This window comes from Tsuneonella sp. CC-YZS046, assembly GCF_035581365.1.
Taxonomy (GTDB): domain Bacteria; phylum Pseudomonadota; class Alphaproteobacteria; order Sphingomonadales; family Sphingomonadaceae; genus JAWKXU01.
This window is the reverse complement of sequence record NZ_CP141590.1, coordinates 1,864,278-1,972,500: the sequence shown is the minus strand read 5'-3', so window position 1 is coordinate 1,972,500 and position 108,223 is coordinate 1,864,278. Positions and strand designations below refer to the sequence as shown.

Below are 108,223 nucleotides of genomic sequence, written 5' to 3'. Positions count from 1 at the left end.
GCGAGCCTCCCGCGAAATCCCCCACCAGATTGAGCGGCGGCACCGGATCGCCATCCTTCGGGCCGATCCCGGCAAGCGCGCCCGCCACGCCGATATAGTTGATGTCATGACCCGCCATGGCGGCGTAGCTGCCCTGCTGGCCCCAGCCGGTCATGCGGCCATAGACCAGCCGGGGATTGTCCGAGAGCAGCGGATCGGGGCCGAGGCCGAGCTTTTCCATCACCCCCGGGCGATATCCTTCGATCAGCAGGTCGGCCTGCCGGGCCAGGCCGCGCACAGTCGCCACGCCATCCGGATGCTTCAGGTCGATCGCGATCGCCTGCTTGCCGCGATGGAGCAGGTCGAAGCGGGGATCGATGGCGAAGCCCAGATCGCCGGGGACGAGACGGTCGACCCGCAGCACGTCCGCGCCGAGATCGGACAGCAGCATGCCGCAGAACGGGCCTGGTCCGATATTGGACATTTCCAGCACCCGCACGCCTTTCAGTGGTCCCATTCCATCATCCCCCGTATCTTTTATTGAAACATACTCACTAAAATGCAGCATATCCGGCAATCGAGATCAAGCTCATTAGCCGGTCCAAAAATTTCGGAAACTGCGATTTCCCGCAACATCGCTCGATTTAACGGCCATTTCGCCGCTCTATCATCCGCCGCCCCGCAGGGTAAGCCTTGACCTTATCCGTTAATGAGGCATACTCACTGAAAGAAATATACAGGTGACGGAGAGTCGACGGCATGGCAGTTTCGGAAATACTCACGCGGTTTGGCGAGGTGAGTGCCGATCCGCTGGGTTATGCGCGTGCCTGGAAGGCGCGCAGCGGCCAGCCGGTGATCGGCTCGTTTCCCATGAATTTCCCTTCGGAAATGGCTCATGCCGCCGGCGCGCTGCCTGTCATCATCCAGGAATCGGATGATCCGATCACGGTGGGCCACGGGCTGCTGTTCCCGTTCTATTGCGGCTTCACCCGCAGCGCCGTGGACCAGGCAGGGAAGGGCGACCTTGCGGTTCTCGATGCGATCATGTTCGGCGACCACTGCGTGCAATTGCTCGGCGCGGCGGACGCGGTGCGCGTGGCCCTGCCGGAAACGCGGGTGATCTTCTTCCAGCTCATTTCCTCCATGTGCGATCCGTGGACATTCGGCCGGGCGAAGGAAAGTTTCGAGAAGCTGCGTTCCGAGCTGGAGGATTTCCTTGGCCGGCCGGTCGAGGATGAGGCGATGCGCGCCAGTATCCGCCTGTTCAACCGCAACCGCGCGCTGATCCGCCAGCTGTATCAGATGCGGGTCGATGGGCGGGCGTCGCTCACCGCCAGCCAGATGCAGAGCGTGGTCAAATCGAGCATGGTGATGGACAGGCGGGAGCATACCGACCTCCTGGAAGCCCTGCTTGCCGCCATTCCCCACGAGCCGGCGGCGCGGGACAGCCGGGCGATCCGCCTGCACCTGTCGGGCCATTTCTGCCAGGCGCCCAAGCCCGAACTGTTGGACATGATCGAGGGATGCGGCGCGGTGGTGGTGGGGGACGACCTCTATCACGGCTTCCGCTTCATCTCGACCGACGTGCCGGAAGAAGGCGACCCGATGGATGGCCTCGCGCGCTGGTACATGGATCGCAACACCGGCGTGCCGTGCCCGACCCGGGTTCAGAACGATGTGGACTGGGACGCATTCCTGATCGACGCGATGCGCAGGCAATCGGCGGAGGGCATGATCGTGCTGATGGCCAAGTTCTGTGAACCGCACATGTATTATTATCCGGAAGTGAAGGAGGCGTTCGAGCGTGCCGAAATGCCGCATCTCCTGATCGAGACGGAGCATGAATCCATGGCCCTGGAGCATATCCGCACCCGGGTCGAAAGTTTCCTGGAACTGGTCAAGCGCCGCCGTGGAGTGGCCCGGCCGTCTGTCCGCAGCATGGAGGGAGAAGCCGCATGAACGCGCCTGTGATGCCGAAAGTCGCCAACAAGCTGAAATCGACCCGCATGGCGGGCAAGCTGGTCAACGATTACTGGGAAATGGTCTGGCGCGCCAAGGAAGAAGGCAAGCTGGTCTGCTGGTATGAAGGCTCGTCGATCAATCCGTTCCTGGAGGCGGCCGATATCGTCTGGGTCCATGGGGAGGCCTATTCCGCCATGCTGGCGGCGCGGCATCAGGAAGGTCCGGCGCAGGCCGCCGCGGAAGAGCGCGGCTATCTGCGCGAGCTTTGCTCCTATGCCCGCACCCATCTGGGTTGCGCCGTCAACAATCAGCGTCACCGCAACGGTTCAGACAGCGCCTTCGCGGACGTTCCGGCCGATGAGGATATTTCGGCCAAGCTGCCCGCGCCGGACATGATCATCAGCGCCTATGCCTATTGCAGCACGGGGCAGCAGTGGGACGAGATGACGTCCCGGCTGTTCGGCAAGAAGATCCCGATCTTCAATGTCTCGATCCCCTGGATCTGGGCTTCGGGCAAGGATGCCGGCTATCTGCGCGGCCAGGAATGGGAAGAGACGTCGCGTTATGTCGCGCGCCAGCTCGAGGAGATGGTCAAGTTCATCGAGGAACGTACCGGCAAGCCCTATCCGTGGGATCGCCTGCGCGAACTGATGCGCAATGTGAAGCGCGCGTCGGAACTGCGGCTGGAGGCGATGGGCATGTGCACCGCCACCCCGGCACCGGCCACGCTCTTCGACTGGTCGGTCAGCATCGCCCCGATCAACCAGTTGCCCTGCACCACCGATATCGTGGACTACTTCACCAATGTCCGCGACGAAGTGGCCGAACGGGTGCGGACCGGCGAGGGCGCGGTGCCCCGGGAAAAATATCGCCTGTTCTTCGACGGCATCATGAACTGGAACAAGCTGGGCTGGCTTGCCGAGAAATTCGCCCGTTACGACGCCGCGGTGGTGGCCGGGCGCTATACCCATATGGCATTCTGGCAGGAGCCGGACCTGATCGATCCGGATGATCCGGTGATGGGCATGGGGCAGAACTATCTGATCTGCCCGAACAACCACAGCTCGCCGATCCTGATCGACCTTATCATGGGGCTGTGCGAGAAGTATCAGGTGGACGGTATCGTGTTCCATGCAACGCGAACCTGCCGCGCCTTCACCAACCCGATGTTCATGATCGCCGAGCAGGCCACGTCCCGGCTGGGCATCCAGACCACGATGTTCGAAGGCGATGTCGCGGATGAATCCTTCTACAAGGATGAACTCCTGAACACCCGTGTCGAGGCCATGCTGGAAGCCATCGATTCACGGCGCCTCGCAACTGCTTGAAGGCAAGGAAGAAGTCTCATGAAAAAGCACGTCATGGGCATCGATTTCGGCTCGACCACCGCCAAGGCGGTGATCGTCGACATGGGCGGCAATATCGTCGCCTCTGCCGTATCCCATATGGGCGCGGTCAGCGATGCCGCGGTGCATCAGGCCGTGCAATCCGTGCTCGATCAGGCCGGCCTGAAGCAGGAGGATATGGGGCGCTGCGTCAGCACCGGATATGGTCGCCGCATGCTGGACATCGCCGATCGCAATTTCACGGAGATCACCTGCCACGCGCGCGGCGCGGTGGCGATGGTGCCCGATGCCCGGCTGGTGATCGACATCGGCGGCCAGGACAGCAAGACCATTTCGGTCGATTCCAACGGTCTGGTCGCCCAGTTCGCCATGAACGACCGCTGCGCCGCCGGGACCGGGAAATTCCTGGAAGTGCTGGCGCGCGCGATGGAAATCGAGCTGGAGGATATGGGCGATATCGCCTTGCGCGCGGAGGAAGAGCTGAAGATTTCCAGCATGTGCGCGACCTTCGCCGAAACGGAAGTGATTTCCCTCAGGGCCGAAGGGCATTCCAAGGAGAACGTGCTGGGCGCGGTCCACCAGTCGATCGCGACCCGCACGCTGGGTCTGGTCAATCGCGTCGGCAAGAAAGGCCCGGTCGTGATGACCGGGGGAGTGGCGCGGAACAAGGCCGCCGTGCACTATATCGAGAAGGCGCTCGGGCTTCCCATCGCCTTGCCGGAGACGCCCCAGATCGCGGGCGCCCTGGGTGCGGCGCTGATCGGGCTGGACGATTACAAGGCCGAATTGGCCGAGAGCGGCACGGAGCTGGAGGAAGACAACGACGTCGATGCGCAGATGGCTTTCGACAAGGCCTGCGTATCGGGCTGCAAGGGCAATCCGCTGGAGGCCGGAAAGGACCAGCCGGCGCCGGCGGGCAAGTTCAGGTCGATGATCGGCAATATCCAGAAGCATTTCTAGGGGGCGTGGGAGGTGGACAGGTTTCCCGCGCTCCGGCTGATCCTGCGTTTCGGCAGGCTCTGGTCCCTGTTCGTGGCGATCGCCGCGACCGGCGCGCTGGCCTGGCTGCTGGTCGGCTCCTTCGGGCTGGCCGGCTATGCGGCGATACCGCTTGGCCTGCCGTTTTTCTATTTTATGGCAAAGAGTTACGTCGAACTGATTCAGATCGTGGTGGAGATGGTTCACTAGTCTGAGGTCCGCGAGGGAGCGGGATGATGAAGGCAGCGAGGCTCAAAGAGCCCGGCATTGTGGAGCTGGATGAAATAGCAAGGCCCGAACCCGGCGAGGGCGAGGTATTGCTGCGTGTATTGGCGGCTGGCGTGTGCCGGACGGATTGCCATATCCGCAATCATCCCTTCGCGACCCCTCCGGGCACTACGCTTGGTCATGAAATCGCCGGGGAGATCGTGGAAATCGGCGGCGGCGTGACCGGCTGGCGGCCCGGCGCCAGGGTGGTCGTCCATCCCTGCTGGGCCTGCCACAATTGCCCCCAGTGCCGGGCGGGTCGGGAAAATTACTGCCAGGGCCATGGGGCTGGGCGCGTTCCTCCGCCGACCCCCGGCGTTACGATGAATGGCGGAATGGCGGACTATGCCGTGGTCCCGGCCAGCTCCATCCTGCCGATCGGCGATCTCGACCCGGCTTTCGCGGCGGTTCTGGCGGATGCCGGGCTGGCGCCCTATCACTCGGTCCGGCTGCTGCGCGATCGCCTGTCGCCCGGCTCGCTCGCAATCGTCATCGGACTTGGCGGCCTGGGGCAATTCGCCGTCCAGATGCTCAAGGCCATGACCCCGGCGCGGGTGGCGGCTCTGGATATTGCCGATGCGGCGCTCCGCGCGGCGGTGGCGGCTGGCGCGGATGACGCGCTGAGGGCCGATGCGGCGGATATCGTCGATCGTCTTCTGGCGCTGACCGGCGGGCGCGGGGCGGATGCCGTCATCGATTTTGTGGGGAGCGATGCGAGCCTGCGTCTCGCCGCCGCAACCATCGCGCCCTTCGGCGCGATCCAGGCCGTCGGCCTCACGGGCGGAAGCCTGCCGTTCGAGGCCGCGGATATCTCCACGGTCCGCCTGCCTTGGGGCGTCACTCTGATGAAACCCTATAGCGGAACCTATCGGGATCTCGCGGATGTCATCGCCCTGGCCCGGGAAGGGCGGCTCGAGCCGAGACTGACCCGGTTTCCGCTGGAGCAAGCGGTGGCCGCGCTCGATCGCCTGGAAGGCGGGGAGATAAGCGGGCGGGCGGTGCTCATACCCGGCTGACGGGGGACGGTGCGCCAGGAAAGAGGAAATGGAAGTGCGGAGGATGGCTGGAGATGAATGAGGCTGGCGCGGAAACGATGATTCCTTTGCAGCGGTCCTATTGGCCCGCCCGGACGGATTGGCCGCTGTTGGACTGGTCGCTTGGCGATGCGCTGCGCGATGCGGCGGGGGCGGTGCCGGATCGCGATGCGCTGGTGGAAGCGACGCCGCAAGGCGATCCTGCCCGGCGCTGGACCTATGCGGAATTGCTGGAGTGGTCCGAACGCACCGCGCGGGCGTTGCTGCGCGAGTTCGAGCCGGGAGAGCGGGTCGCCGTGTGCGCGCCCAATATCGTGGAATGGATACCCCTGCTTTACGGATGCTCGCTGGCCGGCATCGTCCTGGTCACGATAAATCCGGCCTGCAAGACGCGGGAAGTCCGGCATATTCTCGAAAAGTCGGGGGCCGTGGGGCTGTTCGTGGTCAGGCGGTTTCGCGAAAATCCCTGTCTGGACACCGTTATCCGGATGCGGGAGGATTTGCCGCACTTGCGCGCGATAATACCGATGGAAGAGTTCGACGCCTTTGTGGCGCGCGGGGCGGATGGCACTGCGCTGCCCCCGGTCGCGCCGCTCGACCCGTGCCTCACCCTGTTTACCTCGGGCACGACCGGCCAGCCCAAGGGCGTGGTGCTGCACCACAAGGGCGTGCTGAACATGGCGCATATGACCCATCATCGAGGCGGGCTGCAGGATGGCGGCGTGTTCGTAAGCCCGATGCCGATGTTCTACATCGGCGGGCTGGGCCATTCCGGGATCGGGGCCGTGGCGCATCGGGCAACCCATGTGGTGGTGCCGCATTGGGAGCCGGAACTCTACATGCGGCTGGTGGAGCGCGAGCGGGGCACATACTCGCTGCTGGTGCCGACCATGATCGAGGCGATCCTGGCGCATCCGAAACGCAAGGAATACGACCTTTCCTCGCTCACCAATCTCATTTCCGGCGCTTCGGTGGTGGAAGGGCAACTGGTCATGCGGATCAAGGGGGAACTCGGCGCGACGATCTGCAATGTCTACGGGCAGACCGAGATGCATGGCGTCAGCATCTCCACCCAGCGGGACGACGCGCTGGAGCGGCAGACCGCCACGATCGGCCAGCCCATTCCGCATATGGACGTGATGATCGCCGACCCGGAAAGCGGCGAGGCCGTGCCCCTGGGCGAGGAGGGTGAGATCTGGGTCCGCGGTTTCCAGAACATGCTGGGCTATTTCGGCCAGCCGGAAGAAACCGCCAGGACCCTGCGCCCGGATGGCTGGCTGCGTTCGGGCGATCTCGCGAGGATGGATGGGGAAGGCTATGTCACGATCACCGGCCGGATCAAGGAGATGATCATTCGCGGCGGCGAGAACGTCTATCCGCGTGAAGTGGAAGCCGTTCTCTCGGAACATCCGGCGGTTTCCGCCGTGGCGGTCATCGGCATCCCCGATCCGTACTGGGGGGAGCAGGTGGCGGCGATCGTCATTCCGGCCGATGGCGCGTCGCCCGACCCTGCCGAGCTGCGCGAATTCGCGCGGCAGAACCTGATGTCCTACAAGGCGCCGAGCCTGTGGGGCTTCGTCAGCGAGTTTCCCGTCACCGATACGGGCAAACTTCGCAAATTTAAATTATGCGAAGATGCCGTGTCCGGCAGGATCGCGCTTACCGAAACCAAATCCATTCACAAGATCGAGCATCACGCGTGAGTGCCGGCGCGCTTGCTCTCGATGAAACGTGCGATCTCGCCAGCCTGGCACAATTCGATGATGGTGCCGTGACCGCCCTTCTTCGTGATCCAGCCACGACGCAAGGGCAGGTTCTCGGTGGGGACCTGATCGTAAACCTTCATTCCCAGGGCGCGATATTCGCCGATCGCGCGGTCGAGGTCGACGACCTCGATGGCAATCACGACATCGCCGTGATTCAATTCCCCTTTGCCCGAGAAAGTGACCAATTCGATGGCGGGGCCATCCCCGGCAACGAAGAATGCGCAGGTGATGCCCAACTCAGGCACAACGGCGATCACCGGTTCGCCGCCGAGCAGGCCGCGATAGAACGCGATGCCAGCATCAAGTTCGTCCACGAAAATCGCAATATGATCAAGTTTCCGCATTCCGCCCTCGGGTAAAATATATCTTCTGAAAAGATAATATGATTCTTCCAGAATGGAAGTGCATAAATTTATAATATTATATGGGGATGCTTGTAATGATAAAGATAGTTTTCTTTCTTAAAAGAAGTACTGACCTAACGCGAGAAGAATTCAGAAAGTTGTATGAAAGCCGGCATGCGCGGCTTGGCGAAAAACATGTGCCCAACGCGGCGCGCTATGTCCGGCGCTATCTGGAGCCGGTGCCGGAGTTGTTTACAGGGACAATGTTCGAGCCAGAGCATGATGTGATCACTGAATTGTGGTTCGATGATCGCGCTGCCTATGAGCAGGCGATGGCCAACCTTGCCCGGCCGGAAGTCGTCGCGGAGATCGTGGCCGACGAAGAGACCATCTTCGATCGCAGCAAGCATCGCCTCTTCATGGTGGAGGAATGCGACAGTCCGGTTGGCGCGGAGCGGTAGCGAGCGCTCTCCGCCCAGCCATGAACGGGCGTCCGGAAGTCAGCCCGATTGACCTTCAAACACAGCAATCCTGCCAATCGATGAATGAAACTGAAAGGGGTGGCATGCTTGGAATCAGGAGAAGCATTGTTGGCAGCAGGTGGCTCATCTGCCTGATAGTGATATGCGCGCTGGCTGCGGCAGGCATATGGTTTCTCGGCAGGAACAGCGCCACGAGAGCCGCCTGGGTAGTACCCATGGATGGCGCTCTGTTCGCCCAGAATGCGAAGGATTGGCGCGTTCATGGCGGCAATGACGCCGAGCAGCGATACAGTCCGCTCAAAGCCATACATACAGGCAATGTCGGGGAACTCGGGCTTGCCTGGTCGGTCGAGCTGGACACGGCGCGCGGGCAGGAAGCCACGCCTCTGGTGATCGACGGTACGATCTATGTGAGTACTGCCTGGTCCAAGGTCATGGCCATCGATGGTATGAACGGCAAGGTCCTGTGGGAGTATGACCCGCAAGTTCCGGGAGGCAAGGCCAGGGATGCATGCTGCGATGTGGTGAACAGGGGTGTCGCCTATCGCGATGGGAAGCTCTTTGTCGGCACGCTGGATGGAAGATTGATCGCGCTGGATGCAAAGACGGGAAAGCCTGTCTGGGAGGTGCAGACCACGGACACCGCGAAGCCCTATACGATAACGGGCGCTCCTCGAATTGCAGGCAACCTGGTTATCATCGGCAATGGCGGAGCGGAATTCGGTGTGCGGGGCTATGTAGGGGCCTATGACGCCGAAACCGGCAAGCAGGCGTGGCGCTTCTACACGGTTCCGAGGCCAGACGGCAAAGCGGACGGAGCCGTCTCCGATGCCACATTGGCGGAGAAGGCCTCATCAACATGGTTCGATGGAGCATGGCATCAGACCGGCGGAGGAGGGACGGTATGGGACTCGATCATATATGATCCTGAGCTGGACCAGATCATCATCGGCACGGGCAATGGCACGCCGTGGAACCACCGCATTCGCTCCGGTGGAAAGGGCGATAATCTGTTTCTTTCCTCGATCCTGGCGCTTGATGCCAAATCGGGGCAATACAAATGGCATTATCAGGTAAATCCCGGAGAAAGTTGGGATTTCACAGCTACGCAACCGATCGTTCTGGCCAATCTGATAATTAACGGCGCATCCCGAAAAGTGCTCATGCAGGCGCCGAAGAATGGCTTTTTCTACGTCATCGATCGCACGAACGGAAAGCTTCTTTCCGCGAGGAACTTCGTCCCGGTCAACTGGGCGCGGGGGATCGACCTCGCTTCCGGGCGCCCTCTCGAAACCGGGCTTGCTCGCTATGATAGGCAAGAAAGCTTGATCAACCCATCGGCCTTCGGCGCGCATAATTGGTATCCGATGGCGTTCAGCCCGTCGACAGGTCTGGTTTATTTGCCGGTGCAGGAAGTGTCGATGGTATATGCTCAGGATCAAAACTTCCGGTATCGGCCAGGCACGTTCAATACCGGCGTCTATTCAGAGAAAAACCGGCTGCCTGACGATCCGGCGGCGGTCGCGCGAATCAGGGCTTCGCTCAAGGGCGCGCTCATTGCCTGGGACCCGGTCAGGCAACGCGAAGTCTGGCGGGCATCCCAACCGGGTCCCGGCTCGGGCGGCGCATTGGCGACCGCAGGGAATCTCGTTTTCGAAGGCAATATGCAAGGTGCGTTCAAGGCTTTCGATGCCTCGAATGGAAAGGAGCTTTGGCGATTTCAGGCCCAGACGGCCGTGCAGGGCAGTCCGGTAACCTATGAGGCAAATGGCCAGCAATATGTTGTCGTCATGTCCGGCTATGGCGGCGGCTTCGGCATTTCAACGCCGCTGGGGGATGGTACTCGCAATCGGCCGAACGGGCGAGTTCTGGCATTCAGGCTGGGAGCTGAAGGCAGACTTCCAGCCTTCGATGAAGGCGCGCTTCCTCCGTTCGTGCGAGTGCGGGAGGTGTTTCCTCGCAGCCAGATCGCAATTGGCCAGCGAGTCTATGAAACCACCTGCAGCTGGTGCCATGGCTCGGGCGGGCAGTCGAGTGGGGTGGCTCCGGATTTGAGGCGCTCCGTGGCGCTGGACGATGCGAAATTATGGGATGAGATCGTGATGGGGGGGATGCTGTCAGAGCGTGGCATGGGCAGCTTCAAGGGTATCTTGTCGAATGGAGAGGTCGAGGCTGTGCGGGCCTATGTTGCGAACCATGCGCAATAAGCTGGATTGTTACTGGTTTCATCGCTAGGCTACAGCTTGTAACAGGGGCGTTCATGCGGGGCATGGCGGACAAGAAGGAAGCGCAGCAATGAACGTGGTCCGAAGGGTGCGGCGTCGGCAAGTAACTCGTCTCTCGCAGGATCAACGCGTCTCCGATATTCTCGCGGCAGCCAAGGAAGTGATCGCCACCAAGGGCTACGAAGGCGTGACGATGGCCGAAATCGCGGAACGCGCCAACATCGTCGAGGGAACGGTCTATCGCTATTTCAAGAACAAGGATGATCTGCTGCTGCGCGTGGCGGAAGAATGGTTCACCCATAGCTTTGCCGATCTGGTCGATGTCAGCGCATTCAATGGCACCTACAACAAATTGCGCTATCTGGTCTGGCATTCGCTGAAAACCATCACGAAGGGGCCAGCGCTCAGCCGTTACGTCATGCTGGAAGTGCGGCCGAGAGCCAATTACAAAGAGACACAACTTTTTGAAATCAATCGTGAATATACGGAACAATTCCGCAAGCTGTTCAAGGACGCCATTGAGAGCGGCGAATTCAGAAGCGGCGTTCCCGAGCGGGTGCTGCGCGACATGGTCTTCGGCACGATCGAGCATAGCACCTGGCGATTCTTGCGCGGCGAAGGCGATTTCGATGTCGAGGAACTCGCCGATGAGATCGCGATGGTAGTCTATGGCGGAATGACGGCCGAGCCCTTGGGCGATGAAAGGTTGAATGCCGTCATCGGGCGGCTGGAGGCCGTGGCCGATCGCCTGGAAAAGCAATCCTAGCCGGGAAAGCGTTGAAATATACGGGAAGGCGCGCACAGCAGCGCGCGCCTTCCATAATGCCCTTGTCGATCAGTCAGGCGGCCATGATCCGCTTGGAATCGAGAGATTCGATCATCGCCTCGAGCCGCGTATTGAGCAGTTCGTCCTTGTAGAAGGACTCATCCGCCACATCGCCTTCGAAGAACAGGGCTGCCCGGCCATGGCGGCGCGCGGAATCGACGATCAGATGCTGGGAGTTGGTCATGCCTCGGCAAGTCCGCGAGACATGCATCACCATGCCGTCGATCTTGAACTTCTCGCAAAGGCGATCGATCTCGCCGATCATATAGGGCGCGCCGGAATTGTTCGGGCAGGCGAGATAATTATGGGCCATTCCCGCCACAGGGTCGGCAAGGTCGATGGCCTGCGGCTCCTGCCAGAAGGACATGTGGGTATAGCGTCCGGCAACCACACAGGCATTGTTGGCCGCGAACTTCTCCGCCAGCCAACCGACCTTGTTCCAGTTCATCATCCCGTCGAAGAAAAAGCGATATTTCTCCTGCGGCACGGCGCCTTCGCCATTCGCGACGCGCTCCGCAATTTCGGCTTTCATGGCCTCGAAGAAATCGACCAGACGCTGTGTTCCGGGCATGAAGTTGACATGCGCGATGCTGACGATCCAATCGAAGAAACTGGCGGGTGAGGGGGTGGCTGTGCACATGTCCATCGCTTCGAGCCGGAGTTCGGCCGATTTCTTGATGAAGGCCATGACTTCGCTGAGGCGGTCCCAATCGTATTTCCGTCCGGTGTTCTCGACCAGGAAGTCGGTCATCGCGCGCAGCTGGCGCGAGACGTAGCCGATCTTCTCATCCATCTCGCTGCCCGACAGATAGGCGGCATCCTTGCGGCCACCCCACAGCATCGGCACGTTGACATGGAAAATCGGCACGCGCTTGTCGAACAGGCGGTAGATCATCTCATCCCATTGCTGGCCGGAGCTGCAATAGGGATAGGCATTCACGATCATGTCGGGCAGCGGCAGTTGGCTGATCGCAATGCCCTTGGCGCTCTGCGGATCGATCTTGCCGTCCTGCAGGTCTTTCTTGTCCATCAGCGCCTGGCCGATGTGGGTGCGGGCGTAGGAGCATAGCTCCCGGTCGTAGCCGCGGGATTCGCCGGCGCTCTGCGCATCGCCTTCCACATGCCGCGCGGCCAGATAGGCAGACCATGCCTCGCCGTGAACCCAGGCAAGATCGTGAGCATGGAAGAACGGAGGGATATAGGTTCCGTTATACCAGACGACCTTCTTGCCCCTCTCCTTCGCCGAAAACAGATCCGACCAATAATCGTGAACGATGGCGCTGCCGAGGCGGGTGGCCTTGAGGCGGTTGGCTTTCTTGACGGGGGCAGTCTTGCCGGTTCCCCAATCCATATGGATCGCGTCAGCATTGAGCATGGCTTCTCTCCTGCTTGCTCTCGGGCTTTTCGTGCCGGCGGCGCCGCCGGGCCACTTCGACAAAGGTTTCGAGACGGGTCTTGAAGGCTTCCATCGGCATGGAATCATGCTCTGTCTCGAGCTTGAGCATCGGAATCCCTTCCCGCCGGCATCTTTCCTGAATTTCCGGGAAATAATACATGTGCGGTTCGCAGAACTTGGCGACCAGCACGATCAGCCCTTCGGCGCCGGTACGGCGCATGTCGCGGACGAGGAATTCGTCCCAATCGGCATCGCCATCGGCCCGGGTCGGACAGGGCACCTTCTCGTTCTTCCTGAGATACCAATTGGCCAAGGCGGTCATCGGATCGTCTTCTTCGTCGATGTCCGTCGAAATGAAGCGATACCCGTGATAGAGATCGTCGCCGACCACCACCGTGCCGGTGCTTTCTATCATGTCGAGCAGTTCCAGCTTCGGCGCCTGGCAAAGATGGCCGGAGAGATAGACCGGCATGCCCTGCCTGCGAGAGGCCGGGCGCGCTTCGATTGCTTCAACAAGCCGCTCCAGCAGCCCGGTATGCTCCTGCCTGTCCATCACCATGCTGGACTTGATGATGTGCTGCATCTGGCGCGCGCTCAAATCGGTCGTGCCGGCGACGCGCATCTCATAGATTTTACGGATCAGCTGGCGATTGCGATTGAAAAGCGAGATGCTGGCCTTCAGCGCATCGTCGGTGATCCGCGCGCCCAGCAATTCTTCCACATCCTCCTTGAGCTTGACGTAAACCGAGCGGGTTTCGTCAAAGGCCCAATCCATGTCGAGCGAGGAAACCGGCTGCTCGAATACGATCGGCAGTTCCGGATCGTGCCAGCGGATGATGTCCGCCGTGCCGAGCAATTGCACGCAATGGTCGCCGAACATGATCGCATCGAGGAATTTGAGGCGGCCCTTGAGCGCCTGGTCGGCGACGCTGCGATTATATCCGCAATAGAAGGAGAAGACGGCTCCTTCGCCATCCGTGATCGGATCTTCCGCTTCCTGGATGATGACGGGCAAGGCGCCTGCCGCGTGCGCCAGTTCAACCGGGAAGTGCATGGGGAACGAACCGATAACCGGCCGGCCCGAACGCTCCTTCCAGGCACGCGCATATGCCAGGCTGTCGGCTGCGACCGCAGAAAATTTATCTAGGATTGCCTGCATCTCTTCCCTTTTTGCGTGCTCGCCGTGCGCGCAGGACCTCTGAAATGCTCATCATTTGACTGATAAGTCAAGCCCATTAATGATGAGGATGCTACGCTGCAATGACTGCATATAGTTTATAACTATCTGATATAAAGCTATAAAAAATTCGTCACTCAAATGATCTATGCTCATTTATGCCGCGCATTGCGCGGTTGAAGCGGAAATTTTGAGGGGCGGGTTCCTGGGGTGGTGAGTCGCGCTCATCGCGCTGATGAGTTTAATTCAGTAAAACCATTACATCTACCTATATGAGTGAAATACATGATATATAAAACATTGAAAAAATGCAATTAAATTTGATATTGCATCAAATTTATGTTGGATATATGAATTGCACTTAACAAGAAGGTTTCAGGAGGGGATTCAGGTGTGACGGAAGGTCGTCCCGACGCGATCCAGTTTGAAGATTCCACCGCGCTTGTCGTGGGCGGCACCGCGGGCGTGGGCTTGGCGGCGGCCATCAAATTTGCGCGGGCCGGAGTTCCCCGAATTGCGATCGTCGGGCGGAATGCCGAACGTGGCGAAGCCGCGGCGGCGCAGGTTCGCAATTCGGCGCCGGGTTGCGATGTCCTCTTCCTCGCCGCCGACGCGAATTCGGCGACTGCGGCCACGCAAGTGGTTTCGCAAGTCGCCGGGCGCTTCGGTTCGCTCGAGATAGTGCTTAACTCCACCGTAGGCCCGGCCGCGCCGGAACTGCTCAAGAATCTGCCGATCGAGGATCTGGAGGCGATCCTCGTCCAGCAGGCGATGGGGCCGATACTCATCAGCCGGGCTGCGCTGCCCCACATGATCGCGGCGAAGCGCGGCGTTATCCTGAATGTCGCCTCCGATGCCGCTAAGCTCGCCACGCCGGGCGAAACCGTGATTGGCGCGGCCATGGCGGCAATCGTCATGTTCACTCGCGCGCTCGCTATCGAGGCGAAGCGCGATGGCATCCGGGTCAATGCGCTGACGCCTTCGCTGATCGCGGGGACCCTCACGAACGCGCGGATGCAGGAAAGCGCTTTCGCGTCAAAATTGTTCGAGAAGGCGGGCAAGATGGCCAGTCTCGGCATCGCGGAGGCTGAGGACTTGGCCGACCTTGCGCTGTTTCTTGCCAGTCCGGCCGCAAGGAAGATCACGGGCCAGGCGATCAGCGCGAATGGCGGGATCTCCGCGGCATGAGCGGCTTCCATCAGGGATGCAGGCGGCTTGAAGGCAAGCGGGCCGTCGTGACCGGCGGCGGCAGCGGAATTGGCCGTGGCTCTGCCTTGCGTTTCGCGGCGGAAGGGGCGGAGGTCCTCTTAATCGGCCGGAGCGAGGGCAACATCCTTGAAACGGCGGATATGATCCGCGCAGCCGGCGGGGTGGCGCATCACCACGTTGCCGATGTGATCGACGAAGAGGCTGTCGCCGGTGCGGCGGCCTATGCTCTCGATGCGCTGGGGGGCTATGAAATCCTCTTCGCCAATGCGGGCAATACCGATCATATGGCGCCCTTGTTCGAACAGACCGTCGAGCAGTGGGAATATGCCTGGCGCGGCAATGTCGTTTCGGCGTTCCTCACCATCAAGCACTTCGGCCCCGCGATGCGGGATGCAGGCCATGGGTCGATCATCCTGATGAGTTCCGCAGGCTCGCTGCGCGCCAACGCGGGCACGATTGCCTACGGTTGCGCGAAGTCGGCCGTGAACATGCTGGCCATGGGCGCGGCGAATGCCTTTCGCGGAACGCAGGTCCGCGTGAACGCGATTGCTTCGGGCCTGGTCGAGACGAAGCTCACCAAATCGGCGTTCGACTATGCCCGGAACAAGGGCGTCGAGCACAAGATGGGCGGGATCACTCCGCTGCGCCGGACCGGGACGGTGGGGGAGGCGGCCGGCGTGGCGGCGTTCCTGGCCAGCGACGACAGCGCGTTCATCACCGGACAGATCATCGCGGCCGACGGCGGCCTGAGCAGCACGCATCCTTTTGGCAAGGTCGACCTTTGACGCGATCGGGCTGCGGATGTGCGGCGACACGTGAATTTAGGAACTGAAGGGCATCATGGATTTTGAGCTTCCCCAGGAGATCGTTGAGAAATTGGCGGAAATCGACGCGTTCAACGAGCGCGAGATCAAGCCGCTCGAGCGGGACAATATCCAGTTCTTCGATCATCGCCGGGAATATGCGCGGACCGATTGGGACCGCGACGGACAGCCGCGCGAGGAATGGAACGACCTGATCGCGGAGATGGAACGCCGCGCCGACAAGGCCGGGTTCCTGAGGCTGGGGCTGCCCAAGGCAATTGGCGGCGGCGGGGCTTCCAATCTCATGATCGCGGCCATTCGCGAGCATCTCGCCGGCCAGGGCCTGCAACTCGCCAACGACCTGCAGGATGAAAGCTCGGTTGTGGGCAATTTTCCGATTGTGCCGATCCTTCATGAATACGGCACGCCCGATCAGAAGCAATATATCGAGGGCATCGTAAGCCGCCAGAATCACCTGGCCTTCGCTCTTACCGAGCCGGATCACGGCAGCGACGCCACCTATATCGAAACCACCGCCCGCAAGGAGGGCGGCGAGTGGGTGATCAATGGCCAGAAGCGCTATAACAGCCAGGTCTATCGCGCGAAGGCGGACCTGATCTTCGCGCGCACTTCCGGCAAGCCCGGCGATGCCGACGGGATCACCGCCTTCATCGTGCCCATGTCAACGCCGGGCATCGAAATTCTCTATAACCATTGGACCTTCAACATGCCGAGCGACCATCCCGAGGTCGGGCTGAAGGACGTGCGGGTCAGGGATGACGCGATTCTGGGCGGCGAGGGCAAGGGGCTCCATATCGCTCAGCGCTTCGTCCATGAGAACCGCATCCGGCAAGCGGCCGCGAGCACGGGTGCCGCGCGTTACTGCATCCAGCAGGCGGTGAAATACGCGAATGAACGGAAAGTCTTCGGCAATTCGCTGTCGAAGAACCAGATCATCCAGTTCCAGCTGGCCGAACTCCATGCCGAGGTCGAAATGCTGCGGAACTATGTCTTCCGCACGGCGTGGGAGATGGACCGCCGCTCCCCGCTGGAGATCAGCGACAAGGTATCGATCTGCAATTTCAAGGCGAACCGGCTGGTATGCCAGGCGGCGGACCGCGCGATCCAGGTGCATGGCGGGATGGGTTACACCCGCGCTTACCCCTTCGAGCACATCTACCGCCATCACCGCCGCTACCGCATCACCGAAGGTTCGGAGGAAATCCAGATCCGCCGCGTTGCGCAATATCTGTTCGGCTTCGGCCAGGCGAAGGGGACGGGCCGTGGCTGATACCGCCGCCGCGACGAAGGAGTGCGGGCCTGCCGATGCGGGCCTGGGCTTCGATGTCGTGGCGCTAGAGAATTTCCTGCGTGCCCGGATTCCGGGCCTCGACGGAACCATAGCGGTCGATCGTGCCGCCGGTGGAATGTCCAACCCCACATTCTTCGTATCCGGGGGAAGCCGGCGCCTCGTCCTGCGCAAGAAGCCGCCGATGCAGCTATCGGCCGCTGCTCATCGTATCGATCGCGAATACCGTTTGCTCCAGGCATTGTCCGGGTCGGCCGTGCCGGTGCCTGCCCCGGTCCTCTATTGCGAGGATGAGAGCATCGTGGGGACGCCCTTCTACGTGATGGAGCGCCTGGAAGGAGTGGTCTCGCACGACTACGCGCTGCCGCAACTCGCCCCGGAGGTTAAGCGCAAGGCATTCGCCGGCATGGCCGGCACGCTCGGCGCGATCCATCGCTTCGACTGGCAGGGAACGGGCTTGTCGGGCTTCGGCAAGCAGGGAGATTATTTCGGGAGGCAACTGGCGGGCTGGTCGAAGCAGTGGAGCCAGTTCGGGATCGCGGACAATCCGGATGTGGACCGGCTTCAGGCCTGGCTCGCGGCGGAGATGCCGGCGGATGACGGATGCGCGACCATTGCGCATGGCGATTATCGTGTCGCCAATGTGATGTTTCGGCAGGACGGGGCGGTTTCCGGCGTGTTCGACTGGGAGCTTGCGACCATCGGCCATCCCCTCGCCGATCTCGGCTTCTGTCTGCAGGGCTGGTTCCTTGCGCCCGATGAGAATGGCGGCGTGTCCGGACTCGATCTCAGGGCCCTGGGCATTCCCTCGGCGCATGAGTTTATCGATGCCTATTACGCCGCGGCGCCGGCCATGCCGCGGCTGACCGCCTTCCATGTGGCGTTTGCGATGTATCGGGCCGCGGTGGGCGTATCGGGCGTGGCCATGCGCGCGGCGAGCGGAGCTGTGCCCGACCCTTTGGTCGCCGCCGAGGCGCGCCGGTTCGCCAAAGCCTATGCCCGCGCCGGTATCGAAGCCATCGAAAGCTGGGATTGAAAGAATGCCTTATAATTCCGTGTTCAGACCAGATTTGTTCGCCGGCCAGACCATCATGGTCACGGGCGGCGGCAGCGGGATTGGCCGCTGCCTCGCGCATGAGTTGGTCTTCCTGGGCGCGAATGTGGTCATACTGGGCCGCAACCCGGACAAGCTGGAAACGGTCGCTGCAGAGATCCGGGAGGATGGCGGGGAAGTCGCCTGCATCACCTGCGATATCCGCGACGAGGAGAATGTCGGGGCGGCCATCGACGCGACGCTGGAGAAGTTCGGCCGCATTGACGGGCTCGTGAACAATGCGGGCGGGCAATATCGCACCGCGCTGCGAACTGTCTCGACCAAGGGTTTCGAGGCCGTCGTCCGCAACAATCTCACCGGCGGCTTCATCTTCATGCGCGAGGTATTCAACCGCTGGATGGCGGATAACGGCGGAGCGATCGTCAACATGATCGCCGACATCTGGAACGGCTGGCCGGACTTTGCCCATTCCGGGGCCGCGCGCGGAGGCATGTGGACCCTTACCGAAAGCGCGGCCTGCGAATGGGCCGCCAACGGCGTCCGGGTCAATGCGGTGGCGCCGGGCGGGATAGCCTCCAGCGGGTTCGACACATATGCGCCGGAGATCCAGTACAAGCTGTTCGAATATACCCGCCGCGTTCCGCAGCAGCGTTTCGGGACCGAAGCCGAAGTGTCCGCGGCCATCGTCTATCTGCTGTCGCCGGCGGCGGCCTACATAACTGGTTCCTGCATCCGGGTCGATGGCGGCGCGCCCAATGCGCGAGCGACCTGGAATCTCGAGGAAAGTGACCGGAACCAGCCTTTTGAAGGCTTCCATCGTTCCAAAATGCCTGAAGTTCTCAGGCGCCGGGCGGGGAGCGCGCAATGAACGATCCGGCGCCAAGGATGGAACAGGCCGATCTCGTCGGGCTTCCCGACTATTCCTACTGGCCGGCCGATCACGCACTCGACATTCCGGACCTTACCTTGGGCGGCCTGCTGCGCGATGCCGCGCGCGAGGTTCCCGATCGGCTGGCGCTGGTCGAAGGTATCGCCGATCCCGCTGCGCGGAGGCGCTGGACCTATCGCGAACATCTCGACATTTCCGAAAGGCTCGCGCGCGCCTTGCTGGGCAGGTTTGCGCGCGGGGATCGTATCATCGTCTATGGCACCAATTCACCGGAATGGGTGTTCCTGCAGCATGCGATGAGCCTTGCCGGCCTCATACTGGTGCCGGTGAACCCCGCCTATACCGCGGGGGAGCTTGGCTACATCATTGCCAACTCCAACGCTGCCGGGCTTTTTTACGACGACAGCTTTCGCGATCGGGAACTGTTTCCGACAGTCGAGGAAGCAATCCATGCATCGGACTGCGCGAAGCTGCATTCCGTGGATCGGGTCCAGGCGATCTGGGGCCTGATCGAGCAGGCCGACCCGGCCATCGAACTGCCCGAGATCCTGCCCGGCGACACGCTGCAGATCCAGTATACCTCCGGCACGACCGGCAAGCCCAAAGGCGCGCTGCTGCATCACAAGGGCGTGCTGAATACGTCGCGAAGCATCGCCCGCAGGTCGTGCTTTCCGATGGGAGGCGTCCACATCAACGCGATGCCGATGTTCCACATCGCCGGGGCCGCGATGGCCGAATTCAGCTGCCTTGCCTATCAGGGGACCTTCGTCCTGATGCCCCATTGGGATGCCGGGCTGATGCTCGAACTGTTCGAGAGCGAGCGCGGCAACGCCACCCTGATCGTGCCGACCATGATCCTGGGCATATTGAACCATCCCGATCTCCCAAGGCGTGATGTGTCGAGCTGGCAGACGATCTTTTCCGGCGCGGCGAATGTGCCCGCCGCGATGGTTCGCCAGGTTCACCGGGACATCGGCTGCAAGGTCTGCATCATCTTCGGTCAGACGGAATCCAACGGCCCGATCACGCTTACCTCACCCGATGACCGGATCGAGGATCAGACCGACAGTGTCGGGCAGCCTCTGCCTCAAGTGGAGGTCCAGGTTGTCGATCCCCACACGCTTGAGGTCCAGCCGGTGGACACGGTCGGAGAGATCTGGGTGCGCGGCTTCCAGACCATGACCGGCTATTTCGAGATGCCGGAAAAGACGAAGGAAACATTGCTGCCTGACGGCTGGCTGCGCACCGGCGACCTGGGCTCGATGGATGCGCGCGGTTTCGTGAAGATCACGGGACGCCTCAAGGAAATGATCATCCGCGGCGGGATGAACCTCTATCCGAAAGAGATCGAGGATGTCCTGTTCGTTCACCCCGACATCGATCAGGTCGCCGTTCTCGGCCTGCCGAACGAGAAATGGGGCGAAATCGTCGCCGCCGTGCTTTCGACCAGGGACGGAGCCAAGCCAACCATTGTGGAGCTGGAAGCATATTGCCGGCGGAAGCTGGCCTCCCAGAAGGTTCCGAGCGTGTGGCTCTTCATCGACCATTGGCCGCTGACCCCGTCCGGCAAGATCCAGAAGCACGTTCTCGCCGACATGATCGCCGAAGGGCGACTGCGCCCGGTTATCGAGTGATCGGAATGTAATACGTTAAACTTAATAAAAAGGGAGGATATAAAAGTGAGAAACAATCAGAAAAAATACTTTTTAAGGCTCGCAACGGGTGTTGCGATGCTGCCATTGGCCTTATCATTTAGCGGTGCTTTCGCGCAGGAAGCGCCTCAAGCAGAAAATAGCAGTAGCGGTTCCGCTTCGTCCTCTTCGCAATATGGCGATATCGTCGTTACCGCGCAGCGCCGGGAGCAGTTGGCGACCAAGGTGCCGCTCTCGCTCACCGCTCTCGACAGCCAGGCGCTGCAAGATCGCCAAGTGGCCGATGTGAAGGATCTGCAATTCGTGGCACCAGGCATTCGCGCTGGCCACCAGCAGGGCGTTACCCGTATCTTCATTCGCGGCATCGGCCTCAACTCGTTTGCGGCAGGCGCCGATGCGAGCATCGCGCTCTACGCCGACGGTGTCTATATCGGCCGGCCGACGGCGCAGGCATCCTCGTTCTTCGATGTCGAGCGCATCGAGGTTCTGCGTGGGCCGCAGGCGGTGCTCTACGGACGGAACGCCACAGGCGGCGCGCTGAATGTGATCAGCCGTGGGCCTGATCGGGAATTCGGCGGTTATGCGAACCTTTCCATCGGCAATTACGAATTGTTCGAAGCGGAAGGCGCGGTCAATTTTCCATTGAGCGAGAATGGCGATCTGCGCGCGCGCATCGCCACGCATCTGATCGACCGCGACGGTTACGGCGAAGATGTGGCCCAGGACCACCCGGTCAACAACGCCAAGGCCCAGTCCGTTCGGGGGCAGCTCCAGTATGAAAACGGCAATGGCACCGATATTCGTCTGATCGCGCAATATCACCATGAACATGACAACAACCATTACACGCATGGTTTCGGACCCTACCCGGGCTATCAATTGCAGGGTGTGGTCGGCACGGTGAATGGCAACGGCGAACTGCTGCAAGGCATCGCGCTCACCGATCAAGACGGGCAGGACGCAGCGACCGCGCTGGAAGGCAAGACCAACAAGCGCCGGGGTATCGCAATCACTCTCAATGCCAATTTCGAGCTTACCGACAATCTCAGCCTGACATCGGTAACCGGCTACCTCGATTGGGAACGCTACAATGCATCCAATTCGGATGGCACGTCGGCTGGCCTCGGCAGCACTTACTATACTGAAAATTCGGAACAGATCAGCCAGGAATTCACGCTGAACTGGTCTTCGGGTCCGCTCGATGTGGTGGCTGGCGCAAGCTATTACCATGAGAAGATCGATAACCATGTGTTTGTGCCGTTCTTCCAGTTCTATTCGCCAGCTGGCCCGTTCGACTATATCCAGGATGGCAAGATGGATATCGATGCCTTCGCGGCCTATGCGCAGGCAACCTATGCGATCCTGCCGGAACTGCGCATCACCGCAGGGGGCCGTTGGTCCACCGAGAAGCGTGACACCGTCGGAACGTTCACCTTTGGCGCAGTAGACGACACCAGCGGCAAGGAACGCTGGAGCGACTTCACGCCGAAGCTGGGCATCGAATTCGATGTGGGTCCGACCTCGATGCTCTACGCGAGCTATACGGAAGGCTTCAAGAGCGGCACTTGGAGCATCGGGCAGGTCAACCCGGTGATCGATCCGGAAACCATCAAGGCCTATGAGGTGGGCTTCAAGACTCGTCTGTTCGATAACAAGTTCGAGCTGACCGGGGCTTACTTCCATTACGACTATTCAGACCTGCAGGTTAACAAGGTGATCGGCATCGCCACAGTCACGGCCAATGCTGCGTCGGCAAAGGTCGATGGCTTCGAACTGGCAGCAACCTTGCGGCCGGTAACGGGGCTGCGCCTAGACGGCAGCTTCAACTATCTGGACTCGCGGTTCAGCGAATTCTTCTCGACCAATCCGCTTTTTCCCACCGGATCGATAGATCCGGGGTATCCCATCTGGCTGGCCGCCAATCCGGGCGCGAAGACTCCCGTGTTCGGCGGTGTTGGCGGGGTCGAGCAGAATCTGAAGGGCTACCAGCTCCCCGGCGCTCCCAAATATTCGTTCACGGCTGGCGCCCAGTACGATTATGAATTCGGCAATGGCGGCGTCATGACGTTGCGCGGCGACCTTTCGTGGTCGTCCCGTGTCCACTTCTCCGAATTCAACGACAATAACCTCAGCCAGCCTTCGGTGACGAAGATCAATGCGCTTCTGCGCTATGAATCCTCCTCGTTCTGGAGCCTGAGTTTCTGGGGCAAGAACCTGACGAACAAATATGTTCAGTCCAACGAACTCGTGACCATCGCGCTGTGGGGTTATCCGCGTTACGGCGCGATTGAACCGCCGCGGACCTACGGCGCGACCTTTGGCGCCAAATTCTGAACGATCTCTACCGGGGCGCCGCAAGGCGTCCCGGCAATATTTTCTGGCGAACGACTGGAGTAGGATCGATGCTTGTTGCGAAGGGTGAGGCAATTCTGAGCAATCCCGATCGCCTTTATATCGACGGGCGATGGGTTCCTGCGAGCAGTCATCGGTTCATCGATGTGATCGCGCCGGCCACGGAGGATGTGTTTCTTACGGTGGCCGAAGCCGATGAAACGGATATCGATCGCGCCGTCGAGGCCGCGCGTCGCGCTTTCGACAGCGGTCCCTGGCCCCGGATGACCCATGCGGAACGCGCCGTCTATTTGCGCATGATCGGCGATGCGATGGACCGGCGGGTGGACGATATCGCCGCCATCTGGCCAAACGAAATGGGCATTCTTCATGCGATGGCCCACCCCTTTGCCGGCACCATCGGCGATGTCTATCGCTATTACGCGGGGCTTGCGGACAGCTTTGCCTGGGAAGAGCGGTTCGATAATCCGCCGATGGGGGGCGATTATGCGCTGATCGTGAACGAGCCGGTCGGCGTGGTCGGGGCGATCGTGCCCTGGAACGCGCCGGTGAACATCATGGCGTTCAAACTTGCGCCCGCGCTTATCGCCGGCTGCACCGCGGTTTTGAAACTTTCTCCCGAGGCGCCCGGGACGGGCTATCTGCTGGCGGAAATTGCAGAGGAAATCGGCCTGCCGCCGGGTGTCCTCAATGTCGTCACCGCCGACCGCGCCGCTTCGGAACGGCTCGTCCGCCATCCGGGTGTCGACAAGATCGGCTTTACCGGCTCGAGCGCGGTCGGGAAACGGATTGCCGGTATCTGCGCAGAACGCATGGCCCGCTGCACGTTGGAACTGGGCGGAAAGTCCGCTGCCGTGATCCTCGACGATTACGATGTCGAGCAGGCGGCGCAATCGCTGGTCGGGTCCGCCTGCGCGATGACCGGGCAGATCTGCTCCTCGCTCACGCGGGTGGTGGTGGGGGCGGATCGCCACGACCGACTGGTCGATGCGCTGGCCGCCGGATTTTCGCAGGTCGCTGTCGGCGATCCTTTCGATCCGGCGGTCAGCATGGGGCCGCTGGCGATGCGGCGCCAGCGCGACCTGGTAGAGGAAATGGTCCGCCGGGCCGAGAGTGATGGCAACAGGATCGTGACCGGCGGCAAGCGTCCCGCCCATCTCAATCGCGGCTGGTTCTTCGAGCCCACGGTTATCGCCAATGCCGACAACAGCGACTTTATCGCCCGCGAGGAGATATTCGGCCCCGTCCTGACGGTGATCAAGGCGCGCGACGAAGACGATGCGGTGGCGATCGCCAACGATACCCGCTTCGGGCTGAACAACTCGGTCTTCACGCAGGATGCCGCAAAGGCATATCGGGTCGCGCGCCGGCTGCGATCGGGCACGGTCGGGCATAACGCCTGGCGCAGCGACATGTCGATCGGCTTCGGCGGATTCAAGGAATCCGGGATCGGCCGCGAGGGCGGGATCAACGGATTGCGCGCTTATCTCGAACCCAAGACCCTGATTATGGAAAATGGCGGCTGAGGAGCATGACATGAGCGGAGAGGTCATCAAGGGCGTTACCATCAATTGCGCCGTCACCACCGATAATCCCACGGCCCGCAAGAACATCGACACGATCATCGATTTCTTCTCGGTCTATCTGAAGGACAAGCCCTTCTTCTATTCGCTCTGGGTCAGCGACGAGCCGGAAGTGATCACGCCTTTCGTGACCGATGGGGTGGCCATCTGCCACTATGCCAGCCATCGCGGCTGGGATGCGGTCAAAGCCTTCTGGGACCCGATCCATGACGAGATGACGGGCCGTTTCGACTGGTTCATCGACGAGATCATAGTGGGCGGGGACCCCGACGTGATCGTCACGAAATCCAACAGCATGATCGACGTCGATACCGGCCCGACCTGGGGGAACAGGCACGTCGCCTATAACGGGCGCTATATCCAGATATTCAAGTTCAGCGGCGGAAAGGTGAAATCCTTCGAGGAATATTACGACACCGCTCTCCTCAACGCCGCTTACGGTGGTTGAGTTGCGATGATCGGCTTCGTGGCTAATCTCGACGATCTTCCCGATGGGAAGGCCCGGTCAAGGCGACTTGAAGGACGTTCCATCCTGGTGACAGGCGCCGCCCAGGGGATGGGCAAGGCGATTGCCCTGCGCGCCGCGCGGGAAGGGGCGGCTTCGGTCACGCTTGCCGACATCAAGGAAACCGAGGGGCAGGCCGCCGCGCGCGAGGTCGAGGCGGAAGGGGCGAAGTCGCTCTTCGTGGCCGCCGATCTGCGGGCGGGCGCCGACATTGTGGCGATGGTTGCCGCGGCAGCCGAGTTCGGCGGTGGGTTGGATGTTCTCGTCAATAATGCCGGGATTACCGACGATGGCCTGACCGGCGGCCCGCAGACCCTGGACTCGCTCACGGAAGAGCAGTGGGACGAGATGATGGACATCAACCTCAAGGCGATGTGGCGCGCGGTGCGCGCGGCCGCGCCCTGGCTGAGGAAGTCCGACAGGCAACCGGCGATTGTCAATGCGGCCTCGGTGGCGAGCACATTCGCCTATCCCGGCATCCCGGCCTATTCGGTGGCGAAAGGCGCGGTGAAGCTGCTGACCCAGATCATGGCGGCGGACTATGCCCCCTATGGCATTCGCTGCAATGCCTATGCGCCAGGCGCGATTTCCACGCCGATGCTGATGCATTCGATCGATACGGCACCCGATCGGGAAGAAGCGATCAAACTCACCTCGGGGCCGCACTTGATCAAGCGTCTTGGCGATCCGGACGAGGCGGCTGCCCTGGCGTGCTTCCTCGCGTCGGGCGAAGCGAGTTTCATGACCGGTGCAACGGTGCTGGTCGATGGCGGGACGTCCGCCTGGCGAGGCAATGGCTAGATTTTGATGGGAGACGCAAGATGGGAGAACGGAGTCCTGCAAAGATTATGGATCGGACAGATCCGGAACTGAGCCCCGAACGGCTGATCGAACGTTTCGGTCGCGATTTCTTCCGTGATTTCGATATCGACGATCCTAATCTGAACGAGCATTTCCACGAGATCATCGACTTGATGGTCCAGAAATGCCCGGTGGCCCACAGCAATGTGGGCACGGGGTATTATGTGTTCAGCACCGAGGACGCGGTGCGTCAGATCGGCCAGGATTGGCAGACGTTCAGCAGTGCCAAGGGCTATATTCCCAATCGGCCCGCCGATCAGCCGCTTATGATCCCGGTTGAGCAGGACCCCCCGAACCACACCAGCTGGCGGCGCGCATTGAACCCGCACATGAGCCCCCAGGTGATGGACTCCATAAGGGAGGATGTGGCGCGAGAGGTGAACCTGCTGATCGACAAGTTCATCGACCGGGGGGAATGCGAGTTCATCAGCGAAATGGCGGGCGTGCTGCCCGGCCGCGCGTTCTTCATCTATGTGCTCGGCGTGCCGGTCGACGACCTGCCGGAACTGGTCCACGATGTCGACAAGTCCCTTTTCGGCCCATTGGACGAGCGCACCAAATACCACAAGAAGGTGTATGACTATCTCGAGGCGTTCCTGAAGAAGCGGAAGGAAATGCCTCCTCAGGGCGACATCGTCGACACCATCCTGCAAGGGGTGACCTACAAGGACGGCAGCGAAGCGCCCTGGGACCATCAGGTGTCGGTCGTGCTCGATCTGACCTATGGCGGCATTTCCACCACCATCTATGCGGTCGGCTCGATCGCCCGCCATCTCGCCGATCATCCGGAACAGCGCCAGCAATTGCTCGATCATCCCGAATGGATCGAGAACTCGGTGGAGGAATTCGTCCGGGCCTATTCGCCGGTCGTGGCGATGGGGCGCACCTGCATGCGCGACGTCGAGGTCGATGGAGTCCAGCTCAAGGAGGGGGATTACGTCATGCTCGGCTTCTCGGGGGCCGGGCGCGATCCGCGCACGATCGAGAAGCCCAGGGAGCTTAATTTCGCGGAGCCGACAATCCATCACCCCACCTTCGGCGTGGGGCCGCATCGCTGCATCGGATCGCACCTCGCGCGCATGGAACTGGCCGTCTTCATTCGCGAATGGCTCAAGCGCATTCCGCATTTCAGAGTGAAGCCCGGCACCCAGCCGGTTTACGAGACAGGCTTCTTGCGGGCGATGAGCTCGCTCTACATCGAGTGGAAATAAGACAGACCGGAAGCTGGGAGTTTGGAAATGATGCGTCTCAAGGTGGACGAGAACCTCTGCTCCGGCCACGGCCGGTGCGCGAAGTTCGCCCCCAATGTCTTTGCCCTTGACGAAGCGGGCTTCAACATTGCGGTCGGGGAAGTGGTGGTGGTTCCCCCCGGCGAGGAAGAGAATGCGACCAAGGGCATGAAGGCTTGCCCCGAGCGCGCCATTTCCGGAGTGGATGGATGACGATAGCGCTGATCGTCTGCATCAAGCGGCGAGCGGGTCTGAGCCAGCGGGAATTTTCCCGTCACTGGCGGGAAACTCACGCCCCGCTCATTCGCAATTGCGCCGAATTCAACCGGCATCTTGTCCGCTATACCCAGCACCACCTGGCTGATCCTGATTCACCGATCGCAACGATGTTCGGGATCTCGGGCGATTACGACGGGATCGCGGTGCTGGAGTTCCGGTCGATGGATGCGATGCTCCAGGCATTCGAGGAGCCGGCCTATCTTGAACGGATAAGGCCGGACGAGCCAAACTTTGTCGATCTCGAACGCGGGCTGTGCTTCATCACAGAACCGTTCAGCGTGATCTGACGGTTCCATGGATTTCTCCTTTTCCGAGGAGCAGCGGCTGGTTGCCGAAACCATGCGCGCTTTCGCGCGGGATGTCCTGCTGCCCAAATATGCATATTGGGACCGCACCGGGGAGCTTCCGCGGGAGCAGTTCCTGAAGATGGGGCAGATCGGCCTTCTGGGCCTCAGGGTTCCGGAAGAGCATGGGGGGCAGGAAGTCGACGCGATAACCGCCGGCATCGCCATCGAGGCTGCCGCTTCGGGCGATTTCAATTGCTGCTATGCCATTTTGATCGCCTGTTTCGCCGGGGAGATGCTCGGCCGGTATGCCCCTGAGCAGGTCAGTGCCGAGTGGCTGCCCGGCATGGCGGCGGGCGAGAAGATCATCTGCACCTGCCTGACCGAGCCGCAAGGCGGTTCGGATGCCGTGGGAATCCGTGCCCGGGCGGTGCGAGATGGCGGAGATTACGTGATCTCCGGCGAAAAGGCGTCGATCACGCTGGTGATGGCCGGCGATGCCGGGATCGTCTTCGCAAAAACCGATCCGGGGGCGGGGGCGAGGGGCGTTACGGCTTTCCTCGTTCCGTTCGATCTGCCGGGGGTGTCGCGCAGCGCGTATTCGGACCTTGGTTCGCGCGGGATTGCGCGTGGCTCGCTTTTCCTCGACGAGGTCCGCATCCCGGCGCGCTATCGCATCGGCGAGGAAGGTGGCGCCTTTTCCAGGGTCATGCATACCTTCGATTACACCCGGGCTCTCATCGGCTTGATGTGCCTGGGCGCCGCGCAGGCAAGCCTTGCCGAAACCGTCGAATATCTCAAAAACCGTCAGTCATTCGGCAAGCCATTGTCCAAATATCAGGGCGTGACCTTCCCTTTGGCCGACTGGGCCGCAAAGATGGAAATGGCGCGCTGGCTTTGCTTTCGCACTCTGTGGCTGCGGGATCAGGGCCTGCCGCATACGTCGGAGGCGGCGATGTGCAAGATGCAGTGCCCCGATATTGCGGCAGGCGCCATTCACGAATGCCTGCTGCTGCATGGGCATTATGGCTATACCACAGACTATCCTCAGGAGCAGCGCCTGCGGGACGTGATCGGCCAGCAGATCGCGGACGGCACCACGCAAATCCAGAAGATGATCGTCGCGCGAGAGATCTTCGGGCGGGATTTCGTCTGATGGCGTCTCCCTTGATGTAATCCGGCATCATGGCGATGCTGGCGCGGGCCGCGCGAGGTCAAGCTGCGGAATCCGGCCAGGCGAAATGCCAGGCTCGCCCGGCTGATGCCCAATCTCCGCTCAGAAGTCGCGGTGGAAGCTGACGAGATCGCTGTCGGGGTCGCCTTTGCCGGTGATGAGCCCGCGCAGCATCTGGGCCGCCATCATCGAGAAGGTGATGCCGTTCCCGCCATAACCCATGGCGGCGTAGCAGTTCGGCATCTTCGGGATGCGCCCGATCGTCGGGGTGCCGACCGGGCTGTTGCCGAAACTGCCGGCCCAGGCATGGACCGGGGTGGGGTCGATCATCGGCAGCAGCCGGCCCAGCTTTCGCGTCAGCGTGCGGGTCTTGGCGTCGATCCTGGCGTCGCGCTCGTCGGCATCCGCGATCTCTTCATCCTCGCCGCCGCAGATCACCTCGCCCCGGGGCGTGGTGCGGATGTAGAGATAGGGGTCCGACGCTTCCCAGATCATCGCCTCGGTCGGCCACAGATTGCGCGGCTGAGGCGCGGTCGCGATCGACCAGCTTGAAATGATCGTGTTGCCCAGTCGCGGAATGCCCTTCAGCATTTCGTAGCCGCTCGCCATCACCACCTGATCGGCCCGCACCTGTGGCCCCGATGCCGTCTCCAGCGTGACGCCGCCGTCCCCGGCATCCACGGCGCAGACTTCAACCGGCGCGTAGAGGCGGGCGCCTCTGGCAAGGGCGATATTGAGGTATCCTGCCGCCAGCTTGCGGGGGTCCGCGCTGTAGTTTCCGAAGCCGATGATCGCATGACGCCCGCCGATGCCGTAGCGTTCCTTGACCACTGCAGGCGGGATCAGTTCAACCTCGAACCCCGCGCGCCGCCGCGCATCGGCCTCCTCGGCCAGCCCCGATGCGTCGAGCACGTTCCCGTCGAGATAGATCGAGCCGCGCGTCGCCGTGTCGGCACGGATGCCGAGCCGTTCGGTCCGCTCGCGCAGCGCGTCCACCGCCAGCCGCGACCGGCGCCAGATCCGTTCCGCGCGGTCCCGCCCGATCCGCTCCGCCATCTGGCACAGCGGCGTGTCCAGCTCATACTGCAGCATCGCGGTGGACGCGGGAGTCGATCCCAGCAGCGGCCCCCGGCGGTCGAGGATCACGACCGAAAGACCGGCTTCGCTCAACCCTTCCGCGATCAGCGCGCCGGAAATGCCCGCTCCGACCACCGCCACATCGCAGCGCACGGTGCGGGTCAGGCGCTTGATCGCGATTGCCGGGCGGCGCTTCGCCGACCAGATCGACTGCCCCGTTCGCAGGTCCCGGTGATGCGTTGCCGAATTCCGCATATGCCAATCCTCTCGCCCACCGATGCGCTCTCGGGACAGCATCGGCGGCGGAGAGAATATCAGAATTGCGGGACGCCGCCTAATCCATGGCGCCGACCAAGCGCGGGGCTTTTGGGCCGCTCGGGCGCTCCCGAAACTTTCCTACCTCGCGGAAATCTGGCTTATCCTGCCGGATGACGTGCAGAACATCCCGCATCGCCCGCCGGCCCGGCAACTGCCGGATACGCGCTGGCGGAAAGGCCCCTGCGCGAAAGGTCACACTGAAAAACCCATGCAACTGGCCATGGAAGGGCGGTTTATCGCGGGGATGCAGGGGCGCGGGCGGCGCAATCGCAATGCACATTTCCGGCGTTCTGCGTCAACCGGCGTGCCGCTGCCTTTCCTTCGCCATCCTCGTGCAGGCGGTGTTCCAGTCAGCCCTGCTCTGCCTCGCCCTGGGTTCCCGCTTGCGCGGGAATGACCGAAAAAATATGGGAATGGCCGCGGCGGCCATGGTCCATCAGGGTGCGGGCAGGCGGCGAACCGCCCGCCCGTTCCCCTCATCAGAACCGGGCGCGGACCCCGGCATAGAGCGCGCGGCGTTCCACCGGATAGTAGATCGCCGAGGCGTCGGTGGCCAGGATCGCGGCCGAGACATCGCCGATCGCCTTTTTGCCGGTCAGGTTGCGGGCATCGAGGAACAGGTCGATGCCGTCCCGCACGGTCGCTCCGGCGGTCAGGCCCAGCAAGGCATAGCCGCCGGTCCTGCGGGTGTTGCGGTAATCGGCCCAGGCCCCATCGGGCACCCATTCCAGATTGGGCGCGACATGCAGCCCATCGCCGCCCAGCCTGATTTCACTGCGCAGGACGTTCTTCGGCACCACCGGCAGGCGATTGTCGCCGAACTCGGCGTCGTTGCGGAAGCGGAAGTCGGAATATTGCCAGATCTGGCGCAGCCGCAGCCAATCGGTCGGCTCCAGGCTCAACCCCAGTTCGATGCCCTGGTGCAAGGTGCGGTCGGCATTGAAGGTCGAGGCCGGAATGCTGGCGTTCACCGTATATTGCAGCATTTCTCCCTTGATCCGCGCCCTGTAGAACGAAAGATCCCAGCCCAGCCGGCCGGACTTGCCCAAGCCGATCATTCCACGCGTGCCGATCTCCGCCGTCCAGGCCCGCTGTTCCCTGAGCGGCACGAAGGCCGAGATCTGGGCAAGCTCGACGAAGCCGGGGAATTCGGCCGATCGGCTGTAATTGGCGTAAAGCTGGATGTCGGGCGCGGCTTGCCACAACACGCCGAACTTGGGCGAGAAGGCATCGAACGAAGCCCTGCCGACAGCGGATACGGGAAACTGCTGTTCCTGCCTGCGGAAGCCGTCGGCATAGATGCCGCCCGCGATCAGGCTGAACCCGGGCATGGGCGTGACCCGCACTTCCCCGTAAACGGTGGATGTGCGCGCTTTCTGATCCGCGTCGAAAGTAAGGGCGCCGCGCTTCCCGTCCACATTGACGAAGCGCCGGGATCGGACCGAGCCCCAGCGGGATTCACCGCCCAGCGTGGCGGAAAGGATGCCGGCGGCCCATTCCAGCCGGGCATAGACCCCCTTGTCCTTCGAGTTCTGGTCGATCACCTGATAGATCGGGTGATACAGGTCCTTCGCGTTGTAGAACGCCCCGACGTTCAGGGTGGCGTTGCCCAGATCGAAGGTGGTGCGGTTCTGCAGGCGCAGCGAGTTTATGTCGCGCGCCTGGTCGCCCGCGAAATTGCCGGTCTTCGGCTTGCTCCGCGCCACGGCGGCGGTCAGCGCGCCCGGCAATTCCTGGTCGAGGGTGTTCGTGCTGAGGTAGAAGCGGGTGGAAATCCCATCGGCCAGCCTTGCCCCGATATTGCCGTGGAAGCGGATCGAATCCCGGTTGGCATGGTCGCGGTCGCCATTGTGGCTGTCGGCGCTGATCCCGGCCCAGCCGTTGAGGCGCTCGTCGCCGAAGCCCGCGGAGACAAGCCCCCGGATCATGCCGTAGGAGCCGCCGTCGATCCTGGCATAAACACCGTGGGCATTGTCGCCGGTGGGGGTGACGCCGTTGATCGCGCCGCCGAGCGTGCCCGATCCGAAGCGCAGCGCATTGGCCCCGCGATAGACTTCGAGGTGATCGAAGAAGATCGGCTCCAGCTCCTGAAAATCGCCATTGTCGTCCGCGAGGTTGATCGGGATGCCGTCCTGCAGCAGCGTCAGCCCGCGCATATGATACCCGCGCGAAATGCCGGAGCCACGGATGGAGATGCGCACCTCCTGGCCGAAGCGGGGCTGGGTGTAGACGCCGGGCGAGAAGGCCAGCGTGTCGCGCAGCGAAACCACGGTGCGGTCGGCATAGTCTTCGTGGCTCACCACATTGGCACCGCCGGGCGTGGCTTGCGCCTTCTGTTCCGCTTCGGCGGTGGCGGCGCGGCCGGTAACGATGATGGTGTTGCGGCGGTCGGTATCGCTGTCGGAATTGGCGGAGGTTTCCGCATGGGCCGAAGTGGCGAAGGCAGTCGCTGCGACAAGCGCAATAAGCGAGATTTTCATAGGGGTTGTCCCTGGAATCGTGTGCTGTGCATGGTGCCCGCCGAAGGCCGCGAGCGCGCATCGCGCGCTCTGTCCGCGCCCGTTCAGGGCATCGGCGCGGCCATTCCGGCGGGAAGGTTCAGTCGATCAGGCCAGGGACGGCGGGCCGCGCAGCGGCGGCAGGATATAGGACGCGCGCCTGAGGCGCAGCGCGGGCGCGGGCGCGAAGCCCAGCGCCAGGATAAGGGCCAGGACAATGGCCAGCAGGGCCGCGTCCGCGCCGGAAAGCGACGCCATGCCGAGCGCGGAATAGGGGCAGGTGCCAGCGCCCTTGCCGTGCTCCTCCGCGCCGCTGGCCGGCTTGCCGGTCTGCGGGATGACGATCTGCCTGGTGTCGTGCTTGCCGGTGGCGTCGGTACAGACCGCGATGGTGATGCCCTGCGGCTGCGATCCGATCATGTAGCCGGCCGGCAGCAGCGCCTTCATGGCGAGCGCCAGAGCGACCAGCATGGCGGCCAGTTGCCGATGATCGCGGAAGAAGGCGCGCAGGCTCCCCATGCGCGCCCCTTAGGACCAACCGGGCCGCCTGTCACCCCGTCACTGCGGTTGCTGGCCTGGAAAGGCGAATTGCCCTAGCAGGGCGCGAAAGGCCGGAGCGATCTCCGGGGCGAAGAGGATGGGATGAATGACTGAACGGAAGCGATATATCGGGCCTGCCGCGCGGTTTCTCGAGGATTTCACGGTGGGCGAACAGATCGTGACGCAGGGGCGCACGATGACGCAGGCCGACGGGCTGTTCTGGTCGATGTACAGCGGCGACATGAACCCGATGCATGTCGATTACGATTACGCCGCCACCCACGGGCTGTTCGGTGGCGCCTTTCCGCCCGGCCTTGCGACTATTGCCATCGCCTCCGGTCTGATGGAGCGGCTCGGGCTGTCGGCGGGAACGGGGCTGGCGATCATCGAGCAGACGATCCGCTACAAGGCGCCGGTGCTGTTCGGCGACACCATCCGGCTGGAGCTGACCGTCAGCGAGATTCGCCCGCATGCGGTGAAGCCGCAGGGCAAGGTCACTTTCGATTACCAAATCGTCCGGGGCGAGGCCGAGGTGGTGATCGAAGGCGAATGGCGCTGGCTGTTCGCCAGCCGCGCCGCCGTGGCCGGCTGATCGTAAGTCACGGCGGAGGCGTCGGTCACGGCAGGAGCGGCGGCGGTTATTCGGGAAAGACCACGGTGTTCGCGCCGTTCACCATCACCCGGTCCGCCAGATGATAGCGGACAGCCCGCGCCAGCACCCGGCGCTCGATGTCGCGCCCCTTGCGCACCAGGTCATCCGGCCGGTCGCGATGGCTGACCCGCTCGATGTCCTGCTCGATGATCGGGCCTTCATCGAGATCGGAGGTGACGTAATGGGCGGTGGCGCCGATGATCTTCACGCCCCTGGCATGGGCCTGGTGATAGGGCTTGGCCCCCTTGAAGCCGGGCAGGAAGCTGTGATGGATGTTGATGCAGCGCCCGGACAGGAACTGCGCCAGATCGTCCGACAGGATCTGCATGTAGCGGGCGAGGATGACGAGATCCGCGCCGGTTTCCTGCACCACCTGCTTGATCCGGGCTTCCTGCTGCGGCTTGGTGTCCCTGGTGATCGGGAAATGATGGAACGGAATGTCGCCGAAATTGAGGCCGTTGTAAATTTCGAGGGGGTGGTTGGAAATGATCCCGACCGGCTCCATCGAGATTTCGCCGATGCGCCAGCGATAGAGCAGGTCCGCCAGGCAGTGGTCGAATTTGGATGCGAGGATCAGCACCTTCTGCGGCCGCGAATGATCGCGCAGCGACCATTCCATTCCGAACTTTTCGGCGACCGGGGTGAAATCCTTCTTCACGGCTTCGAGGTCGGTCGTGCCCGACACCGCGTTGAAGGCGATCCGCGAGAAGAAGCGGCCGCTGTCGAGATCGTCGAACTGCTGGGCATCGAGGATATTGAAACCGGCCTTGTAGAGAAAATTGGTGGTTTCGGCCGAGATCCCTGGACGGTCGAGACAGGCCAGGCGCAGGACATAGACTTCGTTCTGCAATGCGCTTCCTTTCACCGGAAAATGCCCGATGCGGGCGATGCTGCGATGCAGCGCTCTTTTCCCCAGTGATCGGCAATTGTCCAGAGGCGGAAGCGGGGCGCGCTCACGACGGGGGCAATACGCGCCTGAGGAATTCGATGGTTCCCTGGTTGAAGCGGTCGTTGCGGTCGCCCGCGACCATGTGGCCCGCATCCGCGACGTCGACCACTTGGACGCGCGGCAGCATGTCCCGCAGCGCCGCCACGCCACGGTCGCTCACGATGTCGCTTTCCATTCCGCGCACCAGCAGCACCTCCGGCTTTTCCAGCCGTCCGATCGCCTCCATCGCTTGGGCGAACAGCGCGAAATCCCCTTCATGATCCATGTTCAATATCGCCGGGTCCCAATGCCAGCGCAGCCGCCCGTCCGTGCCTTCCCGCAAGTTCTTCTTCAGCCCCTTCGGGTCGCGCGGGCGGGGCCGTTCCGGATTGTAGGAGGCGACCGCCGCCGCCGCTTCTTCCAGATCGGCGAACCCGTCGGGATGGGCGTTCATGAATTCCAGCACGCGCTGGATGCCTGTGAGTTCGGGATAGGGAACCACGTCCACGATCACCAGGGCGTCGGCCTGCAGCCCATAGGCCCCGACCGCGGTCGTGGCAGTGACGCCGCCCAGCGACGCGCCGACCAGCGCAAGCCCGTTGCAGCCATCCCGCAGCACGGCTTCGATGTCGCGCGCGCGGATGGAGAGGGGATATTCGCCTGCCCGGCTCCATCCGCTGTCGCCATGCCCCCGCAGATCCATGTTGACCACGCGATAGCCTGCTTCCACCAGGCCGCGGGTGGCGCCGGCCCAGCTATGCCGGGTCTGCCCGCCGCCATGCATCAGCAGCACCGTGGGGGCATCCGTCGGCCCGCCCACGTCGGCGACCAGTTCGACCCCGTCGTGGCCGGTAAAGCTACGTGTTTCCATCATATTCATCCAAGCATGCAAGGAGAGACGGTATTCGTCCCCCTATGGTGTGCGCTCGGCTTGCGCAAGCAGGCCCGCGCCGAGGAACAGCAGCAGCCGCACGTCGATTGCGGCGCCGTCGGCCCTGCGGGCCTCGATGAATGCCTCCAGCCCGGAAAGCGCGACCCGGTGGACCGTGATGTTCTCCCCGGCCACGCCGCCGCCGTTCCCTACCTTCTCAAGTCCGCTCGCCCGGATCAGGGTGAAGCTTTCGCTGACCATGCCGGGCGACGAGTAGAACTCCCCGCAATTGCGGATGATGCGGGCGCGATAGCCGGTTTCCTCCTCCAGCTCGCGCGAGGCCGCCGTTTCAGCGGTTTCGCCATCGCCGCCGTCGTCATCGCCGACCAGCCCGGCCGGCAGCTCCAGGCAATTGCGGCCCAGCGGCACGCGATATTGCTCCACCAGCAGGACATGGCCGTCCTCCACCGCCAGAATGACGGCGGCGCGGATGCCGCGCGCGCGGGAAACATATTCCCAGCGGCCGCGCTTCTTGGTCGTGATGAAACGGCCTTCCCACATGATTTCCTCGGGAAGATGCGCATCCGGATCAGTCATACTTCGATCAACCTGTCGGGCAGTTCGTTCACATCGTCGTCATGGCGCGGAAGGTGACGGGCCAGCACCTCGCCGACCCGCTCCACCGCGGCAATCAGGCCATCGGCGGTGCGGCCCTGCCTGAGCTGCGCCAGCATGGCGGCCAGGGCATCGCCCCAGACTTCGGGGTTGACCCGCGCGGATATGGCTTCATCCGCCACGATCTCCGCACGATGCTCGGCCAGCGAGAGATAGATGAGGATGCCGGTGCGGCCACGGGTGCGGCGTTCGGCGCCGACCTTGAAGCAGGTTATGGCGCGGGCATGCACCCGGGCGCGCCGCAGCGGGCGGGGCGTCAGCCACAGCCGCAGCGGGCGCCAGAGCATCAGCAGCCACATGCTCGCGAACTTGAGGGTCGTGACCAGCAGGGCGACGCCGAAGACCAGCGGCGGCGTCCATTGATGGACCCAACCTCCGCTCAGCCGCTCATAGATGCCGAGGTAAAAGCCGGGTGCGATCGCCAGGGCAAGCAGTGCCATCAGCCCGACCGCGGCGGACCAGGCCAGCGCGACATCGCCGTAATCGTCGGATCGCTCGGCGAGGATGGTGACGATCTCGCCCGCGCTGTTCGCTTCCGCCGCGGCCACGGCCGCGCTGACCCGTTCGCGATCGGCATCGGACATTATCGCTGTGGCCGCCATTGCCGCCTCCTACCAGCTGCCGGAAGCGCCGCCGCCGCCGAAGCTGCCGCCGCCTCCCGAAAAACCGCCGCCGGAGAAACCTCCGCCTCCCCTGCCGCCGCCGAAGCTGCCGGGCCAGATCACCACCGGCGGCATTCCGCCCTTGCGATAGCGGCGCCCGCCGCCCAGCGAACCCAGCAGCGGCAGCACGAAGAAGAACAGGAAGAACAGGCCGAAGACGATCAGGCCCGGATCGAAGCCCGATGATTCAGGCGTTTGATTGGCTTGCTGGGCAAGCCGTTCCGCTTCCTCGGCGGGCAGGGTGAGCTGCCGGATGATGGCGTCGGTCCCCGCCTCGATACCCGCCGGCATATCGCCCTGCCTGAACCGGGGGATGATGGCCTGGTTGATGATGAGCGAGGACATGCCATCGGTCAGCACCGGCTCCAGCCCGTAGCCGACTTCGATCCGCACCTTGCGCTCGTTGGGCGCGACGATCAGCAAGGCGCCGTCATTGCGTTCCTTGTCGCCGATGCCCCAATGGCGGCCCAACTGGTAGCCGTAATCGGCGATGTCGTAGCCTTGCAGGCCGGGAAGGGTGACGACCACCAGCTGCCGTTGCGATTGCTGCTCCAGCCCGGCCAGCTTGGCGGTGAGGCCAGCCTCCATTTCGGGCGGGATGATATTGGCGGCATCGACCACCTGCCCGGTCAGCTGGGGGAAGGTCTGGGCCGCGCCCGCGCCCGGCAGCAGCAGCGCGAACGCGATCAGAAGTCCGGCCAGGAAGCGTTGGGGAAGGGCGGCCACCGGATCTGTCCGGCTCAGATCTTTCCTTCGAGGCTGGGCGCGACATCCGCTCCGGGCGTGGCCGCCTGATAGGGAGTCATCGGCTTGGCGCCATAGAATATCTTCGCGCCGATCGCGTCGGGGAAAGTGCGGATCGTGGTGTTATACTGCTGCACCGCGCCGTTATAATCGCGGATGGCGACGCGGATGCGGTTCTCCTGCCCTTCCAGCTGGCTTTGCAGCATCTGGTAATTGGTGATGCTCTTGAGTTCGGGATAACGCTCGACATTCACGAGCAGCCGACCCAGCCCGGCGAGCGAGCCGGAGAGCTGGTTCTGCGCCGCCTGGAACTGCGCCATCTTGGCCGGGTCGGTGAGATCGTCGGCCGAAAGCTGGACGCTGGTTGCCTTGGCGCGGGCTTCGATCACGCCGGTCAGGATCTCCTTTTCCTGCTCGGCCGCGCCCTTGGCGACGGCGGCAAGATTGGGGACGAGGTTCGCGCGTTCCTGGAAGGCAGCCTGGACATCGCCCCATTTCGCCTTCGCATTCTCCTCGGCTGTCGGTACCGAATTGATGCCGCATGCAGCGAGGCTGGATGCGGCAAGCGCGGCAAAGGCGAATTTCGCGGGACGAAAAACGGGGGAAGCAGTCATCGGCCTTGATCCTCGCAATCGCCGGTTCGCCAATCGTCCGGCTCTGCCAGCGTATGTAGCGCTCCGGGGTGGGGGCGCAAGCGCCTGTTCCGCATAGCTGTTGTTTGATCTCCGCTTCCGTGGCACCTCTAGGCATCGAGCAGGAGGACGAGACAGATGCTTCAGGAATTCAAGACCTTCATTTCGCGCGGCAGTGTGCTGGATTTGGCGGTCGGTGTCATCATCGGCGCGGCGTTCGGCAAGATTGTCACGTCGCTGACCGAAAGCGTTATCATGCCTTTCGTCGGCTGGGTGACGGGCGGAACGGATTTCACCAAATATTTCGTCCGTCTTGGCGATGTTCCTGCCGATTACACCGGCTCGCTTACGGATTATGCGGCGCTGAAGGCGGCTGGGGTGCCGATGATCGGCTATGGTGATTTCATCACCCAGGTCGTCAATTTCGTGATCCTGGCCTGGATCATCTTCCTGATCGTCAAGATGGCCAACAAGCTCAATCCGCCGCCCGATGCCGCCGCGCCGAGCGAGGTGGATCTGCTTGCCGAAATCCGGGACGAACTGAAAAAGCGGCCCTGACCGCGCCTGCGCCTGGTCACTTCACATTAATCGCATTGCCCCTATATAGGGCCTGCCGGTTTTGGCCGGCTATGGCGATAAACTGCGGTGTGCAATAGGCGCAGCGGACCCGGGGGCAGTACCCGGCGGCTCCACCATAATCCCCGTTCGCGGGTGTTCTGACGGGGCCGAACCAGGATCGACGTGTGTTGAAAAGCACTGTTTTCGCCCGGGCTGAGTAACCCGTTAAAGGCTCAAAACTCACAAGTGCCAATGACAATGAAGCACTTGCTCTCGCTGCGTAATCTGACGGCCTAACGGCCTGATCTTACAAAGCTACGAGCACGGTTCGGACCGAACCGGGTAACAGAATCGGAAACCGGGGGCCCGGGGCGGGCCTAGCAACAGAACCGCCCCATCCTGGCTTGCTGGAAAGGACTGCGCCGTAGCCTGCGAACAGTCCGCGCCCCCCGCCGATCAAGGCCCCCGCGCTGGCTAGGCCGGCCCTTGCGGCGATTGATCGGCCTTCGACCTTTCCTGTTCCAGCTTCAGGCAGTCGAGTATCTTGGCGCCGGCCATGAATACCGCGCCGGTGCAGGCGAGGAACAGCATCTTGCCGCCCCAGCCGGGATATTGGCGGAGATAGATGCTGCCCCGCTCCACTGCGCCCAATGCGATCGCATAGATGATCAGGAAGGCTTCCCACCTTGTCTTGATAACGAACAGCCGTCCGAGCTTGCGAAGCATTGGTAACCTTTCCTTAGGCATAAAATTCAACGCAACGATCATGCCAGCCACGGGAAGCCCGCAAAAATTGCGGTTAACGCCTCGCTCAGTGTAAAGCGCGCCGACATCGTTGCAAATTCTGGCGGTGGAACGGCCCATGCGGCGGCGAAATCGATGGTGGCGGCATCTTGCCCTCAAGGCAGTGATCGGCCATAGCCCGCAGCGCCTTTTCAAGCCCAATTTCCACAAAGATGCTGCTGCCGTGGCAGGGCACCCACCACTATCGAGGTTTTTTCATGACGGATCGTGTCGAGCGCTCGGGTTTGCAAGTCGATGCAGGTCTTGCCGCCTTTATCGAGCAGGATGTGCTATCCCCCCTCGGGATCGAGCAGGGACAATTCTGGGCCGGTTTCGCCGCCCTCTGCAACGATTTCGTGCCGCGCAATCGCGCCCTGCTCGCCAAGCGCGACGCGATCCAGGAAAAGATCGATGCCTGGCACGGCGCACGGGCCGGGCAGCCGCACGATCCGGCGGCCTATCGGGCGTTCCTCGAGGAAATCGGCTATCTGGTGCCGGAGCCGGGCGATTTCGCCATCGGCACGCGGAATGTGGATGCCGAGATCGCGACCATGGCGGGCCCGCAGCTGGTGGTGCCGGTTCTCAACGAACGCTTTGCGCTGAACGCCGCGAACGCCCGCTGGGGCAGCCTGTATGATGCATTCTACGGCACCGATACGCTGGATGCGCCGCCCGCGCGCGCCGGCGGTTATGATGCGGATCGTGGCGCAGCGGTGATCGCGCGCGCCAAGGCTTTCCTCGACCAGGCCGTGCCGCTGGCCAGCGGCAGCTGGGCCGATCTGACCGATCCTGAAAGCGGCCTCGCCTTGAAGGACGGGTCCCAATATGTCGGCCAGAGCGAGAAGGGCCGCCTGTTCCGCAACAATGGCCTGCATATCGAAGTGGTGTTCGATCGCGCCCATCCGATCGGCAAGGACGATCCCGCCGGGATCGCCGATGTGATCCTGGAATCCGCCCTCACCACCATCATCGACCTTGAGGACTCCGTCGCTGCCGTCGATGCGGAGGACAAGACTCGCGCCTATGCCAACTGGCTTGGCCTGATGCGCGGCGATCTGGCCGCCAGCTTCGCCAAGGGCGGGAAGACCGTCAGCCGCTCGCTGGAGGCCGACCGCGCATATACCGCGCCTGACGGCTCCGGCTTCACCCTGCCGGGCCGCAGCCTGCTGTTCGTCCGCAATGTCGGCCACCTGATGAGCAACCCGGCGATCCTGCTGCCCGACGGTTCGGAGATCCAGGAAGGCGTGATGGACGCGGTGATCACCAGCGCCATCGCCAAGCACGATCTCGATGGCCTCGGCAGCTTCCGCAACAGCCGCGCGGGCAGCATCTATATCGTGAAGCCCAAGATGCACGGGCCGGAAGAATGCGCCTTCACCAACGATCTGTTCGATGCGGTGGAGGACCTGCTCGGTCTTGCCCGCCACACTGTCAAGGTCGGGGTGATGGATGAGGAGCGCCGCACCAGCGCCAATCTGGCCGCCTGCATCCAGGCGGTGAAGGACCGCATCGTGTTCATCAACACCGGCTTCCTCGACCGGACCGGCGATGAAATCCACACCTCGATGCGCGCCGGGCCGATGATCCGCAAGGCCGCGGTCAAGGGTTCGGTCTGGATCGACGCCTATGAGAAGCGCAATGTCGCCATCGGCCTGAAGCACGGGCTTTCCGGCAAGGCGCAGATCGGCAAGGGCATGTGGGCCGCGCCGGACCGGATGGGCGACATGCTGGAGCAGAAGATCGGCCACCCGCTGACCGGCGCCAACACGGCCTGGGTTCCTTCACCGACGGCGGCCACTCTCCATGCGCTGCATTATCATCAGGTCGATGTCTTCGCCCGCCAGAAGGACGTGGCGAAGGACGGCGTTCCGGGCCTCGACCTGCTGCTGACCATTCCGCTGGCCGATGGCACCAACTGGCCGGACGAGGAAGTGCGCGAGGAACTGGACAACAATGCGCAGGGCCTGCTCGGCTATGTGGTGCGCTGGATCGACCAGGGCGTCGGCTGCTCCAAGGTGCCGGACATCAACGACATCGGCCTGATGGAAGACCGTGCGACGCTGCGCATCTCGTCGCAGCACATGGCGAACTGGCTGCTGCACGGCGTCTGCACCAGGGATCAGGTGCTGGATTCCCTGCATCGCATGGCGGCCAAGGTCGATGCGCAGAACGCGGGCGATCCGCTGTATGAGCCGATGGCGGGCAATTGGGACAGCTCGATTGCGTTCCAGGCGGCCTGCGATCTGGTGTTCAAGGGCGTGGAGCAGCCCAACGGCTACACCGAGCCGCTGCTTCACCAGTATCGCCTCAGGAAGAAGGCCGCCGGCTGACGGTATCCGGGCACGGGGTGAGCAGGGCGAGAGCGCCCATCACCCCGTAAGCACGCGGGCGATACCGACAAATTCGGCGATGCTCAGCGTCTCGGCGCGGCGCTGAGGGTCGATGCCGAGCGTTTCGAGCGCTTCCAATGCACCAGGCAGGCCTTTCAGGCTTTGCCGCAGCATCTTGCGGCGCTGGCCGAAAGCCGCTTCGGTGACGCGTTCCAGCACTTTCGCGGAGACGCCGGCGGGTATCTCTTCGGGTGTCACATGGACGATCGCGCTCATCACCTTGGGCGGCGGGGTGAAGGCGCTGCGATGTACCTTCATCGCCAGCTTCGCGGCGCTGCGCCACTGGGCGAGGACGGCAAGGCGGCCATAGGCCGGGGTTCCGGGCTGCGCGACGATCCGCTGGGCGACTTCCTGCTGGAACATCAGCGTCAGCGAAGTCCAGGCAGGCGGCCAGCTTTCGCCCGAGAGCCACCCGGTGAACAGCGCGGTGCCGACATTGTAAGGCAGGTTGGCGACCACGGCATAGGGCCGGTCGAACAGGCTTGCCGGATCGACGGCCAGCGCGTCGCCTTCGATCACGCGAAGCTGGCCGGGAAAAGCCGCCTCCAGTTCGGCCAGCGCGGGGAGGCAACGGCGGTCCATCTCGATAGCGGTGACGCGGGCACCTGTGCGCAGCAAGGCACGAGTCAGTCCGCCCGGGCCGGGGCCGATTTCGAGCACCGCGCGATCCCGCAGATTGCCGGGAATGGCGGCGATCCTGTCGAGCAATTGCTCATCCAGCAGGAAGTTCTGGCCCAGCGCCTTGGACGCGGAAAGGCCATGCGCGGCGATCACTTCGCGAAGCGGCGGCAGGTTCATCGCGGCGCGGAACCCGCACCAGCGCGCAGGGCGGCAGCTTCACCCGCCATCCGGATCGCCGCGATCATCGCTCCGGGGCTGGCCTGCCGCTTGCCGGCGATGCCGAAGGCGGTGCCATGATCGGGCGAGGTGCGGACGATCGGCAGGCCCAGGGTCATGTTCACGCCGTTGTCGAAATCGAGCGCCTTGAGCGGGATCAGGGCCTGATCGTGATACATGCAGATCGCCACGTCATACTCGTCGCGCGCATGGGGCGCGAACAGGGCATCCGCGGAATGAGGGCCGGTCGCGTCGATGCCGGCTTCGCGCAGCGCTGCGATGGCGGGGGCGATGATCCGGGCTTCCTCATTGCCGAACTTGCCGCCTTCCCCGCCATGCGGGTTGAGCGCGCAAACGGCGAGGCGGGGGGAGGCGATGCCGAAATCCCGGCGCAGGCCATGGGCGGTGATCGCCGCGCGCGCCTGGATCAGATCGACCGAAAGAAGGCCGGGTACGCGGGAAAGCGCGCAATGGACGGTTATCGGCACTGTCCGTAAATTGGGGCCGGCCAGCAGCATGACCGCATCCTCGGCCGCGATGCCGCAGGCCTCCGCCACGAATTCGGTCTGGCCCGGATGGGCGAAGCCGACCTCGGCCAGTCTCGCCTTCGCGATGGGGCCAGTCACAAGCCCCGTTGCGCTGCCATGCTTCGCCAGTTCCGCAGCCATCGTCAGCGAAGCCAGCGCCAGCCGCGCGCCTTCGCGATCCGGCTCACCCGGCCGATAAGGTCCGTCCCGGTCGCCCAGAACCGGCAGCGCCTCGGCAAACGCGCTGCCAGCCTCCGCCGGATCGGCTATACGCCGGACCGGGATGGACAGACCGCGCGCCTTGGCGGCGGCGGCCAGCAGATCGGCGCCGCCCACCGCGAAGAACGGTGGGAGTGCGTGTGTGTGGCGCGAGGCCCACGCTTCGCAGATCAATTCCGGCCCTACGCCCGCCGGATCGCCCAGCGAAACCGCGAGCGCCCCCGGCATGGGATCAATTATACTCGATGATAGCGTCGCGCCTCAGGTCGCGCAGATAACGCTGCGCGCGCTTGCCGATGCGATCGTCTTCCAGCTGGTTCATCAGCTGATCGAAGCTGGGGCCATCCGCCATTCCGGGATCGTCGCGGCCACACAGCATCAGCACCCTGACACCCTCTTCCACCGAGCCGAAGGGCGGCGTTGTCTCGCCTATCGAGAGCGTCAGCAGGGAATCCTGCAGGGCGGCGGGAAGGGTGCGCACCCGGACCTGGTCGTTGGTGACCACTTCGGCCCCGAAGCGCGGAGCGGCCTGTTCGGCATCGCCGCAGCCCCTGATGGTCTTCACGCCCGCAGCGAATTCGTTCACGCGCTGGCGCATCTGCGGTTCGGTGATTCCTTGCGGGAAGGAAATGGAAATCTGCTTGAGGCTCATCACTGCATCGCGCGGATCGGCCATCAGCACCTGGCGCTTGTCGATCATGTAGATGATGGAAAAGCCGCCCGGCACCTCGATCGGGCCGACCAACTGGCCGCGCTCCATTTCACGCACCACGGTGGCCAGCTCGCTGGGCAGCTGCCCGAGGCGAATCCAGCCCAGATCGCCACCGACCGCCGCTGTCGACGCTTCCGAATACTGGCGCGCATAGGCGACGAAGCTGCCGCCCGTCTGCAGCTGCTGGAAGATGCGCCGGGCATTCTCCATCACCTGCGTGCGGTTTTGCGGGGTCGATGAAAGATAGATTTCGCCGAGGTGAAATTCATTGGTGCCCTTGGCCGCCTGCAGCCGCTGCATCAGCTCGTTCACTTCCTCTTCGGAAACGTTCACGAAGGGCTGGACGTTGCGGCTCAACAGGCGCTGCCACGACAATTCGCCTTCGATCTGGCGCTTGAGCGACGCCGGCGAGGAACCGATCCGGCGCAGATAGGCGTCCATCGCGGCCGTGTCCTGGCCGAAATTCTGGTTCGCGACACGCGCATAGGTCTGCTCGATCTCGTCCCGTTCGACCTGGATCTCCTGGGCCTTGGCTTCCTGGATCTGCAGGGTTTCGTCGATCAGGTTGCGCAGCACCTGCAGGCGAAGGCGCTGCTCTTCCTCCGGCGCGACCTTCGAATCATTGGCGGCCAGGATCAGCGCAAGGCGCTGGTCCACGTCGGTGCCGGTGACGACCTGCCCGTTCACGACCGCGGTGGCCCGGCGGACATTGGGGTCGTTCTTGCCCAGCATGGTCACTTGTTCAGGCACGTCGATATCGCCGGCGGTTTCAGCGATGCTCTCCGAAGCGCTCTGCGCATTCACCGCCGTAAGCCCGCCGATTGCAAGCGGGATGGCGAGGGCCAGCCCGGCCATCAGGCCGATACGGCCGCGCAATTGCGAAGCGAGGGCGGAAAACCGGGGCTTGATCGTTTTTACCACACGAGCATCCTGTCAGACGCGCACGACGGCGCCATTCTCATTCATCGGGGGCGACTGCCGCCTGATGGCTTAACCAAAGCTGAGCACGGGTGCGGATAGCGGGTTTGCGCGCCCCTGCCAACGCCCACGCTGGGGCTGTCCCGCTTTCCTTTGCGGATCTGCTTTTTCCGCTAGATGCCGATGTTGCGAAGGGCGAAATAGACCTGGAAGGTATTGCCCTTTCGCGCATCGCCGATCGCCTGATAGTCACGCCGCCAGGTTACGCCCAGTTCCAGGCAATCGTCCTGATAGGCGACGCCGAGCCGGGTCCGCAGCGCCTCGAAGCCGTCCGAGGTGAATTTCGGGTCTTCCTTGCGGTCGGTCAGGTTGAACACGCCGGCCCCGAACAGCGACCAGTAAGGGCCGATCGCGACGCGCCCGGCAAGGCGCAGCTCCTCGCGGTCCTGAAGATCCTCGATCTCGGACGAAATATCGCGATTGAGCCGCAAGTAGCTGACTTCAATGTAGGTTTTCTTGGAGCCGACGGTTGCGTCGAATTCGTTGCGGCGGACCGCAAGGCTGTCCTTGTCCACGCGGAAGCGATGCGTCAGCGACACGAAATCGCGGAAGCGGATTTCCGTCCGGCCCACGAAATCGGAAAAGCGGCCGCTGAGGCCGGTGCCGTCCGGCAGGATCGTTTCCTCGTCGGTCAGGCGATAGGACTGGCCCACCCTGCTCTTGATTCGCCAGCCCGGCCGATCCAGCTGCCAGTCGATCCCGTAGGTGAACCGGACGCCTTCCTCGACCCGGTCGTAGCCGGGGAAGCGATTGAGCGCGAACAGGTTGCTGTCTTCCAGGTCGATCGCGCGCGCGTCCTCGTTCGGAACCGCAAGGTTGCGAATCCTCGGAGTGGCGACGATCTGGACGCGAGGGGTCAGCACTTGCGTGCCGCCGAGAAAGCTGCCGAGGAGAGGCCACTTCACGTCGACCGCGGCAATGCCCACGCCGCGCGCTTCCCACCCTTCATTGCCGCGATAGATCGCCGTGGCGGTGGTGGAGTTCTCGTCGGAATGGTAGATATCGCCGCGCACCAGCGCCGTCAGCGTGATTTCCTGGCCCCAGGTGGTGATGCGGCGCATGTCCCACCGCGCGCTGGCAAAGGCACGCCGCGTATCCTGCCCGTTGAAACGGGTGATGGCCAGGCTGTTCGCCTGCAGTTCCACCCGTCCGCCCAGCACCGGGCCGGCCAGGCGCCTGCGATAGTCGATCACGGGAAGGGCAAGGGGGACAAGCCCCTGGCGATCGTCGACGCGCAAGGTCTGGGTCGCCCACCCCGCGATCGACAGATAGGAATTGTCGTCGATTCGCTCGGCCTCGATCGTCGAGCGCAGGCGGTCGTCGCGGCTGATGTCGTAACGGCGCAGGAAGGTCCGGTCGCTGGCCACCCGGACGGATGCGGTGACGCTCCATTGCGGGTCGATCTGGAAGCGGCCGTTACCCGCGAAATAGCCGCGCCAATCCTTCGTGGCGGAATTGTCATTCCCGCCGGAGCCAGGCTCCGACCCCACCCCGATGCGGGAGCTGCGAGTGATATAGCCGGTCAATTGATACGCGCCATTTTCCGTCAGGGCGCGGTAGCGGGCGCGGGCCATGGGCGCGGTCTTGCTGTAGCCGAAGGCGGTCAGCGCCAGATCGCGGTTGTTGGCGAGCCGCATGTAGTAAGTCTCGCTCACTTCCAGCCCGTTCGAATTGGAAAGGCCGAGCGAAGGAATCATGAGGCCGGAATTGGCCCGCCCATCCGTATTCACGCTCAATCCGGGCAGGGGGACCAGCGGCAGGCCGAACAGCTCCAGCGTCGCGTCGTAGAAGCGCACCTTCTTCTGGTCCGGGTCATAGACCACGCGCCTGGCCAGAACCCGCCAGCTCGGCTTTTTCTCGCAGCCCTGGGGATTGACCACCGCGCAGCCGCTATAGGCGGCGTCGGTCAGGGTGACGGTGCCGCTATCCGCCCTGTCCCCCGCTTGCGCCGCAAGCCGGCCACCTTCCGCGAAGACGATCAGAAGGCTGGACATCGCGCCCGCCCGCAGTTCGTCGGTCAGTTCCAGGCTTTCGGTATAAAGCTTGTTGCCGTCCTCGTCGGTGAAGCGGATATCGCCGTTGGCGACGATCCTGCCGGTATCGCGATTCCAGGAAACGCTGTCGGCTTCCACCAGCTGATCGCCCCGGCGCAGAATCACTTCGCCGCTCGCCGTCACGACATTGGTGTTGGAATTGAACTCCACCTGATCCGCTTCAAAGGCGATGGGCTGCGCCGGCTGCCGGGCGGCGGCGGGATCGCCAACCGGGTCGTTTCCGGTCTGATCGGGTTGCGTCGTGCCGCTCTGCGCCTGGGCCTGGGTGCAGACGGACCCGGCCGAGACCATCAGGCAGATGGCGGCAAGGGACTGCGAAAGCGGGCACCGGTTCTTTCGGCTCGCTTTGTAGGTATGCGGCAGGCCAGGGAGCATGGCTTGCCTATCGCACCGCCCGCCCTTAACTGCAATGACATGCTTTGCCCTTCGGGCACTTGCCAGTTCCGTTCGTCTCCGGCCGCACGCTTTTGGCCGCTATTGTTGGAAATATCATGCAGATCAGCTTTGTAGACGTCTCCGCCAATCGTCCACGCCTTCTGGCCTATCCGGTCAACAAGGGGGAATCGCCCGAATGGCTGGGCAAGGCCGTGGCGGAAGGCGCGAAGGCCGCCCGCTTCGAGGGCAAGGGCAATCAGATCTTCGAAACCTTCGTGGAGCGCGATGGCGCGGTCGAGCGCGTGGCATTGGCGGGGATCGGCGATGCGGGCGCGGAGGATCGGCTGTCTTTGCTGGAACGGGCGGGCGCCGGGCTGGTCGCGAAATATCTCACTTCCGGCGAAGAGGAACTGCTGATCGATCTCAGCCGGGCGCGGCTTTCGCCGCAGGAAGCGGTTGCGGTGCTGCTGGGGGCCAGGCTGCGCGCATGGCGGCACGATGCCTACCGGACGCGGCTGCGCGACGATCAGAAACCTTCGCTGGGCCGGATTGCCGTTCTGGGCGCGCCCGAGGGCACGGAGCAGGCCTGGACCATCGAATTGGCGGTGGCGGCTGGCGTGGCCTTCACGCGGGAGCTGGTGACGGAGCCTGCGAATATCATTTATCCGGAGAGCTTTGTCGATCGTTGTAAACAGCGTTTCGATGGGGTGGGGCTTGAAATCTCCGTTCTCGACGAAGAACAGATGCACGCGCTCGGCATGGGGGCCTTGCTCGGGGTCGCGCAAGGCTCGGTGCGTCCGCCGCGCCTTCTGGTGCTTCGCTGGAATGGCGGGGGCGATGAGAAGCCGGTGGCCTTCGTCGGCAAGGGGGTGACGTTCGATACCGGCGGCATTTCGATCAAGCCCGCCGCCGGCATGGAGGACATGAAGTGGGACATGGGCGGAGCGGGCGCGGTCGCGGGCACGATGCTCGCGCTGGCCTTGCGCAAGGCGAAGGCCAATGTGGTTGGCGTCTGCGGGCTGGTGGAGAACATGCCCGACGGCAATGCCCAGCGGCCCGGCGATGTGGTCACTTCCATGTCCGGCCAGACCATCGAGGTGATTAATACGGATGCCGAAGGCCGGCTGGTGCTGTGCGACGCGCTCACCTGGACCCAGAAGAACGTCCAGCCGCGCGCGATCGTCGATCTCGCCACGCTGACCGGGGCGATCATCTTGTCGCTGGCCCATGAATATGCCGGCCTGTTCAGCAATGACGACGATCTTGCCGCCAAGCTCGACGCGGCGGGCAAGGCCTCGGGCGACCGCCTGTGGCGGTTCCCGCTCGGCCCGGCCTATGACAAGATGCTGGAAAGCGCGATTGCCGACATGAAGAACGTCGGGCCGCGCTTCGGTGGCTCGATCACCGCCGCGCAGTTCCTACAGCGCTACGTCGACAAGGGCACTCCATGGGCGCATCTCGATATTGCGGGCACCGTCTGGGCGGACAAGCCGGGCGCGACCTGGGACAAGGGGGCGACCGGCTTCGGCGTGCGGCTGCTCGATCGTTTCATCCGCGACAATTACGAGGGCTGATCGGCGGAAGGGGCGCCTGTGCGAGTGGATTTCTACCAGCTGTCGCGCGATCCCGCCGAACTGGTGGTGCCCTTGCTGGCGCGCGCCACATTGAACGCGGGCGAGCGCTTGCTGGTGGTATCGTCCGATCCCGCCGCGCTCGAGCGGATCGACGATGCCCTGTGGGAGAGTCAGCCGGAAGCCTTCCTGGCGCATGGCCGCGTCGATGCCCCCCATGCGGCGCGGCAGCCGGTCCTGCTTTCGGACCGGGTCGAGCCGGTGAACGGCGCGCGCTTCGTCGCGTTCGCCGATGGGCAATGGCGGGGCGAGGCCGAAACTTTCGAGCGCGTGTTCCTGCTGTTCGGGGAAGCGGAGATCGACGGCGCCCGCGCCTGCTGGCGGATGCTGGGCGAAAAGGAGGGCGCTGATCGCCGGTTCTGGAAGCAGGATGGCGGCAAATGGCGCGAAGGGCCATAGCGAAGCGGCGCCAACAGGGGCGGTATCGGCACCGGCATCATGCCCGACCTTGCGACGCAGCATTTTCCCGGCTAGGGGCGCGCGCAAATCCCATAACAACTGACCCAAGGAACGCATGATGGCGGTTACCCGCACCTTTTCGATCATCAAGCCCGATGCCACCCGCCGCAACCTGACCGGCGCGGTAACCAGGATGCTGGAAGAAGCGGGCCTGCGCGTCGTCGCATCCAAGCGCATCCATATGAGCCGCGAACAGGCCGAGGGTTTCTATGCCGTCCACAAGGAACGCCCCTTCTTCGGCGAGCTGGTGCAATTCATGACCTCCGGGCCGGTCGTCGTGCAGGTGCTCGAAGGCGAGGATGCGGTGAAGCGCAACCGTGACATCATGGGCGCGACCAATCCGGCCGATGCCGCCGAGGGCACGATCCGCAAGACTTTTGCCGAAAGCATCGAGGCGAACTCCGTCCATGGTTCGGACAGCGAAGAGAACGCGAAGATCGAAATCGACTTCTTCTTCAAGCCGGAAGAAATCGTAGGCTGAACGCCACGACGATTGCCGTGCGAGAATCGGGCCGCTCCGCAAGGGGCGGCCTTTTTCGATTTTCGGGAATCGTCTTGCCCTATGCGGGCTATCGAGCCGCGCTCAGGCGCCGATGGAGACTTCGGCGTCCTCGTGCTCACCCCGCACGAGCCGCCCAAGGCAGCGGCTGTAAAGCTGGTGCTCCGCGATCAGCACGCGCGCGGCCAGCGTATCCGGTGTATCGCCGGGCAGGATCGCCACCGGAGTCTGGCCCAGCACCGGCCCGTCATCCAGCTCCACGGTCACGAGGTGGACCGAGCAACCGCCATGGCTGTCGCCCGCTGCCAGCGCGCGCTCATGGGTATGAAGGCCCTTGTATCTGGGTAGCAGGCTGGGATGGATGTTCACCATCCGGCCTTCCCATTTCGCCACGAATCCGGGCGTCAGGATGCGCATGTAGCCCGCCAGGGCGACATAATCCGCGCCCGCGACGATCAGGGCCTCATGCATCATCGCGTCATGCGCTTCGCGCGTCATGTCGCGATGGGAATGAGCGAAAGTCTCGATGCCTTCGCCTGCCGCGAGCTGCAGGCCCGGCGCATCCGGATTGTTGCTGGCGACCAGCACGATCTCGAACGGGCAGTCGCTGGCCTTCGCGGCATAGACGAGCGCGGCCATGTTGGTGCCGGTTCCGGAGATCAGAACCGCGACGCGCGCCTTATGCATGGTGGGTCGCCGTCCAGTCATCCTGTCCGCTCCAGCATCCGGCGGCGCCCTTCACGGTGCAGCCCCGCTGGCCCGTGCCGATCCCGCCGATGCGAAACACCGTTTCGCCTGCCTGCCGGAGATCCGCGGCGATCGCATCGGCCTGGTCCGGCGCGACGGCCAGGACCATTCCGATCCCGCAATTGAAGGTGCGCGCCATCTCGGCCGGCTCGATGTTGCCCTGCGCCTGCAGGAAGGCCATCAGCCTCGGCTGTTCCCACGCATCCGCTTCGATCGTGGCGTGAAGCCCGGCGGGAAGGACCCGGGGCACATTCTCGAGCAGGCCGCCGCCGGTGATGTGGGCGAGGGCATGAATCCTGCCTTGCCGGATGATCGGCAGCAGGCTGGCGACGTATATCCGCGTCGGCTCTATCAGCGCGTCGATCAGCAGCTTTTCCTGGTCGAACAGGGCGGGGCGGTCCAGCTTCCAGCCCTTGTCCGCCGCTAGGCGCCGGACCAGCGAGTAGCCGTTGGAATGCACCCCTGACGATGCGAGGCCGAGCAGGACATCCCCCTCGGCCACCTTGTCGCCGGTCAATTGCTCGCCACGCTCGACCGCGCCAACGCAGAACCCGGCGAGATCGTAGTCGCCCGCCGCATACATGCCGGGCATTTCCGCGGTTTCGCCGCCGATCAGCGCGCAGCCGGCCAGCTTGCAGCCATCTGCGATGCTGGCGACGACTCGCTGGGCCACGCCGTTGTCGAGCTTGCCTGTGGCAAAATAGTCCAGGAAGAACAGCGGTTCCGCGCCCTGCACGATCAGGTCGTTCACGCACATCGCCACCAGATCGATGCCGATCGTGTCATGCCGGTCATGGTCGATGGCCAGCTTGACCTTGGTGCCCACGCCATCGTTGGCGGCGACCAGCAGCGGATCGGAATAGCCGGCGGCTTTGGGATCGAAGAAGCCGCCGAAGCCGCCCAGTTCCGCATCGGCGCCAGGGCGCGCGGTGGCCTTCACAAGCGGGCCGATCGCCCTTACCAGTGCATTGCCGGCGGCAATCGAAACGCCGGCCTGCTCGTAGCTATAGGATTGTTCGCCTGCCATCGCCGGGGCCTTATCGCCCGCTCATCGTTCCCGCAATCGCTTTACGGCTTGGATTTCCACCTCCGTTTCGGCAAAAGGCAGCCAGATTTGTCCATGGCCTATTATTTTCCCACCCTTCGCACGCTGTCCCCGCGTCAGATTGTATTGGCCGCCCTGCTGCTCGCCGTGGCGGTGGCGCTGGCATTCGCGGCGCGGGACGGGCTTTTCGCCCAGGTCGAAGGGGACCGCGGGATCGCGCCCCTGGCCAGCACGACCGATATCGAGATCGACGGGATCACGGTGAACGTCACCGCCAAGACGGCGCAGGAAGCGCGCGAGGAAGGCTGGCGGGTTGCCCAGCGCAAGGCCTGGGAGAAGCTGGGCGGGCCGAAGATCAGCGATTCCCAGCTCGATTCCCTGGTATCGGCGATCGTGGTGCAGCGCGAGCAGATCGGGCCGCGCCATTATGTCGCCACGCTGGGCGTCATTTTCGATCGTGGCCGCGCGACGCAATATCTCGGCGCGAGCGGGGAACGCGCGCGCTCCGCGCCGCTGCTGCTGATTCCGGTGCTGGATTCCGCCGGTGCGAGCATGGTCTATGAAATGCGCAATCCGTGGCAGCAGGTCTGGGCCGAATATCAGACGGGCGCGAGCGCGATCGATTATGTCCGCCCCTCCGGCGCAGGGGCCGATTCGCTGCTGATTACGGCGGGGCAGCTCGGGCGCCGCAGCCGGACCTGGTGGCGCAATATCCTCGACCAGTTCGGCGCGTCCGACGTGATAATGGCCATCGCCCGCCTCGAGCGGCAATATCCCGGCGGCCCGGTGAAGGGCACGTTCACGGCACGCTACGGCCCCGACAACAAGTTTCTCCAGAGCTTTACCCTGACCGCGCCCGACGAAGACGGCGTGCCCGCGATGCTGGCGCAGGCGCGGGACCGGTTCGACCAGATCTATACGGCGGCGCTGCGCGGCGGAGTGCTGCAGCCCGATCCCACGCTGGCGCTCGACAAGCTGGATATGAGCCCGGCGGTCAAGGCCCTGCTCGAAGAAGCGCGCCGCGCTGATGCCGCCGCCCAGAGTGCGCGGAGCAGCGGAACGGAAAGCGGCGCTGTCATATCCACCACGCCCGCCCAGGGGGTTTCGAGCTTCACGGTGCAGTTCGTGACCCCGGATGCGGCCGCGGTCGACAGCGCGCTGGCTTCCGTGCGCGGGACGCCCGGCGTCCAGGGCGCGGCAACCACCAGTATTGCCTTGGGTGGAACCTCGGTCATGAGCGTGAGCTATACCGGCGGTCTTGACGGGCTTGCGGCGGCGCTGCGCGCCCGTGGCTGGCAAGTCACGCAAGGCACTGCGGTCCTCAGCATCAGGCGATAGCGGCATGTCGCAGTTCGCCTTGCCCCTGGGCGAGGGACCGGGCCGGGAACCGGCGCGGATCATCGTCGGCCCTTCCAACGCGCATGTGCTGGAGGGGCTGTCCTCGCCCGAGAGCTGGCCGTTCAGGACCGCGGTGATGAGCGGTCCGCCGCGTTCCGGCAAGTCGCTGATCGCCCGCTGGTTCGCGCAGACCGGCAAGGGCGATACGATCGACGATGCGGACAGCCTTCCCGAAACCGGCCTGTTCCATCGCTGGAACCGCGCCCAGGAAAGCGGCACGCCGCTGCTGCTCGTTACGAAAAGTCCGAACTGGGACATATCGCTGCCCGATCTGCGCTCCCGCATCGGCGCCGCGCTGCATCTCGTCATCGGGCAGCCCGAGGATGAGGAGATCGCGGGGCTGCTGGAGGCGCAGGCCGAGCAGCGCAGCCTTGTTCTGGGCGAGAGCGCGCTTACTTATCTTTCACTTCGCACTGCCAGAAGCTACGCGGAGATTGAGGCGCTGGTTGCCATGATCGACCGTTTGAGTCTTGAGCGCAAGCAGGCGCCCACGCTTTCGATCTGGCGCGATGCATTGGAAGCTGTACGGGGAACGGCGCAACCGCGCTTGCTTTGACCTTGAATTGGTGCGAAAATTAGGATCTGTTATGTTTGTCGGGCTGACCAACTATCTGGACTCCATCCGGGCGCGGGACCCCGCGCCGCGCTCGCGCTGGGAAATCATCTTCTATCCCGGCGTGATCGCCCTTGGCTTCCATCGCATGGCCCACTGGCTCTATGTCGGCCGGCTCTATCTGCTGGCGCGCATGGTCAACCATCTGTCGCGCACGCTGACCGCGATCGATATTCACCCCGGCGCGCGGATCGGCCGGCATCTTTTCATCGATCACGGCTTCGTCACCATCGGGGAGACGGCCGAGATCGGAGACAATGTGACGATCTACCCCTGCGTCACGCTCGGGGGCACCAATCCCACGAACGGCAAGGCCGGCAAACGCCATCCCACCTTGCTGAACGATGTGATCGTCGGCTCCGGGGCGCAGATCCTGGGGCCGATCACGGTGGGGAACCGGGCGCGGATCGGCGCCAATGCGGTAGTTACCGATGAGGTTCCCGACGGCGCGACCATGGTGGGCGTGAAAGCGCGCTCCACCCTGGTGGCGGCTGAAACCTGGCAGCAGGATTTCGTGCCCTATGGGACGCCCTGCAAGGACCCTTGCGAGCCAGGGCTGAGCCGGGTGGAGGAGCTGGAGGAAGAGCTGGCCTCGCTCAAGTCCCAGGTGGAGGCATTGCGTTCCCTGCTGATTGCTGAGGCGTCGGGTGACGACGAGCACCGGCGGAGCGAGGTGGGCGGTTGACGGCGGCTGGCCAGCAGGGCGCCAGCGTATTGGCGTTTCCTGGCCGCGCAGCCTTGCAAGTGGGTTTCGAACGCCCGGAAATACAGCGCATTCTCGATTTGTATGGCCGGATGGTCGCCGCCGGCGAATGGCGCGACTATGCCATGGATTTCGAGCGGGAAATGGCGAGTTTCGCTGCTTTCCGCCGCACCGCCGAACGCCCGCAGTTCCGGATCGAGAAGCGGCCGGCCCTGCGCGGGCGTCAGGGCATGTGGACGCTCTACGGAGAAGCCGGGCAGGTGCTGAAGCGCGGGCACGAACTGCTCGGGGTGCTCGCGCCGATCGAGCGGCGCCTGCTCAAGGTCGTGGAAAGATAGCGCCCGCTATCGCCCTGCCTGTCCGCCACTGGCGATCTGGGCCAGGATAAGCTCTCCCTGCTCCGGCCCCGATTGCGGCAGCAGAATGTTCTCGCGGCGCGAGATGCGGTCCCAGTTCGCGGCGAATCCTTCCACGGTGCGTTCCGCTTCGGAAAGGATGACCGGCTGGTTCATGCTGATCCATGACGCATGGTATCCGCCCGCCGCCGCGCCGACGATGGCGTTGGTCGGGGCATCCTCGCTCACCAGGAACAGGGCGGCGGGCACCACATTCTCCGGCTTGAACTGTTCGAGCACCTGTTCGGGATAGATGTCTTCCGTCATGCGCGTGGCGGCCAGCGGCGCAATCGCATTGACGCGGATGTCGTATCTCGCCCCTTCGAGGTAGAGAGTCTTGGCCAGGCCCACCAGCCCGGCCTTGGCCGCCGCATAGTTGCTCTGGCCGAAATTGCCGAACAGGCCGCTCGAACTGGTCGTCATCAGAATCCGGCCATAGCCTTGCTCCCGCATCACTTCCCAGCAGGCCTTGCTGGCGAATGCGGCGCCGATCAGATGGACCTTGACCACCATCTCGAAATCCTCGGGCGCCATCTTGAGGAAGCTCTTGTCCCGCAGGATGCCCGCATTGTTTATCAGGATATGGACGCCGCCCCATCGGGCCTTCGCCTGCGCGACCATGTCCTGCATTTGCGCATAGTCGGAGACGGAGCCGCCATGCGCCATCGCCTCGCCGCCTTCGGAGAGAATTTCCGCGACGACCCGTTCCGCCGCATCCGAAGCGCCGATGCCGTCGCGGGCGCCGCCCAGGTCATTGACCACCACCTTCGCGCCACGACGCGCGAGTTCGAGGGCATAGGCGCGGCCAAGTCCGCCTCCGGCCCCCGTTACGATAGCAACTCTTCCGGCGAAACTGATTGTCATTGCGGCGCTCCGGTGGCGGGAAAGGAACGCGCGATGGCATGGCTGCGGATGGCTGGCAACCGTGCTGGCCGGGCGGCGGGGCGCGTGACGTGAGGCGTCATTGATCGTCCCCGCCTTGGGCACAGGGTGCGCGCCCTTCGCCCGATTCGGTTCAGATCGTCCGGAGAGTCGGGATCAGCGCGTTAAAATGCTCGATCACCGCCTTGGCGCCAAGCTCATGCGGCGGCAGGTCGTTGAAGCCGAAGCTGACCGCGACGCAGGGGATGCCGGCGGCGGTGGTCGCCCGCACATCGGTGGTGGTGTCGCCGACGAAGGCGGTCGTCCCGCCGCCGCAGCGCGTCATCATTTCGTGGATTGGGTCCGGCTCGGGCTTGCTGCGGCCCGGCCCCAGCGTATCGCCGCCGATCACCGTTGCGAACCTGCCGAGCAGACCGAGCTGATCGAGCAGGGACGAAGCGAAGGCTTCGAACTTGTTGGTGACCACGGCAAGCGTGCAGCCCAGTTCCGCCAGCTCGTCCAGCGCGTCCACGCAGCCCGGATAAGGCTTGGTGTGAATGCACAGATTGGCGCCGTAGAAATCCATGAAGGCATCGACGTAGGGCCGCATCTCGTCCCGGCTCACTTCGCCGCCGGTGCGGCGGAATGCGCGCTCCAGCAACAGGCGCGAGCCGTTCCCGATCATGCCCGCCAGTTCCGGCACGGGCAGGTTCGGGCGCCCCGCCAGTGTGAGCACGTGATTCGCTGCCGCGGCGATGTCCGCGGAGGAATCGACGAGGGTTCCGTCGAGGTCGAAGCCGATCACGGCAAAGGGAAAGTCTGTCATGCGGTGGGCAAGTGCCGCGTGATTATGGAAACCGCAAGAGAATGGTGGCATGGCCTCGTCACATGAGACCAGTTGCCGCGATTATCCTTGCTGCGGGCAAGGGCACCCGAATGAAGAGCCAGCGCCACAAGGTCCTGCATCCCGTGGCGGGGCGCCCGATGCTCGAACATCTGCTCGCCTCGGTTGGCGAGCTGGCGCCGGAGCGCATGGTCGTGGTGGTCGGCGATGGGCGCGACCAGCTCGAAGCGCAGCTTGGCGGTCGCGCGGAACTGGCGGTGCAGGACCCTCAGCTGGGGACCGGCCATGCCGTGCGGCAGGCGGAGGGCGCTTTGGGCGCTTTCGCTGGCGATGTGCTCATCCTCTATGGCGATGTGCCCTTTGTCGAAGCCGCCACGATGCGCGCCATGCTGGACCGGCTGAACGCGGAAGATGCGCCGGCGGTGGTGGTGCTGGGCTTCGAGCCGGAGGATACGCTGCAATATGGGCGGATCATCGCCGATGGCGACCGCATCCTGCGGATGGTCGAGCACAAGGATGCCACCGAGGAAGAACGCGGCTGCCGGCTCTGCAATTCCGGGCTGATGGCGGTGCGCGCGGCGGATCTGTTCGGATTGCTGGCGCGCGTCGACAACCGGAACTCCCAGGGCGAATATTACCTCGTCGATATCGTCAACATCGCCAATGCGGATGGACGGGCCTGCGCGGTGGTGGTGACGGACGATCCGGATGAAGTGGCGGGCATCAACAGCCGGTCCGAGCTGGCGGAGGCGGAAAGCCGCTGGCAGGCGCGCCGCCGCGCGCGGGCGATGGCTGATGGCGCCACGCTGATCGCGCCCGAAACGGTGTTCTTCTCATGGGATACCGAGCTGGGCCGGGACGTGACCGTGGAACCCAATGTAGTGTTCGGGCCGGGGGTGACGGTGGCGGACGGCGTCGTGATCCATGCCTTCTGCCATCTGGAGGGGGCGAGCCTTTCCACTGGCGTGGAAGTGGGGCCGTTTGCCAGATTGCGCCCGGGGGCCGTGCTGCGGGAAGGCGCGAAGATCGGAAATTTCGTTGAAATGAAGCAGGCGGTGCTCGGCCCGGGCGCCAAGGCCAATCACCTGACCTATCTTGGCGATGCCGAGGTGGGGGCAGGGGCAAATATCGGGGCGGGCACGATCACCTGCAATTACGACGGCTATTTCAAGCACAGGACGGTGATTGGCGAGCGCGCCTTCATCGGCTCGAACAGCGCGTTGATCGCGCCGGTCCGGATCGGGGCGGACGCCATCGTCGCCGCCGGCAGCGCGGTCAGCCGCGATGTGGACGATGGCGAATTGCGCATGGTGCGGGCCGAGCAGTTGGTGAAGCCGGGCTGGGCGGATCGTTTCCACGACGCGATGAAGAAGAAAAAGGCGGAAAAAAGATAAGCGATCTGTCCTTTTAGAGCGGCAGGTTTGACGATGATATCGTGATATGATATCAATATATCATTCTGCTTAAACCTGACTTGTTCGCCGCCGGCACTGGCGAAGATTGGAAATGGACGCATGAGAACGCTGGTCGATATTCCCGATGAAGACATCAAGAAGCTCGATGCGCTGGTCGCAAGAAGCAAGCGTTCGCGGGCGGCCGTCATTCGCGAAGCGGTGAAGCTCTATCTGGTGCAGCACGCGGATAACAATGATTGGATCGAGCGCTGGGCCGGCTTGTGGGCCGACCGCGCGGATATTCCCGACGGCGTTGAATACCAGCGGGCGATGCGCGAAGATCGCCGACCTTACGAAGACCTCTGATCCGTGGCCGATCCCTTCTTCGACACGAATATCGTGATCGACTGGCTCAAGCGGAAGCCGCAAGCGATTGTGGAACTGGGGCGTTACAGGCGTCATAAGATGAGCCGCATCGTATGGACGGAAGTGCTCGCCGGTGAATCCCTCGATGCGCGCGATATCGTTCGCCAGGCGCTCGGCAATTTCGAGATCGCCGAGCTGGACGCCCGCATTGCCGAGGCAGCGGCCGATATCCGTCATCGCTCCCGCATGAAACTGCTGGACGCCTATATCCTTGCAACCGCGCAGGTGAACGGCGCCATCCTGATTACACGAAATACCAAGGATTTCCCTGCGGAAATGCCAGGCATTCGTGTTCCATATATTTTGTAGGACTCAACCCCCATGTGCGGAATCATAGGCATCGTCGGAAATCATGCTGTCACCGACCGGCTGGTCGATGGGCTGCGGCGCATGGAATATCGCGGTTATGACAGCGCGGGGGTCTGCACCATAGATGGGGGTGCGCTGGTGCGCCGCCGTGCCGAAGGCAAGCTGCTGAATCTGGTCGGCGAACTCGAACTGCACCCCGCGCCCGGTAATGTGGGCATCGCCCATACCCGCTGGGCTACCCATGGCGCGCCCACCGCGAACAATGCGCATCCCCATGCCACGCGGGAAGTCGCGCTGGTCCACAACGGGATCATCGAGAATTTCAAGGGCTTGCGCGAAGAGCTGGAAGCGCGGGGACGCCATTTCGAAAGCGAAACCGACAGCGAAGTGGTGGCGCATCTCGTTTCGGAGCAGATCGAAGCCGGGAAAACCCCCGAGCAGGCAGTGCAGGCGGTTCTGCCACGCCTGCGCGGCGCCTTCGCGCTGGCCATCGCCTTCCGGCAATATCCGAATCTGTTGATCGGCGCGCGGCTGGGGTCGCCGCTCGTCGTCGGCTATGGCGATGGCGAAACCTATCTCGGTTCGGATGCGCTGGCGCTGGCTCCGCTCACCCAGAAGATATCCTATCTGGAAGAAGGCGACTGGGTCGTGATTACTCGCGATGGCGCCCGCATCTTCGACAGGGACAACCATGCCGTCACGCGCGAGATCACCACGTCGGGCGTGTCCGCAGCGGCGATCGAGAAAGGCAATTACCGCCATTTCATGCAGAAGGAGATCTTCGAGCAGCCGATCGTCGTTGCGCAGACCTTGCGCAGCTATATCCGCCAGCTCGAACAATCCATCTCACTGCCGCAGATGGATTTCGATCTTTCCGGTGTGCGTCGCGTCACCATAGTGGCCTGCGGAACCAGCTATTATGCCGGGCTGGTCGCGAAATACTGGTTCGAGCAATTCGCGCGCGTTCCGGTGGATATCGATGTGGCGAGCGAGTTCCGCTATCGCCAGCCCGTGCTGGAGCAGGGGGGGCTGGCGCTGTTCATCTCCCAATCCGGCGAGACGGCCGACACGCTGGCCGCGCTGCGCCACGCCAGGGCCGAGGGGCAGAAGATCGCCGTGGTGGTCAATGTGCCCACCAGTTCCATGGCGCGGGAGGCCGACTTGCTGCTGCCCACCCATGCCGGGCCGGAGATCGGGGTGGCGTCCACCAAGGCTTTCACCTGCCAGCTCGCGGTGCTTGCCGCCCTGGCCGCGCATCTCGCGGTGAAGAAGGGGCGGATGGACCGGGCCGAGGAAACCGAGGTGGTCCGCCATCTGCTTGAAGCGCCGGCGGCGCTCAATGCCGCGCTGGCGCATGACGAGGATATTGCCGGCATGGCCCATCTCATCGCGCCCGCGCGCGATGTGCTCTATCTCGGGCGCGGCCCCGATTATCCTCTGGCGCTAGAGGGCGCGCTGAAACTTAAGGAAATCAGCTATATCCATGCGGAAGGATACGCCGCGGGCGAAATGAAGCATGGGCCGATCGCGCTGATCGACGAGGATGTGCCGGTCATCGTTCTGGCGCCCTCGGGGCCGCTGTTCGAGAAGACCGTCAGCAATATGCAGGAAGTGCGCGCGCGTGGCGGCAAGATCGTGCTGATTTCCGATGGCGAGGGGATCGCCGAAGCAGGCGAGGGCTGCCTGGCCACGATAGAAATGCCCAAGGTCCATCCGTTGATCGCGCCGCTGGTCTATGCGGTGCCGGTGCAATTGCTGGCCTATCACACCGCCTGCGCCAAGGGCACGGATGTCGACCAGCCCCGCAATCTCGCCAAGTCGGTTACGGTCGAATAAGGGAAGTTTGGGGGGGCATTCGATATGAGCTTGGACGCAGCCAGGAATTTTGAACCGATCGCGGCCCATTCCGCGCAGGCCCGCTATTACAGATTCCGCACGCCCTATCTCGCGCCGGTTTTCGAGGGCTTGAAAGATACGCTTACCCTGACGGAAAGATCGGTTTTGCTCGACTTGTGCTGCGGGTGCGGAGAAGTCGCCAACGGGATCAAGGACCATGTCCGCCATGTCCACGCGGTCGATGGTTCCGCCGAAATGCTTGCCCATGCTCCGAGAAGCGAGAAAATCTCATATTACGAAGCCGACGTTAACAAGCAGCCGCTCCCGCTTCCCGAGATTGCGGATCATATGCTTGTCGGGCGCGCGCTCCATTGGGTCGAGGAAGAACCTCTCCGCAAGATCATTTCCGGTAATCTCAAGGGCGATGCGCATGTGGTCGTCCTGTCCACTCAGTGGGCCGGGAAGGACGAATGGGTCCAGCGATACAGGTCGGTGGTCCAGCGATACGGGGCAAAAACCGTCTCCAGCGGCAGGGATTTTTCGGGCAGGGAAAAGATGGCGAAATTAGGCTTCGATTTTTACCGGAAAATCGAAACCAAGGCCAGGTTCTCCATGAACATGGAATATCTTCTGGGGTATGCCCTGGCCAATTCCTATGGAAATGGTTATGCTAATGTAGCGAGAAATATTAAAATAATTAAAGATGAACTCACTTCTTGTTTGAAAAATCCATCGGTTGACGAAAGATTTGTCACGACGATAGGAAGTTGGGCGGCAGTTTATAGAAGAACCCGGTAATCCGTTCGGTATTTATTTTTCGGAAGGGCGTCCGGGTCGAGCGGTTTGCCGAACCCGTTGCCCGGGCTTCGCGCTTTGCCGGGATGGTTTTACGGCTCCCTAACCTTTGCCCGTTAGTCGCGGATGCGTGACCGACATTCGTTCCGATCTGCCGAGTCTGCCCGAAAGCGTTCCAGCATTGGCGTTGCTGGGGCTGAAAACCCCTGCGAGCGGGGGCTGGGTGCGCCTGCGCGGGCTGCAATATGCCCATCTGGCGAAGGTAATGCCCGGGCGCGTGGCCGCTCAGGCAATCGCCGCGCTTGCGGTTGTCGGCCTGTTCCTCGGCGATGTGCCGCTGTCCGCCCTGCTGGGCTGGCTCGCGGTGCAGGCCGCCGTCCTCTATTACACGGCCCGGATCGACCGGCGGCTGGATGATGCGGATCGCCGCCGGGTCGGTTCCGAGGAATTGCGCGAGCAGATTGTCGGCTCCGTGGTCGCTGCCGTGGTCTGGTCCATGCCCATGCTGTTCTTTCCGTCCGCGAGCGGCGGGGCCGACCACATCGCCTTGTGGACGCTGACGGCGATGCTGGCGGCGGGCGCAGCGATCTGGCTTTCCCCCACACCGCTCGGGCCGATCATCTTCTGCACCATAACCGGCGCTGCCTCGGCCGCCGCCTTTTCATGGCAAGGTGCGTTGGGGATCGCGGCGGTGATCGGGCTGTTCACCGCACTGATCGTCATCGGCACGCTGTATTCGGCGCGAATCTACCTGACCGCCCGGATGGCCGAATCCGCCGTGGCGGAAAAGAGCGCGGTCGTCTCGCTGCTGCTGCGCGAGTTCGAGGAAAGCGAGGCCGACTGGCTGTGGCAGATCGACACCTCGCGCAGGGTCCGGTCGGTTTCGCCGCGCTTCGCCTATGCGCTGGGCAAGGACCCGGACGACATCGACGGCATGCCCTTCCTGCAACTGATCGCGGGCGAGGCCTGGGAAACCGGCAAATTCCCGCCAAGCCTGCACGATCTGGCGGAGCGGCTGAAGCGCCGCGAGAGTTTTTCCAATCTGATCGTCAAGGTGACCATCGGCAAGCAGGAGCGCTGGTGGGAATTGTCCGGCACGCCCAAGCTGGATGAGGATGGGCGCTATATCGGCTTCCGGGGAGTCGGTTCGGACGTCACCGCCCAGCGTGAATCGAACGAAAAGATCGCCTGGCTGGCCCGCTACGATACGCTGACCGGGCTGCCCAACCGGCGGATGCTGATGGAGGCGCTGGGCGACGCCATGCGCTATGCCGATCAGTGGCGGACGCGCTGCGCCTTCCTGATGATCGACCTCGATCGCTTCAAGGCGGTCAATGATTCGCTGGGCCATCTCGTGGGGGATCAGTTGTTGGCGCGGGTGTCGGAACGCCTGAAAAGCCTGATGACCGAAAACGAGCTGTGCGGACGGCTCGGCGGCGACGAGTTCGGCATCGTCATCCGCGACGCTTCCGATCTCAACCGGGTGGACATGGTGGCGCGATCCGTCATCCAGCGGCTGTCGCAACCCTATGAGGTCGAGAACCATACGCTGTATGTCGGCTCCAGCGTCGGATCGGCGATCGGGCCGCGAGACGGCTCCACCGTCGAAACCCTGATGCGCAATGCGGATCTGGCCCTCTACCGCGCCAAGGATGACGGCGGCGGCATCCATTTCGTGTTCGAGCCTTCGCTGCACGCGGATGCGGAAGAACGCCGCAGGCTGGAGCTTTCCTTGCGGCACGCGCTGGATCGCGGAGAGTTCGGGCTGAATTACCAGCCGGTCGTCGATGCCCAGGGGGAAATGGTCGTGGGCTTCGAGGCGCTGCTGCGCTGGAACAGCCCGGAACATGGCCTGGTCAGCCCGGCCAAGTTCATCCCGCTGGCCGAGGACACGCGGCTGATCGTCAGCATCGGGGAATGGGTGTTGCGCGAGGCCTGCCGCGAAGCCTGCAACTGGCCCACTTCCGTGAAGGTCGCGGTCAATGTGTCGGGCGAGCAATTGCTGGACCCGAATTTTTCCTCCACCGTCGTCAATGCGCTTTCCACCAGCGGGCTGGAGCCGCACCGGCTCGAGATCGAGGTGACGGAGAGCATCTTCGTGCGCGACGACATCACCGCCCGCGCCACGCTGGAGCAGATCATGGCGCTGGGCTGCGGGGTGGCGCTCGACGATTTCGGCACCGGCTATTCCTCGCTCGGCTATCTGCGCAAGATGCGCTTCTCGACCATCAAGGTCGACCGCAGCTTCGTGCAGGGCGCGGCGCAGGGGAACCGGGAAAGCCTGGCCATCATTCGCGCGGTTGTCGCGATGGCCGACAGCCTCGACATGTCCACCACCGCCGAAGGGGTCGAGACGGAATCCGAAGTGCTGATGGTGCGCGAGCTGGGCTGCCGGAAGATACAAGGGTTCCATTTCGGCCGGCCGATGCCCGCGGTGGAGGCAATGGGCCTGTTCCGCAGCCCGATTTCCGCCGCGTTTTCACGGCAGGGCGCGGCCTGAGCCTCGGCACGAAGGAGGGCGGGGCGCAGCAACGCCCCTTCCCGCAATCAGGCGTCGACGAACTGCCTGACCACGCTTTCGAACAGCACCCGGCCATCGGCGCTGCCATGCGCCGCTTCCAGCGCGCGCTCGGGATGGGGCATCATGCCCAGCACATTGCCCGTGGCATTCAGCACCCCGGCAATGTCCCGCGCGGAGCCGTTGCAATCCTCGCCATAGCGGAACGCGACCCGGCCTTCGCCTTCCAGCCGGTCCAGCGTTTCGTCGTCGGCGAAATAATTGCCGTCGTGATGGGCCACCGGAATGGCGATCCGCTGCCCCTTGTCATAGCCCGTGGTGAACAGCGAGCTGTCGTTCTCGACGATCAGCGGCACCGTGCGGCATACGAAGCTGATGCCGGCGTTGCGCATCAGCGCGCCCGGCAGCAGCCCGCTTTCCGTGAGCACCTGAAAGCCATTGCAGATCCCGAGCACCGGAACGCCGCGCCCGGCCGCCGCGATGACCGCCTGCATGACGGGCGAGCGGGACGCGATCGCCCCGCAGCGCAGATAATCGCCATAGGAAAAGCCGCCCGGCAGCCCGATGAAATCGAGCCGGTCCGGCAGTTCGGCGTCGCCATGCCAGACCCGCAGGGTGGGGTTGCCGGAGACTTTTTCCAGCGCAACCGCCAGATCCCGGTCGCAATTCGAGCCGGGAAAGGTGACGACGGCGGCGCGAAATCCGCTCATGCGGCCACCTTCTCGATCCGGTAGTTTTCGATGACCATATTGGCGAGGAGCTTGCGGCACATGTCGTCCAGCGCCGCATCGCTCACGCTGTCGTCGATGTCCAGCTCGATCAGGCGGCCTGCGCGCACATCCTGAACGCCGGAAAAACCCAGTCCTTCCAGCGCATGATGGATGGCGCGGCCCTGCGGGTCGAGCACCCCGTTCTTGAGGCTGACATGGACGCGAACCTTCATCGGCTGGCCTTTCGCAAGGGGTAGGGGATTCGGCCCACGCCTATGCAGCGCAATCGCCCGCGGAGCAAGGCCCAGGGCCATGCCATATCAATAGGCGGCGCTCAGGGTCAGGCGGATGTCGCGGCCCGCCAGTGGCGCATAGTCCTTCAGCAGGCTGGCGTGACGCCGGGCGACGACATCGAACAGATTGTTCGCGGACAGGCCGAGCGTGAGCGCGTGGTCGCCGGTGATCGGGTGCCATTCCAGCGACGCATTGACGAGGGTATAGGCCGATGTCGGGGTTTCATTGGGTCCGGTGCGGGACTGGCGGAATGCGTGTTCCACCTCGATTGCGCCGTCGAACGGCCCGGTGGCGCCCTGCAGGCGGCCGAGCAGGCGAAACGGCGGGGTCTGTGGCGCGGGGCCATAATCCCGGATCGTCGCGCGCACCATGTCCGCCTGCGCGCCGAGCCGCCATTCGATGCCGAAGGCTTGCGGCAGGCGTGCTTCCAGTTCGGCCTCGAAGCCGTAATAGCGCGATCTGCCCTGGCGATATTCATAGACCGGCAATTCGTCTTCCACTTCGCCGGTCGGGGCGAGATAGATGAAATCGGTGAAGCGGGAATAGAAGCCGGAGAGCGTGAGGTTCAGCGGGCCGCTGCTGTGGCGCAGCGTCGCTTCCAGGCCGATGCTCTTTTCGGAATCGAGATTCGGGTCCCCGATTTCAAAGGCTTGCGTCCCGGCATGCGGCCCGCTGGCGAACAATTCGTCGATTGCCGGGGCGCGGGCGGAACGGGCGAGGTTCAGGCCGGCCTTCCAGCCGGGCGAAAATTCCAACAGCGCGCCCACGGAAGCCGACCAGCTATCGAAGCTGCGCGAATAGGCCGGGCTGGCCAGCGCCTCATCCGCATCGGCCGTCAATTTCGAGTGCTCGTAGCGCAACCCGGCTTCGAAGCGCCATGGGCCGCTGGCGAGGCTCTGCAGGGTGAACAGCCCGGTCTGGCGCAGGCGCGAGTCCGGAAGGAATTTCTCCTCGCCGTCGATCCGCACCGATTTCTCGACATATTGCAGCCCGCTGGTTCCGCCCCAGCCGTTTCGATCCGCCTGGACGGCTTCGGCGCGCAATTCGCCCCCGCGCGTGAAGAAGCTGGTGCCGATTTCCCCGTCTTCCTCGATTTCATCGTGGCGATAGCGCGAATAGCCGCCGCGCAGCTTCACGCTTTCCAGAAAGCCACCCACGGGGACTTCGATCCGCCCGTCATAGCGGGTTTGCCTGAGGTCGATGGTCGGCGCTTCCGCTTCCACCCCCGGCTCCAGCGAGAAGCGGATGGGAACGCCATAGGTCGCGGTGTGCCGGGTGATCGCGAAACCGGCATTGATCCCGTCGCGGGCGTAGGCGAGGCCGCCGGAAATCTCGTCCGCCTCGGCCGCGCTGTTCGGCAATTTCCCTTTCAGTTCCGCCAGCTCGCGGATTTCGGAATCGGGGCTGGCGGCGGCGATTTCCCGCAAGGGCCGGGACAGGAGATGGCCGCCGGTTTCCAGCTTCCCGCTCTTGCTCCAATTGCCGTCGCCATGGAGAACGAAGCCCGATCCCAGCGGAACGTCGACCGCCAGATTGGCGGATCGTTCATTCGCCGCGCTGGCGTAGCCCAGCATGGCGTCCGCATGAAGCGGGGCCTCGGGTTCGTGCCGGGGAATGCGCCGGTCGATCACATTGATTACCCCGCCGATGGCCGAGGAACCGAACAGCAGCGCCGCCGGCCCGCGCAGGATTTCGATCCGTTCGGCGGTCAGGGGGTTGATGGCGACCGCATGGTCGGCGCTCGATGACGACAGATCGAGGCTGCCGATCCCGTCGGTGAGAAGCCGGATGCGATCCCCGCCCAACCCGCGCAGGATCGGGCGGGAAGCAGTCGGGCCGAAGCTGGTGGCGCTCACGCCCGGTTGTTTGGCCAGGGTCTCTCCGATGCTGGGGCGGAGTTGCTGGGCCAGATCGGCGCCGTCGAGAATCGACACTCCGCCCAGCGCGTCGCCGACCGGCTTGCGGATCCCGGTGACGACGATGTCCGTTTCATGGTCGTGGCGATCGCGATCATGGCCCGGCCGGGGCTGGCCAGCGGGCTGGTCCTGCGCGAGCGCGGGGCCTGATACGATCATGGCGGCAAGGGCGCAGGAGGCGAGCAGGCGGCGCATGGGCTATCCGAATCAATGTGAGGTGGGGGCATCCCTTACGGCAGAATGATATAACGTTACACTAAATAGATCGATGCATTGTCGCTCGCCATGCCCGGCCCGCCGCATCCCACTGGGGGATGCGCGCGGATGGGAGTGTCAGGAGCGCGCTCGGTGCCTTTGAGCGCGCCCTCGGCGCGGCCTATCCGGCGGGCCTGGCCCGTGGAACGGCCAGCACCTCCACCCCATCCCCGGCGGTCAGATACCGGCGCGCGACCGCCTGAATATCCGCCGCCGAAATGGCCACCAGCCGCGCCTTTCCGGCCAGGAAGCGATCGATCCGGTCAGGCTCGCTCTGCGCGTGTTCCACCAGCGCCATCCAGCCGCCATTGTTCTTCAAGGCGTTGTCGAAGCTCTCCAGCATCGGTTGGCGCGCGCGCTGCAGGATGTCGTCGTCCAGCGGCCGGTCGCGCAATTCGGCAAGGGTTTCGGCAATGGCGGCGCGGGTGGCCGCCACCTCCGCGACATCCACCGACACGGCGATGGTGAAAGTGCCGTAGCCGCGCCAGGTGCGCGACAGATCGCTGGAGGCGCTGGGGGAATAGGCCTTGCCCAGCTTTTCGCGCAGCGTGTCGGTCAGTTCCAGCCGGACCACCCGTTCGAGCAGCGCCAGCTTCAGCGCTTCCACCGGATCGCTGTCGTCGCGGGTCGGCCAGACCAGGCGCAGCGCGGCCTGATCGCTTTCGCCGGTATGGTCGATGGCGTGGGGTGACCGATCCGCCGTGAAGGGCCGGTCGCGCAGGTCTTCATAGGGCCGGAAATCCGGCTCGCGCGGCGGCAATGCGCCGAAGGTCTTCGCCACCGTCGCGATGATCGCCTGCTCGTCGAAATCTCCCACCACGGCCAGTTCGATGGCGCCATGCGCGAGGCGGTCGGAGATGTCGTTGCGCAGCTTCTCGAAAGTCAGGCTGCGATAGCTTTCTTCGGATTGCAGGGTGAAGCGCGGGTCGTTGCCGGACAGGATGCCGCCGATCGCGGCGGAAAGCGCGGATGCCGGGGTGGCATCCTTCCGGGCGAAATAGTTCGAGATCCCACGCCGGTAACGCTGTTCCCCCTCAAGGCGATAGCCGGGGTCGGTCAGCGCGGCCGCCAGCAATTGCAGTTGCAGTTCGAGATCCCGGGGGGTGGTCCGCGCGGTCATGACGAAGCTGCGGTCCGCGTCCTGGATCGAAAGGCCCACGCTGCGTCCGGCCAGGATCGTCGCCAGTTCGTCCTCGCTGTGCTTGCCGAGGCCGCCCGACGGCAGGGAGGACACCATGTCGGTCGCCAGCGGATTCTGCGCCGTTTCCAGCATCTGGCCGCCGTCCACATTGACGCTGACCCGCACCCGGTCCTTCTCCAGATCGGTCCGCTTCAGGTTCAGTCGCACCCCATTGGCGAAACGGATCAGGCGGATGCCGAGATCGGTGCGGCTGGTATCGGACACCACCGCGCCGGGCGCGCCGAAATCGGTATAGCCGAACTGGCCGGCGGCGGCGGCATCGCCCTTTTCCAGCCGTTCCGCCATGGCCTCGTTCCAGGCCGCGCGCAGGGTATCCTCGCCCCCGGCGACCGCGACCCGCCCCTGGAACCGGATGAGCGGGTCCTTGAGGGCCACGGCTTCTTCCTTAAGGGCGGAGAAGACCGACTGGGGGGTGATGGCGGGCGCGAATTTCTCGAAACGCTCCAGTGCATTCTGCGGGGTGGCCGGAACCTTGTCATCGCGCAGCAGGTCCAGCACTTGCGAGACGTAGGTATCGTGAGAGCGCGTATCGGCGCCCGCCGCGGCATCCTGCGTCGCGGTGCGGATCGCGATGATCTGTTCCGCCACTTCGGCCTCGGTGAAGCCGAACGCCATCGCCCGGCGATATTCGCGCGTGGCGGCCAGCAGGCCCTTGCGCCATTCGCCATCGCCCGCATCCACGATCAGGCTGGTCGTTCGCCCCACCTTGAAGATGTCGCCCGTGCCGAAGCCCGCGTCGCGGAACGGGGCATCCGGCTGGCGCGCCAGCCGCTTGAGCCTGCGATTGACGATCTCATAGCCGATCCGCCGCAAAAGCTGCCCTTGCCGGGTGGCGATGCTGTCCTTCTCGTCCAGCCACTTGCCATGCCGGGAAACGGTGACGCGCTCCGACAGGGCAGGGTCGATATAGATGCCGGTCAGCCCCTTGCGCTTGAAATCCACCGGGCCGGGATCGGGCTTGGCCGGGGGCGGCGCGGCCCGCCAGTCCGCGAAGCGGGCCTTGATCGCGGCCTCTGCGCTGTCCGGATCGAAATCGCCCACCACGATCACGGTGGTGTTGGCCGGGACATATTCCCGCTGCCAGAAGGCGCGCAGCGACTGGCCGGTCGCGGCCTGCAGCGCTTCGGTCGTGCCGATCGGCAGGCGATGGGCATAGCGCGCGTCGGGCACGGAAAACCGGAGCTGATCCTCAAGCTCCCGCAAGCGGTAGGTATTCCGGTCCCGCTTCTCCGCCAGGATCACGCCGCGCTCGCGCGCCACCGCCTCTTCCGAAAAGGTCAACTCGCCTGCGGTTTCGCGCATGATCATCAGGGCGGTGTCCAGCAAGGCGGGGGTGTTTCGCGGAAGATCGAGCCGGTAATGGGTCTGCTGGAAGCTGGTATAGGCATTGGTGTCCGCGCCGAAGGCCAGGCCTTCGCGTTCCAGCAGCTTCACCATTTCGCCCTCGGGCACATTGGTGGAGCCGTTGAAGGCCATATGCTCCACGAAATGGGCGTAGCCGCGCTCCGCATCCGTTTCGGACAGCGATCCGCTGCCGACCTCCATCCGCACCGCCACCGTTCCCGCAGGCGTCGTATTGCGGCGGATCGCGTAGCGCATGCCGTTATCGAGCTTGCCGAAGCGATAGGCCGGATCGACCGGCACGTCGCTTGCCTGGAAAGCCCAATCCGGCGCAGGCGCGGCTTCGACGACCGGCGTGGCGGCGGAATCGAGCGCTCCGCCCGTCTGGGCGCAGGCCGGCAGGATCAGGAGCAGGGCGGGGAGAAGGGTATGAAGGCGCATCGCTGGCTAACTGCCGCAAGCCGCCGGGCGTGGCAACCGGGTCGGTTGCATGACATCGCCCGGCTATTTGCCAAATCTCAATCTGTTCCGGCTAATTTCCGCTCCTTCGGGAAGGGAAACGGATGGCCGGAAGGGAATTGATGGATCGAGCTGCATTCCTGTGCGCCGGCGTTCCGCCTGGGCCGGGCCAGGCGGGCGTGCGCCGCCCATGATGCTCGACATCGTCTACAACCCGGCTTCGGGCCATTTCCGCCAGAAGCGGCTGGATGCCATGGCCGATGCCTTCGCCGCCCTCGGTTTCCAGCCGCGCCTGGCCATGACGCGCCCGGATGGCGTGGCCGTGCCGGACGATGCGCGCCTGGTCTGCGTCCATGGCGGCGACGGCACCTTGCAGATGGTGGCGCGGGCGCTTGGCAAGCGGGCCGGGCAGGTGCCCTTGTGCATCTATCCGGCGGGAACCGTGAATCTCATTGCGCGCGAGCTGGGATATGCCGGCGATCCGGGGCGGTTTGCGCAACAGGTGGTTCGGGCCTGGGCGCGCGGCGCGGATAGCTGGGTCCGTTCGCCTCTGCTCGACTTCGAAGGAGTGCCGGTGATGGCGTGCCTCAGCGTCGGGCCGGACAGCATGGTGGTGGCCAATCTCTCGCCGGGCCTCAAGGCGCGGATCGGGCGTTATGCCTATCTGCTGTCGGGCCTGAAGCTGCTGAGGAACTGGCCGCGGCAGAGTTTCGACATCGCCGCCGGGCTGGCCGATGGGGGCGCCATCGACACTCGCGCCGAGGCCGCATTCCTGTCGCGCGGGCGGTTCTATGCCGGGCCGTTCGTGCTCTCGCCGCGGGCGCGGGTCGATGCCGACAGTTTCGAGCTGATTACCCTGCCGCGCGCGGGCCGGCTGCGCTGCGCGGGCGTGGCGCTGGCGGTGATGGCGGGCTTGCCGACGGACAGGCTGGGCCTGACGAGAAGCTGGAGCGTGCGCTCCGTGGAACTGGGCAACCGCGCGCTGCCGGTGCAGATCGACGGCGATGCGCTGCCGCCGCGCCCGGTCCGGGCCGCATTGGGCGGCCCGGTGGTGCGCTATTGCATCTGAATCCGGGCGCTTACTTCTTGCTGCGCAGCTTGCGGTGGATGTTGATGTCGAACACTTCGCCCGGGGTGCCGTCGTCCTGGAGCAAGCCCAGCCGCCGCGCGACTTCCTGATAGGCTTCTTCCTCCCCGCCGAGATCGCGGCGGAAGCGATCCTTGTCCAGCTTTTCGCCGGTGAGCATGTCCCACAGGCGGCAGCCGTCCGGGCTGATTTCGTCGGCCAGGATCACGCGGCTGTAATCGCCGTCCCAGATGCGGCCGAATTCCAGCTTGAAATCGATCAGGCGGATATTGATCGCGGCGAACATGCCCGACATGAAATCGTTGATGCGGATCGCCATGGAGGAGATGTCCTGCATCTCCTCGTTCGTCGCCCAGCCGAAGCAGGCGATATGTTCTTCCGCGATCAGCGGATCGCCCAGCGCGTCGTCCTTGTAGTAATATTCGATCAGGGTGTGGGGCAGAGGCTCCCCTTCCTCGATCCCCAGCCGCTTCGACAGGGAGCCGGCGGCGATATTGCGCACCACCACCTCGATCGGGATGATTTCGCACTGGCGCACCAGCTGCTCGCGCATGTTGAGCCGGCGGATGAAATGGGTGGGGATGCCGATATGTGAAAGCCGCGTGAAGACATGCTCCGAAATACGGTTGTTTATCACGCCCTTGCCGTTGATCGTGCCTTTCTTCTGCGCGTTGAAGGCCGTGGCATCGTCCTTGAAATACTGGATCAGGGTGCCAGGCTCCGGCCCTTCATAGAGGATCTTTGCCTTGCCTTCGTAGATCTGGCGGCGACGGTTCATGGGAACGCTTCCTTGCCGAGGCAGTTAATGCCTGAAAACACATCGCCCCGGCTGACGACAGGCTCGTGACAAAAGAGCCAGTCGCACTGTGCCAGGGCGCTCTGCGCTTCCTATAGGCCAGAACATGGGTATGTGGCAATGAGTGACTGGGTGGCTGAAAACATCGTATTGGGCGATTTGAAGGTGCGTTTGCTCACCGGGAGCGAAATCGCGGCCTCGCTGTCGGCGCTCGCCAATCTGCGGATCGCGGTGTTCGCAGAATATCCTTATCTCTACGATGGCGATCTCGCCTATGAGTTCAAGTATTTCAAGGAGTTCGCCACCGCGCCCGATGCCACCCTGGTCTGCGTCTATGATGATGGCAAGCTGGTCGGCGCCGCCACCGCCTCCCCGATGTGGGCGCAGAAAGCCGATATTCGCGAGCCTTTCACCCGGCATGGGCTGGATACTTCCAAGCTGTTCTATTTCGGGGAAAGCGCGCTTCTGCCGGAATATCGCGGCAGGGGCATCGGCCATGCCTTCTTCGACCATCGCGAGGCGGCGGCCCGCCGCGCCGGGGCGGAAACCGCCGCATTCGCGACGGTGGTTCGCCCCAGGAACGATCCCGCTTGCCCGGCGGATTACCGGCCGCCCGACGATTTCTGGAGAAAGCGGGGCTATGAGCCGGTGAAGGGCCTCGTCACAGAGCTTTCCTGGAAGGAGCATGGCGAAGCCGAGGAAAGCCCCAAGCGCCTGCAATATTGGATGCGGCGGCTGTAGGGCGGTTGTAGGATCGCGCCGCTTGCGGCATGGCGCTTGCCATGCAGGGCGATGACATTTCCCTCTTTGCCGGACATGCGGCCGATCTTGCCGATCTTGCCGAGCGTGCCCGGCTGCGCTCGCTCAGGGCGAGGGAAGGCATAGACTTCGCGTCGAACGATTATCTGGGGCTGGCGGACGCGCCCCGCCTCAAGCAGGCCATTGCCGAAGCGATGCAACGCGGCGTTCCCGTGGGGTCGGGCGGCTCGCGCCTGCTGCGCGGCAATGCGGAGGAGCATGTGGCGCTGGAAGAGGATGCCGCGCGCTTTTTCCGCTGCGAAAGCGCACTGTTCTTCGCCAATGGCTATGGCGCCAACAGCGCCCTGCTTTCCGCCTTGCCCCAGCGCGGCGACCTGATCCTCTATGATCGCCTGATCCATGCCAGCGCGCATGAGGGGATGCGCCTGTCCCGCGCCGACCGGGCCGGGGCGCGGCACAATGACCCGGACAGCTTCGCCGATGCTATCGCCCGCTGGCGGGAAAAAGGCGGCAAGGGGCGCATCTGGATAGTCGTCGAAAGTCTCTATTCGATGGACGGCGACCGGGCGCCGCTGGCCGAGCTTGCCGCGCTGGCCGATGCCCATGACGCCATCCTCATCATCGACGAGGCCCATGCCACCGGCGTGTTCGGCCCGGACGGGCGCGGGCTTGCCGCCGATCTCGACGGGCGCGAGAACGTGATCGCCATGCGCACCTGCGGCAAGGCGCTGGGCTGCGAAGGCGCGCTGGTCTGCGGCCCCCGCGTCGTGGCTGATTTCCTGGTCAATCGCGGACGTGGGTTCATCTTTTCGACCGCGCCATCGCCCCTGCTGGCCGCCGGGGTGCGGGAGGCGCTGCGGATCTGCGCGGATGAGCCGGAGCGGCGGGAAAGCCTGTTCGCCCTGATCCGCCATGCCGGGCAGGCGCTGGCGCCGCTTGGGGTCGAGCCAACCGGATCGCAGATCATCCCGATCATCCTGGGCGATGATGACCGCACCATGCGGGCCGCCGCCGCGATGCAGGAGGCGGGCTTCGACATACGCGGCATCCGCCCGCCCACGGTGCCCACGGGCACCTCGCGGCTGCGCCTGTCGCTTACGCTGAACGCCACGCCCTCGGATGTCGATGCGCTGGCGCAAATGCTGGCCGGGGTGCTGCGTTGACGGGATTTGTCGTCACCGGAACCGACACCGATGTCGGCAAGACGGTGTTCGCCGCCGGGCTCGCCGGATTCCTCGACGGCTGGTACTGGAAGCCGGTTCAAGCCGGGCTCGAGGGTGGCGGCGATGCGGACAGGGTTGCTGATTTATCGGGGTTGGGCAGGGGACGCATTCTGCCGGAAGCCTATCGGCTGACCACCCCATGCTCCCCGCATCGGGCGGCGGAGATCGACGGCATTGCGATAGACCCGGCCACCCTGGCCTTGCCAGCCCAGCGGCCGCTGGTGGTGGAAGGGGCCGGGGGCGTGCTGGTGCCCCTGCGCGACGATCTGCTGATGGCCGACCTGTTCGCCCGCTGGGGCCTGCCGGCCATCGTCGTGGCCCGCACCGTGCTCGGCACGATCAATCATTCCCTGCTGACCATCGCGGCGTTGCGGGCGCGTGGGGTCACGGTCCATGGGATCGCCTTCGCCGGGGAGACGGTGGAGGATAGCGAGGCGACGATCTGTCGCATCGGCCAGGTGAAGCGGCTGGGGCGGTTGCCCTGGCTGCCGGAGCCGGATGCCAGATCGCTCGCGCAAGCCTTTGCCGGTTCGTTCAGGAGGGAAGACTTCCTGTGAGCGAGTCCCCGATCTGGCATCCTTTTACCCAGCATGGGCTGGGCGAGCCCATCCCGCTGGTTTCCCGGGCGGAGGGCGCGGCGCTCTATACGCAGGACGGACGCCGCATCGTGGACGGCATCTCGTCGTGGTGGGTGACGACGCATGGCCATTGCCATCCGCGCATCATGGCGGCGATTGCGGAGCAGGCCCGGAAGCTAGACCAGATCATCTTTGCGGGCTGGACGCACGAGCCGGCCGAAGCGCTGGCGCGGGGCCTGCGCGAGATCATGCCGGACGAACTGACCCGGGTCTTCTTCTCGGATTCCGGTTCGACCTCGGTCGAGGTCGCGTTGAAGATGGCGCTCGGCTTCTGGGCGAACCGGGGGGAAGCGCGCCACCGGATCGTGGTGATGGAGCATTCCTATCATGGGGACACGATAGGGGCGATGTCGGTCGGCGCCCGGGGTGTGTTCAACGCCGCTTATGCCCCGCTTCTGTTCGATGTGGGGCGCGTTCCGTTCCCTTCGGAGCCGCAGGCCACCTACGATGCGCTGGAGCGGGAATGCGCCGCGGGCGCGGCTGCCTTCATCGTCGAGCCGCTGGTGCTGGGGGCCGGCGGGATGCTGGTCTATCCTCCTGAAGTCCTGGCGGAAATGCGCCGGATTTGCGCGACTTACGATACGCTGTTCATTGCCGATGAAGTGATGACCGGCTGGGGCCGCACCGGCACTTTGCTGGCCTGCGAACAGGCCGGCGTCGTGCCCGATCTGCTGTGCCTGTCGAAGGGGCTGACGGGCGGCGCTGTGCCGTTGGCGGTGACCATGGCGAGCGAAGCGATCTGGGAGGCGCATTATTCGGCCGACCGGTCGCGCACATTCTTCCATTCGTCCAGCTATACCGCCAATCCGATCGCTTGCGCGGCCGCGAACGCCAATCTGGCGATCTGGCGGGAGGAGCCGGTCGCGGAGCGGATCGCGACCCTTTCGCTGCGTCAGGAGGAGAGGCTCACCAGCCTGTCCGGCCATCCGGCCATCGCCAATCCCCGTCGCTGCGGTACGATCACCGCGATGGAACTGGGTAGTGGCGATGCCGCCTATCTTTCCGATCTCGGGCCGCACCTGATGGCGCATTTCCGGCAGGCGAATGTCCTGCTGCGCCCGCTGGGCAACACCGTCTATGTGATGCCGCCCTACTGTATCGAGGACGCCGATCTGGATGCGCTTTATGCGTCGATCCGGGAGATTGCCGACGCGTTGACGCGCTGAGGTGTTCCCCGATTGTCGTCGTCTTTTGCAATTCGTGTCATCACGCGGGCAAGACCGTGGAAAGCCTGTTCATCCTCTCCGAATCTGGGCAAGGACGAGCAAGTTGCGCGCAGCAAGTATCTTGCGGTGCGCTTGCGCGGCACTAAAGCACTAGCGCAGGATTTGAGCTAACGGGCCGCGCCGGAGCGGGCCGGTAAGGAGAGATGGATGAAGATCAGCGATAAGGTTGCCGCGGTTGTGACTGGCGGAGCCTCCGGGCTGGGTGCGGCCACCGCGCGCGCACTTGCGGCGAAGGGCGCGAAGGTCGCCTTGTTCGACCTCAATGCGGAACTGGGGGAGGCCCTTGCCCGCGAAATCGGCGGAACCTTCTGCCAGGTCGATGTCACCAATGAGCAGTCGGTGGATGCAGCCTTCGCCAGGGCGCGCGCGGCGCATGGCCAGGAAAGCGTGCTGGTTTGCTGCGCCGGTATCGGCAATCCGGGCAAGACGGCAAGCCGCTCGCGCAAGGACGGTTCGATCAGCCATTTCCCGCTCGATGTCTTCGACAAGGTGATTCAGGTCAATCTGGTCGGGACCTTCCGCTGTGTGGCCAAGTCGGCTGCGGGCATGCTCACGCTCGAACCGGGCGAGGATGGCGAACGCGGCGCAATGGTGATGACCGCTTCCGTCGCCGCCGAGGATGGGCAGATGGGCCAGGCTGCCTATTCCGCTTCCAAGGGCGGCATCGTCGGCATGACATTGCCGATCGCGCGCGACCTGATGGGGGAAGGCATAAGGGTCAACACCATCCTGCCCGGGATCTTCGATACGCCGCTGATGATGGGCGCGCCGGACAATGTGAAGGAAGCCCTGGCCGCCTCGGTTCCCTTCCCGAAGCGGTTCGGCCGGCCTGACGAATATGCCGCCCTAGCCCTGACCATGATCGAGACGGGCTATTTCAATGGCGAGGACGTGCGCCTCGATGGCGCCATCCGCATGGCCCCTCGCTAGGTGTTTCCCGGCCCGGTGCATGCGGCGTGCATGCGGCGCGTGACCAGATCGTCACGCAGCCGCAATGCCCGGACAACTGAGCGTGGCCCGCTCTATCCCTCGTCAGTTGGCGCGAATGATCCGCGCCTGCTGCCCGCCACCGCCCGGCTTGCGGCGGAAGCGGCGCCTCTGCTGATCGGGTCGCGCGCCTTCGTTGCGGAAGCCTTCCGCCCGCTCGCCTTCATTGCGGCGCTGGCGGTCATGCGATTGACCGGCATGTGAATTGTCCCGGCGCGGCTGCCGGTTATCCGGCTGCGGATGGCGGCTGCGCTGGCCTTCCGCCTGACGATCATGCCGTGGCTGGCCCCGGTCGCTTGCAGTGCGTTCCGTATGTTCGGGCCGGTCGCGACGACGATCATTCCTGTTGTGCCGTCCGTCACCCAAGGCCCGTTCGCGAGGCTGATCCTGCCGGGGACGGCGATCCTGGCGCGGGCGGCGCTGGTCACCCTGTTCGGCTGCGGCCGGCTTGCGCGAGGGCAAGGGCAGGCGCGCGGCTTCCTTCGCGAAATCCTCGGGCAAGGGCATCGGCATCAGCTTGACGCCGGTCAGCCGCTCGATATCGCGCAGGTAAGGCTTCTCGTCCGGCGCAACGAAGCTCAACGCCACGCCATCGGCGCCGGCGCGGGCGGTGCGGCCGATGCGATGGACATATTGCTCCGGGACATTGGGCATCTCGAAATTGAAGACATGGCTGACCCCGGCGACATCGATGCCGCGTGCGGCGATGTCGGTCGCGACCAGAACCGGCGTGGAGCCATTGCGGAAACCGCCCAGCGCGGCCGTGCGCTGCGCCTGGCTCTTGTTGCCGTGTATCGCCGAGGCCTGCACCCCTGCCGTGGCAAGGTGGCGCACCACACGATCGGCGCCATGCTTGGTGCGCGTGAAGACCAGCGCGCGATCGATCGATCGGTCCGCCAATCCCGCGCGCAGCTTCATCGTCAGGAGCGCCTGCTTTTCCGCCTGATTGAGGAAAGTCGCGAACTGATCCACCCGTTCCGCGGTGGTCGATTGCGGGGCCACTTCCACTCGCACCGGATTGTGGATGAACTGCTTGCCCAATTCGGCAATCGCCTTGGGCATGGTGGCCGAGAAGAACAAGCTTTGCCGCTCTTTCGGAAGCAGGTTGGCGACGCGCTTCAGCGGCACGATGAAGCCGAGGTCCATCATCTGGTCGGCTTCGTCCAGCACGAAGATCTCGACATGCCGCAAGGTCAGGGCGCGCTGATCGATAAGGTCGAGCAGGCGGCCCGGTGTCGCCACCAGCACGTCGCAGCCGGGCACCAGGGCACGGGCCTGCTTACCCACGGGAATGCCGCCGAAGATGCATTGCACCGAAAGATTCAGGTACTTGGCATAGCCGCGCATGTTTTCCGCGATCTGGGCAGCGAGTTCCCGCGTCGGGGAAAGAACCAGCATGCGGCAAGCGGCATTCTTGCGCGGCTGCGGATCGGCGGCAAGGCGATGCAATGAGGGCAGCGAGAACGCCGCGGTCTTGCCGGTGCCAGTCTGGGCGATGCCCAGCAGGTCGCGGCCTTCCAGCAAGGCCGGAATAGCCTGGCGCTGGATCGGGGTAGGGTCGGAATAGCCCTTGGTACCAAGCGCGCGCAAAATGGGCTCGGCCAGACCAAGGTCGGAAAAATAGGACATGAAAATACTCTCAATGGAGCGAACTGCGCAGACATGGCGCATCGCTGGGGGTTCTGAATGGCGACCCCGCATGAAAAGGAAGCTTGGTTAAAACTGTCGACCTGCGCTGGGGCACGCCAACGTTGAAACGCTGGCCTCACGCTGCCCGGAACTGCGGCGAAACAAGGTTCGCGCGCCGGTCGTTCGAGGGCGCATTTAGTGTGCGATGCACAAAAAAGCAAGAAAATTGCGCACCCGTGTTTTCGAAGGCCGGGATTTGCTCCGCCTTGAATTGACCAGATGGAAAATTACGATTGACGCGGAGGTTCCCCTTGCTCAGTTATTGGCGCAGAGCGAGCCTGACTCGACGTGAGGATGCAGCATTGGCCCAGATCAGCGATATACGTAGCGCGCCCACTCCTGAATTCATCGAAAGCGTTCGCGCCCGCTTTCCGACCGAAGCGGAAATCGACCGGGTTCTCACCCGCAAGATGAAGGCCCGCGCCGGGCCGGGCTATTCCCCGCTTTCGCTGGACCAGGTGGTCGAAGGTGTCCGCTCGCTCATCGCCAGCGAGCATGGCGGGGACTTCGCGATCTCCAATCCCCGCTGGCTGCAGGGCGGTGCATCGAAGATCCAGATCGCATTCGAGCTGGATTGGACCGGGCCTGATGGCGGCGCTCGGCGCACGGATTCACTGGCGCTGCGGATGCAGCCGCCGGAATCCATCGTGGAGACGAGTCGCCGCCGCGAATTCGAAGTGATCAAGGCGATGGATGGAGTGATCCCCGTGCCGCCTTGCTTCTGGATCGATCCGGACGGATCGCATCTGCCCTATCCATCCATCCTTTACGGCTTCGTCGAGGGGGTGAGCCGCCCGAGCAAGGCGCCGGTCACGAAAGTGTCGGGCGTGGGCACCAATTTCGGCCCTGAGTTGCGGCCGGTGCTGGCTCGTCAATTCGTCGAGGCATTGACCCGGATTCACAAGCCGAGCGAGGCCCAGCTCGCGCAGATGCCATCGTTCGACAAGGTGGAAACCGGCTCGACGGATGCGATGCTGCGCCAGCTCAACTGGTGGCGGCGGGTGTGGGAAGAGGACCGGCCCTGCGACTTGCCGCTGGTCGATGTCGCCTATCGCTGGCTGGTGGAAAATGCCGTGCCGCTCGACCATGTGTCCGTGGTGCATGGGGATTTCCGGGCCGGGAACTTCCTCTATTCCGAGGAAAGCCAGAAGATCACTGCCTGGCTGGACTGGGAACTGGCGGTACTGGGCGACAGGCATCAGGATCTGTGCTGGGCCACCGGCGGGCATTTCGGCCATTATTCCGAGGATGGGACGACCTTCCTGGCCTGCGGGCTGCTCCCGGCCGAGGAAATGTTCGAACTTTACGAGAAGCTGTCCGGGCTGACGGTCGATCCGGTCCGGCTCAAATATTTCCGTGTTCTCAACGATTTCATGTCGACGGTGCATATGCTGGCCAGCGCATGGCGGGTGGCCCGGCTGGGCAAGACCCATCAGGATGTGACGGTTGCCTGGCTCTCCATGATCGGAAACGGCATCGCGGGCCATCTTGCGGCCACTCTTGAGGAGGTGATCTGATGGTTCCGGATATTGATCTCCAGCTTGAAGTCGTCGGCGCGGCGCTGCGCAATGTGGTCGCACAGGCGGATCAGGGCGGCGGGCTTTCCCTCGAACAGCTCAAGCTTTCGGTGGTGACGCTTGACCAGGCGCGCTCGCTGATGCCCGCGCAAGGCGAAATCGCCCGCCGCGAACTGGAGGTGTCGCTGCGCATGGCCAAGGCGGTTCAGCAGCAGGTTGCGGACGCCGGTCTTGATTCCCCGATCGCGGAAGCGGCTGCTCTGCTGGAAGACAGCAAGGCCGGCCCGGTGCAACTCGACGCTGCTCGCGATGGTCTGAATGGCGCGATCGGAGCATTGGTGGCCGGGCTGCCCGGCAACGATGCGGGAAGGGCGGCCATGCGCGCGATCCTTGCGCACACCCGTGAAGCGATCGACATCGCGCGCGCCTGCTGCCTGCCCGCCGGATTCGAGACGGACCCGGGCGAGGTGGAGCGGCTGGGCAGGATTCGCGCCGAAATCGTCTGAGAGGCAATTCCCTGCGGAGTGCGGCTTGCCCTTTTTGCCGGGGGAAGTCATTTACCGGCTCATCTGCCGCCCTTCGCGCCTTGCCGATATTTGGACCCTTGCCGATGTTGCTCCGTCACGCCCGCTCCCTGCTTTTCCTGCCCGCGTCCAATCCCCGGGCCATCGCCAAGTCGCGCAGCCTGGAATGCGACATGGTGATGCTGGATCTGGAAGATGCGGTGCCGGACGAACGCAAGCAGGATGCGCGGGCCGGGGCGATAGAGGCTGCGGCGGAAGGCGGCTTTGGCAACAGGCTGCTGGCGTTGCGCATCAACACCGCTGAAACTTCCTGGCATGGCGAAGATATCGCCGTGGCACGGGCGATTGCGGCCGATTACCTGATCCTGCCCAAGGTCGAACTGCCGGGGCAGGTTGCCGATGTCGCCGCCGCCACGGGGAAGCCGGTAATCGCGATGATCGAAAGCCCGGCCGGGGTGTTTGCCGCGCGCGAGATCGCGGGGGAAAGCGGAACCGCAGCGCTCTTCGTCGGCACCAACGATCTGCGCCGCGAACTCGGCATTCCTTCCGGCGCCGGGCGATCCACGATCTCCACCGCATTGCAGACGGTCGTGCTCGCGGCTCGCGCGGCCGGAAAGGCGGTATTCGACGGCGTTTACAACAAGTTGGACGATCCGGAAGGCTTCGAGGCGGAATGCCGGGAAGGGCAGGCGCTGGGTTTCGACGGCAAGACGCTGATCCATCCCAGCCAGGTCGAAATCGCCAATCGGGTGTTCGGCCCTGACGAGGAAGCGCTGGCCGCCGCCCGGCGGCTGGTGGAAGCGGCCACCGGCGGGGCGGAGCGGTTCGAAGGCGAAATGATCGAAGCGATGCATGTCGAGGCGGCAAAGGCGCTGCTGGAACGCGCCCGTCATTACGGAGCCTGAGACGATAAATAGGCAGGAAGGGAGTTTGCGATGCCCAGATCGGTGATGGTGGTGTTTTCCAATCCGGCCAGTCCGGAGCAGGAAGACGAATATAACCGCTGGTATACGGAGAAGCACATCACCGATGTCGTGGGGAATGTCCCTGGCATCGTGAAAGCCACGCGCTACCAGTTGAGCAAGGATGTCGGATCCGCGACCGGAGCGCCGAACAATCCATGCTCTTATCTGGCTATCTACGAAATCGAGGGAGAGACGCCGGCCGCGCTGAAGGCGGTGTCCGAAGCACTCTCCGCCGCCATCCAGGCCGGTAAGGTGGATATTTCGCCAGCCCTGGATATTGGAACGCTTCAGACCAGCTATGCCGTTCCGATTGGCGAGGCGTCAGAATGATCAGGCCGGGAGAGTCTCAACCCTCCCAGCCTCTCGTGAAAGCAATCGATATTCGGTCAGCCATTAGCCGCCATAGCTGGCCAGCATCGTATTCACCTGATCCTGGGTCCGCTTGACTGCTTCTGCGGTGCATTGCCCGGTGCCTTGCGGTTCAGCCATCGGATAGACTTCATCCAGCCAGGAGCAGGCATCCTTGGCCGCGACCTCGATGCGGTTCTTCATCTCCGCCCGGCCGGCCGGAGTGCGCAGATCGAGATCATCGACATAGACGATCGATTGCGCGGTAAGCGTCTGGATCGGGGCGCCAGTCGTCCCGCTGCGTTCCGTGGTGCGAGCACGCGGCGCCAGAACGGTAATTGCCGCTCTTGAATCCGCATCGGCCTGTGCCTGGGACTGGGCCTGGGCGGGCAGCAATGGCAGGGTCATGCTCATGGCGAGCGCTAGGGGCACGAAAACAAGGGATCGGGACATTGTTCGGTCCTTTCAGTTGCACTCCCATCCTCTCCCGCGCTTGTCCAACGCCGGTCCATTCCCCCGGTTCCGTTGGGGCCATCAAAGCAATCAATTCTCAATCGCGCAAATCGCCGCTATTTAAGTCACGTTGTCATAATACGTAAAAGAGCCTTCAATGGCTCGCAGTGGAGGGGAATGTCATGAATCCATATCGTTATGTGAAAGCCCTTGCCTGGTCAGGGCCGATACTTCTCGTCGCGACGATCCTGTTCTGGGGTGTTCTTGGCAAGAATATCCCGCCTTATTCGCCTGAACTGAATGCGGAGGAATTTGCCGCGCAAATCAGGGAAAACGCCCTGCAGATCCGGATCGGCATGATCCTGCAATTGCCGGTATCGGTGCTTTATTTCACCTGGGGCGTCGCCATCAGCAAGGTGATGCAGGCGGTTGAGCGCGACAACGACATATTGTCCACTCTCCAGCTGTGGGGCGCCGGTTTCACCACGATCGTTTTCGTGGTGCCCTGCTCGATCTGGCTGACCGTCGCCTATCGGCCGGAAGTGATGGAACCGCAAACGCTGCAGATTTTCTACGATTTCGGCTGGTTCTTCTTCGACATGGCCTATTCGCTGACCACATTGCAGACGCTCGCCCTGGGCGTTTGCTTCCTGTCGGATCGGCGTGAACAGCCGCTGTTCCCGAAATGGGCGGCATGGTTCACGATGTTCGTGGGCGCCAGCTTTGTTGCGGAAACCATGATGCCTCTGGTCTATTCCGGGCCGTTCTCGCGCAGCGGGCTGCTCAATTACTGGATCGAATTCTCGCTGTTCTTCGTGATGATGATCGTGGTTTCGGCCTATATTCTCAAGGCCGTTACCCGGCTGGAGCGGGAGCACGGCGTAGGGCCGGCCACCGCTTGAGGCCATGGGAAGCATCCCGGCTTGAGCATGAAGCGCAGGCCGGGATGCCGCCGATTAGAAATTGAACTTGATCGTGCCGCCCCAGGTCCGGGGATCGCCCGGCTGGCCGGCAATCAGGCCGGTGTTGCTTGGTCCAACCTGCAGCAGTTCGAAGTAGTTCACGTCGAAAACGTTGCGGACCCAGCCGTAGACGTCGACCCCTTCGCCCCGGAAGCCGAGACGCAGGTTGTTCAACCCGTATCCCTTGACCCAGGTGTAGATCGACGGGGATGCGTTCGAAGAGAAGTTCGAGCGGTAATTGCCGTCCCAGCCCAGGTAGACCTGGCCATCCTTATTGAGAAGGTTGACCGGCAGGTTGACCTCGGCGCCATAGGAGAACGCCCACTTCGAGACGCCCGGCAGGCGGCTGCCGGAAATGTCGCAGTTGGCCGGGCTGAGGCCGCCCACGGTGCCCGGCGCGTCGGGCGTCTGCCCGGCGGTGACGGTCGTGCCGCCGGAAAGTTCCGGCGGGCAGGGAGCATCGACGAACTTCACATACTTCGCATCGGTATAAGCCAGGTTGGTGTAAGCGCTGAAACGGTCGCTCGGGCGGACCTTGAAGTCCGCTTCGATGCCCTGCGAGCGGACCTTGCCGGCATTTGCCAGATAACCGCGCAGCACACCGAGCTGGCCGTTGGTCACGGTCGCCTGGTAATTCTTGATCTCGGTGCGGAAGGCCGCGAGGTTGAAGGTCGCGCGCCGATCCCAGAACTGGCTCTTGAGGCCCACCTCGAAGTGATTGACCGATTCCGGCTTGATGACGCCGGCGGCCGTGATCGGGTTGCCGCTCGCGTCGGTTGGCAGGCCATTCTGGTTGATGCCGACCGTCTTGAAGCTCTTGGCGTAAGTCCCGTAGACGAGAATGTCGGGCGTGATCTTGTAGTTCACGTTCAGGTCGTAGCTGAAATTCCAGTCACTGACCGAAGGCGCGCTGAGCTGCGGCGAGAAGACACCACGTTGCGCGACTTTCACCGGGTCCGTCTGGCCGAACAGCACGGGGTTGCCCTGGCCGTCGAACACCTCGCGCTGATAAAAGCCGGACTTCTTGTCATAGTTGATCCGAACGCCGGGCTGGATGGTCAGTTGGTCGGTCACCTTCCAGCTCAACTGGCCGAACAGAGCGGCGCTGGTCGACTTCAGATATTGCGTGTTGCGCGCGGTCAAACCGTCCAGCACGCTCGGATCGCAGGCGAGCTGGTTGGTCGCCGACGGACCGCAGCTCGGATCGCCAACTGGAACATTGCCGGGGTTCAGCGTCCAGCGGCTGGACGCGGGGCCATGCGCTTCAGTGCCCTGGGTATCGATGCGCTGCTTGAAGCCGAAGGCGCCGACCACGAAGTCGATCTTTTCGCCCGAGTAGTTGTAGCGGAATTCCTGCGAATACTGGTCCTGCTGCGAGGGGTTCTGCGACTGCGTGACGATCGGCAGGCCGGTGAAGTCGCGATCGTTCTCGGGTTTCCAATCCCAGAAGCGCCAGGCGGTGATCGAGGTCAGCGTGCCGGGCCCCACGTCCCACTTCACCCGCAGCGAGGCGCCGCCGATCTTGTTGCCCGCATTGAGGCTGGCGTCGACATCGGTCAGCCGGTCGAAGGGGTTGGTGCTGACGACCTGATAGCCCAGTGCCTGCGAAAGCGCGGGAAACTGGCCGTTCGCACGGCGTTGCGTGGGACCGTAACGGACATAGACCGTGCCGCAGCATTCCGGGTCCTGCTGGCTGTAATCGCCGGCCAGCGTGATGCTCAGATCGTCGCTGGGCTTGAACAGAAGCTGTCCGCGAAGGCCGAAATTGTCCTGCTCATTGATCCAGCGGTTGCTGGTGACGTTGTATATCGTGCCCCGGCGGCTGGTCGAGGAAACGGCGATGCGCGCGGCCACCGTGTCCGACAGCGGGCCGGAGACGGCCGCCTTGGCCTGCTTGAAATTGAGGTTGCCCAGCGTCACTTCCGCCCGGCCTTCGAAATCGAAGGTCGGCTGGTTGGTGGTGATGTTGATCGCGCCGGCGGTGGTGTTCTTGCCGTAGAGCGTGCCCTGCGGCCCGCGCAGCACCTCGACCTGCTCGACGTCGAGGAAGTCAAACACCGCCGAAGCGACGCGCGCGTTGTAGACATCGTCGATATAGATGCCGACGCCCTGCTCGAAGCCGTCGCTGGTCAGGCCGAACGGCACGCCGATGCCGCGAATATTGACCGCGGTGTTGCGCGGGTTCGACGTGTAGACCTGCAGCGTCGGGGCAAGCTGCTGCAGCTTGACGACGTTGAAATTGCCAGTGGATTCGATGCTGTCCGCCCGGATCACCGAGATCGCCAGCGGCACTTCCTGCGCTGTCTCCTGACGGCGGCGGGCGGTGACGATGATGACGTCTCCACGCGGAATATCGGCATTCTCGGCAGTGCTTTGATCGGTGGCATCGGACGCATCATGGGCGTCGGATGCGTCGATGGCGGTCTCGGCATGAGCCGGAGAGGCCAGCAGCGCAATGCAAGCTGAGCTTGCCAGCAGCAGTGTACGGTTGATCATGGTATTTCCCTCATGTTGTTATGATCACTTTGATCAATCCGCCTCCGGTGGTCCGGTCAGCTTCACGATGGCTGGATTTCTGTCAGTTGGGTTTGAGCCGCTTCTTCTCGGTCACGTCGATCTGCACGATCCGATCCTCATGGATGGTGATCGCGATCGATCCGTACCGAAGCGAAAGCAGGGCCTCGCGAATGTTGGCGAGGCTTTCCTCGACATGTTTGAGCTTGTCCGGCCTGATACCGGAAGACGGAACAGCGTTCATTGCCTTGCCTCCGAAAGCTGGAAGAGTTTTGCGTGTTTGACCTTTATTCCCAGGCGCTTGCCGATTTCCGGAGGCGCCTGGCCTGCATCCAGATCCACTTCGATGATCCGGTCTATGCCGGTTACTTCGCCTTCGACCCGCCATTCGCCGCCGCGCCGGTAAACCCCGGTCACCAGCAGCGGCAGGCAGCCCGGCCGCTCGTCGCAAACGGTCACGTCATGCGGGCGGAAATCGAGCCTCGCGGCGCCATCCGGGATGGTGTTGGCAGGCACGTCGATCACGCGATCGAAGAACTGCGTCTGCCCGCCGCGAACGGAAACCGGGAGGCTGTTGGTTTCGCCGACGAAGTTGGAAACGAACGGGCTGTGCGGCGCCATGTAGACGTCTTCCGGCGTGCCGACCTGTTCGATCACGCCATGGTCCATGACCACCACCCGGTCCGCGAGTTCCAGCGCTTCTTCCTGGTCGTGGGTCACGAAGATCGAGGTAAGCCCCATCTGGCCGTGCAACTGCCGCAGCCAGCGCCGCAATTCCTTGCGGACCTGTGCGTCGAGCGCGCCGAACGGCTCGTCCAGCAGCAGCAGTTGCGGCTCCACCGCCAGCGCCCTAGCCAGGGCCACGCGCTGCCGCTGTCCGCCCGATAGCTGGGCGGGATAGCGGTTGCCCAGCCCCTTGAGTTGCACCAGCTCCAGCAGCTCCTCGGCCCGTGCGCGGATCGCCTCCTTGGCGGGCCGTTCGCGCCTGGAGCGAACCGAAAGGCCGAAGCCCACATTGTCGGCCACGGTCATGTGCTTGAACAGCGCGTAATGCTGGAACACGAAGCCCACCTTGCGGTCCGCGACCTTCAGGTTGGTGACGTCCTCGGCATTGAAGCGCACCGTTCCCTTGTCGGGAAAGGCCAGCCCGGCGATGATCCGGAGCAGCGTGGTCTTGCCCGAGCCGGAAGGGCCGAGCAGCGCCAGGAATTCGCCGTCCCGTACGTCGAGATCGATGTCGTGCAGCGCTTGATAGCCGCCGAAGCGCTTGCTGATGTTCTCAAGCCTTATCAATGGGCCGCACTCCTGCGATGATAGTCGAACCGCCATTCCACGATGGATTTGAGGATCAGGGTCACCAGCGCCAGCAGGGCGAGCAGGGAGGCGACTGCGAAGGCGGCGACGAAATTATATTCGTTGTAGAGAATCTCGACATGCAGCGGCATGGTGTTGGTCAACCCGCGCAAATGCCCGGAAACCACGGATACCGCGCCGAATTCGCCCATCGCCCGCGCGTTGCAGAGCAGGACGCCGTAGAGCAGGCCCCAGCGGATGTTGGGCAGGGTCACGCGCAGGAAGGTCTGGAAGCCGCTGGCTCCGAGCGAAAGGGCGGCTTCCTCGTCATCGCGGCCTTGCTCGTTCATCAGCGGGATCAGTTCGCGCGCGACGAAGGGAAAGGTGACGAATACGGTAGCGAGGACGATACCCGGCACCGCGAAGATGATCTGGATGTCGTGGTCCTGCAGCCACGGGCCGAGCCAGCCCTGCGCTCCGAACAGCAGGACGTAGATCAGGCCGGCCACCACGGGAGACACCGAGAACGGCAGGTCGATGAAGGTGACCAGCAGGCTCTTGCCCGGGAAATCGAACTTCGCGACGGCCCATGCGGCGCATATTCCGAACACGATATTGACCGGAACGCTGATCGCCGCGACCAGCAAGGTCAGCTTGACGGCGGCCAGCGCATCCGGCTCGATCAGGGCCGAGCCATAGGCCGCGAAGCCCTTGGACAAGGCTTCGGTGAATACCGCAACCAGGGGCAGCACCAGGAACAGCGCGATGAAGGCCAGGGCCGCGGCGATCAGAAAATGCCGCGCGCGAACCGTCCTGAACAGGGCGAGGATATCGTTCATGCCGACAGCCTCTTCCGGCTCCACGCCTGGACGAGATTGATCGCCAGCAGGATGGCGAAGGAAGCGATCAGCATGACGGTGGCGATCGCCGCCGCCGCCGCATAGTCATATTGCTCGAGATGCGTCACGATCAGCAGCGGCGCGATCTCGGACTTGAAGGGCATGTTCCCGGCGATGAAGATGACCGAGCCGTATTCCCCCACCCCACGGGCGAAGGCGAGCGCGAAGCCGGTGAGCAGCGAGGGCAGGATCGCGGGCAGGATGACCCGCGCGAAGACCTGCCAGGGGCGCGCTCCCAGCGAAAGCGCGGCTTCCTCCACCTCGATGCTGAGATCCTCCAGCACCGGCTCGACCGATCGCACGACGAAGGGCAGGCCGATGAAGATCAATGCCAGGGTGATGCCGAGCGGCGAATAGGCAAGCTGAATCCCCAGCGGCTCAAAGAACTGCCCGATCCAGCCATTGCCGGCATAGATCGCCGTCAGGGCGATGCCCGCGACCGCGGTGGGCAAGGCGAACGGGAGATCGACCAGGGCGTTGATGATGCGCTTCCCCGGAAAGTCGTAACGCACCAGCACCCAGGCGGTGAGCAGGCCAAAAACGCCATTGATCACGGCGGCGGCGAATGCGGTGCCGAAGCTGATCCTGTAGGCGGCCAGGGCGCGGGGCGCGAAACCGGCGGCCACGAAATCCGAGATGCCCATTCCGGCGGAGCGGACGAACACGGTGCTCAACGGGATCAGCACGATCAGCGAGAGCCAGGCCAGGGTAAGCCCCATCGTCAGCCCGAAACCGGGGATGACCGATTTGCGCCTTGCGCGACGGGCCGGCTCCGAGCTTGTCGGTGAAGCGGGCATCTGCAGTGGACTGCTCAATGCGATTTCCATGACAGGTTACCGTTTGCCGTTCGCGAAGATCTTGTCGAAGATCGCGCCGTCGTCGAAAAACTTCTTCTGGGCGGCGGCCCAGCCGCCGAACGCGCCGTCGATGGTTACGAGATTGATCCTGGGGAAGGTCGACGCATATTTCGCCGCGACCTGATCGTCGATCGGACGGTAATGGTTCTGCGCGATGATTTCCTGCGCTTCCGGCGTGTAGAGATAGCTGAGATAGGCCTGCGCGACCTTTTCCGTGCCGTGCTTTCTGGCGTTCCCGTCCACCACGGCGATCGGCGGCTCCGCGCGGATGGAAATCGAAGGCGTGACGATATCGAACTTGCCTTCGCCCAATTCCTTCCGGGCGAGGAAGGCCTCGTTTTCCCAGGCGAGCAGCACATCGCCGATCCCGCGCTCCACGAAGGTGGTGGTGGAGCCGCGCGCGCCGCTGTCGAGCACCGGCACATTGGCATAGAGCTGCTTCACGAATTGCTGCGCGGCCGCGTCGGAACCGAGCTTCTCGCGGCCATAGGCCCAGGCCGCGAGGAAGTTCCAGCGGGCGCCGCCGCTGGTCTTGGGATTGGGAGTGATGACCGCGACGCCCGGCTTCACCAGATCGCCCCAGTCCTTGATGCCCTTGGGGTTGCCCTTGCGGACCAGGAACACGATGGTCGAATTATAGGGCGAGCTGTTGCGCGGGAGGCGCGTTTGCCAATCGGCCGGCAGCTTGCCGGTGCGCGCCGCGATTTCGTCGATGTCATAGGCCAGGGCGAGCGTCACCACATCGGCGTTCAGCCCGTCGATGACCGCCCGGGCCTGCTTGCCCGAGCCGCCGTGGCTCAGGTTGATGGTCACGTCCTGGCCGCTCTCGGCCTTCCACTTCTCGACGAACTTCGGGTTCAGGGCGGCGTAAAGCTCGCGCGTGGGGTCGTAGGAGACATTGAGAATCTCGACCGCGCCCTTGGAATCCGCCTGTAACCCGCCTTCCTTCGAGCACGCGCCAAGCAGCGCCAGCCCAGTGACGGCCGCGAGCCATAAGCGCGAATTCCCTACACGGTTCACTTGCGATTCTCCCTGAAGGCGAGCCATTTCCGCCGGAAAACGGCATGAACCCGCCCGACAGCCCATTATGTCTATCTATTTAGTAGGGATTGCAAGCGTGTTTTTCGCGGCTCAGCCTGCCTGGCGCTCCTCCGGCAGTATTTCGAACCCGCTGGACCCGTTCCCCAGGGCATCGGCGATGGTGCGGGAATCAAGCACCCGCCGGCTGGCGTCGTATGCGCGGCCGAACTCCCTGCGGATCGCGCAATTGGCTTCGCTCACGCAATCCTCGCAGCGGCGATAGGCTTGCCGGGACAGGCACGGAAGCGGGGCGAGAGGGCCTTCGAAAAGACGCAGGACTTCACCGAAGCTGATCGTGTCGGCCGGCCTAAGCATCACATATCCCCCACTTTTTCCCCTCCGGCTGTCGAGGATGCCGGCTTTCTTGAGATCGAGAAGGATCTGCTCGAGGAACTTGTGCGGGATCGCATGGCGGCGCGCGATCTCTGCGCTCGTCAGGGACTCCCCTTCCGGCTCCGCGGCCACGGCGAGAAGGGCGCGAAACGCATATTTGGCCTTGTTGGAAATCATGAGAGCCGCCGCATAAACCCTTCCCTATCACGCAAGTAGGTATTTAGCCGTTCCAAAAAAATGTTGCAAGTGAGGGGCCGTTTAGGACACCGGCAAGCGCCAGGACCGCCACGATCAGGCAGATCGTCAGCAGCGGCGCGCCGAGCCGTGGGAAATCCCGGAAGCGATAACCCGCCGCGCCCATGACCACCGCGTTGTTGTGGTGCCCGAAAGGCGTGAGGAAATCGAGCGATGCGCCCACTGCGACGGCCATCAGCAGCGGTTCCACGGGCACGCCGGTGCGGGACGCGATCCCCGCCGCGATCGGACTCAGCACCACGGCGGTCGAAACATTGTCTATGAAAGGGGTGATGGCGACGGCCAGCAGCAGCACCACCGTTGCCACCGCCAGCGGCTCCGTCATCGGCAGATATTCCGCGATCGTATTGGCGATCACCCTGGCGGCTCCGGTCTGCTCGACCGCCATGCCGAGCGGTATCATGCAGGCCAGCAGGATGATGATCGTCCAGTTGATGTCCTGCAAGGCGCTGCGCAGGTTGAGGCTGCCCAGCATGGCCATGACGATCACCACCGCGCCGAAGGCGACCTCGGTGGGGACGATATTGAAGGCGGTAAGCAGGATGCCCACCGCGAAGGTCGCGACGCTGGGCTTCGCCATTCTGCTGATTATGCGCGGCCTGCGCCGGGAAAGGGGGAGCACTCCGCAATCCGCCGCGGTCTGACGCAGGCTATTGCGCTCTCCGGCCAGGATCAGCACGTCGCCCATGCCGATCTGAATGTCCTCGAACCGCCCCTCGATCCGCCTGCGTCTGCTGGCGAGCCCCGCGACGCCGACTGCGCTCTCGGCGAAAGCCTGCACGTCCGCTATGCGGGAGCCGAGCAGCAGGCTTTCCGGCATGACCACCACTTCCATGCGCCCCGGCGCGATGGGGTGCTCCGCCTGCTCGAGCGTGGCCTGCAGGATGCCGGCGCCTTCCAGCTCGTCCAGGCGGGCGAGGCTGCCTTCGACCAGCAGGGTATCATCCGCGGCGATGAGAATATCGCCGCGTCTCGCGAAGACATGATTGCCATGGCGCAGCACGCCGTGGATCGCGATGCCGAAGCGGTCTTCCGCATCGGGAAGATGCAGGCCGGCCATTTCCGACATCGGCGGAACCGCCATCTCCGCCAGAAACTCGCTCGGCCCCGCGTCGAAGGGCGCGGTTTCGGGGGCATAGAGATGGCGAAAGACGCGCGGCGCGGCAAAGACGATCCACGCCAGTCCGGCCAGGGCGACCGGCCCGCCGATCAGGGCAAGCTCGAAATAGCCGAAGCCGGCGCCGGTTTCGGAGATATTCCACTGATTGACCACCAGATTAGCCGGCGTGCCGGTAAGCGAGCACATGCCGCCCAGCAGGGTGGCGAAGGACAGCGGCATCAGGATGCGGCCCGGCGCGATATTCAGCCGGACGCAGACCGACAGCGCCACCGGGAACATCAGCGCGAGCGCGCCGATGTTGTTCATGAAAACCGATATGAAAGCCCCGGTCGCGCAAAGGATCGCCAGAACCGCCGTCTCGTTGCTGGCCCGCGCGATGATCCTGCGGGAAAAATCGTCGATCACGCGCGTCGCCGAAAGGGCGGACACGATCAGCAGCACTTCGGCCACCGTAATCACGGCCGGGCTGGAAAACCCCGCGAACACGTTCTGCACCGGCACCACGCCGGAGAGGTATCCGGCGCCCAGCCCGGTCATCGCCACCAGGTCGACGCGGAAGCGCTCGGTCGCATAGACGACGAGCATGATGACGAGGATGGCGATGATCGCCCATTGGTCGAATGTCATGAGGCGCCCCGGTGCGGGGTTCGGGCAGGCCTGGCGATGGGGAGTGGTGGGGTCATTCCCTGTCCGAACGCTGGGTCCATCTTCCCGTCCATAACCGCAGCATGATCTATTTCCAATTCGAGAGATCGAGATTAGCCACCTGCAAGGCTATGCGCACGGTCTGGAGTTCCATCATGGATATGCAACTGGCGGTTATCTGCCTGCTCACCTTCGGCATAAATCTCATCGGAGCGCTTGCCTATGCCGCGCGCATCGCCGGCGTTCGCACGCGGCGGATCGCGGTGTCCTTCGCCCTGTTCAACGTCCTTGTGCTGCTCTCACGGCTCTCCAACAGCTTTCTCGGTCCCTTTCTGGCCAAGCGCATCGAGAACGCCCTGGCGGAAGGAACCGGCGAGTTCCTGCTGCGCGACTTCCGGATGATCCTGCTTTCCGCCACGATCGCGACAATCGCCGGCACGCTCATGATCCCCACCGTCCAGCGCTGGTTCTGCAGCGCCATCAACGATTTCCAGGACCATCGCTCGATCCCGAAGCTGGTGATGCATGCCTTCGCGAGGGGCGGCCTCGGATATATCCGCCGGACCAGCACCGCGCCGCGAATGACGCATGTGGCGGAATTGCGGAAGCCCAGAGGGATTTCGGGGACGGTGATCTTTCTCAATGTGCTGGCTCAGGCCCTGTTGACCGTCGGGGTCGTGGCATCGCTCTATGCCGGCTATCTCTATCCCGAATATCGAGTCACGGCGTCGCAGCTTTCCGCGGTCGTCAATGGATTTGCGACCATTCTGCTGTTCGTGCTGATCGACCCCCAGCTTTCGGTGATGACGGACGATGTGGTGGCCGGGAATATCAGCGAGCCGATGTTCCGCCGCACCATAGTGTGGCTCTCGCTCAGCCGCATTGCCGGAACGCTGCTGGCCCAGATGCTGTTCCTGCCCGCGGCATGGCTGGTGGTGCTCGTGGCGGGAGTGATTTGACCCTGGCAAGGGTGCTGCGTGGCGCTGCGCTAAATTCATTCTCCTGCTTGCAACGAGCCATTGTGCGCTGCAATAAGGCTCGCCATGCGAGTTGCCGTTGTCGATGAAAGCGCCCTGCGCGCCTCGATTATCGAGGAGGGGCTGGCCGAACTCGACGGTTGCGAAATCTTCACGCTCACCGATCGGAAGGCCTTGCTTGCCCAGCTCGAAAGGATCGATCCGGACATTGTCCTGATCGATCTGGGCAATCCGTCCCGCGACGTTCTGGAGGAGTATTTCGCGGTGAGCCGCGCCCTCGCCCGGCCGATCGCGATGTTCGTCGATCAGTCGGACGACGATGCGATTGCCGCTTCAATCGACGCGGGCGTCTCCGCCTATGTCGTAGACGGCCTTGCGTCTAACCGCATCAGGCCGTTGCTCGATCTGGCGATCCGCCGTTTCAATGCCTTCTCGCGGCTGCAATCCGATCTCGCGGAGGCAAAGGGCAAGCTGGCCGAGCGGGACATGGTTGACCGGGCCAAGCGTATCCTGATGGACAGCCGCTCGATCGGCGAGCCGGAGGCCTATGCCGAGTTGCGCCGCAAGGCGATGAATTCCAACCGGCGCATCGTCGAGATCGCGGAAGCGGTCGTGACGGCGCACGACCTCATCGGCGGGCAATGAAGGACAGGCGGCAGATGATGGGAAGCGCGAAATGAGTGAAGATCTTGCGATCGGGTTCCTGCCGCTGGTCGATGCCTGCCTTCCGATCCTCGCGCATGAGCATGGCTTTGCCGAAGAGGAAGGTCTTCGGCTGCGCTTCATTCGCGATGTTTCCTGGGCGACGGTTCTGGATCGCCTGCTGTATGGCCATACCGATGCGGCGCATCTGATCGCTCCGTTGGCGATCGCCACCGCGCTGGGCCGCTCCCGCCCCGCGCAGCCGCTTGCCGCTCCGTTCGTGCTGGGCCTGAATGGCAATGCGATCTCGCTGCGGCCCGATCTTGCGGAAAGTATCGGCTTTGACGGGACACTGGGCGACCCGCGCCAGATCGGTGCGGCGCTGGCGATAGAGGCGGCGCGGCGGCGCAAGGGGGGGCGGCCGATCCGGCTGGGCGTCGTGCATCGCTATTCCAGCCATAATTACATGGTCCGTTATTGGCTGGCGGCGTGCGGGATCGTCCCCGACAAGGATATAGAGCTGGTGACGGTCGCTCCCCCGTTCATTGCCGATGCGCTGGATAGCGGGGAGATCGACGGAGCCTGTGTCGGCGAGCCATGGAACAGTGTTGCGGTGGATCGCGGAGCGGGCGTGATCGTGTTGGCAACGGCGCAGATCTGGCGGCGCGGGGTCGAAAAGGTGCTGGCGATGCGCGAGCCCGTGCTCGATGAGAAACGACCGCAGGTCGAAGCTCTCATCCGGGCGATGCGCAAGGCCGGAAGCCACTTCGTCGATCCCGCCAATTGGGACGAGAATGCGGCTGTGCTCGCGCGACCAGCCTATCTCGATCAGGATGCCGCGCTCATCCGGCGCGCGATCTCCGATCATCTGGTGCTGCGGCAAGGCGACCGGCCCGTGCATTATTCCGATTTCATGTTTCAGTACCGGGAAGCCGCGAACTTTCCCTGGGTAAGCCAGGCCCAATGGCTTTACACGCAGATGGTGCGCTGGGATGCGCTGGAGTTCCGCGCTGAGGACGCGCGCACGGCCGGGAAGGTCTTTCGCCCGGACATATACCGCAGTGCATTAAAAGACATCGGCGAAAGCCTGCCGGGCGCGAGCTCCAAGGTGGAGGGAAGCTTGCGCGGGCTGACCCAGGTGGGCACTCAATCGGGTTCCATCACATTGGGCAAGGACGGTTTTTTCGATGACCGGATATTCGATCCGGACGATCTGGAAGCATATCTCAAGGCTCTGCCCGGCCGGTAATTTTATGCTGCAGCGCAAAAATCGCTTTACGCGCAGGCAGCGAATTGGTTAGCGTTGCATCCGACCGAAGATGGCGCCCAGGGTCGGGCGGATTACCCTTCTCCGGTTCCATTTCAAAAATGCGTGGCAATGTCGCCGCCCGATCTGATCTTCTTCCGGGGATCAAGTCGTGGCGGTTTTTCGCGTTGTCGCAATGCGAGGGAAGCTAACGAATGAAGCGTGTCAGGGGTCTTCGGTTGGACCGCAGAGGAGTGATCGCGGCGGCGCTGGCCGGCCTGGCGCTGGCCAGTTGCGGGTCCGGCGCGGAGAAGGGGGCTGGCGAGACGTCAGCCGCCGCCAGGGCTGCCGGCATCGAAAAGCCCAATCTCAAACTTGGCTTCATCAAGCTGACCGACATGGCTCCGCTGGCGATCGCCCGGGAAAAGGGCTTCTTCGCGGAAGAAGGCCTCAATGTGACGCTTGAGCCGCAGGCCAACTGGAAAGTGTTGCTCGACGGGGTGATCGGCGGCCAACTGGACGGCGCGCACATGCTGGCCGGGCAGCCCATCGCCGCGACGCTGGGCATGGGCACCAAGGCGGAACTGATCGCTCCGCTCAGCCTCGACCTCAATGGCAATGCGACCACCCTCTCCAACAAGGTCTGGAAGCAGATCGAACCCTCGCTGCCCAAGGGACCGGACGGCAAGCCGAGCCATCCGATTTCGGCATCCGTGCTCAAGCCGGTGGTGGCCGGCTACAAGGCGCAGGGAAAGCCCTTCAAGATGGGTATGGTATTCCCTGTCAGCACCCATAATTACGAGCTTCGCTACTGGCTGGCGGCGGGCGGCCTCAACCCGGGCTATTATCTGCCGGGCGATGTCGGCGGCAATGTCGGCGCAGATGTCCAGATCTCGGTGACGCCGCCGCCGCAAATGCCCGCCACGCTGGAAGCCGGGACGATCGATGGATACAGTGTTGGCGAGCCTTGGAACCAGGCGGCGGTCAAGAAGAAGATCGGCGTGCCGGTGGTGACCGATCACCAGATTGCGGCCTATAATCCGGAAAAGGTTCTCGGCATCCGCAAGGATTTTGCGGACAAATATCCAGCCACGACCCAGGCCTTGTTGCGCGCGCTGATCAAGGCGCAGCAATGGCTCGATGCTGATGACGGCAAGAACCGGGCCGAAGCGGTCAGGATCTTGTCGCAATCGAATTATGTCGGCGCCGATGCGGACGTGCTCGCCGCTTCGATGACCGGCAAGTTCACATTCGGACCCGGCGACATTCGCCCGGCTCCTGAATTCAACATCTTCTTCGGTGAATATGCCGGTTATCCGTTCTATTCGGACGCTATCTGGTATCTCACCCAGATGCGCCGCTGGGGGCAGATCTCGGAAGACAAGCCCGACCAGTGGTATTTCGATACGGCAAAGGCTGTGTACCGGCCCGACCTCTATCTTTCCGCTGCCAGGACGCTGGTCGACAAGGGTGTGATCCCTGCTGATGCCGTACCCGAGACCGACGGCTTCAAGCCCGAGCAGTCCGGCTTCATCGATGGCGTCACCTATGACGGCAGGAAACCCAACGCCTACCTCGGAAAGTTCGCGATCGGCCTCAAGAACGGCCAGACCGTGACCGCCTCCGGCGTAAAGTAAGACAGCGAGGAATAACGGCCATGTCCGTCGCACCACTCAGGAAAGTCGATACCGCGATGTCACCCGAAGTCGAGCCGCCGGCCGACGCCGTCGTGGCCAGCAGCCTTGCGGTGGAGCCGCCAGAAGCAGCGAGGTTTCCCCTGCCGAAACTCCCGCCTGCGCGCGTCATTCTGGATGCTGCATGGCCGCCGCTGGTGGGTATCTGCGGCTTTCTCGCGCTGTGGGCCATGGCCGCCCCGCTGGTCCAGACCTCGCTTGGAGCGCTGCCGGGCCCCGACGATGTCTGGAAAGCCTTCCTGGGCTTGATGAGCGAATATGGCGCGGCCCGGGTTGCGGCGGCGGAGGCGGTTGCGGCGGGATATGGATATTCCGGTCCGCCCACTTTCGTCGATCAGATCCTGACTTCGCTCAAGACGGTGGCGATGGGCTTCATTCTGGCTTCGGTGGTCGCCGTGCCGCTGGGCCTGGTGGCCGGTCTTTCGAGGCGGTTCAACGCCGCGATCAATCCGTTGGTGCAGGTTATGCGGCCGATCAGCCCGCTCGCCTGGTTGCCGATCGTCACCATGGTGGTTTCGGCATCGATGACCGCGGACGATCCCACGATGTCCAAGAGCTTCGTCGTATCGGCGATCGTGGTGATGCTCTGCTCGCTCTGGCCGACCCTGATCAACACCGCGATCGGCACGGCCTCGATCGACAAGGATCTGATCAATGTCGGGCGGGTTCTGCGGCTCGGCTGGTTCGCCAAGCTGACCCGGCTGATACTGCCCTCATCGCTGCCATACATCTTCACCGGGATGCGGCTTTCGCTGGGCGTGGGCTGGATGGTGCTGATCGCGGCGGAAATGCTCGCGCAGAACCCGGGCCTCGGCAAATTCGTGTGGGATGAATTCCAGAACGGCAGCGAGCAGTCGCTCGCCCGGATCATGGTGGCGGTGGTTGCCATCGGCCTGATCGGCTTCTTCCTCGATCGCATCATGATGGCCCTGCAAGCCTTCGTCAGCCGGAACAGGACGGTATGATCATGGAGAACGCCATCCTCTCCCTCAAGGGCGTCACCAAGAGCTATACCGGGAAATCCGGCGGTACGAGCGATGTGCTGGACGGGATCGATCTCGATGTCCGGGAAGGGGAGTTCATCGCGATCCTGGGTTTCTCCGGGGCAGGCAAGACGACCCTGATCTCTGCGATTGCCGGATTGGTGGAACCGGACCGGGGCGAGATATTGCTCAGGGGCAAGCCGATCCATGGCCCGGACAAGGATCGCGGCCTGGTATTCCAGTCCTACTCGCTGTTTCCGTGGCTGAGCGTGCAGCAGAACGTGGCGATGGCGGTGGATGCCGTCCACATGGACAAGTCGCGGGCCGAGCGCGCGGCTCTGGTCAGGCAGAAGGTCGAGCTCGTTGGATTGGGCCATGCGATGGATCGCAAGCCGGCCCAGCTTTCCGGCGGGATGCGGCAACGTGTGGCCGTTGCGCGGGCGCTTGCGATGGAGCCGGAAATTCTGCTGCTAGATGAGCCTCTTTCAGCCCTCGATGCGCTTACTCGTGCAAAACTCCAGGATGAGATTGAGCGTATTCGCGAAGAAGAAAAGCGCACTATCATCCTCGTTACCAACGATGTCGATGAAGCGCTGTTGCTTGCTGACCGGGTGGCTGTGCTCACGCCTGCCCCCGCGGCGAAGATTGGCCGGATCTTCGAGGTTGCGATAGCTCGCCCGCGGGACCGTGAAGCGGTGAACGACGATGCGGATTACAAGTCCCTGCGCAATGCGATCGTCGGCTATCTTGGCGCTCTGAACGCGCGGGGATCGAGCATGGGTGAAAGGGCGGTGGCACTGCCCAATGTCGCGCCGCTGGATCTCGCGCCGCCGCCGAAAGCCTATCGCGAGGCGGCGCAAAGCGCCGTGCAGGAGCGCTATCTGGAGCTTTACCGGCTGAACAAGGTGTATCCCACGCCCAAGGGGCCGCTGACCGTGGTTGAGGACGTCAATCTGCTGATGGATCGGGGTGAATTCGTTTCGTTGATCGGCCACTCGGGTTGCGGCAAGTCCACCGTGCTGACGATGGCCGCCGGCCTCAACGCGATATCGAGCGGCGGCATCGTGCTCGACAATCGCGAAATCGATGTCGCCGGGCCGGACAAGGCCGTGGTGTTCCAGGCGCCCAGCCTGATGCCATGGCTCACCGCCCGCCAGAATGTCGCCCTGGGGGTCGAGCGGGTCTATCCCCATGCCACCGCTGCCGAGCGCCGGGATATCGTCGATTATTATCTGGACCGGGTCGGGCTGGGTGATGCCCGGGACAAGCTCGCCGCCGAGATGTCCAACGGGATGCGTCAGCGCGTGGGGATCGCGCGCGCCTTCGCCTTGTCGCCCAAGCTGCTCTTGCTGGATGAGCCGTTCGGAATGCTCGACAGCCTGACCCGCTGGGATCTGCAGGACGTGCTGGTCGAGGTGTGGAACCGCACCAGAGTGACCGCGATCATGGTCACCCATGATGTGGACGAGGCGATCCTGCTGGCCGACCGCGTGGTGATGATGACCAATGGGCCGAACGCCACCATCGGCAGGATACTGGAGGTCGATCTGCCGAGGCCGCGCGATCGCAAGGCGCTGCTCGAGCATCCGCGCTTCTATTCCTACCGGCAGGAAGTGCTGCACTTCCTTGCCGAGTACGATCACGGGCCGGATGCCAAGGCCGCGTGACGCCATGACCGGATAAGGGGAGGCTGCCTGGAACGGCCAATTCCAGGGAGGCTGATAGATGAAGATTGCATTGCCGGGCGTCGCCGCCATCCTGATGGCGAGCGCCGCAACCCCCGCGCTCGCCCAGAGCTGGAGCGGGCCGAAGGAGATCGGGGACGGGGTCACGCTCGATCCCATCATAGATGCGCGCCTGCGTTACGAGCATGTCGATCAGGACAATGCCGTCGAGGAAGCCGATGCGCTGACCCTGCGGCTGCGCGCGGGCGCAGAGTTGAAAGCCGGCGAAGTGTCGTTGCTGGTCGAGGGGGAAGGGACCTTCGCCCTGATAAATGATTACAATGCGTTTCCCTTCGTGGGAGAGCATCAGAACCGGCCCTATTCCGTGGTTCCGGATCCGGAAAACATTGAACTTAATCGCGCCCAGATAGGCTGGAGCAAGGGTGGCAACAGCATCACGCTGGGACGCCAGCGCATCAATCTGGATGACCAGCGCTGGGTCGGATCGGTCGCCTGGCGCCAGAACGAGCAGACTTTCGATGCGTTGCGCGGGATTGCGAAGATCGGCCCGGTCACGCTCGATGCGACTTATGCGATAGACCAGCGCACCGTCTTCGGCATCGATGCCGGTCCGCGCCAAGCCTATGATGGCGATTTCATCTTCCTTGGCGCGGGGATGAAGGCAGGCCCCGTCAACCTCAAGGCATTCGCCTATCTGCTCGATTACGACGATCCGCTGGCGCTGGCCAATTCCAGTCAGACCTACGGCCTGCTTGCTTCCGCCGATCTTCCGCTCGGCCCCAGGCTGAAATTGAGCCTGCGCGGCAGCTATGCCAGCCAGTCCGACTGGAAGAACCCGGCGAAGAACTACACCGCCGATTATATCTCCGCCGAAGCGGGCCTGGGGATCGCGGGCTTCAGCGTGAACGCGGGGTATGAGTTGCTGGGCAGCGATAACGGCTTCAGCCTGCAGACCCCCTTGGCCACCCTGCACAAATTCAATGGCTGGGCGGACGTCTTCCTGACCACGCCCGCCGCCGGGCTGGAGGACAAATATCTAGGCGCTGGATATGCATTCCCCAAGGGCGTGCTTCTGCCCGGCCTCAAGGCCAACATCGTCTATCACGATTTCGATAGCGACGTGGGAGGCGCGGATTACGGCAGCGAATGGAATGCCCAGATCGGCTTCAAGCTCGGCCCGGCTACGATCCTTGCCAAATATGCCAATTACAACGCCAGGTCCTTCGGCGTGGACACGAAGAAGCTGTGGCTACAGGCCGAAGTGAGCTTCTGACCCGGGAGGACTGGCGGCCCGACCGGAGTTTTTGCTGCACTGCAAAAAGATGCTTGCCGCCTGCCTGCCGAATCAGGTATCAGGGATGCGAATGGATTGACGCCGTCCAAAGCAGGGCGAACCAGCGCATCCGTCGATTTCAACATTGCGTGGCAAAGCCGCCGCCTCGTCTGCCTGAATGGGCATGACCTGGCGGCTTTTTGCGTGCGCTTTTCCGGGCATCGACCCGAGGAGGAAAAGTGAAGTGAACGCTCCTGCGAGCTTCGATGAAGCAGCCACGACCCGGGAAAGGCTGGTCGTCATCGGCAATGGCATGGCCGGTTGCCGTGCGGTGGAGGAAATCCTCGCCCGCGATCCGAGCCGGTTCGACATCACCATCTTCGGGGCGGAACCGCGCGTCAATTACAACCGGATCATGCTGTCCCCGGTGCTGGCGGGTGAGAAGCGGTTCGAAGAGATCGTGATCAACCCGCAAGGCTGGTATGACGATAACGGGATCACTCTCGTTTCCGGCGATCCGGTGGAGCATATCGACCGCGAGAACCGTTCGGTCGTATCGCATTCGGGCCGGGTCGAGCCTTATGACCGGCTGCTGATCGCCACGGGTTCGGACCCGTTCATCATCCCCGTGCCGGGCAGCAATCTGCCCGGCGTCGTGACCTTCCGCGATCTCGACGATGTGGACAAGATGCTCGCCGCGGCGGATCGCGGCGGCAATGCGGTGGTGATCGGCGGTGGCCTGCTCGGGCTGGAGGCAGCGCATGGCCTCTGCCTGCGCGGCATGAAGGTTACCGTCATTCATCTCATGCCTTCGCTGATGGAGCGGCAGCTCGACGAAGCGGCGGGCTGGCTGCTCAAGACCGAGCTGGAGCGCCGCGGCCAGACGATCCTGACCGGCGCCGATACCGAATGCGTGCTGGAGAAGGACGGCCATGTCGCGGGCGTCCGGCTCAAGGACGGGCGCGAGATAGCAGCCGATATCGTGGTGATGGCGGTGGGCATCCGGCCTGCCGTATCGCTGGCCAAGAGCGCCGGGCTGGAGGTCGAGCGGGGGATCGTGGTGGACGATCACATGGTGACGTCCGACCCGGCGATCCTGGCAGTGGGCGAATGCGTGCAGCACCGGGGCACCTGCTATGGCCTCGTCGCGCCGCTGTGGGGCATGTGCCGGTCGCTGGCCGGATACGTCACGGGCGAACCCAACGGATATGAAGGCTCGGTCACGTCCACCAAGCTCAAGGTTTCAGGGATCGACCTGTTCTCCGCGGGCGATTTCTCCGGCGGTGACGGCGGCGAGGACATCGTGATGCGCGATGCCGCGCGCGGCATCTACAAGCGGATCGTGGTTAAGGGCGATCGCATCGCCGGTGCCGTGCTCTATGGCGATACGGCGGACGGGAACTGGTATTTCGACCTGCTGCGCAAGGGCGAGGACATATCGGCCATTCGCGAGGCGCTGATCTTCGGGCAGGCCTTTGCGTCCGGGGGTGCGCTCGCGGACCCTAACGCCGCCGTTGCCGCCCTTTCGGACGATGCCGAAATCTGCGGCTGCAACGGCGTGAGCAAGGGAACGGTCGTCGAAACGATCAAGGCAGGCGCTTGCAGTGTCGATGCGGTGCGCTCGCAGTGCAAGGCATCGGCAAGCTGCGGTTCCTGCACCGGGCTGGTCGAAAGCCTGCTGGCGCTCACGCTGGGCGACGAGGTCCAATCCGGCCCGAAGACGCTGTGCAAATGCACCAGCTTCACCCATGACGATGTGCGCCGCCTGATCCTGGAAAAGGAGCTCAAGGCGATCCCGCAAGTGATGCAGGAGTTGCACTGGACCACGCCGGATGGCTGCGCTTCCTGCCGCCCGGCGCTGAATTACTATCTGCTGTGCGCGTGGCCCGGCGAATATGTCGACGATCAGAAAAGTCGCTTCGTCAACGAACGGCTCCACGCCAACATCCAGAAGGATGGCACTTACTCTGTCGTGCCCCGGATGTGGGGCGGGCTGACCACGCCTGACGAGTTGCGCGCCATTGCCGATGCCGCCGACAAATATGGCGCGCGGACCGTGAAGGTCACGGGCGGGCAGCGGATCGACCTGTTCGGTATCAGGAAGGAGGACCTGCCAGCGATCTGGGCTGATCTCAATGCCGCGGGGATGGTCTCGGGCCATGCCTATGGCAAGGCACTGCGGACGGTGAAGACCTGTGTGGGCAGCGAATGGTGCCGCTTCGGCACCCAGGATTCCACGGGGCTGGGCGTCAAGATCGAACAGATGACCTGGGGCAGCTGGATGCCGCACAAGTTCAAGATCGCGGTCAGTGGATGCCCGCGCAATTGCGCGGAAGCCACGATCAAGGATTTCGGCATCGTCTGCGTCGACAGCGGCTATGAGCTGCATGTCGGCGGCAATGGCGGGATCAAGGTCCGCGCCACGGACCTGCTCTGCAAGGTGGAAACCGAGGAGCAGGCGCTGGAATATTGCGCGGCCTTCATCCAGCTTTACCGTGAACAGGCCCATTATATGGAACGCACCGCGCCATGGATCGAGCGGGTCGGGCTGGATTACGTCAAGTCCCGGATGCTGGATGAGCCGGACGCGATCCGCAAGCTCGCGGCGCGGTTCCGCATTTCGCAGAAATATTCGCAGGACGACCCCTGGGCGCAGCGCGCTTCGGGCGACCGCAAGGATCTGCACCAGCATCTTGGCGAATTCCGCCCCCTTGTCCTGGAGAACGCATGATGATCGGGACTTGGCTGGATATCGGACCGATCGACCAGATCGAACCCGGCATGGCTCGCACCTTGCCCGTGCGCGACGGCGAGGAAATCGCGGTCTTCCGCACCATGACGGGAGACTTCTATGCGCTGGTCAACAAGTGTCCGCACAGGCAGGGGCCGCTCTCGCAAGGCATCGTGCATGGCAATGCGGTGACTTGCCCGCTTCACAACTGGAATATTTCCCTCAAGACCGGCGAGGCGCTGGGCGATGATGAAGGCTGCGTTCCCACGATCCCGCTGAAGGTCGATGCCGGGCGGATATTCCTGCTGCGTGACGCGGTGATCGGCAGGCAGCCGCCAGTCGAAAGCAAGGCTGCCTAGGCCGCGATGCGCACAGTCCGGACCACTTGCCCTTATTGCGGTGTCGGTTGCGGCATCGATGCGACGGTCAAGGGCGAGCGGGCGGTGTCCATCGCTGGCGACAAGGAACATCCCGCCAATCTCGGCAGGCTGTGTTCCAAGGGCACGCATCTGGCCGAAACCGTGAGCCTGGAAGGGCGGCTGCTGTATCCGATGATCGCGGACAGGCAGGTCTCCTGGGATGAGGCGCTGGGCGAAGTCGCCAGCCGCATTTCCGCCTGCGTCCGGGAGCACGGGCCGGAAAGCGTGGCGTTCTACGTTTCCGGCCAGTTGCTGACCGAGGATTATTATGTGGCCAACAAGCTGGCCAAGGGCTTCATCGGCACCCCGCATATCGACACCAATTCCCGCCTCTGCATGGCAAGCGCGGTCGTGGCGCATAATCGCGCTTTCGGTGAGGACGTCGTTCCTTGCGGTTACGAGGATATCGATTGTGCCGATCTGATCCTGCTGGTCGGCTCCAATACGGCTTGGTGCCATCCGGTGATCTGGCAAAGGATCGAGCAGGCCCGCGAACGGCGCGGCGCCAGGCTGGTGGTGATCGATCCGCGCCGCACGGAAACCGCCGAGCGCGCCGACCTGCACATTCCTGTCGAACCGGACGGAGACATCGCCCTGCTCAATGCCCTGCTTGCGGAGATGCGTGATTGCCGCCTGCTGGACCGGGATTTCCTGGGCAGGAACGTGGAGGTCCCGGAAGGCTTCTGGGATGGGCTGGATGCGGGTGCGTCTGGCATCGAGCCTTCGCTGTTCGGCCAGTTGGCAAGTCTGGTGGCGGCCCATCCCCGGATGATTACCCTGTTCAGCCAGGGGGCGAACCAGTCCGTCTGCGGCACGGACAAGGGCAATGCCATCATCAATCTTCACCTTGCCACCGGGCGGATCAATCACCACGGTGCGGGGCCGTTCAGCATCACCGGGCAGCCCAACGCCATGGGCGGACGGGAAGTGGGCGGGCTTGCGTCCACCCTGGCCTGCCATCTCGGTTTCTCGGAAGCGGAACGCGCGGACGTCGCCCGGTTCTGGCACACGGAAAGCCTGTGTTCCGGGCCGGGCCTGAAGGCGGTCGACATGTTCCGCGCCATCGACGAGGGGCAGGTCAGGTTCCTTTGGGTGATAGCCACCAATCCGGCCGTCTCCATGCCCGATGCGGGCTTCGTGCGCGCGGCGCTCGCCAAGTGTCCGACCGTGGTCGTTTCCGACATGATCGCGGATACTGACACGGGCCGCTTTGCCCATATCCGGCTGCCTGCGCTTGGCTGGGGCGAAAAGGACGGGACAGTCACCAATTCGGAGCGGCGGATCAGCCGCCAGCGGCCTCTGTTCGCCCCGCCCGGAGAAGCGCGCGCGGATTGGCGCATCCTTTGCGATGTCGCCCGGAAAATGGGATTTGGCGAAGCGTTCGCCTTCTCCTCGCCCGGCGACATCTTCCGGGAATATGCGGCGATGACCGGGTTGGCCGCGCGCCATGGCAAGGTGCTGGACCTGACCCAGTGGGCTGGCTGCACGCCGCAGGACTACGAACGGATGCGCCCTTTCCAATGGGGCGGCGCTCATCCGCTGCGGGCGCGCTTTCCGACCGGCGATGGCCGGGCCCGGATGGTCTGTGTTGATGCCCCTCCTCCGCGTGCGGTCGATCCGGCCTGGCCGCTGCGGCTCAACACGGGCCGGTATCGGGACCAGTGGCACACCATGACCCGCACGGGTCTCAGCCCGAAGCTCTCGCTGCATCGGCGGGAACCTTTGCTGGAGATTCATCCGGAGGATGCCGGACTTCATGGGCTGGCGGATGGCGGGTTCGCACGGGTGGCGACCGCTCAGGGCCCTGCGGTTTACCGGGTCGCGTTGAGCGATGCGCAGCAGCGGGGCCAGATATTCACTCCCATGCACTGGACCGATGTGATGGGCAGCGGCGGACGCACCGGGCGGCTGGCTCAACCGCTGCATGATCCGCATTCGGGTCAGCCCGGCTTCAAGGATACGCCCGCTTGCGTGGAAGCGATCCGCCCGGAATGGCGTGCCTTTCTGGCGACGGGGGAGATTGTCGTGCCGCAAGCTCTCTATTGGAGCAGGGCAAGGGTGGAAGGCGGCTGGCTCTACGAACTGGCGGGTGACGGCACGGTGGATATCGAGCAAATCCTGCCCGAAGGGCGCCGCAGCGAAGTGGCGGACCTAGCGCGCGGAATGCGCCGGATCGCTGTCAGCGATGCCGACGGGCGGCTTCGCGCGGCCCTGTTCGTCACCCGCTCTGGGGAATTGCCGTCGCGGGACTGGATCGCCGGGCAGCTCGGCAGCGATCTCGCCGGCCTTGGCGAATGGCTGGCCGGGCGACCTGCTCAGGCACCGGCTGACACGGGCCCTGTCGTATGTGTGTGCTTCGGTGTCGGCGAACAGCAGCTTCTGGCTGCGCTCAGTGATGGTGCGGCGACTGTGGCCGAAGTGGGCAAGGCGACTTGCGCGGGCACGAATTGCGGCAGTTGCCGGCCCCTGATCGCCCGGCTGATCGAGGAAGCGCAGACGACCTTGCAGGAGGCAGCGCAATGAACGATTTCGAAGCCGGAGCCGTCTGGTTGGTAGGCGCGGGTCCAGGCGATCCTGAATTGCTGACGCGCAAGGCTGAGCGCCTCATCCGGGCGGGCAGCGTCATCTTCCATGATGCGCTGGTGGGACCGGGTATCCTGGAGTTGGTAGCCCGGTCGGCCAAACTTGTGCCGGTCGGCAAGCGTTCCGGGCGCCACTCCAGGGATCAGAAGACCATTGACGCGATGATCGTGGAAGCCGCGCTGGCAGGCGAAAGGGTGGTGCGACTGAAGGGCGGTGATCCGGCCATCTTCGCCCGCGCGGCGGAAGAAATGAATGCATGCCGCAAGGCTGGCGTTCCGGTCCGCATCTGTCCCGGTGTGACCGCCGCCAGTGCCGCTGCGGCCGATCTGGGTGCTTCTCTGACCCTGCGTGGCCTTGCCCGCAAACTGGTGTTCGTCACCGCTCATGCACGCGCGGGAGATGAACTGAATCTGGACTGGAGCAGCTTGGCGGACCCGGAGGCGACATTGGCCGTTTACATGGGGAAAGCGGCGGCCTCGACAGTTTCGGCCCGATTGATTGCGGTGGGCCTGCCCCGGCATACGCCGGTTGCCCTGGTGGAGAATGCCAGTCTCGACAACAGCCGCCACTTCGTTACCCGGCTCGACCTGCTGCCCATCGCCGCCCGCAGCGCCCTGGGGGATGGCCCGGCCCTGATCCTGATCGGTGCCGGCTTGCGCCGGAATACTTCGCCTGAAAGCGGTTTCATGGCCTCTCGGAAGAAACGCCTGATTTCGGAAATCGACGTTAATTCGGAAAAGGCATGACTTTTTGCCCAGCCTGTAGAGTTACGGCTACATAATATGTTTCCGAAAAAGTTTCGATTCTTAATTGGTCGTAATAGAAGAGCCAGCAAGTTCAGCTATGTTGCAGAGCTTGTTTCCGAAAACCATTCGGAAATGGGTGTAACATTTTTGCCTCACTGAATGATTATTCATCATGCCCGCTGGTTATGCCAAATGGGGATGTGTATACGCATTTTGTGCGCTTGATGGATAAGAGATAGTCGAGCGCCTTCTCGTGGGGAGGTCTTATGAATTTTCGGAACATTCTTTTGACAAGTGTCGCCGGCGCTGTCGGCATTATTCCGACCCTCGCTTCGGCTCAGGATGCAAGTAACGAGATCATCGTTACTGCGAACAAGCGCGAACAGAATCTCAATGATGTCGGCCTGACCGTTACCGCCATCGGGGCGGA

At 63.6% G+C, this 108,223-nt stretch carries 98 protein-coding genes, 1 other RNA gene and 1 pseudogene (2 of these 100 only partly in view); 63 read left to right on the top strand and 37 right to left on the bottom strand.

Annotation, left to right across the window (positions count from 1 at the left end):
* Window positions 1-496, bottom strand: the start of a protein-coding gene (locus tag U8326_RS09665) for a CaiB/BaiF CoA-transferase family protein (protein WP_324739999.1). Its footprint begins 653 nt before the window's first position; only the first 496 of its 1,149 coding nucleotides appear in the window; it begins with the start codon at window positions 494-496; its stop codon lies off the left edge, out of view.
* 242 nt (window positions 497-738) lie between these two features.
* Between U8326_RS09665 and U8326_RS09660 the strand changes: the two genes are divergently transcribed.
* From U8326_RS09660 to U8326_RS09635, 6 genes are read left to right on the top strand one after another with little or no spacing between them, the layout of a single operon-like run.
* Window positions 739-1,938 (top strand): 2-hydroxyacyl-CoA dehydratase family protein, encoded by a 1,200-nt coding sequence (locus tag U8326_RS09660; RefSeq protein WP_324739997.1) that lies wholly within the window; start codon window positions 739-741, stop codon window positions 1,936-1,938.
* On the top strand, window positions 1,935-3,269 hold the full coding sequence (locus U8326_RS09655) for a 2-hydroxyacyl-CoA dehydratase family protein (RefSeq protein ID WP_324739996.1): 1,335 nt from the start codon (window positions 1,935-1,937) through the stop codon (window positions 3,267-3,269). Before U8326_RS09660 ends, U8326_RS09655 begins: the two co-directional genes overlap by 4 nt.
* An 18-nt stretch (window positions 3,270-3,287) precedes the next feature.
* Entirely contained in the window at window positions 3,288-4,247 is a 960-nt protein-coding gene (locus U8326_RS09650) for an acyl-CoA dehydratase activase (protein ID WP_324739995.1), read from the top strand.
* A gap of 12 nt (window positions 4,248-4,259) precedes the next feature.
* Window positions 4,260-4,475 (top strand): hypothetical protein, encoded by a 216-nt coding sequence (locus tag U8326_RS09645; RefSeq protein WP_324739994.1) that lies wholly within the window; start codon window positions 4,260-4,262, stop codon window positions 4,473-4,475.
* A gap of 23 nt (window positions 4,476-4,498) precedes the next feature.
* Window positions 4,499-5,548, top strand: coding sequence for an alcohol dehydrogenase catalytic domain-containing protein (locus tag U8326_RS09640; RefSeq protein ID WP_324739993.1), 1,050 nt, complete (start codon window positions 4,499-4,501; stop codon window positions 5,546-5,548).
* 53 nt (window positions 5,549-5,601) lie between these two features.
* Window positions 5,602-7,269 carry a class I adenylate-forming enzyme family protein gene (locus U8326_RS09635; protein ID WP_324739991.1) on the top strand — a complete coding sequence of 556 codons (1,668 nt, stop codon included), beginning with the start codon at window positions 5,602-5,604 and terminating at the stop codon, window positions 7,267-7,269.
* On the opposite strand, the gene U8326_RS09630 is transcribed toward U8326_RS09635, so the two are convergent.
* Window positions 7,260-7,676 carry a VOC family protein gene (locus U8326_RS09630; RefSeq protein WP_324739989.1) on the bottom strand — a complete coding sequence of 139 codons (417 nt, stop codon included), beginning with the start codon at window positions 7,674-7,676 and terminating at the stop codon, window positions 7,260-7,262. The two genes, U8326_RS09635 and U8326_RS09630, sit on opposite strands and share 10 nt — an antisense overlap.
* Before the next feature lie 95 nt (window positions 7,677-7,771).
* Here U8326_RS09630 and U8326_RS09625 point away from each other — a divergent pair, with 95 nt between their 5' ends.
* From U8326_RS09625 to U8326_RS09615, 3 genes are all read left to right on the top strand, one after another.
* A complete protein-coding gene (locus U8326_RS09625; RefSeq protein WP_324739988.1) occupies window positions 7,772-8,137 on the top strand; it encodes an EthD domain-containing protein in 366 nt (121 codons plus the stop codon).
* Between the two features lie 20 nt (window positions 8,138-8,157).
* Entirely contained in the window at window positions 8,158-10,365 is a 2,208-nt protein-coding gene (locus U8326_RS09620; RefSeq protein WP_324739986.1) for a PQQ-dependent dehydrogenase, methanol/ethanol family, read from the top strand.
* A gap of 88 nt (window positions 10,366-10,453) precedes the next feature.
* A complete protein-coding gene (locus tag U8326_RS09615) occupies window positions 10,454-11,149 on the top strand; it encodes a TetR/AcrR family transcriptional regulator (RefSeq protein ID WP_324739985.1) in 696 nt (231 codons plus the stop codon).
* A 73-nt stretch (window positions 11,150-11,222) separates the two neighbouring features.
* Here U8326_RS09615 and U8326_RS09610 read toward each other — a convergent pair whose 3' ends face one another.
* Together U8326_RS09610 and U8326_RS09605 are read right to left on the bottom strand one after the other, a co-directional pair.
* A complete protein-coding gene (locus U8326_RS09610) occupies window positions 11,223-12,584 on the bottom strand; it encodes a 2-hydroxyacyl-CoA dehydratase family protein (RefSeq protein ID WP_324739984.1) in 1,362 nt (453 codons plus the stop codon).
* The gene (locus tag U8326_RS09605; protein ID WP_324739983.1) at window positions 12,571-13,659 is read right to left on the bottom strand and encodes a 2-hydroxyacyl-CoA dehydratase family protein; all 1,089 of its coding nucleotides are present in this window, start codon (window positions 13,657-13,659) and stop codon (window positions 12,571-12,573) included. The genes U8326_RS09610 and U8326_RS09605 overlap by 14 nt, the downstream gene beginning before the upstream one ends.
* A 516-nt stretch (window positions 13,660-14,175) precedes the next feature.
* On the opposite strand from U8326_RS09605, the gene U8326_RS09600 reads away from it, so the two are divergent.
* The 14 genes from U8326_RS09600 to U8326_RS09535 all read left to right on the top strand — a co-directional run bounded on the left by U8326_RS09600 (window position 14,176) and on the right by U8326_RS09535 (window position 28,947).
* Window positions 14,176-14,970, top strand: coding sequence for an SDR family oxidoreductase (locus tag U8326_RS09600; protein ID WP_324739982.1), 795 nt, complete (start codon window positions 14,176-14,178; stop codon window positions 14,968-14,970).
* Window positions 14,967-15,776 (top strand): SDR family oxidoreductase, encoded by an 810-nt coding sequence (locus U8326_RS09595; protein ID WP_324739981.1) that lies wholly within the window; start codon window positions 14,967-14,969, stop codon window positions 15,774-15,776. Before U8326_RS09600 ends, U8326_RS09595 begins: the two co-directional genes overlap by 4 nt.
* A 55-nt stretch (window positions 15,777-15,831) precedes the next feature.
* A complete protein-coding gene (locus U8326_RS09590; protein WP_324739980.1) occupies window positions 15,832-17,085 on the top strand; it encodes an acyl-CoA dehydrogenase family protein in 1,254 nt (417 codons plus the stop codon).
* Entirely contained in the window at window positions 17,078-18,139 is a 1,062-nt protein-coding gene (locus U8326_RS09585; protein WP_324739979.1) for a phosphotransferase family protein, read from the top strand. Before U8326_RS09590 ends, U8326_RS09585 begins: the two co-directional genes overlap by 8 nt.
* Before the next feature lie 4 nt (window positions 18,140-18,143).
* Window positions 18,144-19,025: an SDR family oxidoreductase gene (locus U8326_RS09580; protein ID WP_324739977.1), complete on the top strand. Its 882-nt coding sequence runs from the start codon at window positions 18,144-18,146 to the stop codon at window positions 19,023-19,025.
* Complete coding sequence (locus U8326_RS09575) at window positions 19,022-20,680, top strand: class I adenylate-forming enzyme family protein (protein ID WP_324739975.1); 1,659 nt, start codon at window positions 19,022-19,024, stop codon at window positions 20,678-20,680. Before U8326_RS09580 ends, U8326_RS09575 begins: the two co-directional genes overlap by 4 nt.
* Window positions 20,681-20,911: 231 nt before the next feature.
* Window positions 20,912-23,032, top strand: coding sequence for a TonB-dependent receptor (locus tag U8326_RS09570; protein ID WP_324739974.1), 2,121 nt, complete (start codon window positions 20,912-20,914; stop codon window positions 23,030-23,032).
* Between the two features lie 68 nt (window positions 23,033-23,100).
* Window positions 23,101-24,576 (top strand): aldehyde dehydrogenase, encoded by a 1,476-nt coding sequence (locus U8326_RS09565; RefSeq protein WP_324739973.1) that lies wholly within the window; start codon window positions 23,101-23,103, stop codon window positions 24,574-24,576.
* Between the two features lie 10 nt (window positions 24,577-24,586).
* Window positions 24,587-25,081 carry a hypothetical protein gene (locus U8326_RS09560; protein WP_324739972.1) on the top strand — a complete coding sequence of 165 codons (495 nt, stop codon included), beginning with the start codon at window positions 24,587-24,589 and terminating at the stop codon, window positions 25,079-25,081.
* Between the two features lie 87 nt (window positions 25,082-25,168).
* Window positions 25,169-25,939, top strand: coding sequence for an SDR family oxidoreductase (locus U8326_RS09555; protein ID WP_324739970.1), 771 nt, complete (start codon window positions 25,169-25,171; stop codon window positions 25,937-25,939).
* Window positions 25,940-25,986: 47 nt separating this feature from the next.
* Window positions 25,987-27,210 carry a cytochrome P450 gene (locus U8326_RS09550; RefSeq protein ID WP_324739969.1) on the top strand — a complete coding sequence of 408 codons (1,224 nt, stop codon included), beginning with the start codon at window positions 25,987-25,989 and terminating at the stop codon, window positions 27,208-27,210.
* A 27-nt stretch (window positions 27,211-27,237) separates the two neighbouring features.
* The gene (locus tag U8326_RS09545; protein WP_324739968.1) at window positions 27,238-27,441 is read left to right on the top strand and encodes a ferredoxin; all 204 of its coding nucleotides are present in this window, start codon (window positions 27,238-27,240) and stop codon (window positions 27,439-27,441) included.
* Window positions 27,438-27,794 carry an EthD domain-containing protein gene (locus U8326_RS09540; protein ID WP_324739967.1) on the top strand — a complete coding sequence of 119 codons (357 nt, stop codon included), beginning with the start codon at window positions 27,438-27,440 and terminating at the stop codon, window positions 27,792-27,794. Before U8326_RS09545 ends, U8326_RS09540 begins: the two co-directional genes overlap by 4 nt.
* A gap of 7 nt (window positions 27,795-27,801) precedes the next feature.
* Entirely contained in the window at window positions 27,802-28,947 is a 1,146-nt protein-coding gene (locus tag U8326_RS09535; RefSeq protein ID WP_324739966.1) for an acyl-CoA dehydrogenase family protein, read from the top strand.
* Window positions 28,948-29,067: 120 nt separating this feature from the next.
* Here the strand turns inward: U8326_RS09535 and U8326_RS09530 are convergent, their stop codons facing one another.
* The 3 genes from U8326_RS09530 to U8326_RS09520 form a co-directional block, all read right to left on the bottom strand.
* Window positions 29,068-30,297 (bottom strand): FAD-binding oxidoreductase, encoded by a 1,230-nt coding sequence (locus U8326_RS09530; RefSeq protein WP_324739964.1) that lies wholly within the window; start codon window positions 30,295-30,297, stop codon window positions 29,068-29,070.
* Window positions 30,298-30,839: 542 nt separating this feature from the next.
* Complete coding sequence (locus U8326_RS09525) at window positions 30,840-32,840, bottom strand: TonB-dependent receptor family protein (protein ID WP_324739962.1); 2,001 nt, start codon at window positions 32,838-32,840, stop codon at window positions 30,840-30,842.
* Between the two features lie 126 nt (window positions 32,841-32,966).
* Window positions 32,967-33,377 (bottom strand): DUF2946 family protein, encoded by a 411-nt coding sequence (locus U8326_RS09520; RefSeq protein WP_324739961.1) that lies wholly within the window; start codon window positions 33,375-33,377, stop codon window positions 32,967-32,969.
* 127 nt (window positions 33,378-33,504) lie between these two features.
* Between U8326_RS09520 and U8326_RS09515 the strand changes: the two genes are divergently transcribed.
* Window positions 33,505-33,990: a MaoC family dehydratase gene (locus U8326_RS09515; protein ID WP_324739959.1), complete on the top strand. Its 486-nt coding sequence runs from the start codon at window positions 33,505-33,507 to the stop codon at window positions 33,988-33,990.
* 46 nt (window positions 33,991-34,036) lie between these two features.
* Here U8326_RS09515 and purU read toward each other — a convergent pair whose 3' ends face one another.
* The 6 genes from purU to U8326_RS09485 form a co-directional block, all read right to left on the bottom strand.
* Window positions 34,037-34,915 carry a formyltetrahydrofolate deformylase gene (purU, locus tag U8326_RS09510; protein WP_324739957.1) on the bottom strand — a complete coding sequence of 293 codons (879 nt, stop codon included), beginning with the start codon at window positions 34,913-34,915 and terminating at the stop codon, window positions 34,037-34,039.
* 88 nt (window positions 34,916-35,003) lie between these two features.
* Entirely contained in the window at window positions 35,004-35,852 is an 849-nt protein-coding gene (locus U8326_RS09505) for an alpha/beta hydrolase (RefSeq protein ID WP_324739956.1), read from the bottom strand.
* A 39-nt stretch (window positions 35,853-35,891) separates the two neighbouring features.
* Window positions 35,892-36,446 carry an NUDIX hydrolase gene (locus tag U8326_RS09500; protein ID WP_324739954.1) on the bottom strand — a complete coding sequence of 185 codons (555 nt, stop codon included), beginning with the start codon at window positions 36,444-36,446 and terminating at the stop codon, window positions 35,892-35,894.
* Complete coding sequence (locus tag U8326_RS09495; RefSeq protein ID WP_324739953.1) at window positions 36,443-37,126, bottom strand: TPM domain-containing protein; 684 nt, start codon at window positions 37,124-37,126, stop codon at window positions 36,443-36,445. Before U8326_RS09495 ends, U8326_RS09500 begins: the two co-directional genes overlap by 4 nt.
* A gap of 9 nt (window positions 37,127-37,135) precedes the next feature.
* Window positions 37,136-37,912 carry a TPM domain-containing protein gene (locus U8326_RS09490; protein ID WP_416385467.1) on the bottom strand — a complete coding sequence of 259 codons (777 nt, stop codon included), beginning with the start codon at window positions 37,910-37,912 and terminating at the stop codon, window positions 37,136-37,138.
* Between the two features lie 14 nt (window positions 37,913-37,926).
* Window positions 37,927-38,544: a LemA family protein gene (locus tag U8326_RS09485; protein ID WP_324739951.1), complete on the bottom strand. Its 618-nt coding sequence runs from the start codon at window positions 38,542-38,544 to the stop codon at window positions 37,927-37,929.
* A 156-nt stretch (window positions 38,545-38,700) separates the two neighbouring features.
* On the opposite strand from U8326_RS09485, the gene mscL reads away from it, so the two are divergent.
* Window positions 38,701-39,120, top strand: a complete 420-nt coding sequence (gene mscL, locus U8326_RS09480; RefSeq protein ID WP_324739949.1) for a large conductance mechanosensitive channel protein MscL — start codon at window positions 38,701-38,703, stop codon at window positions 39,118-39,120.
* A gap of 16 nt (window positions 39,121-39,136) precedes the next feature.
* Window positions 39,137-39,480: a transfer-messenger RNA gene (gene ssrA, locus U8326_RS09475) on the top strand.
* A gap of 114 nt (window positions 39,481-39,594) precedes the next feature.
* Here ssrA and U8326_RS09470 read toward each other — a convergent pair.
* Window positions 39,595-39,846: a hypothetical protein gene (locus U8326_RS09470; protein ID WP_324739948.1), complete on the bottom strand. Its 252-nt coding sequence runs from the start codon at window positions 39,844-39,846 to the stop codon at window positions 39,595-39,597.
* Between the two features lie 275 nt (window positions 39,847-40,121).
* Between U8326_RS09470 and U8326_RS09465 the strand changes: the two genes are divergently transcribed.
* Window positions 40,122-42,233 carry a malate synthase G gene (locus tag U8326_RS09465; protein ID WP_324739947.1) on the top strand — a complete coding sequence of 704 codons (2,112 nt, stop codon included), beginning with the start codon at window positions 40,122-40,124 and terminating at the stop codon, window positions 42,231-42,233.
* A 39-nt stretch (window positions 42,234-42,272) separates the two neighbouring features.
* Here the strand turns inward: U8326_RS09465 and rsmA are convergent, their stop codons facing one another.
* The 4 genes from rsmA to U8326_RS09445 all read right to left on the bottom strand — a co-directional run bounded on the left by rsmA (window position 42,273) and on the right by U8326_RS09445 (window position 47,995).
* A complete protein-coding gene (gene rsmA, locus U8326_RS09460; protein WP_324739946.1) occupies window positions 42,273-43,091 on the bottom strand; it encodes a 16S rRNA (adenine(1518)-N(6)/adenine(1519)-N(6))-dimethyltransferase RsmA in 819 nt (272 codons plus the stop codon).
* Window positions 43,088-44,104 carry a 4-hydroxythreonine-4-phosphate dehydrogenase PdxA gene (pdxA, locus tag U8326_RS09455; RefSeq protein ID WP_324739944.1) on the bottom strand — a complete coding sequence of 339 codons (1,017 nt, stop codon included), beginning with the start codon at window positions 44,102-44,104 and terminating at the stop codon, window positions 43,088-43,090. The genes rsmA and pdxA overlap by 4 nt, the downstream gene beginning before the upstream one ends.
* Window positions 44,105-44,108: 4 nt before the next feature.
* Window positions 44,109-45,443 carry a peptidylprolyl isomerase gene (locus U8326_RS09450; protein WP_324743572.1) on the bottom strand — a complete coding sequence of 445 codons (1,335 nt, stop codon included), beginning with the start codon at window positions 45,441-45,443 and terminating at the stop codon, window positions 44,109-44,111.
* Between the two features lie 236 nt (window positions 45,444-45,679).
* Window positions 45,680-47,995 carry an LPS-assembly protein LptD gene (locus U8326_RS09445; RefSeq protein WP_324739943.1) on the bottom strand — a complete coding sequence of 772 codons (2,316 nt, stop codon included), beginning with the start codon at window positions 47,993-47,995 and terminating at the stop codon, window positions 45,680-45,682.
* Between the two features lie 116 nt (window positions 47,996-48,111).
* Here U8326_RS09445 and U8326_RS09440 point away from each other — a divergent pair, with 116 nt between their 5' ends.
* The 3 genes from U8326_RS09440 to ndk all read left to right on the top strand — a co-directional run bounded on the left by U8326_RS09440 (window position 48,112) and on the right by ndk (window position 50,566).
* On the top strand, window positions 48,112-49,569 hold the full coding sequence (locus tag U8326_RS09440; protein ID WP_324739942.1) for a leucyl aminopeptidase: 1,458 nt from the start codon (window positions 48,112-48,114) through the stop codon (window positions 49,567-49,569).
* Window positions 49,570-49,593: 24 nt separating this feature from the next.
* The gene (locus tag U8326_RS09435) at window positions 49,594-50,025 is read left to right on the top strand and encodes a DNA polymerase III subunit chi (protein WP_324739941.1); all 432 of its coding nucleotides are present in this window, start codon (window positions 49,594-49,596) and stop codon (window positions 50,023-50,025) included.
* A 118-nt stretch (window positions 50,026-50,143) separates the two neighbouring features.
* Window positions 50,144-50,566 (top strand): nucleoside-diphosphate kinase, encoded by a 423-nt coding sequence (gene ndk / locus U8326_RS09430; RefSeq protein WP_324743571.1) that lies wholly within the window; start codon window positions 50,144-50,146, stop codon window positions 50,564-50,566.
* 129 nt (window positions 50,567-50,695) lie between these two features.
* On the opposite strand, the pseudogene purN reads toward ndk, so the two are convergent.
* Together purN and purM are read right to left on the bottom strand one after the other, a co-directional pair.
* Window positions 50,696-51,271: pseudogene (gene purN, locus U8326_RS09425) on the bottom strand (phosphoribosylglycinamide formyltransferase); the annotation flags it as partial.
* Window positions 51,264-52,358, bottom strand: a complete 1,095-nt coding sequence (purM, locus tag U8326_RS09420) for a phosphoribosylformylglycinamidine cyclo-ligase (protein ID WP_324739938.1) — start codon at window positions 52,356-52,358, stop codon at window positions 51,264-51,266. The gene purM and the pseudogene purN, both read right to left, overlap by 8 nt.
* Before the next feature lie 93 nt (window positions 52,359-52,451).
* Between purM and U8326_RS09415 the strand changes: the two genes are divergently transcribed.
* Genes U8326_RS09415 through U8326_RS09400 form a run of 4 tightly spaced genes read left to right on the top strand, consistent with a single transcriptional unit; the run spans window position 52,452 to window position 55,428 of the window.
* Complete coding sequence (locus U8326_RS09415) at window positions 52,452-53,714, top strand: heavy-metal-associated domain-containing protein (protein WP_324739937.1); 1,263 nt, start codon at window positions 52,452-52,454, stop codon at window positions 53,712-53,714.
* Window positions 53,715-53,718: 4 nt separating this feature from the next.
* Window positions 53,719-54,330, top strand: coding sequence for an ATPase (locus U8326_RS09410; protein WP_324739935.1), 612 nt, complete (start codon window positions 53,719-53,721; stop codon window positions 54,328-54,330).
* Window positions 54,331-54,361: 31 nt separating this feature from the next.
* Entirely contained in the window at window positions 54,362-55,072 is a 711-nt protein-coding gene (gene epsC / locus U8326_RS09405) for a serine O-acetyltransferase EpsC (protein ID WP_324739934.1), read from the top strand.
* Between the two features lie 59 nt (window positions 55,073-55,131).
* Window positions 55,132-55,428 (top strand): DUF2794 domain-containing protein, encoded by a 297-nt coding sequence (locus tag U8326_RS09400; protein WP_324739933.1) that lies wholly within the window; start codon window positions 55,132-55,134, stop codon window positions 55,426-55,428.
* A gap of 6 nt (window positions 55,429-55,434) precedes the next feature.
* On the opposite strand, the gene U8326_RS09395 is transcribed toward U8326_RS09400, so the two are convergent.
* Together U8326_RS09395 and U8326_RS09390 are read right to left on the bottom strand one after the other, a co-directional pair.
* Window positions 55,435-56,349, bottom strand: a complete 915-nt coding sequence (locus tag U8326_RS09395; protein WP_324739931.1) for an SDR family NAD(P)-dependent oxidoreductase — start codon at window positions 56,347-56,349, stop codon at window positions 55,435-55,437.
* Between the two features lie 151 nt (window positions 56,350-56,500).
* Window positions 56,501-57,172 (bottom strand): HAD-IA family hydrolase, encoded by a 672-nt coding sequence (locus U8326_RS09390; protein WP_324739930.1) that lies wholly within the window; start codon window positions 57,170-57,172, stop codon window positions 56,501-56,503.
* Window positions 57,173-57,234: 62 nt separating this feature from the next.
* Here U8326_RS09390 and glmU point away from each other — a divergent pair, with 62 nt between their 5' ends.
* From glmU to U8326_RS09360, 6 genes are all read left to right on the top strand, one after another.
* Window positions 57,235-58,584, top strand: a complete 1,350-nt coding sequence (glmU, locus tag U8326_RS09385) for a bifunctional UDP-N-acetylglucosamine diphosphorylase/glucosamine-1-phosphate N-acetyltransferase GlmU (protein WP_324739928.1) — start codon at window positions 57,235-57,237, stop codon at window positions 58,582-58,584.
* 120 nt (window positions 58,585-58,704) lie between these two features.
* Window positions 58,705-58,950: a ribbon-helix-helix domain-containing protein gene (locus U8326_RS09380; RefSeq protein WP_324739927.1), complete on the top strand. Its 246-nt coding sequence runs from the start codon at window positions 58,705-58,707 to the stop codon at window positions 58,948-58,950.
* A 3-nt stretch (window positions 58,951-58,953) separates the two neighbouring features.
* Window positions 58,954-59,319 (top strand): type II toxin-antitoxin system VapC family toxin, encoded by a 366-nt coding sequence (locus U8326_RS09375; RefSeq protein WP_324739926.1) that lies wholly within the window; start codon window positions 58,954-58,956, stop codon window positions 59,317-59,319.
* Between the two features lie 12 nt (window positions 59,320-59,331).
* Window positions 59,332-61,155 (top strand): glutamine--fructose-6-phosphate transaminase (isomerizing), encoded by a 1,824-nt coding sequence (gene glmS / locus U8326_RS09370; RefSeq protein ID WP_324739925.1) that lies wholly within the window; start codon window positions 59,332-59,334, stop codon window positions 61,153-61,155.
* 24 nt (window positions 61,156-61,179) lie between these two features.
* Window positions 61,180-61,953: a class I SAM-dependent methyltransferase gene (locus U8326_RS09365; protein WP_324739924.1), complete on the top strand. Its 774-nt coding sequence runs from the start codon at window positions 61,180-61,182 to the stop codon at window positions 61,951-61,953.
* A 127-nt stretch (window positions 61,954-62,080) separates the two neighbouring features.
* Window positions 62,081-64,450 (top strand): putative bifunctional diguanylate cyclase/phosphodiesterase, encoded by a 2,370-nt coding sequence (locus U8326_RS09360; RefSeq protein ID WP_324739923.1) that lies wholly within the window; start codon window positions 62,081-62,083, stop codon window positions 64,448-64,450.
* A gap of 47 nt (window positions 64,451-64,497) precedes the next feature.
* Here U8326_RS09360 and purQ read toward each other — a convergent pair whose 3' ends face one another.
* From purQ to U8326_RS09340, 4 genes are all read right to left on the bottom strand, one after another.
* Window positions 64,498-65,178 (bottom strand): phosphoribosylformylglycinamidine synthase subunit PurQ, encoded by a 681-nt coding sequence (gene purQ / locus U8326_RS09355; protein ID WP_324739922.1) that lies wholly within the window; start codon window positions 65,176-65,178, stop codon window positions 64,498-64,500.
* Entirely contained in the window at window positions 65,175-65,411 is a 237-nt protein-coding gene (gene purS / locus U8326_RS09350) for a phosphoribosylformylglycinamidine synthase subunit PurS (RefSeq protein ID WP_324739921.1), read from the bottom strand. The genes purQ and purS overlap by 4 nt, the downstream gene beginning before the upstream one ends.
* A gap of 87 nt (window positions 65,412-65,498) precedes the next feature.
* Window positions 65,499-67,583, bottom strand: coding sequence for a TonB-dependent receptor (locus U8326_RS09345; RefSeq protein WP_324739920.1), 2,085 nt, complete (start codon window positions 67,581-67,583; stop codon window positions 65,499-65,501).
* Between the two features lie 181 nt (window positions 67,584-67,764).
* Window positions 67,765-70,626: an insulinase family protein gene (locus U8326_RS09340; protein ID WP_324739918.1), complete on the bottom strand. Its 2,862-nt coding sequence runs from the start codon at window positions 70,624-70,626 to the stop codon at window positions 67,765-67,767.
* 208 nt (window positions 70,627-70,834) lie between these two features.
* On the opposite strand from U8326_RS09340, the gene U8326_RS09335 reads away from it, so the two are divergent.
* Window positions 70,835-71,713: a diacylglycerol/lipid kinase family protein gene (locus tag U8326_RS09335; RefSeq protein ID WP_324739917.1), complete on the top strand. Its 879-nt coding sequence runs from the start codon at window positions 70,835-70,837 to the stop codon at window positions 71,711-71,713.
* 10 nt (window positions 71,714-71,723) lie between these two features.
* Here the strand turns inward: U8326_RS09335 and purC are convergent, their stop codons facing one another.
* Window positions 71,724-72,509 carry a phosphoribosylaminoimidazolesuccinocarboxamide synthase gene (gene purC, locus U8326_RS09330; protein ID WP_324739916.1) on the bottom strand — a complete coding sequence of 262 codons (786 nt, stop codon included), beginning with the start codon at window positions 72,507-72,509 and terminating at the stop codon, window positions 71,724-71,726.
* Window positions 72,510-72,659: 150 nt separating this feature from the next.
* On the opposite strand from purC, the gene U8326_RS09325 reads away from it, so the two are divergent.
* The 5 genes from U8326_RS09325 to U8326_RS09305 all read left to right on the top strand — a co-directional run bounded on the left by U8326_RS09325 (window position 72,660) and on the right by U8326_RS09305 (window position 77,303).
* Window positions 72,660-73,268: a GNAT family N-acetyltransferase gene (locus U8326_RS09325; RefSeq protein ID WP_416385466.1), complete on the top strand. Its 609-nt coding sequence runs from the start codon at window positions 72,660-72,662 to the stop codon at window positions 73,266-73,268.
* Between the two features lie 41 nt (window positions 73,269-73,309).
* Window positions 73,310-74,449 carry an 8-amino-7-oxononanoate synthase gene (locus U8326_RS09320; RefSeq protein WP_324739915.1) on the top strand — a complete coding sequence of 380 codons (1,140 nt, stop codon included), beginning with the start codon at window positions 73,310-73,312 and terminating at the stop codon, window positions 74,447-74,449.
* Window positions 74,446-75,066: a dethiobiotin synthase gene (gene bioD, locus U8326_RS09315; RefSeq protein ID WP_324739914.1), complete on the top strand. Its 621-nt coding sequence runs from the start codon at window positions 74,446-74,448 to the stop codon at window positions 75,064-75,066. The genes U8326_RS09320 and bioD overlap by 4 nt, the downstream gene beginning before the upstream one ends.
* Window positions 75,063-76,313: an adenosylmethionine--8-amino-7-oxononanoate transaminase gene (locus tag U8326_RS09310; protein ID WP_324739913.1), complete on the top strand. Its 1,251-nt coding sequence runs from the start codon at window positions 75,063-75,065 to the stop codon at window positions 76,311-76,313. The genes bioD and U8326_RS09310 overlap by 4 nt, the downstream gene beginning before the upstream one ends.
* Window positions 76,314-76,520: 207 nt before the next feature.
* Window positions 76,521-77,303, top strand: a complete 783-nt coding sequence (locus U8326_RS09305) for an SDR family oxidoreductase (protein ID WP_324739911.1) — start codon at window positions 76,521-76,523, stop codon at window positions 77,301-77,303.
* A 102-nt stretch (window positions 77,304-77,405) separates the two neighbouring features.
* Here U8326_RS09305 and U8326_RS09300 read toward each other — a convergent pair whose 3' ends face one another.
* Window positions 77,406-78,989: a DEAD/DEAH box helicase gene (locus tag U8326_RS09300; RefSeq protein ID WP_324739910.1), complete on the bottom strand. Its 1,584-nt coding sequence runs from the start codon at window positions 78,987-78,989 to the stop codon at window positions 77,406-77,408.
* 362 nt (window positions 78,990-79,351) lie between these two features.
* Between U8326_RS09300 and U8326_RS09295 the strand changes: the two genes are divergently transcribed.
* The 4 genes from U8326_RS09295 to U8326_RS09280 all read left to right on the top strand — a co-directional run bounded on the left by U8326_RS09295 (window position 79,352) and on the right by U8326_RS09280 (window position 82,385).
* Window positions 79,352-80,566 (top strand): phosphotransferase family protein, encoded by a 1,215-nt coding sequence (locus U8326_RS09295; protein WP_324739909.1) that lies wholly within the window; start codon window positions 79,352-79,354, stop codon window positions 80,564-80,566.
* Entirely contained in the window at window positions 80,566-81,072 is a 507-nt protein-coding gene (locus U8326_RS09290; protein WP_324739907.1) for a hypothetical protein, read from the top strand. The genes U8326_RS09295 and U8326_RS09290 overlap by 1 nt, the downstream gene beginning before the upstream one ends.
* Window positions 81,073-81,176: 104 nt before the next feature.
* Entirely contained in the window at window positions 81,177-81,995 is an 819-nt protein-coding gene (locus U8326_RS09285) for a CoA ester lyase (protein ID WP_324739906.1), read from the top strand.
* A gap of 30 nt (window positions 81,996-82,025) precedes the next feature.
* Window positions 82,026-82,385: a hypothetical protein gene (locus tag U8326_RS09280; RefSeq protein ID WP_324739904.1), complete on the top strand. Its 360-nt coding sequence runs from the start codon at window positions 82,026-82,028 to the stop codon at window positions 82,383-82,385.
* A 63-nt stretch (window positions 82,386-82,448) separates the two neighbouring features.
* Here U8326_RS09280 and U8326_RS09275 read toward each other — a convergent pair whose 3' ends face one another.
* Entirely contained in the window at window positions 82,449-82,856 is a 408-nt protein-coding gene (locus tag U8326_RS09275) for a UrcA family protein (RefSeq protein WP_324739902.1), read from the bottom strand.
* 182 nt (window positions 82,857-83,038) lie between these two features.
* On the opposite strand from U8326_RS09275, the gene U8326_RS09270 reads away from it, so the two are divergent.
* Window positions 83,039-83,758: a DUF4386 family protein gene (locus U8326_RS09270; protein ID WP_324739900.1), complete on the top strand. Its 720-nt coding sequence runs from the start codon at window positions 83,039-83,041 to the stop codon at window positions 83,756-83,758.
* 54 nt (window positions 83,759-83,812) lie between these two features.
* Here U8326_RS09270 and U8326_RS09265 read toward each other — a convergent pair whose 3' ends face one another.
* The 8 genes from U8326_RS09265 to U8326_RS09230 form a co-directional block, all read right to left on the bottom strand.
* A complete protein-coding gene (locus U8326_RS09265) occupies window positions 83,813-86,314 on the bottom strand; it encodes a TonB-dependent receptor (RefSeq protein WP_324739899.1) in 2,502 nt (833 codons plus the stop codon).
* An 82-nt stretch (window positions 86,315-86,396) separates the two neighbouring features.
* Window positions 86,397-86,576 (bottom strand): YezD family protein, encoded by a 180-nt coding sequence (locus tag U8326_RS09260; protein WP_324739898.1) that lies wholly within the window; start codon window positions 86,574-86,576, stop codon window positions 86,397-86,399.
* Window positions 86,573-87,625, bottom strand: coding sequence for a sulfate/molybdate ABC transporter ATP-binding protein (locus U8326_RS09255; protein WP_324739897.1), 1,053 nt, complete (start codon window positions 87,623-87,625; stop codon window positions 86,573-86,575). Before U8326_RS09255 ends, U8326_RS09260 begins: the two co-directional genes overlap by 4 nt.
* Complete coding sequence (cysW, locus tag U8326_RS09250) at window positions 87,622-88,464, bottom strand: sulfate ABC transporter permease subunit CysW (protein WP_324739896.1); 843 nt, start codon at window positions 88,462-88,464, stop codon at window positions 87,622-87,624. The genes U8326_RS09255 and cysW overlap by 4 nt, the downstream gene beginning before the upstream one ends.
* Complete coding sequence (gene cysT, locus U8326_RS09245; RefSeq protein ID WP_416385465.1) at window positions 88,461-89,339, bottom strand: sulfate ABC transporter permease subunit CysT; 879 nt, start codon at window positions 89,337-89,339, stop codon at window positions 88,461-88,463. The genes cysW and cysT overlap by 4 nt, the downstream gene beginning before the upstream one ends.
* A gap of 18 nt (window positions 89,340-89,357) precedes the next feature.
* The gene (locus U8326_RS09240; RefSeq protein ID WP_324739894.1) at window positions 89,358-90,401 is read right to left on the bottom strand and encodes a sulfate ABC transporter substrate-binding protein; all 1,044 of its coding nucleotides are present in this window, start codon (window positions 90,399-90,401) and stop codon (window positions 89,358-89,360) included.
* Between the two features lie 111 nt (window positions 90,402-90,512).
* Entirely contained in the window at window positions 90,513-90,971 is a 459-nt protein-coding gene (locus U8326_RS09235; protein ID WP_324739893.1) for an Rrf2 family transcriptional regulator, read from the bottom strand.
* A gap of 43 nt (window positions 90,972-91,014) precedes the next feature.
* On the bottom strand, window positions 91,015-92,796 hold the full coding sequence (locus tag U8326_RS09230; RefSeq protein WP_324739892.1) for an SLC13 family permease: 1,782 nt from the start codon (window positions 92,794-92,796) through the stop codon (window positions 91,015-91,017).
* 173 nt (window positions 92,797-92,969) lie between these two features.
* Between U8326_RS09230 and U8326_RS09225 the strand changes: the two genes are divergently transcribed.
* The 12 genes from U8326_RS09225 to U8326_RS09170 all read left to right on the top strand — a co-directional run.
* Window positions 92,970-93,773, top strand: coding sequence for a lipid II flippase Amj family protein (locus U8326_RS09225; protein WP_324739891.1), 804 nt, complete (start codon window positions 92,970-92,972; stop codon window positions 93,771-93,773).
* An 84-nt stretch (window positions 93,774-93,857) separates the two neighbouring features.
* On the top strand, window positions 93,858-94,436 hold the full coding sequence (locus tag U8326_RS09220; protein ID WP_324739889.1) for an ANTAR domain-containing response regulator: 579 nt from the start codon (window positions 93,858-93,860) through the stop codon (window positions 94,434-94,436).
* A 31-nt stretch (window positions 94,437-94,467) separates the two neighbouring features.
* Window positions 94,468-95,682, top strand: coding sequence for an ABC transporter substrate-binding protein (locus U8326_RS09215; RefSeq protein ID WP_324739887.1), 1,215 nt, complete (start codon window positions 94,468-94,470; stop codon window positions 95,680-95,682).
* 212 nt (window positions 95,683-95,894) lie between these two features.
* Complete coding sequence (locus U8326_RS09210; protein ID WP_324739885.1) at window positions 95,895-97,316, top strand: CmpA/NrtA family ABC transporter substrate-binding protein; 1,422 nt, start codon at window positions 95,895-95,897, stop codon at window positions 97,314-97,316.
* Window positions 97,317-97,336: 20 nt separating this feature from the next.
* Complete coding sequence (locus tag U8326_RS09205; protein WP_324739884.1) at window positions 97,337-98,338, top strand: ABC transporter permease; 1,002 nt, start codon at window positions 97,337-97,339, stop codon at window positions 98,336-98,338.
* A 2-nt stretch (window positions 98,339-98,340) separates the two neighbouring features.
* A complete protein-coding gene (locus U8326_RS09200) occupies window positions 98,341-100,023 on the top strand; it encodes a nitrate ABC transporter ATP-binding protein (RefSeq protein WP_324739883.1) in 1,683 nt (560 codons plus the stop codon).
* Window positions 100,024-100,081: 58 nt separating this feature from the next.
* On the top strand, window positions 100,082-101,314 hold the full coding sequence (locus U8326_RS09195; protein WP_324739882.1) for an alginate export family protein: 1,233 nt from the start codon (window positions 100,082-100,084) through the stop codon (window positions 101,312-101,314).
* A gap of 244 nt (window positions 101,315-101,558) precedes the next feature.
* On the top strand, window positions 101,559-104,045 hold the full coding sequence (nirB, locus tag U8326_RS09190) for a nitrite reductase large subunit NirB (RefSeq protein ID WP_324739880.1): 2,487 nt from the start codon (window positions 101,559-101,561) through the stop codon (window positions 104,043-104,045).
* On the top strand, window positions 104,045-104,404 hold the full coding sequence (gene nirD / locus U8326_RS09185) for a nitrite reductase small subunit NirD (protein WP_324743568.1): 360 nt from the start codon (window positions 104,045-104,047) through the stop codon (window positions 104,402-104,404). Before nirB ends, nirD begins: the two co-directional genes overlap by 1 nt.
* A 6-nt stretch (window positions 104,405-104,410) precedes the next feature.
* On the top strand, window positions 104,411-106,987 hold the full coding sequence (locus U8326_RS09180) for a nitrate reductase (RefSeq protein ID WP_324739879.1): 2,577 nt from the start codon (window positions 104,411-104,413) through the stop codon (window positions 106,985-106,987).
* Window positions 106,984-107,793, top strand: coding sequence for a uroporphyrinogen-III C-methyltransferase (cobA, locus tag U8326_RS09175; RefSeq protein ID WP_324739878.1), 810 nt, complete (start codon window positions 106,984-106,986; stop codon window positions 107,791-107,793). The genes U8326_RS09180 and cobA overlap by 4 nt, the downstream gene beginning before the upstream one ends.
* A gap of 287 nt (window positions 107,794-108,080) precedes the next feature.
* Window positions 108,081-108,223: the 5' end (the start) of a TonB-dependent receptor gene (locus U8326_RS09170; RefSeq protein ID WP_324739876.1), read on the top strand. The gene runs 2,446 nt beyond the window's last position; the window shows 143 of its 2,589 coding nt (coding positions 1-143); its start codon is at window positions 108,081-108,083; the stop codon falls past the right edge of the window.

What these genes read in the sequence shown, in the direction of transcription:
- U8326_RS09660 (WP_324739997.1), top strand. Translation starts at nt 739, where the DNA reads ATGGCAGTTTCGGAAATACTCACGCGGTTTGGCGAGGTGAGTGCCGAT.
- U8326_RS09655 (WP_324739996.1), top strand. Translation starts at nt 1,935, where the DNA reads ATGAACGCGCCTGTGATGCCGAAAGTCGCCAACAAGCTGAAATCGACC.
- U8326_RS09650 (WP_324739995.1), top strand. Translation starts at nt 3,288, where the DNA reads ATGAAAAAGCACGTCATGGGCATCGATTTCGGCTCGACCACCGCCAAG.
- U8326_RS09640 (WP_324739993.1), top strand. Translation starts at nt 4,499, where the DNA reads ATGATGAAGGCAGCGAGGCTCAAAGAGCCCGGCATTGTGGAGCTGGAT.
- U8326_RS09635 (WP_324739991.1), top strand. Translation starts at nt 5,602, where the DNA reads ATGAATGAGGCTGGCGCGGAAACGATGATTCCTTTGCAGCGGTCCTAT.
- U8326_RS09630 (WP_324739989.1), bottom strand. Translation starts at nt 7,676, where the DNA reads ATGCGGAAACTTGATCATATTGCGATTTTCGTGGACGAACTTGATGCT.
- U8326_RS09625 (WP_324739988.1), top strand. Translation starts at nt 7,772, where the DNA reads ATGATAAAGATAGTTTTCTTTCTTAAAAGAAGTACTGACCTAACGCGA.
- U8326_RS09620 (WP_324739986.1), top strand. Translation starts at nt 8,158, where the DNA reads ATGAACGGGCGTCCGGAAGTCAGCCCGATTGACCTTCAAACACAGCAA.
- U8326_RS09615 (WP_324739985.1), top strand. Translation starts at nt 10,454, where the DNA reads ATGAACGTGGTCCGAAGGGTGCGGCGTCGGCAAGTAACTCGTCTCTCG.
- U8326_RS09610 (WP_324739984.1), bottom strand. Translation starts at nt 12,584, where the DNA reads ATGCTCAATGCTGACGCGATCCATATGGATTGGGGAACCGGCAAGACT.
- U8326_RS09605 (WP_324739983.1), bottom strand. Translation starts at nt 13,659, where the DNA reads ATGCACTTCCCGGTTGAACTGGCGCACGCGGCAGGCGCCTTGCCCGTC.
- U8326_RS09595 (WP_324739981.1), top strand. Translation starts at nt 14,967, where the DNA reads ATGAGCGGCTTCCATCAGGGATGCAGGCGGCTTGAAGGCAAGCGGGCC.
- U8326_RS09590 (WP_324739980.1), top strand. Translation starts at nt 15,832, where the DNA reads ATGGATTTTGAGCTTCCCCAGGAGATCGTTGAGAAATTGGCGGAAATC.
- U8326_RS09580 (WP_324739977.1), top strand. Translation starts at nt 18,144, where the DNA reads ATGCCTTATAATTCCGTGTTCAGACCAGATTTGTTCGCCGGCCAGACC.
- U8326_RS09575 (WP_324739975.1), top strand. Translation starts at nt 19,022, where the DNA reads ATGAACGATCCGGCGCCAAGGATGGAACAGGCCGATCTCGTCGGGCTT.
- U8326_RS09565 (WP_324739973.1), top strand. Translation starts at nt 23,101, where the DNA reads ATGCTTGTTGCGAAGGGTGAGGCAATTCTGAGCAATCCCGATCGCCTT.
- U8326_RS09560 (WP_324739972.1), top strand. Translation starts at nt 24,587, where the DNA reads ATGAGCGGAGAGGTCATCAAGGGCGTTACCATCAATTGCGCCGTCACC.
- U8326_RS09550 (WP_324739969.1), top strand. Translation starts at nt 25,987, where the DNA reads ATGGATCGGACAGATCCGGAACTGAGCCCCGAACGGCTGATCGAACGT.
- U8326_RS09545 (WP_324739968.1), top strand. Translation starts at nt 27,238, where the DNA reads ATGATGCGTCTCAAGGTGGACGAGAACCTCTGCTCCGGCCACGGCCGG.
- U8326_RS09540 (WP_324739967.1), top strand. Translation starts at nt 27,438, where the DNA reads ATGACGATAGCGCTGATCGTCTGCATCAAGCGGCGAGCGGGTCTGAGC.
- U8326_RS09535 (WP_324739966.1), top strand. Translation starts at nt 27,802, where the DNA reads ATGGATTTCTCCTTTTCCGAGGAGCAGCGGCTGGTTGCCGAAACCATG.
- U8326_RS09530 (WP_324739964.1), bottom strand. Translation starts at nt 30,297, where the DNA reads ATGCGGAATTCGGCAACGCATCACCGGGACCTGCGAACGGGGCAGTCG.
- U8326_RS09525 (WP_324739962.1), bottom strand. Translation starts at nt 32,840, where the DNA reads ATGAAAATCTCGCTTATTGCGCTTGTCGCAGCGACTGCCTTCGCCACT.
- U8326_RS09520 (WP_324739961.1), bottom strand. Translation starts at nt 33,377, where the DNA reads ATGGGGAGCCTGCGCGCCTTCTTCCGCGATCATCGGCAACTGGCCGCC.
- U8326_RS09515 (WP_324739959.1), top strand. Translation starts at nt 33,505, where the DNA reads ATGACTGAACGGAAGCGATATATCGGGCCTGCCGCGCGGTTTCTCGAG.
- U8326_RS09505 (WP_324739956.1), bottom strand. Translation starts at nt 35,852, where the DNA reads ATGATGGAAACACGTAGCTTTACCGGCCACGACGGGGTCGAACTGGTC.
- U8326_RS09500 (WP_324739954.1), bottom strand. Translation starts at nt 36,446, where the DNA reads ATGACTGATCCGGATGCGCATCTTCCCGAGGAAATCATGTGGGAAGGC.
- U8326_RS09495 (WP_324739953.1), bottom strand. Translation starts at nt 37,126, where the DNA reads ATGGCGGCCACAGCGATAATGTCCGATGCCGATCGCGAACGGGTCAGC.
- U8326_RS09485 (WP_324739951.1), bottom strand. Translation starts at nt 38,544, where the DNA reads ATGACTGCTTCCCCCGTTTTTCGTCCCGCGAAATTCGCCTTTGCCGCG.
- mscL (WP_324739949.1), top strand. Translation starts at nt 38,701, where the DNA reads ATGCTTCAGGAATTCAAGACCTTCATTTCGCGCGGCAGTGTGCTGGAT.
- U8326_RS09470 (WP_324739948.1), bottom strand. Translation starts at nt 39,846, where the DNA reads ATGCTTCGCAAGCTCGGACGGCTGTTCGTTATCAAGACAAGGTGGGAA.
- U8326_RS09465 (WP_324739947.1), top strand. Translation starts at nt 40,122, where the DNA reads ATGACGGATCGTGTCGAGCGCTCGGGTTTGCAAGTCGATGCAGGTCTT.
- rsmA (WP_324739946.1), bottom strand. Translation starts at nt 43,091, where the DNA reads ATGAACCTGCCGCCGCTTCGCGAAGTGATCGCCGCGCATGGCCTTTCC.
- pdxA (WP_324739944.1), bottom strand. Translation starts at nt 44,104, where the DNA reads ATGCCGGGGGCGCTCGCGGTTTCGCTGGGCGATCCGGCGGGCGTAGGG.
- U8326_RS09450 (WP_324743572.1), bottom strand. Translation starts at nt 45,443, where the DNA reads ATGGCCGGGCTGGCCCTCGCCATCCCGCTTGCAATCGGCGGGCTTACG.
- U8326_RS09445 (WP_324739943.1), bottom strand. Translation starts at nt 47,995, where the DNA reads ATGCTCCCTGGCCTGCCGCATACCTACAAAGCGAGCCGAAAGAACCGG.
- U8326_RS09440 (WP_324739942.1), top strand. Translation starts at nt 48,112, where the DNA reads ATGCAGATCAGCTTTGTAGACGTCTCCGCCAATCGTCCACGCCTTCTG.
- ndk (WP_324743571.1), top strand. Translation starts at nt 50,144, where the DNA reads ATGGCGGTTACCCGCACCTTTTCGATCATCAAGCCCGATGCCACCCGC.
- purM (WP_324739938.1), bottom strand. Translation starts at nt 52,358, where the DNA reads ATGGCAGGCGAACAATCCTATAGCTACGAGCAGGCCGGCGTTTCGATT.
- U8326_RS09415 (WP_324739937.1), top strand. Translation starts at nt 52,452, where the DNA reads ATGGCCTATTATTTTCCCACCCTTCGCACGCTGTCCCCGCGTCAGATT.
- U8326_RS09410 (WP_324739935.1), top strand. Translation starts at nt 53,719, where the DNA reads ATGTCGCAGTTCGCCTTGCCCCTGGGCGAGGGACCGGGCCGGGAACCG.
- epsC (WP_324739934.1), top strand. Translation starts at nt 54,362, where the DNA reads ATGTTTGTCGGGCTGACCAACTATCTGGACTCCATCCGGGCGCGGGAC.
- U8326_RS09395 (WP_324739931.1), bottom strand. Translation starts at nt 56,349, where the DNA reads ATGACAATCAGTTTCGCCGGAAGAGTTGCTATCGTAACGGGGGCCGGA.
- U8326_RS09390 (WP_324739930.1), bottom strand. Translation starts at nt 57,172, where the DNA reads ATGACAGACTTTCCCTTTGCCGTGATCGGCTTCGACCTCGACGGAACC.
- glmU (WP_324739928.1), top strand. Translation starts at nt 57,235, where the DNA reads ATGAGACCAGTTGCCGCGATTATCCTTGCTGCGGGCAAGGGCACCCGA.
- U8326_RS09380 (WP_324739927.1), top strand. Translation starts at nt 58,705, where the DNA reads ATGAGAACGCTGGTCGATATTCCCGATGAAGACATCAAGAAGCTCGAT.
- glmS (WP_324739925.1), top strand. Translation starts at nt 59,332, where the DNA reads ATGTGCGGAATCATAGGCATCGTCGGAAATCATGCTGTCACCGACCGG.
- U8326_RS09365 (WP_324739924.1), top strand. Translation starts at nt 61,180, where the DNA reads ATGAGCTTGGACGCAGCCAGGAATTTTGAACCGATCGCGGCCCATTCC.
- purQ (WP_324739922.1), bottom strand. Translation starts at nt 65,178, where the DNA reads ATGAGCGGATTTCGCGCCGCCGTCGTCACCTTTCCCGGCTCGAATTGC.
- purS (WP_324739921.1), bottom strand. Translation starts at nt 65,411, where the DNA reads ATGAAGGTTCGCGTCCATGTCAGCCTCAAGAACGGGGTGCTCGACCCG.
- U8326_RS09345 (WP_324739920.1), bottom strand. Translation starts at nt 67,583, where the DNA reads ATGCGCCGCCTGCTCGCCTCCTGCGCCCTTGCCGCCATGATCGTATCA.
- U8326_RS09340 (WP_324739918.1), bottom strand. Translation starts at nt 70,626, where the DNA reads ATGCGCCTTCATACCCTTCTCCCCGCCCTGCTCCTGATCCTGCCGGCC.
- U8326_RS09335 (WP_324739917.1), top strand. Translation starts at nt 70,835, where the DNA reads ATGATGCTCGACATCGTCTACAACCCGGCTTCGGGCCATTTCCGCCAG.
- purC (WP_324739916.1), bottom strand. Translation starts at nt 72,509, where the DNA reads ATGAACCGTCGCCGCCAGATCTACGAAGGCAAGGCAAAGATCCTCTAT.
- U8326_RS09320 (WP_324739915.1), top strand. Translation starts at nt 73,310, where the DNA reads ATGCAGGGCGATGACATTTCCCTCTTTGCCGGACATGCGGCCGATCTT.
- U8326_RS09305 (WP_324739911.1), top strand. Translation starts at nt 76,521, where the DNA reads ATGAAGATCAGCGATAAGGTTGCCGCGGTTGTGACTGGCGGAGCCTCC.
- U8326_RS09300 (WP_324739910.1), bottom strand. Translation starts at nt 78,989, where the DNA reads ATGTCCTATTTTTCCGACCTTGGTCTGGCCGAGCCCATTTTGCGCGCG.
- U8326_RS09290 (WP_324739907.1), top strand. Translation starts at nt 80,566, where the DNA reads ATGGTTCCGGATATTGATCTCCAGCTTGAAGTCGTCGGCGCGGCGCTG.
- U8326_RS09285 (WP_324739906.1), top strand. Translation starts at nt 81,177, where the DNA reads ATGTTGCTCCGTCACGCCCGCTCCCTGCTTTTCCTGCCCGCGTCCAAT.
- U8326_RS09280 (WP_324739904.1), top strand. Translation starts at nt 82,026, where the DNA reads ATGCCCAGATCGGTGATGGTGGTGTTTTCCAATCCGGCCAGTCCGGAG.
- U8326_RS09275 (WP_324739902.1), bottom strand. Translation starts at nt 82,856, where the DNA reads ATGTCCCGATCCCTTGTTTTCGTGCCCCTAGCGCTCGCCATGAGCATG.
- U8326_RS09270 (WP_324739900.1), top strand. Translation starts at nt 83,039, where the DNA reads ATGAATCCATATCGTTATGTGAAAGCCCTTGCCTGGTCAGGGCCGATA.
- U8326_RS09265 (WP_324739899.1), bottom strand. Translation starts at nt 86,314, where the DNA reads ATGATCAACCGTACACTGCTGCTGGCAAGCTCAGCTTGCATTGCGCTG.
- U8326_RS09260 (WP_324739898.1), bottom strand. Translation starts at nt 86,576, where the DNA reads ATGAACGCTGTTCCGTCTTCCGGTATCAGGCCGGACAAGCTCAAACAT.
- cysW (WP_324739896.1), bottom strand. Translation starts at nt 88,464, where the DNA reads ATGAACGATATCCTCGCCCTGTTCAGGACGGTTCGCGCGCGGCATTTT.
- U8326_RS09235 (WP_324739893.1), bottom strand. Translation starts at nt 90,971, where the DNA reads ATGATTTCCAACAAGGCCAAATATGCGTTTCGCGCCCTTCTCGCCGTG.
- U8326_RS09230 (WP_324739892.1), bottom strand. Translation starts at nt 92,796, where the DNA reads ATGACATTCGACCAATGGGCGATCATCGCCATCCTCGTCATCATGCTC.
- U8326_RS09225 (WP_324739891.1), top strand. Translation starts at nt 92,970, where the DNA reads ATGGATATGCAACTGGCGGTTATCTGCCTGCTCACCTTCGGCATAAAT.
- U8326_RS09220 (WP_324739889.1), top strand. Translation starts at nt 93,858, where the DNA reads ATGCGAGTTGCCGTTGTCGATGAAAGCGCCCTGCGCGCCTCGATTATC.
- U8326_RS09215 (WP_324739887.1), top strand. Translation starts at nt 94,468, where the DNA reads ATGAGTGAAGATCTTGCGATCGGGTTCCTGCCGCTGGTCGATGCCTGC.
- U8326_RS09210 (WP_324739885.1), top strand. Translation starts at nt 95,895, where the DNA reads ATGAAGCGTGTCAGGGGTCTTCGGTTGGACCGCAGAGGAGTGATCGCG.
- U8326_RS09205 (WP_324739884.1), top strand. Translation starts at nt 97,337, where the DNA reads ATGTCCGTCGCACCACTCAGGAAAGTCGATACCGCGATGTCACCCGAA.
- U8326_RS09200 (WP_324739883.1), top strand. Translation starts at nt 98,341, where the DNA reads ATGGAGAACGCCATCCTCTCCCTCAAGGGCGTCACCAAGAGCTATACC.
- U8326_RS09195 (WP_324739882.1), top strand. Translation starts at nt 100,082, where the DNA reads ATGAAGATTGCATTGCCGGGCGTCGCCGCCATCCTGATGGCGAGCGCC.
- nirD (WP_324743568.1), top strand. Translation starts at nt 104,045, where the DNA reads ATGATCGGGACTTGGCTGGATATCGGACCGATCGACCAGATCGAACCC.
- U8326_RS09180 (WP_324739879.1), top strand. Translation starts at nt 104,411, where the DNA reads ATGCGCACAGTCCGGACCACTTGCCCTTATTGCGGTGTCGGTTGCGGC.
- cobA (WP_324739878.1), top strand. Translation starts at nt 106,984, where the DNA reads ATGAACGATTTCGAAGCCGGAGCCGTCTGGTTGGTAGGCGCGGGTCCA.